The sequence below is a fragment of the Spiroplasma endosymbiont of Othius punctulatus genome (assembly GCF_964019505.1).
In the GTDB taxonomy this organism is placed as follows: Bacteria; Bacillota_I; Bacilli_A; order Mycoplasmatales; family Mycoplasmataceae; genus TIUS-1.
In genome coordinates this window covers 288358-403700 of record NZ_OZ026449.1, presented here as the reverse complement: position 1 = coordinate 403700, position 115343 = coordinate 288358, and the positions used below count along the sequence as shown (strand labels likewise).

Genomic DNA, 115343 nt, shown 5'->3' with positions numbered 1-115343 from the left:
AATAAAATGATGGACGGATTTACAAATAAGGTTGAACTTATAAATGAAGTTGTTAAAAAAACTTCTAAGAAGTTAACTTCAGTTTATTTAAATAAACAAAATGAATTTGTCTTTTTAAAAGAATTAACAAAAATAGATTCACCCATTTTTGTTAAGCCAATTGATTTCTCTTTTGAAAATGAAATTATGACATCAACATTTCCATTCCTAAAATCTTATAAAGATATTAGTCATTTTAAGATTGATAAAAACATTGTCGAACTGGTTTCAGACGGAATCAAATCAATACGCGAAGTTGAAATTAAAAATTTAGAATTATTTAATCATTTGAATTATTTACAATGATTTATCAATCACATCAAAGAACCTCTGTTCCCTATTGATTTAGATTTGAATATTTTTGTAGAATTAGATGAATTAGAATACATTTTATCTCACAATGACTTGGTTCCTGGAAATATTCTTTTCAATGGTTTAGACGACATCAAATTAATAGACTACGATTTTGTTTCATACAACAATATATATTTTGATGTTGCGAGTTTTATATGCGAAACACTAAACGATGATGAAGACTTAATTAAATATTTTATAAATATTTCAATCAAGAAAGGATTAATAAAAGAAAAAAGAATATTAAATCTTGAAATAAAATATCAAGATATTCTTTGATCGCTTTGAGCAAACTACATGTTTGAAGTAACTGGAGATAAAATATTTCAATCAATTTGTTTTGACAAAAAAGAAAGACTAAACAATCGTTTAGTCTATTAATTATTATTCAATTTTTGTTTCTTCTTTTGTTTCAATTTTTACAGGACTAGTTGTATCCGCTTCTTTTTCAGCACATAGAATTAATATTCCACCAATTAAGTTTGTTATTATTCCAAAAACTCCATTTACAACATATCTACTTGTAGATTTAGATTTTAATTCTTTTGCTGAAAAAACAATACTAATTATGCTTAAAACAGAATACACCAACATAAGTATCAACATAAATATAAGGACGACAAATCCACCAATTATATTGGCACCCCCATCATTACCTGTATCATTACCAAAAAGTAACAAAAGCGGAAACACAGTAAAAAGAAATAAAAACCCAAAAATAGCTAAAGCTATTGAGTTCATTGCGATGTTAATGATACATCCAATTTGATATAGTCCATCAAATTTATGTTTGTTTTTCATAATAATCCACCACCTTTTATTAATTAATATTATTATATATTATCTTTATCTTTTTGCCTCTCTAGCTCTTCTTTCTTATTAAGCGCATCAACCAATTCAGCTTCTTGTTGTAATTTTGATTGAACCTTACTATTTAAAATATTTAATATTTTTTGATCGTGTTCTTGTTGTGCTTGCAACTTATATTCATGCATTTCATGTCTTTTAACTTTTTTAATTTCTTTTGCGGATAAAGACTCTTTGTTTTCTTCTTTTCTTTTTAGAATTTCAGTCATTTCTTCTTCTTCTTTATACTCAAGGTTAACAACATATCAAGACAACATTGTTCCAATAATTGTTCCAACAGCACCTGAAGCAAGTGATATTAAAAATCTAAATATAACTTCTTTACCGCCCGTTCCTTTAAATACTTGACCAGTATAAAAGAATGCCACATAAATTGAAAAGAACGCAATTGAAAATAAAAATATATCTGCTTTACAAATTTTTAAAAAATAAAATGACAACGCTGATATTGTTGATGTTATTAAAACAATGATTGTAGTTATTGCTCTAAACAATTCACCGTTGCTTCCGATTGTCACTTCTACTGAAAAGCTAAAATCATAACCAAACAATAATCACATAATAATTCCTGGAATTAAAACACCTACTGCAATTGCCAATGTTACTCAACCAAAGTCAGTAATTAATTGTCTATCTCGTAACTCAACTGTGTTCAGTGTCTTTTCTTTTCTTCTTTTTAAGTTCATGTAAATAATACCTTTTATAAAATTATATAAAAAAAAGCAACCAAAGGTTGCAATTAGTTTTCTTTTGGAGCGGGTGAAGGGAATCGAACCCTCACAGTCAGCTTGGAAGGCTGAAGTTCTACCATTAAACTACACCCGCATATAAATAAATATAAACAACACTAAATTAGTTGTCAACATTTATTAATTGAATTATTTTCTTAATTCTAATTTTTTGATAATTTCTTTGTAACGTTTTACATCACAGCTCAATAAGTAATTTAATAATCTTCTTCTTTGAGCAACTTTTTTAAGTAAGCTTCTTCTTGATGTAATATCTTTTTTGTTTTCTTTTAAGTGATCAGCTAAGTTTGCGATGTGTCCAGTTAAAATTGCGATTTGCACTTCTGTCTTTCCAGTATCTTTTTGGTTTGAACCAAATTTCTTAACCAACGTTTCTTTATCTTTTTTTGAAACCATTGTATACCCCTATTTATTTTACGTTTTATACAAAGCTATATTCTTTCATGGGTTTTAATAATAACAATGTATAAATACCTTAAAATTATATACCAAATTAGATTAAATTTGAAATTAAAAAATGGTTTTAAAGTTATGCAATTCACTTTTAATTTTTGGATAACTATATAAAATAACTCAAAAGGGATAATTATGGTTGTTTTAGATAAAGATACAAAGCAAAAAGTTAAAGATATTATCAAAGATAACTCTGGTTAGTTTGGAGCAAAACCTACATTACAAGGTTATCTTTATTTACTTGTTTGCGTGGTATTGTTCCTTACTCTTTTGGGTCCTTGTTTGTTAATTATACTTTTTAACATTATTCCACTTAATGAAGATTATGATTTAAGCCAACTTAATACAATGATATTTTTTGTTATATTTTTACCAGTATTATTTGCTTGGTTATTCATTTTTTGAAGAGCAATTTATCACCTAACAAGGTTAAATGTTAAGCAAGGTGAAAAGCTTGCCGAATTATTAAGCCCAACTGCAAAAGAAATTATTGAACAAAAACACAGAAATATAAAAGTGTTGCACGTTAATTTAAACAACTATAGTGGGTCTAAAATTGAATATGAATATTCAAGTAATAAGTTTTGAGTTGATATTGATAAAGTTGTACATAAAAAATCAAAGCACTCAGGTAAGAATGCAGTTGATGACGTTGGTACTGGAGCTTCTGTAGTTGGTTCTATTGCCCTATCTGTTTTATTTGGTGATGCACCAGATTTTTTTGGCACTAGAGAACAAAAAAAATATATAACTACACATACTTCAGCAAGTGTATCAACAAACAAATTTAACTTGGTTGGTGACTTCTCATTTAAAAAAGGAACTTCCACTGGTTTAGAGAAAGCCAATACTGAGTCGATTGAATTCAATGAAATATATGCAGTTGAGAAAAACGATACAAAAAATACATTTTTATTTTTCACACCAAAAAATATTGAACTATTAATTACTAACAATGATTTATTTGCAAAGAAATATTTCACAGTTAATAACACTAGCGTTAAATATGAAAAATACAAAGAGCAAGGAGTTACTGGTTTTTCAAAAAGTGATATCTTGCAATATGAAACAGACGATCGTCGTAAGAAAAAACTGGCCAATTTCGCATGTAGACTTTTAGAAAGTGCGATTGAAATTTCACTAAGTGAGTTAAATCAAATTGCTAAATGTTCTAAAATTTTAGAAATATAAAAAGTGCTCTAAAAGCACTTTTTTACATATTGTTCATTACTTCAATCCCAATTAAATCAAATGAATTTGATAATACTTGATGAACTGCAGAAACTAAATTTAGTCTTTGATCTCTCAATTCCTTATCTTCTGTTTCAAATATTTTTACATCTGAATAATATGAATGAAATCTTCTTGCTAGGTTTTGGATAAACTCACATATTATATTTGGTAATCTCGATTCAGCTGAATAGTTAACTTCTTTTTCGAATGAATCAATCAACATTATCAATTCTTTTTCTTTTGTTTCAACCAATAGTTCAGCTTTTGAGGCGTTGAACTCTCACCCTTCTGCTTTAGCTTTTTCTAAAATTTTAAAACTTCTTGCCGTTGCATATTGTGCATAGTAAACTGGGTTTGTTGAGTTTTTTTGAACCGCAACATCAAGATCAAAGTCCATATGTGATGATGGTGTCTTGCTTAACAACATGTATCTTACGGAGTCTTTACCTACCATTTCGACTAAATCTATTAATCAAATTGCAGTTCCCTTACGTTTCGACATTTTAAATTCTTCACCATCTTTCATCAATCGAACCATTTGAATCATATCGATATCTAATGCATTGAAATCATGTCCTAACAATGCTAAACCAGATCTAACTCTATTAATATAACCATGGTGATCTCCACCTCAAAAGTTTACATATTTATTTGCTTTTGATCTGTTGAATCTAACATGGTGACAAGCCAAGTCTGGAGTTATATAAGTGTAATCGCCATTTGATTTTTTAAGAACCCTATCTTTGTCATCTCCAAATTCAGTCGTCTTCAATCAAAGTGCACCTTCTTGTTCAAAAATTTTTCCTTTGCTTTTATAAACGTCTAATGTTTTTTCAATAATATTTTTATCGTACATTTCTTGTTCACTTGTAAACAAGTCTATTCCAACACCAAAATCATGGAGTTGTTGCTTAATTGCTATCATAAATAATGTAATCGATTCAGATTTAAATTTCTCATGAACTGTGCTATCGTTTATTTTGTTATCTTCTGATATGTCAAATTTAATATATTTATCACCAAATTTATCAAGTAATTGTTTCGCAATTTCAATATACATATCACCACCATACATTTCTTCTGGTTTGTTAACTGGAGAATTTAATAAGTTTTTATAGTGGAAAAATAAAGTACATGCAGATATGTTAATTTGATTACCTGCATCATTTGTATAATATTCTGTTTCGACGTCGTATCCAGCAAACTTAAGTGTTCTTGCAACAGAATCACCAATTGCTCCATTACGTGCGTGCCCTACGTGTAAATACCCTGTAGGATTAGCTGATACAAGTTCTAAATTGTATTTAAAGTTTCTTTTTGAAGATGAACCATACTTTTTTTTCTTTGTGTTTACTTCAACTAGAATTTCTCTATTTAAAGACGAGTCTAAAAACATATTAATAAATCCTGGTCCTGCAATTTCAACTTTACTAAATACGTTTTCTTTTGATAGATCAGAAACTATTAATTCAGCTAATTCTCTAGGTTTTAAATTATTTGCTTTAGAATTAATCATTGCAAAGTTTGTTGCAAAGTCACCTTTTGACGCATCTCTTGTTTTTTCGATAATAACATTTCCAACTAACTTATGTTTTTTGATAACCATATTTAGTGTTTCGTTAATTTTTTTAATGTATATACTCATATTTTGTCTCCAACTTAATTAATTTAATTTTATAGTTTTTTATAAAATTTTATACCCCAAACTAAATTTTCAAATTTATTGGAATAAAAAAAGTCAGAAATTTCTGACTAATTTGTTGTTTGTTTTGTGCCTTCTTTCTTTTTAAACATTGGAAGTTCAGTTGTGTATTCAGATATTTTTGTACCGAAAACAATTTCATATACTTCTTCATATTTTTTAGCAAATTTTATTTCTAAGTTATCTTTTACAATTTGTGGAATTTCATCTAAATCTTTTTCGTTTTGAGATGGGATTACAATAGTTTTTAATCCCGATCTATGCGCAGCAATAGATTTTTCTTTTAATCCACCAATTGGTAAGACAAGTCCTCTAAGTGTAACTTCACCAGTCATACCAATTTCTCTTGACACTTTTTGGTTAGTTAGTGAAGAGATTATAGCTGTAGTGATTGCAATACCCGCACTTGGTCCATCTTTTGGAACAGCACCTTCTGGTACGTGAATATGTACATCATTTTGTTGGAAAACTTCTTTTGGGATTTGGAAACGTTTATAGTTTGCTTTTACAAAATCATATGCAATAGTTGCAGACTCTTTCATAACATCACCTAGTTTACCAGTTAAAACAAGGCCACCTTTACCTGGGAAGTGTGTAACCTCAATTGGTAGAATGTCTCCACCATATTGTGTGTACGCTAAACCAGTAACTACACCAGCTTCTGATTTTTCCGCTTGTTTACTGTGTTCAAATATACGTTTTTTTAATAAGTCATTAATCACTTCTGGAGTTACTGTCATTTCTGTTAATTCATTTTTCAATTTTTTAACAATGAATTTTCTAGCAACTGCCGCAATCAATCTCTCTAGTTGCCTTACACCAGCTTCTCTTGTGTAATATTTAACCATTTCTTCAATTGCTTCTTTTTTAAATTTAAGTTCTTTTGTAGTAATGTTAAATTCTTTTAAAGCTTTTGGAATCAAATGATTTTTTGCAATTTCAATTTTTTCAATTTCCGTATAACTAGACAACTGAATGATGTCCATTCTATCATATAGTGCTTCTGGTATGTCACCTGGGTAGTTTGCAGTTGCGATAAATGCAACATTTGATAAGTTATACTCTTCTTCAATAAAGTGATCAGAGAATTGTGAATTTTGTTCTGGATCTAACACCTCTAACATTGCTGCTGTAGGATCACCTTTTTGATCTGAACCCATTTTATCAATTTCATCCAATAAGAACAACGGATTTAGAACTTTAGCTTTTTTCATTCCACGGATAATTCTTCCTGGCATTGCCGCTACATAAGTTTTTCTGTGTCCTCTAATTTCGGCATCATCACGTATTCCACCAAGAGATACTTTTACGTATTCTCTGTTCATTGCTTTAGCAATTGATTTAGCTAGTGATGTTTTACCAACTCCTGGAGGACCAACCAATGTAATGATTTGCCCTTTTACACTTTGTGTATTTTTTCTTACCGCAAGATATTCGATGATTCTTTCTTTAACTTTTTCAAGACCAAAGTGATCTCCATCTAATACTTTTTGAGCATGTTCAAGGTCAAAGTTGTCATCTGATCTTTCATATCAAGGAATGTCCATCATTCAATCAATGTAATTTCGTAAAACGTTAGCTTCTTGAGAAGAAGCGTGCATACCCTCTAATTTTGAAATTTCTTTTAATAATCTTTTTTTAATATGTTCTGGAAAAGGTTCTTCTTCAAGTCTTTTTTTGTAAGCGTTCAGCTCATTTACTTCACCATCCAAGTCGCCAAGTTCTTCCTTTATTACTTTTAATTTTTCTCTTAAGTAATATTCTCTTTGTTGTTCATCGACATTTGATTTTATTTTTTTAGTTATATCTGTGTCGATTTCTGAAGTACTTTTTTTCTCAATTAATAGTTTTGTTATTATTTCCATTCTTTTAATTGGATCAAATTCTTCTAATAATTCTTGTCTTTTTGAAACTCCAATAAATGAAATAACTTGAGCAATTGAATCTACCAATACGTTTGGATCTGATGCTATTTTTTCATCTTCTAATAACATATCAATATTTTCTGGAAAATCCGCAACACCTACTGCTGCATCTTTTATAACTTTAAACATGTCTAATGCTGTTTCTTTGTTGCCTTTTTCTGTAGGTACAACATCATATTCTGCATATAGCAACCCACCTTCGTATGCTAAGTTTTTTATTGTAACTCTATCTTCTGGTGAAACTAGAATTGATTGTGTGTTGTCTTTTCAAACTTTTTTAGTTGAAAATGTTGCAACAACCCCAACTGTGAATACATCTTTTAAATCAGGATCATCCTCTAACGGGTTGTGTTGTGAAATAATAAGAATTTTGTTGTTATGTGTTTTTGTAGACTCAGCTAAAACAGCTATAGATTTCTCTCTACCTATTTCAATTGAATGTTGAACTTTGGGAAACAAGAATGTTCCTCTAGTTATCAATACTGGTAATTTGTTCATACGTACCTCCTAAATTACAAGATAATTTTAACACATAATTTAGCACTTGTGTTATTTAAGTGCTAAGGTTGGAAAAAATATTTATTTATTTTATTTGTTCTACAAATCCATCTTTTTATTAGCAAAAATTTCAAAGTCAATCGTGCCTTGTTTTACACCGTTTAAAATTAGTGTGATTGAATGTTTTCCTGGGTAATGCTTCCTTGTACTCAAATCTGCAAACGAGTGTTTTCGTTTTATTGTTTTTTTATTATTTTTTCTCAAAATGGATTCTGATATTTGAAATGTCTTAGACCTAGACTTACCATTAGCTTTTACATAGTTTATTTCATATTCAATTCTTATTTTTGATTGTTCTGTGACAATCACATCAAAAGAAAAAACAACTTCTTCTCCAATTGTTAAAACATAATTATTTAAAATAAAATTTGTAATTGTTACATAATCTGAACTTTCAAATCCAAAAATATCAAGCATACTTCTATTACCTTTTTTTAGAAGTGTCCTACAACCATGTTTAATTATTCAATCAGTATTTTTACTTTTTCCGTATCAAGATTTTGCAATTGACACAACTAAATCAGGATGTGTTTTTGAAATGTCGTTTAGATTATTTCCTACACTTTTACGAACATATAATGACGGATCATTTTTTAAGTTTCCCAAAATATCTAAAATTGGTGTCGGGTTTTTCTTAAAACTTATTAATGCATTACCTCACGGCAACTGAGGCCTACATCCTTCGCTTGCAAGTCTGCGAACATGTTCGTTTTCACTAGTTGATCATATGATCATTTGTTGAATCATTTTTTTCTCATCTTTTAAAATAAATGCCCTGACAGCAAACTCTGATGTTGAGTACTGTGTATATCTTTTTAAAGATTCAACTGACAAATCTCAATCACTATCACCTTGACCATATAATTCAACATAATCAGGAAAAGACATCAATACAAATGCACTGTATCCATTTGGGTACGTGATTATGGTATCGTTTAAAATATCAATTGCTTGTTCAAATTTATTGGGTAAATACTTATATAAATTTATTGTAATTTTTCTTATTCTAGCTTTTAATTCAGTTCGCTCTCATGTTTTATCAATAACATCATTTATAAAGTTGTGTGTTTGAAATGGTTCATACACTGATTTAACTCTTGCGGCCAATTCGCTAATTAACTCATAGTTAATTTTATTTTTTAGTAACTCAGCCATGTTCCCCTATTCCTTATTGTGATATTTTATTTTTATTGCTTATTCTATTAATTATAACTTTTATATTAACTTACCTCACTATATACAACGTCACAAAAAATAAAAAAATGGATATTATCCATTATTTTCAAATAAAAAGTCCACAATTTTTTCTTTTGCAATTTGCTCTTTAATTTGATCTTTTGTTATAAATTTATCTAAAGCATACTCAACTTCCATTCCGAAGTTTGCAGCAAATTTTTTAAGTTCTGAGTTAATTTCTAAATCTGTAATTTCAAATTTTTCATTGTTTCTGATTTCATCAGTAATTAAGAAACTTGATAATCTAGCTATAGCATCTGGAGTTAATTCACTTCTAATTGCTTCTCTTGTTAGACCAGTTTGTTTCATGTAATCTTTCATTGTAATTTGTTGACGTAAAACATTACCCTCAAATTCTCTGTATAAATCATCTATTGTTGATTCAATTGATGATTTTGGTAATTCAATTTTTGAATCTTGTTTGATTAATTCAATAACTTCATTTACAAATGCATTTTTCATATTGATTTCTTTTTGTGTAACGATTTTGTTTGACACATGAGCTTCCAATTCAGCAAGCGTAGTAATACCTTTAACGTTAATATCTAAAGCTAATTCATCATCTTTTTTCGGCAATATTTTTTCTTTAATTTCTTTAATTAATAATTTAAATGTCGCTTTTTTACCTGCAAGTTTAGCATCGTAATCTTTTGGAAACTTAACATCAATTGATGTTTCACCAAGTTTTTTGCCAATCATTCCATCTTCAAATCCTGGAATGAATTGTCCTGACCCAATAATTAATTTGTAATCTAATGCTTTACCACCGTCAAAGGGCACTCCGTCAACAAATCCTTCAAAGTCAAATACAACTTCATCACCCTTAACAACTGAAGCAGTTGCTGGTTTTGTTTTTTCAAGAGCTAATTTATTTCTTTCCGCATCAATTGACGCATCAATTTCCTCTTTAGTTGCAACGGGATCAGTTTTAACTAATGTTTTTGATTTTAATCCTTTGTACTTACCGATTTTAATTGCTGGTTTTAAGTCAAAAATAAATTCAATTATAAATTCAGTATCTGAAATTTTAATTGGCTTTGGTGATGGCGAACTTCATGGTTCTACATCTTTTTTTTCTTCTCTAGCAAAATCAAATAACGGTGCAATTGATAACCCCATTGCTTCTCTTAAGTATCTATCGCTTGTAACAAATTTTTCGATTTCTACAGCTGGTGCTTTACCTTTTCTGAATCCTGGAACTGAAACGGATTTTCTAACTTTGTTTTTACCACGTTCAACAAATTCTCCTCATTCTTTTCCATCAACAGTTACTGTTCAAATTCCTTGACCTGTTGATAATTCTTTTCTTTCCTTAAATTTCATAATTTCTCCTTAGTAGATAAAATAATTATATTATATTTAACCTCTATTATTATTTTTGATTAATGTTTTTATCAATGTCTGCAATTGCATTTTGAGTTTCAATTAATTGAGAGTCAATTTCAAATATTTCTATTTGTTCAAAAATTGTTGTTTTTTCATGTGTTTCTTGTTTTAGTTTAGATTTCTTTTTACCGGTTAACCCTGATTTTTTACTAATCAATTTATCTAATTGAATTTCATTTTCAATTGAACTTATTTTGTTATATTCTTTAATCGACTTATTTTTTAGCTTAGTTCTTTGCTCCTGAAGTTTTTCTTCTTCTCTTGCACTTTGTTCATTTCTTAATTTTATAATTTTGCTATTTTTTATGTTTAGTTTATGTAGTTGTCTTTTATATTCAACTTCCTGTTTTAATTCTTTTAAAACTTCCTTTTTAGCATCAATTGTATTCATTGAATTTTTGCTTATACTTTTGTTTATTATAGGCATCTTTTCTTTTAATATGACTTGAGGAGATCTTGAGACTTCTTCTCTTCTAAACAATTCATGCGCAAGCTGATACTTTGTGGAGTCTTCCTCGTGTACAACAACAATGTTTTGTTTATCATCAATTCCTAAAAAATTTGGTCTATCAAAATAATTTTTATCTAATTCTTCCGAGTCACTAGGACCTTTTAAACTATTTTTAAATTCTTCTGTGAAGAACTCGTGAGTGTAGGAATTTGATTTTGAGTATGTATAAAAATCATCAAGATTAACCGTGGCTAGTCTATCAATAATTTCTTCAGCCACTTTTGCTTCAGCTTCTCTTTGTTTTACTTTCTTTTTTTTACGTTGAGTGTCTGCTAATGTTTGTATTTCTTCAATTTTCTTTTCGTTAATTATTGATTTTTTCTTTAGTTTTGATTCAGCATCGTTACCATATAAAAATTCTAATAAGTGTGGATCTGGTGCCTGATTAATTTCAGTACTTTTTTCTGACATATTAATGTTACCTGCTGAATCAACGTTTTTTACATGTGTCTCTTCTGCACTTTTTGTTAGAAATGGTGACCTCATCGCATTCAATGTATTGTTTTCAACAATGTCATTGTTAGAACTCACAATGTCTTTTCTACTTACATTTGTATTTGCCATTCCACTTTTTTCTAACAGTGAAATTCTAAAATCTATTGGATCAATTAATTTCTTTTCAATACCTAGTCTATTTTCTCAATTGTTGATTGGTGATTGATTTCTGCTATTTTCTTTTTCAATTCTTGATTTTGTTATGTTGTAAAACACATTTCAAAAATTAGAAAACTTTTGATTGAACTGATGTTCTCAAAATTTAATTAATTCTTTTTTGTAGATGTTTTTATTATCTAATAGTTCAATTTTTGAATATGACGAAATCAATAGTTTAAAGTCATAATCATTATTTAATTCATAGTCAAAAATTAAATCCAAAGATTCTTTTCCATAATTTTGAGTTTTGTATATTTCATTTGGAGTCAATTTGTCTTGGACTGAACTGACTTCCCCTTTCTTATACTGTTTTATCGAACTTATCATACAAATATAATTATAATTTATTTTTATTGTAATTAGTGGTTAATCCAACATGTTTGATTAACGAATGAATAAAAAACACCACTAAGTGTGGTGAATTATTTTTTTATGTATGCAAAAGCAACATTTTTTGGTGTTAATTTTGTTAATGTTTTAATTGTTGAATTTACAGTTGCAACAATTTGTGTTTCTGAAAGTGTAATAGTTTCTTCAACTTTAGACAGAAACACATTGATTGTTATATAGATACTTCTATCCGATGAGATAAACACTCTAATTTCAAAGTTCTTAACTGACTTTAAGACTGGTCTACTAATTTGATCTTTAAGTAGCCCACCAATAACAGTTTCAGAAATATTGATTGAACCTTTTTCTGTTTGTTTTACATTTAAATACATGTTATACCTCTAATTTGAACGCCCAGAATATTTTCCGTCCGTTGTACTAACTATAATTTTTTCACCTTCTTTTATAAATAAAGGGACTTGGATTTGTAATCCAGTTGATAAAGTTGCTTTCTTTTGCGCACCACTTGTTGTGTCGCCTTTTACTGCAGGTTCTGTTTCAGAAATTGTCAATTCAATTTTGTCCGGCAGTGAAATTCCAAGAATTTCCTCATCGAATGAAGTCATTTTTACCATTGCTCCATCAACTAAGAATTTCAATTCTCATGTTAATTTGCTAGCCAAAATTTCAACTTGATCATAAGTTTCAGTGTTCATCAATACAACGTTTTCCCCATCGTTGTATAAAAATTGCATATCACTTCTTTCTATCATGGCTTTTTGAACTTTTTCACCACCCGTAAATGTAATATCAACTCTAGCTCCCGTTCTCATATTTTTAACTTTTGCTGATACTTTTCCTTGTTGTCTTCCTGATTTAGAGAAAGATTGTTCAACAACTACAAATAAGTTTCCTTCATAAATGAATGTAGTTCCTGGTCTTAAATCGTTTACTGACATATTATGTCCCCTTTTGTCTTAATAATTATATCTTAAATTGCTTGTGAATATATTCACTATTTCCTTTTAATGTTTTAGTTTCTGTTGGTTTTTTGCCTTCTTTTTGAATCACTTTTAGAGAAACAAATCCGCCTCCACACGAAACCAACATACCATTTTTTTCTATCATAAAGATTATTCCTGGCGGTAGAGCAATTAGCGGAACAACCATTGGCAAGTCAGCCTCAATCACATTTATTCTAACTCCATCCAAATATGTAAACGCTAGTGGCTTAGGTTTTAGACTGCGAATAAAGTTGTGCACTTCATTTGCAGGTCTTTTCCAATCTATTTCTTCTTCTTCGTTTTTTAAATTATATGCAAAAGTTACTTCAGATTCATCTTGTGGTTTTATTTTATATTTGTCATTTAAAACATTTAATAAGTCTGTGTTAACTATTTCAATAGCAACTTCTGTTAATTTTTCAAACACAATTCCGTTGTCATCATTTTCAGCAATTGTAACTTCACGCGAACAGTACACTCCACCAGCATCCATCTTTTTAACCATTTGCATCAAGCAAATTCCGGTTTTAGTTTCACCATTCATAATTGCATGTTGAACTGGTGATCCACCCCTATATTTGGGTAATAGTGAAGCATGGAAATTTAGACAATTTTTAAATAGGTTCAAAAAAGATTCTGGGATTATTTTTCCAAAAGCGCAAGTTACTAAAAAATCCGCATTCAATTCTTTTATTTCATCAACAATATCAAGCATTTTAGTTGGCTGAAATAATTTCAAACCATTCTCCAAAGAGTACTCTTTGACTTTGCTAAGTTTGGGTTTCATACCTCTATTTGCTTCTTTATCCGGTTGACTGATTACTCCCACTACTTCAAAGTCAGGATTTTCATTAATCGCTTTTAAAATATCGGCAGATATTTTTGGTGTTCCACAAAATATTATTTTCATTACTTACTTTCCTCTTCTACTAACTTTATTATTGATTGCAATAATGCAACCATCGCAGCAGTGTCTCTATTACAATAGATTAACATATCATTATATAAAACTGTTGCATACGTATTTTCACTAATCTTACCATCAATAAATTGTCTGAATAATTCTGAAGCTTTATCACCCTTATTAACTTTTAAGTCATTGTAATTAAGATCTGGGTATAACGCTGGTTGAGTATATTTTATTGAATATGAACCTTTAAAATCAGGATGATACATTAAACATGCCATTGGATTTGCGTCAGTTTTTGGTGCACTCTTGTTAAAGAAATACATTAAATCAATCGTGTTATTATAGATGTATTGCAATGGTTTTATGTATTCTGGAAATTCATGCATCAGTTTTGATAATACTGTTTTTTCAAATGACATATTGTATGCAACATAAATACCAGGCCCTTGTGAAAATGAATCAATTATGAAATTTATTACAAAACTCCTTCTCGGATCTGTTTTTAGTTTTGATAAAAACTCATAGTGTTTATATGACTTTTTATTTTTAACATCAAAGTTATCATCTACTAAAACATCAATTGAATACTGAAATGGAACTTGTTGATAAGAATTAGTTCCTGAAAATTTTGGAATTGCCCAAGTTGAAGTTTCAAAGTCATACATATACACTGGGTATTTTTTATAATTTAACAATTCTTCTTTTACTAATTCTAATCCATCAGGATTTATGACTTTGTATTTCTTGCCATTTAAATATGGCATCAACACCCTCATTTGTTCTTTGGGTTTTGATGAATCAAATAATTTGTGGCCATCTTTATAAATTATTTCATTGTCTATTTCTTTTAAATCTGTTATCCCTGTTTCAATAACAAACTCCATGTTAACACTTTTTCTTGAACCTTTTAAAGTTAAGATATTATGTTTTGAATCCATGTGTTTGAAGACGTGAGAACAAGCTCTTAACTCCGGCATTCAGAGTTCACTTTTAACTTTCAAAGATAGTTTTGAACAATATTGACTTTCCAAATTCGGTTTTTGAAGATACTCGCTAATTGCATTAATGCTCTCTTCAAAATTCATTGTTTTTTCTAAACAGTCAATTGAAAACTCAAGTGTCACTAGTTCACCTTTTGATTTGTTCACACCACGATCATCTAAAACAAATAATTCCTCTATTTCAACATCAACATTTTCTGCCTCAGGAATATCTTTTATCAATTTCATTTCTTCAATCAAATCTTTGAAATCATCAAAGACAATTTCGGGCATAAGTTTTGGATCGTAATCTGAATATCCAGCATTACGATTGGCAATGTATTCCTTATTTAATCTAAGTAAATAAACCTTGTCTACAATGTACCCACATAATTCTAAAACTTTTTTTTGGTAATAAACATCAAATATGTGTTCTGTTTTTGTTTTAGAAACAGCCTTTACCTCAACTATCTCAACATGTTTATTACCTTTGTTGATTAATATGTCACATCTTGTTTTAACCATCCCATTAAGAGCATAAAACGCTGGTTCATATAAGTATTTAATATTATTGTCTTTCAGTGCCTCTTCGACTTCATCTGTCAGTACTGTGCTCATTTTCTTTGACTCAAAGTTAAGTGAAACTTTACTTTCTTTAAAAACCTTGTTTTCACGATAAAGTCTAAGTTCAAAATATTCTTGAGCAAGTAAACCGGCAAGTAAACCATCTTCAATTTGTTTCCCTTTGAAAGCCTCAATTGAAAATCCATTATCACTTGAAAATTGTTCCATCAAAGCATCTTTTTTTTCTTGTTGCTTTGGATCCAAAACAACACCTTCTTCAAATAGAAATTCAAATTCAGTAAGAATATCAAAACTAACTGATGAATTAAAATCCTTTTCTTCAGTGCTTATCGATGCATCAAAATCATAAATCTTTTCCCTTTTCAGCCTAACACCTTCAAAGAAATTTTCTTTATTAGAAAAAAATCATGCAAGCTTTTGGCAGTTTGTGAAATAAGATTTAAAGTCTTCTTTAGAGACAGATAATTTGTTGTACATACGTTGATTATATAAAAAAAATAATGCTAAGCATTATTTTCTTGGTTTAAATTTTTCACCGCGATCTTTTATATCTTGTTTAACAATTTTATTATTGATCGCATCTTTGTTTTCAACTTTTCTATTCTTGTATTCAACTTTGTCAATCTCACGTTGTTTTTTGTAATCAATTTTTTCTTGTTTCTTCAAGGTTTTCTTTTCAACCTTAGATAACTTAACTTTTTTCTCAGCAATAGCTATTCTTTTTTCTGTGTCATCTAACGATATTCTAGTGTTGATAATTCACTTTGTATCATATTTTTTCTTATCAGTACGTGTAGTGATTCCTTCAACTTCAACAGCCATTCTCTCAACAAATTTATTAGTCTTTGGTTCCATTATGGTAATGATTACGTCAAATACATCTCTATATTTGTATTCAGCACCTTTTCTGGCATAAACTGTTTCATAAATAACTTGAACATTTCTAACTCCGAATTCGTTATCTAGTCAAACTTTGATTTCGTTTCTAACGACTTTTTTTCTCTTTTCTTGTTCAATTTTTTGAGATTTTTTTGAAGTAAATGAAGTAATAATAATGAATGCAATTACTGCAACAATTATTACCCCAAATATAATCATCACTGTTGGGTTCATTTGGTTTTTCCTTAATTGTTGATATTATATATAGTTTTTTATATCATGTAAATTATCTACATTATTTTTAGCAGCTTTCTTAGTGTCGTTGTGTCCCTCATTCATTGCAAATGAATTATTTGTGAACCGCAACATCTCTATATCATTTTGAGAATCACCAGCAGAGTAAATGTTTTCTAATTTGATATTTTCTAACTTAGAAATTATTTTAATACCTCTAGCTTTTGAAACGTGCTTTGGCATCATTTCAATTAATCTTTTTGATGTATAAATTACTTTAATGTTTTTATGATCTGTATAGTCATTTAATATCTTGTGTCCACCATGAGGTTTATCTAATATGAAATAAATTCCATAAAGATCTTCTCTCTCAATAACATCAACAATCGCGCGTTCCTTATCTACACCGTGATTGTAAAATGTTTCAACAAGATGATCATGTTCCACTGCGTTTTCTTCAGTTTTTTCTGTTAATGAAAACCCACGTTTCCCTTCCGAAACTACATACACAATATTAGAACTATCTTCATACTTAATCATGGATTTTAAAAGTTCATTTCTATCTTCTTTTGCAATGAAAATTTCTTCTAAATTTGATCCATCTTTTTTAAATGTACATGACCCATTGTTTGTGACATAGTACTCTGGTTGTAAACCGTAGAAATTTGCCTTTTTCTTTAAAGAGCTGTGAGACCTACCTGACGCCAACACCAATTTATTACCGTTGTTAACTCATTCTTTTAAAAATTTAACATTTTTATTAGTTATTTCAGGATCTGAATGTATTTCAATTGTTCCATCAAAATCTGAAAATAATCATTTTGTCATTTTATTTGCTCCTATTTTATAACTCCACCACCAAGGCAAATTTCACCATGGTATAAAACCACTTCTTGTCCCGGGGTTAGAGCTCTTGTTTTTTCGTCTAATATTACTTTTATATCATTACCAATTATTTCAACTTCAACACCAGCATCTGGTTGTCTGTATCTAAATTTTGCTGTGCACTTGAATTTATTTTCTTTGAAATAATTTTTTGGATTTACTATTCAGTTGAAATTCTCACTTTCGCACTTATCTGAATACAAATATTTTTTGTCACTCGTTGGCGATACAAAAAGTATTTTGTTTTCAACATCCTTGTCAGCCACATAATAAGGCTCTGTTTGTCCACCAAGGTTTAAACCTTTTCTTTGACCAATTGTATAATACATTACTCCAATATGTGTTCCAATTTTTTTGTTGTTAGTGATGTCAACTACATCACCTGGTTGGTTTGGAATATAGTTTTGAAGAAATTTTGTAAAGTTCCTTTCACCAATAAAACAAATTCCAGTTGAATCTGGTTTTTCACTTGTTGCTATTTTATATTTTTTAGCGATTGATCTAATCTCTGTTTTTTCAATATCATATAGCGGGAACATTGTTTTTGATAATTGTTTTTGACTTAACTCTGATAAAAAGTATGATTGGTCTTTTGTTATATCTTTACCTTTTAATAATTCATATTCATTTGTAACTCCATTAAATCTAACACCTGCGTAGTGACCAGTTGCAATATAATCAGCACCAAGTTTCTCAGTTGCGTAATTTAAAAATTGATCAAATTTAATGTGTTTATTACATAAAATATCTGGATTTGGTGTCCTACCTTCTGAATACTCATCAACGAAATGTTTAAATACATACTCTCAGTATTCTTTAATGAAATCAACTCTATGCAATTTTACATTCAATTGATCTGCAACCTTCTTCGCATCTTGGTAATCGATTTCTTGAGGGCAAATTTCAGATTCATCAAAATTACCAAGCACATCATTGTTTAATGCACTATCTCAGTTTCTCATGAAGAATGCTTCTACATCATATCCTTGTTGTTGTAACAACAACAAAGTTACAGAAGAATCAACTCCACCCGACAAACCAACTATTACTTTTTTCTTTTTCATTTTACCCTCATACTCACTTATTATAAATAAAAATAACGTCTATTAGAAGACATTATTATCGGGTTCAAAACTTGACTTTTCACTAACTTCTTTCAATAAGCTCTTTTCAATATTTGAAATGTTGTTTGGAATAACAATATTTACAATCAAATTTAAATCTGCTCTAACAGATGAATTTGTTGATTTGTATAAACCCTTATTTCTAATTTTAATAACTTGATCATTTTTAATCCCTTTTGGAATTTCAACTTGTATTTTTTCACCAACAAAGTTGAATGATCTTTTTGCTCCAAATATAACATCCAAGTAATTAATGTCATACCTCATTTTTAAGTCGTAGTTTCTCAAAATTTCTACATCTCTTGGCATGCTAACGTTGATGTCTGCAAAAATGTGCCCTTTTTGTCCACCGTTCTTTCCGGCATTTCCGATGTTTGAAAACTTAATTTGTTGACCCGGCATCATACCTTTTGGAATTGGTATGTCAATTTTTGTTTTAGCTTTTAGATTTCCTTGACCTTTACATTTTTTACATGGGTTCGAAATAACTTTTCCAGTAGCAGCACAATTTGAACATGGCTGTTGAGTTTGGAATCTCATCGGTCCCATTTGTTTAAAGCCAACAACTTGCCCAGTACCATTACACACATTACATGTTTTTATGTCAGCTTTCGAAGTGGCTCCAACACCATTACAATCATCACATTCAATATCTATTTTTGAATCAAATGTTTTTGTAACACCATGTATTAATTCTTTTAGTGTCAATGTTATCTCAATTAAAATATCCTTACCACTATTGTTTTGTTTAGAAGATCTTTGACCTCCACCACCAAACATAGAACCAAATATATCTGAAAAGAAATCATTATTGTTTCCACCGCCTTGATTGAAGAAGTCTGAAAAACCTCCACCACCAAAGCCACCACCTGCAGATCCGTCGACTCCAGCATGACCAAATTGATCATACCTTGCACGTTTTTCACTGTTAGACAGCACTTCGTATGCTTCACCTACTTCTTTAAATTTTTCTTCAGCATTTTCTTCTTTGCTAACATCTGGATGATATTTTTTAGCAAGACTTCTGTATGCTTTTTTTAACTCATCATCTGTTACGGATTTAGAAACACCAAGTACTTCATAATAATCTCTTTTGTTTTTCACGATTATCCTTATTAATTTGTATTGCCTTCGTTGTTATCGTTATTAGGATCTTGATTTTGTTGCATATCAGAAACAGTTTTCATCATTTTTTCTAATTCATTAATTTTTGATTCTAAAGTTGTGTAGTCTTCTTTGGCAATTAATTCTTCAATTTCTTTTGTCATTTCTTCTACTTGTTTTTTTTGTTCATCAGTTGACTGTGAATTTTCCTCACCGACAGAACTTTTTAAAATTTGTAAGTAGCTTTCTGCTTTATTTTTAATTTCAATTTGTTTAATTTTTTGATTATCTGCTTCAGCATTTACTTCTGCTTCTTTTACCATTCTTTCAATTTCATCATCACTTAAGTTACCTGAATTTGAAATTGTAATTGATTTTTCTTCATTAGTTTGTTTATCTTTTGCTGATACTGAAACAATACCATTAACATCAATTTTAAATGTAACTTCAATTTGAGGAACACCTCTTGGTGCTGCTTGAATTCCAGTTAATTGAAATTGACCCAATGATTTGTTATCAGAGGCCATCGGTCTTTCACCTTGTAAAATATTTATATCTACAGCTGGTTGGTTATCCATTGCAGTTGAAAATACTTGTGATTTTTGAGTAGGTATTGTTGTATTTCTTTCAATCAGTTTAGTCATAACACCACCCATTGTTTCAATACCAAGTGTTAATGGTGTCACATCAAGTAATAATACATCAGTTACATCACCTGCTAAAACCCCACCTTGAATTGCTGCTCCCATAGCAACAACCTCATCTGGATTGATAGTTCTGTTTGGTTCTTTACCTAATAAAGATTTAACTAATTCTTGAACAGCTGGTATACGTGTTGATCCACCTACTAATAGGATTTGGTCAATTTCAGAAGCTTTTAAACCAGATTCTTTCAATGCGTCTAGAACTGGCTTTTTAGTTCTTTCAACTAAGTCTTTTGTTAGTTCGTTGAATTTTGATCTTGTTATTTTGATTGAAAAGTTAATTGGTCCACTTGCGTTCATAGCAATGAATGGTAAGTTAATTTCTGCTTCTAATTGAGATGAAAGATTTATTTTTGCTTTTTCTGCTTCATCTTTAAATCTTTGACCTGCCATTTTATCATTTGATAAGTCCATACCAAATTCATTTTTAATTCCATCAACAATAAATTTAATTATTTTGTCATCAAAATCATCTCCACCTAGTTTGTTATCTCCTGATGTTGAAAGAACATCATATGTTCCATCTGCTAGTTCAAGAACTGAAACGTCAAATGTTCCACCACCTAAGTCGTAAACTAGCACTTTCATTTCTGCGTCTTTTTTATCAATACCATATGCTAACGCTGCAGCTGTTGGTTCATTTATAATTCTTTCAACATCTAATCCAGCAATTTTACCTGCATCTTTTGTTGCTTTTCTTTGTGCATCATTAAAGTAAGCGGGAACTGTAATAACAGCTTTTGTTATTGTTCCTCCCACTTTTTCTTCAGCATATTTTTTCATATATCTTAAAATTTCAGCTGAAATTTGTTCTGGTGAATATTCTTTACCTTCTAATTTAATTTTTTCTGATGTTCCCATAAAACGTTTTACAGACATTGATGTATTAATGTTTGTAACAGATTGTCTTTTTGCAGCACCACCAACAATGATTTCTCCATTTTTAATTGCAACAACTGACGCTGTTGTTCTTTGCCCTTCTGGGTTTTCTAATACTATTGGTTGACCACCTTCAATAATTGCAACAACTGAGTTAGTTGTCCCAAGGTCAATACCTAAAATTCTTTCTTTTGCCATTTTCTTAATCTCCTGTTTATTTTGCAACTCTTACGTTTGCGTGTTTTATAACTCTATCGTGTAGTTTGTATCCATTTGCAACAACTTCAACTATCTTACCTGAAGCAACTTTATCAGTTTCGACGATTTCAATTGCTTGATGTAAGTACATATCAAAGTCATCACCTTGTTTTGTTTGTATTAATGTTATTTTATTAGAAGCTAATGCTTGATCAATTTGTGAAATCAGCATATTAAATCCAATCAAATAGTTTTGCACTTCTGGTGAACTCGTTGGTGAGTTTACAACAGCTTTTAACATATCAATTACTGGGATTAAATCCCTTGCTAGATCAGCTGATCCAAATTTCTTTGAACTAGCTATCTCTGACTTAAACATCTTAGCAACGTTTTGTTCATTTGCTTTCATCATTAATATTTCATTTTTTAATTCTTCAATGATTTGTTTATCATCTTTAATTGGTAGTTCTACTTCCTTTACGGTTTCGATTTCTTTTTCTTCAACAACAGTTTGTTTGTCATCGACTTTATCTTTTTTTGCCATTATTTATATTCCTCGTTAATTCTTTCTTTCAATCAATCTAATATTTCGCTTACAGCTCTATATTGTAGCCTTTTGGGACCAACTAATGTCATGTTTGCACTAGTTCCATTGTTGTTGAAGTTTTCGCTTATTACAGCCATATCATCATTTTCTAATCCACCTTCAATACCAATCATAATTGTTTGTTCTTTTGCTTGTTGTTCAAACCAAGTAAAAGGAGTTATGTGATCGATCATGTCTAACACTTGTTTTACCTTTGCTGGGTTTGAAAATTCTGGATTATCTAGTAGATATTTAATACCTGATGTTGATGATGTTGCTTTTACATTCAACAGCAATTCATTAACTATATTTTTGAAAATAAAATCAAAGTGCTTAATTTGTTTTTCCAATAACGGTTTAATCAACTCAAGTTTTGATTCTAATTCAGATAGTCTAGTATTAACTAACCTGTCATTGAATATTGATATCGATGTTTTTATATCTTCGGGTGAATAACCCTTTATATCAAATGTCTTATTTTTAACTTCCCCATTTGATAAAACATAAATAACCGTAGCCATCTCACTTGAAATCGGGATCATTTCAAACCTAACAAGTTCATTGTCGTTTGCATTTTGTGTTGTCACGACCGTTGCAAGTTTTGTCATTTCAGATATTATTCTTGATGATTCTTCGATTATTTTATTTACATTGTTACCACGAGTATTAAATACCTTTTCTATTTCTAATTTAATATCTTCAACCCCAAACTTATCCATCAAGTTATCAACAAAGTATCTATATCCTTTTGTTGACGGTACCCTACCAGATGAAGTGTGAGTTTTTTCAAGGTATCCATTATTTTCTAAAAATGCGGAATCGCTTCTGATTGTTGCGGAAGAAATTGAACCATCAAATGCATTTGTTATGAATTTTGAACCAACTGGGTTAGATGTTCTTATATATTCATTTACAATGATTTTCAATACTTTACTTTGTCTATCTTTTAACATAACACACCTAATTAAATCCTTTGCTGTTTGTGACTACAAACTCACCATCTTTGATATCGATAGTGTATTTTTTATCTACATCCATAGAGTTTAATAATATGTTTCTTGCAATAAATGTTTCGATATGTTTTTCGATGTATCTTTTAATTGGTCTTGCACCAAAGTTGATGTCATATGATTCATCAAGAATTTTTTCAACAACTGAATTTGAATATGTCATATTTAAATCTGTTTCTTTGTTTATTCTTTCAACTAATTCATTTAATCTATTGCTTATAATTTCTTTAACAACAGATTTAGATAAACTGTTGAATGTGACGATGTTGTCGATTCTGTTTATAAATTCTGGTCTTAAATTTTGTAGCAATATTTGTTCTAATTGTTTTTCGTTTAATGAGTTCTCATTTGTATTTAATAAATACTCTGAACCAATATTTGAAGTCATTATAATAATTGTGTTTTTGAAGTTTACTGTTTTACCAAGCGAATCAGTAATTACACCATCGTCTAAAATTTGTAAGAATAAATTCAATACATCTTTATGTGCTTTTTCAATCTCGTCTACAAGAACAATTGAATATGGGTTTCTTCTGACTTGTTCAGTTAGTTGACCACCCTGTTCATGTCCCACATAGCCCGGTGGTGAACCTATAAGTTTAGACACAGAATGTTTTTCCATGTACTCTGACATATCGATTCTAACCATCTTTTTCTCATCGGCAAATAACAGTCTTGCAAGTGTTTTTGCGACTTCAGTTTTACCAACTCCTGTTGGACCCAAAAATAAGAAACTACCTATCGGTCTTGATGGATCTTTAATTTTTGATGTACTTCTAATCATTGCATCAGATATAACTTCTAATGCTTGATCTTGACCTTTAATTGTCTTTTTCATATTAGATTTTAAATTTAGAATTTTAGCTTTTTCAGTTTCAACAAGGTTTTGCATTGGGATTCCAGTTCAGCGAGCAATTATTGCCTGTATCTCTGATTCATTAACTTCTTCAGAAATTAGTTTATGCTTACTGCGTTGTTCTTCTTGTCTTGCCAATTCTTTCTCACTCATTGGTAATAATGAGTATTGAATTTCACCAGCTCTTTTGAAATCACCTTCAAGTTGTTTTTGATCAAATTCACTCTTCAACATTTCAATTGTAGAACGTAATTTTGCAATTTGAGTATGACTTTCTTTTTGACTATTTCATTCTGTATTCAATTTATCTTGCTCAGATTTTAGTTTTTTTAATTCAATTTCATTTTCTTTCAAACGTTCAATTGATTTTTCATCAGTTTCTTTTTTTAATGCTGATTTTTCAATTTCTAATTGAATAACTCGCCTATTAATTTTATCCAAATTTGTTGGAACAGTTGAGAGTTCGGATTTAATTGTAGCAGACGCTTCGTCAATAAGATCAATGGCCTTATCGGGTAAATACCTGTCTGTAATGTATCTATCTGATAGTGTGGCTGCCGCAATTATGGCTGCGTCAGTTATTTTTACCTTATGAAAATTCTCATATCTCTCTTTGATTCCTCTTAGGATAGATATTGTTTCATCGACGGTCGGTTCTTGAACCAACACTCGTTGGAACCTACGTTCAAGTGCGCCGTCTTTTTCAATATATTGTCTATATTCTGACAGTGTAGTAGAACCAATAATTTTGATTTCCCCTCTTGCCATTTGTGGTTTTAATAAGTTTGCAACATCCATTCCACCACCGTTACCAGTTTTACCAGCTCCAACAATTAAATGTAGCTCATCAATGAATAAAATGACTTCACCATTTGTTTTCTCAATGGCATTTAAAATTCCTTTTATTCTTTCTTCATAATCTCCAAGGTATTTGGCTCCAGCCATAACACTTCCCATATCAAGTTCTAAAATTCTTTTATTTTTTAATGCACTCGGTACATCTTGTTTGATTATTCTTTGCGCAAGCCCTTCTGCTATCGCAGTTTTACCTACACCTGGTTCACCAATTAATACTGGGTTGTTTTTGGTTTTTCTAGATAAGATTCTAATTACGCGAGTAATCTCGTCTCCTCTACCAATTATCGGATCTTGTTTTCCTTCTTTTGCCAATTGCGTTAAGTCTCTAGTGTATTTTTCTAAAATATCTGGGTCATTACCATCTGTTCTTTTGAAATCCATTCAACACCTCCTAAGTTAGCACTCATACTATTTATCTGCTAACTAAAATAATATTACACTAAAAAATTAGCAATGTCTAACTAAAAGTGCTAATTTAATTATTCAATTTTTTTACTAGAAAATGACATATTAAATCCTTGACTGTCTTGGTTTTTAAGTGATGAATATTTTCTGTATATTCTTCAGATGTGTAACTTTCTAATATTGAACGTTTCATAAAAAAAGTTTTGATTAGCAATAGGTTTTTAAATGTTGAAAAGCTTGTTTCAAAAAACTTGTTATATGTAATATCGCTTTTGATTCTCATGATTTTTGTAATAAATTTCAATTCAGATACATTAAGTTTTAGTTGGTCGCATTTAGTATTTAAGATGTTATTAATTAACTCAACTGGCGATCTGAATTTAGTTGACTCTTTCAATTCATCATTTAATTCATTTCATACCAGTTGATTGTGTCTTACAAATAATAAAATTAGACTTTCACATTCGATCATCGGTATTTTACCTTCCTTATATAAATCGACAATTATTGTGACATATTTATCTCCTTTTACTATATTTGATATCTTTTCTCACAATAAGCTGATTTCGTCATTTAGAACGTGTTGTTCGAATAACCCCACTATTTCAAATTCAATTGCAGACATATTAAAAATGTTTGTATCGAATTTTGGGTTGCCATTTTTGTTTGTATTAGTTTTCATTTTTTTACCTCTATTAACTACAACGTCACAAAAAATAAAAAAATGACATTAAAATCATTTTTCTTTAAATTCTACCAATTGGTAAAATTGATTTACCATTTTTCTTTCTAATAATTAATCAAGGAATAAACACTACAAATAATAATATTGAAAGTACAACGAATGTAATTATTGCGCATTTAATATTTGCAGACTTTTTGATTTGCGACAACTCAGTAGGATGTACAATTTCATGTCCATAGTAACCGATTATGTTGTTTTTACGACCCTTAGTTCAAACAATGTTTAAGATATGCATTACTAATGTACCTATTAGAATCATAGTGATTACAACTATTTCTGACACTAATGACTTAAGTTCAGCAATTCTTCAGAAGAATATATAAAATGATCTTTGTCCTGAAGAGTATTGAGCTTGTAACCCGTAAAATATTAACAATAGTATTACACCTACTATATAAACTGAAAATGACATTCAGTTTATATATACAGATCTTCTTGTGAAGTTTTTGTAGTTCTTCACTAGGAAGTAAGGAACTGAATCAATACCGCGTGATAAATCTTCTCTGTATTTGACCATTGATCTTTTTAACATTGTTGAATCAGATATTGACATAAGCATGAACAGTGTTGCAATCAATAAAAACGGAATAGATAACATTGGGTGCAATACAGAATTTTTAGAAATACCCATCAACTCTTCATTGAAGTACGCCATCAACATCAAAGAACATCCTACAACTGAACCAAAGCTTAAAACAAATATTATGAATTGTTTTAGCTTTTCACTTCTAATCTCTTTTGAGATTGCAATCGGTATTTCTGTTGTTGGTTGAATCTGGCTTGATTGAATTTGTTCTTCTCTTGATAAATAAGACTCTTGTTGCAAACCATAGTTATTGTTTTGTATATAAAATTGGTTAGCATCTTGTCTTGGCAGCTCAGAATATTGATTTTGGTTTTGATTAACCATTTGATATGGATTGTTTATTGGGGCGTTAAACTCTTGAATAAATTCGTCCATTGGTTTTTGACTATATCCATCTTGGATTTGTAATTGTTTTTTTTGTCTTGTTGGATTTGATGGTTGGTAATATTTATGTTGTTCAACTGGTTGTTGAATTTGATCATTTGGAGATGAGTAAAAAGCACTATTTTCAAATGCTTGTTGTTGGTTATCTTGTTGTTGTTTTTTAAATAAACTATTGAATAAAGCCATTACTCTCCTTATTAAACAGTTTATAAAGTTAAATTAATTTTTATTAACAATTGAAATCACTTTTGAAATTTCCATTTCAAAATTTTCTTTTTGAAGATTCATCGTTTTCATCTGCTCATATTCATGAACAGAAATTTTTTTATTATTATAGATAATTTCTTTCTTCGATTTAAATAATGAAAAAAGATAAATTGCGACTGCAAGTAATCCAATAATAATAAATATGATAATAAAAACTCACAATGGTATTTTTAAATCTAAGATTTCAAAAATAGCGCTGTTTGTTTTCATGTTGCCCTTAACTTTATACCTGTTTATGTGTAGATTTGCCCTAAATACACAATATAATTATACCAACACTTTTATATGTTTTCTTAACTTAATTTTTGAATTTAAAAAATTACAAAAAAATAAAGTGATATTTAATCACTTTATTCTCAATTTAAAAGTATTTGTTCAATAATTTCATCTTTTCATTCTTCTACATTTACTTCATTTACAAAAAAGTCATAAAATTCAGATTGGAATGAAATAATCATTTCAACGATATAGTCGTCTTTTGGAACTTGTAGTTCGTCTATAAATTTTTGTAATGTTTCTGGTAATCCGATTTCATAAACGCCCGATTCAACACAACCCGTTGCAAACATTTCAGATCTTTCTTCATCTTCAAAAATAATAGCTAGATGCTCTGTAATTTCTTGTTTAGTTAGTTGGATATCCCTTTGTGCTTTTTTAATTGTTTCTTCAATATCAATATTGTTTTCTATACCACTTAAATAAAGTCTATTTATATCAAGACCAAAAAGTGTTGTCGCTAAATAAAGAGAGATCATTGAGACTAGGTCTTCAAACACTAAATCCATATCTTCTTCAGATATTTTGTTTTCCAAAAATTCACTTATTTTATCTGCTTGTAATTCTGTCATGATTTTTCTCTCCTATTTCATTTTATTTGGTTTTGGAGCAGTAACTCTTTTATGCTCAGTAATTTTGTTTAAGTGTTCAATTCTTTTTTTAGAAGTTGAATCAACTCTTTTTCCAGATAAATAATCATCTATTACTTTGTAAGTAACTCCAATTTCTTTTTCATCTGTTTGGTTATCTCATAAACCTGCACTTGGTGCACGGTTAATTATTTCTTCATTTACTTCTAGGATTTGAGCAGCTTCTTTAACTTCTCTTTTTAGCAAGTGAACAATTGGTAGTAAGTCCGCAGCACCATCTCCGTGTTTTGTAAAATAACCAATATGTCATTCATCTGCGTTATCTGTACCAAGTACTAAATAATTTTTTGATTGTGCAATTGAATACAATGTTGTCATTCTCAATCTTGATTTTGTATTTGCACGAGCAATACCTGACAATGACGCATTAGAACCAATCTCTTCAATTAATTGTTGGTACGCACCTGTTAAGTTTAAATTTATACTGTTAAAGTTTTTTAACTTGATTAATTCTTGTGCACATGTGTAGTCATATGATGGTGACTCACAATTAATTCATACTGTTAAGTGGTCTTTGGGGAACGCTTTTTGCGCGATACACGCAACAACCGCAGAATCAATTCCACCTGATAATCCTATGATTACACCTTCTGCATTAGCTTTTTTTACTTCTTCTTTTACTCAATCTGATAAGTAATTTATATATTCTTTTAGTTTCATTTTCTTAGTCCATTCATTCAAATTCTACATCAAATAGTTGAATCATATCTCCTTTTTTTGCACCACGTTCACGTAATGTATCGTATACTCCAAGTTTCTTTAATTTTTCATTAAATAATAACAAGTTGTCGTATGTTGTTGTTGGTGTTTTTTGATAAACACGATAAATTGTTTCACCAGATAAACTTCATTTTCCATTACCTAAATTATTTACTTTGATATCACCATCTGGATCATCAAAACCATATACTTTAAATAATTCTTTTTTCTCTTCTAAATCAAATGTTTTATCTTTGTATTCTTCTAAAGTATCTCCAATTGTTAATAACAGCTTATCAATATTTTGTTTCTTTAATCCTGAAGTTTCAATGATTACTTTATCTTTGTATTTCTCTTTAAAATAAATTAGGTTAATTTGGCCTTCTTCTTCATCAATTTTATTTGCAAGTATTATTTCAGGTCTAGTTGTTAAATCAATACGATATGAAGATAATTCTTTTCTAATTAACTCATAGTTTTTAATTACATCTTCTGTTCCGTAATTACCAGTCATATCAATAACATGACAAATAATTTTACATCTTTCAATGTGTTTTAGAAATTGAATTCCCAACCCTTTACCAAGCGAAGCTCCTTCGATTAGACCAGGTAAATCAGCTACTACAAAGGTTCTACCGTTATTGTCTCTTGACACCCCTAATTGAGGGTTTAAAGTGGTAAATGGGTAATCAGCAATAACTGGTTTTGAATTAGAAATTGCTCTAAGCATTGTGGATTTTCCAGCATTTGGTAAACCAACAAATCCAACATCAGCTAAAACTTTTAATTCCGCACGGATTTCAATTTCAGTACCTGGATCACCATTTTCATATATTGTTGGAGCTTTATTTCTTGAGTTAGCAAACTTAGCATTTCCACGACCACCTTTTCCACCAATGGCAATTACTTGTCTTTGTTCTTTTGAAGTAAAGTCAGCAATCTTATCTCCGGTTTTACTGTTGTAAATTGTTGTACCAAGTGGAACATAAAGTAAAATATCATCTCCACCTTTTCCATACATATTTTTAATATCACCGTGATCTCCGTTTTCAGCAGTGTAAAATTTTTGAAGCTTTAAATCAAGTAGTGACGTTTTCCCTTCATCAACTGCAAAAATAACATCTCCACCTTTTCCACCGTCTCCACCGTTTGGACCACCATTAGCCACATATAATTCACGTCTAAAAGAAACGGCTCCATTTCCACCGTTTCCTGACTTGATTATAAAGTTAGCTAAATCTACAAATTTCATTCTATAATATCCCTGCGTTTTTAAATTCTTTCTCTAATTGTTTTTCTAAATCTTTATTTTTTAATTCAGTAAAGTTGTTTATGTTAAACATTTTATTACATGAGTTTATTATAAATAGAATAATATCATTAATACTATTATCATCTATTTTGTTAGGAAAATTTATGAAATAGTATTCTGTTACTAATTGTTTTGAAAAGTTAGTTAACATTATGTCATTTGAACCAACTTGTTTTTCTAATTGTTTTTTAAGTTTATTGAATGATTCATCATATTCTTTTACACTTATTTTTGATGGGTTCAGCTTAACTTCTTTTAAGTTGTCAATAACATTAAATTCACAATCAATTCCTTGTTTTGCAAATGTTAACAGAGCGTACATTTTAGACATTCATAAGTTATTTTTATTAGCAAAATAACTTATGAAAAAATCAGTGAAACTTCTTGCATTAAGATCTTTTATTTTTCCAATCGCTACAAGGTGCAATTCATGTTCACCTTCTTTTGAAAGAACTTCAATTACCTTTTCCTTACTTCATGGATCAGATAATTTTTTGTGTTCTTTCATTCTTTCGATGTCAACAATTGAAGTTAGTAATTGTTGGAATTCAAATTCATATTCACGTGGAATATATGGTGCAGTTAACTCATCTTCTAGCATTTGCAATGCCTCTTCATTATTAGAATTCTTGATCAATTTTTTTATTGTTTCAATTGTTTCTACATAGTAGTTATTTTTGTCCATACATTCACCTTTCTATTTATTATAAATACTTAATATAGCTTTAAACAAATAAAAAAATCCGATTAGATCGGATTAGTTTATTTTTTAAACATTTTTAATTCTTTTCATTGAGTTAGCAACATGTTCAACATCGGGACCGATTACAATTTGTAACGCTTGATCTCCTAATTGTTTGAACCCAAATGCACCCGCAGCTTTAATAGCTGCAGTGTCAATTGTTTTATTGTTAGTCAACACAAGTCTTAAACGTGTTGCACAGTTATCAATTGATTCAAGGTTATCGATACCAATTGCTGCTACGAATTTTTCAGCCATAACATCATATTTGTCTGCTTTTGAAACAGTACCTTTTGATGTGCTAACAACCGCAGCTGAGCCTGAATTTGAAGTTATTTCAACTGGTTCAGTTGTAAACCCTCCGTCTTCTTCTCTACCTGGAGTTTGAATATTCATTTTTCTAATTAATAATGAGAATACGAAGAAGTAAATTCCTCCCGCTGCTGCAATTAGAGGCAACATCATTAATGGGTTAGAGACAACTTGCATTGCTCCACCTTTATGTGTTGATAATCCTCATGATTGTGCAAATGATACTACATAATCAATAAATCCAGCTGAGAATCCAAATCCTACTTGAATTTGCATTGCAGTTGTAATCATCATGAATATTGCAGCCATTCCTGCATGTACCAATAATAATACTGGTGACAAGAATACGAATGAGAATTCTACTGGTTCAGTAATTCCTGAGATGAATGAAACTAACGCTACCCCACCTAAGAATCCTGCAACTTCAGTTCTTCTATCTTTTTTAGCTGCAAATATCATTGCTAATGCTATTGCTGGAACTCCACCCATCATAATTGGGAAGTACCCTGATTGGAATAATCCTGATGTGTTTAACCCACCTGCAAACGCATTAATATCTCCATTAATTCATTTGTCAGTTTCTGAAATTGCACCTGTAATTGGATCAATAACATCTCCATTAATTGGCATTTGGAATCAGAAGAATGTATTTAAAATTTGGTGTAAACCAAATGGCAATAACAATCTATTTAAAAATGCATACAACCCTGTTCCTGGAATTGCTACCGCAGGGTTTGTTGGGTCAGCTACCGCTTGACCCATCATCATTAATACCAATTGAATTCATGGTCATGTAATTGCAAATGCAAATACCAACCCCATTGCCACAACAATACCTATCATTGGCACGAATCTTCTTCCACCAAAGAATGATAAAGCTGCTGGTAATTTAATTTCTTTAAATTTGTTGTATAGCACTGCTGCCAATACCCCAGAAACTACTCCACCAAGAACACCAACGTTTAGCACGTAAGTTGCCCCTACATAAATACCTTCACTATTTTCAGTACCAACATACATCAGCGATGAGTAGTGATTTATAACGGTCTCCATTGCACCAAGGTCTGCATTTCAAACTTGTTCATGCGCCTCAAATGTTAGTACATTACCGTATAACATTTCTGGTATACCGTGCTCACCTGTCATTAAGATTATGATTAAATACATAATCGCTGCAACCATGGTTACTTCACCTCTATGATCTTTTGCGAGACCAAATGAAATACCGATTGCAAATAATAACGGTAATTGATCAAAAGCCACTGAACCTGGCTTTTGAATTATATATGATATTCAATATCCGACAGAACCTTCTTCTGCGAACGAAATACCTAATCCACCAAATCTATTCAAGATTGCAGCAAAAGGAAGAACAGCTACTGGAAATTGTAGTGCTTTACCTAATTCTTGCAACATTGTAAGAAATTTGTTTCATTTACTTGAACCACTTTTTTGTTTTTTAGTGGCCAACATTTCTTCTTTATGAGCTGTCATTTTTTTCCTTGTTTTTTAGTCAGTTTTTAACTAGACCTAAGGTTAAATTTAACAAAAAAAAAAAAAAAATTCAAGTCTATTACTTGAATTTGAAAAAAAATATTATATTATATTTATTTTTATTTTATAAAAATGGAGTTGATATAACTAAACAAATAATAAATCCCAATAATAGAGAAATTCCCAAAAATGCATAAACATAAAATGATCAAAATTTCATTGGTTCATCTCATCAAAAACTACGTCTGAACACTTCTGAATTATGTTTTTCTCTTGCGCTTACACGTCTAATGTGTAAAACAAAGAAGTACATAAGGACCGCACATGCAACAATACAAAAGACGCCAATTATTAAAATGATTAAAGCAGTTGAGCTACTTATCTCTGGTTTTGTTACTTCTTCTTCAAATAATGAAATTAAATTTGACATGCGCATTTCCTTTTATTAATAATTATATTAATTCATTTTAAGCACTACTTCTTAAGAAAAAAAAAAAAAAATAGAAAATTAATTCTATTTTTTAAAAATATTGAATGATTACTATTTTGCTTTTAAGATTCCAACAAATCCAAATACCTCAGAAACAATTGCTGCCCCGATTGGTAAAATGATTCCTAAAATTCATCACATAGCCAATGTAAGTAAGTCTGGTGTAATAATGTCATTTGTTGAATCAGCCAATACACAAATACTCATGATTCCAATGATGAATGATGAAAACACAATACCTGCGTTAACGATTATAGTTAACATTTTTGATCATTTTACAAATCATAATGGTATAAATGACAATGCAGCAACCAATGCAAACGTTAGCATCACTATCATATACTTACCAACACTTGTCATTGGACTTGTAAGGTCACCAAATGTTAGTTTAATGTCTCCAAGAAAAGAATTGTACCCAACTCCAACACCAAACAACAATATCAACACAAAGATTAGTGTTGCAATTGGTCCAACTGAAGAAAAGATTTTTCCTATTAGTTTCATATTTTTTATCTCTTTTTAATAAAGGCTATTCTAAATAAATAAAGTACAATTACAACTCAAAAAATTTAAAAAAAAAGACCTAAGTCTTATTTAATTGATTTTAATCCCATAGCTCCTAAACCAGCTAAGAATCAGAACCCAATTGCATTAAGCATTGCTAATACAAAACCTCATGTATCTAAATCTCCACCAATGAAGTCTAAGATACCAAATACTAAAATCGCAATTGAAACAATAATGAATGCTCATGTTGCAATAAAAATTGATTTTAATAAAACTTTTGGTCCACCTAATACAAAACCGATGATTGAACCGATTAACATTAGTACTGGGAAGATCACAGCAAACACAGACATAATAATTCCTTTGAAACTACCGAAATCTACACCTGAAAATGACGCTCCACCTAAAATGAACATTATTGATGATGCAATAATGATTCATAATAAAACTTTTTTTGTTGACATATTTTTTTCTCCTATAATATTTATAATTATATATAAAATAGTTACTACTTTCAATACAAATAATTAGTATGTAAATAAAAAAATGGACATTATCCATTCTTATATTATTTACCTTGTGTTTTTTTAGCACCTGTTGATTTTTTAACAGATGTAGGTTTTGCTGGTGCTTTTTTAGCTGTAGCTTTAGTTGCAGTTTTTGTTGTTGCTTTTGCTTCAACTTTTTTTGCAGCTGGTTTAGCAGCTGGTTTAGCCACTTTTGCTTTTACTGGTGCTTTTTTAGCTGTAGCTTTAGTTGCGGGTTTTGCAGCTGTTGTAGCTACTGCTTTAGTTGCAACTGGTTTTGTTGTTGCTTTTTTGGCAGTTGCGGGTTTTGCAGCCGGTTTAGCCACTTTTGCTTTTGCTGCCAATTTAGCTGCTTGAATTTTTTTGTTTTCAATTTTGTCTTTGTTGATTCGTACTTCTTTTTTCTTGTCAACTGCTTTTCTTTTACGTCTTTGGTGTGCAGCTAGTGCTTTTGTAGAAGTAACAGATTTAGCATCTGATTTTGTTTTTTTGTTTTCTTCAACTGGTTCGTTTAGATTGGCACGTTGTGGTAATCTTTCTTGAATACGTGCAGCCTTACCTGATAGGTTTCTAATGTAGTAGATTTTTGCACGTCTCACTTTACCACGTTTGATAATTTCAATTGTATCAATGATTGGTGAGTGAATTGGAAGTGTTCTTTCAACAAACACACCATTTGAATTTTTTCTAATTGTGACAACTTCTGTTATTCCGCTTCCTTGAGTTTTAATTACAACCCCTTCGAAAGCTTGAATACGGAATTTTTTATCTTCTTTAATTTTTACCGTTAAACGAATTGTGTCCCCTGAGTTAAACTTTGGTAAGTCTGTTCTCAATTGTGATTCACTAATTTCTTTTACAATATTTGAGTAGTTCATAATATTTATTCTCCTTTTTTAAGTTTTTCAATAATCTTCAGATCCTCATTACTTAAAGTTGTTTTTTCTAACAAGTCACTTCTCTTTGATAAAGTGTTCTTTAATTGTGATTCTCTTCTGAAGTTATTAATGTTTTTGTGATGTCCTGATATTAATACGTCAGGTACTTTATGACCATCGAATTCAACTGGCTTAGTGTATGAATCATAGTCTAACAAATTATTTTCAAAACTATCGTTTTCATGTGATTCCTTAGTTATAACCCCATCAATTAATCTAATAATTGAATCGGCTATAACTAATGATGATAGTTCACCGCCAGTGATCACATAATCTCCAATTGATAGTTCCATGTCAACATAGTTCATTATTCTGGCATCAATGCCTTCATAATGTCCACATATCAATATGATATGTTTATGTTTGATTGATAGTTCTCTTGATATATTGTTGTTTAAAGTCACACCTTGTGGACTTGTTAATATAATAAAAGATTCATTTGTCTTAATAGAATTTATCGCTCTAACAACAGGTTCAATCATCATCAACATTCCAGCACCACCACCGAATTGATAATCATCAACTTGGTTGTGATCGTATGTTGTGTGTTCTCTAATGTCCACTACTTCAAGTTCAACTTTGTTTTTTAAAATTGCTCTTTTAATAATTGACTCAGAAATATAATTGCTTATTAAATTTGGAAATAAAGTAAGTATAGATATTTTCATTATGTTAACCTTTCAATATTTTTTAAAATAATCGTTTCGTTATCAAAATCAATTTCTTCAACATATTCATCAACGCTTGGGATCCATATTGTTTTTTCTTCAAACTCAACTTTATAAGTTATATAAATTGAATTATCTAGAAAATCAATAACCTTACCTACTTGTTCTTTAAAAATAGCTTCAAACCCCATACATGTTTCATCTTGGAGTTTTGTTACTAATTCATTTTTTATATATATATCTTTACCAATTAGTTTTTGTGCAAGGTTAATACTTTCATAACCTTCAAATAAAACTAATGGTTTTTTAATATACAAATCAGTAAGCTGTTTAATTTTTAAAGGTTCAATTGTTGATCCTAGTTCTATAAAGGCAAAATCATTTGTCTTTATATCAATCTCATTTGTGTCCGTAAACCAAATAATTTTTAACTCGCCCTTTATTCCATGGGTTGATGCAATTTTTCCTACTAACGCTAAATTGTCTTTTATCATTATTTTTTAGCTGCTGGTTTTGCTGCTGGTTTTGCTGCTGCTGGTTTTTTAGCAGGAGCTTTTTTAACTGCTGGTTTTTTAACTGCTGGTTTTTTAACTACAGTTTTATCTTGTTTCAAGTCGTGGAATTTTTTCATTATTCCATGTTTTGAAAGAATATCTCTAACTGTGTCAGTTGGTTGCGCACCATCAGAAAGTCATTTTAATGCAATTTCTTCATTAATTTTTGTTTCTCCATTAATTGGATTGTATGTTCCAATCAAATCGATGTAAATACCATCTCTTTGAACACGTGAATCAGTTGCAACAATTCTAAAGAATGCTGCACGTTTTTTACCTGCTCTTCTTAATCTTAACTTAACCATTGGTCCTCCTATTTTTTTGTTAATACTTATAATATACATTAAAAAAAATAAATGTGTTAAGTAATTTAACTTAACTTACTTAACGCCCTATTTTTCTTTATTTTTTTCTTTTTCAAACAAAACTTACTTATTCTTTCAAATTAGGTAATAATAGTATAAGTATTTTGATGAAGCTCTTGGAATTTTGTCTTAATAGTGACAAATAAAAAGGAAATAAAGATGACGTTCAAAGAACTTATAAAAAATGATAGAGTATTAAAATCATTAGAAATAATGGATTTCAATACACCAACAGATATTCAAGCACAAGCTATTCCAATGTTTTTAGAAGGTAAAAACATTTTTGGAAAATCTTCAACAGGTACAGGTAAAACTGCCGCCTTCTCACTTCCGATACTTGAAAAATTAGATCCAAAGTTGAGAAAACCACAAGCATTAATAGTTGCTCCAACTCGTGAGTTAGCTAACCAAATTGTGGATGTAATTAGAAAACTAACAAGCCGTTACGAAGGTATAAAACTTACTTCTCTTATTGGAGGAGCTGAAATTCGTAAACAATTAATATCATTACGTGATACTCACATTATTGTTGGTACACCAGGAAGAATTAATGATCACATGATTAGAAGATCATTTAACTTCGATAATATTAAAACAATCATCTTAGATGAAGCTGATGAAATGTTAAAAATGGGTTTCAAAAATGAAATTGATGACATTTTCCAAAAAGCACATCCAGATGTACAAATTGGACTATTTAGTGCAACTACAAACGATAAAGTTATGAGTATGGCTTACAACTACATGAAACAATATGAAACTATTGTTGTTGATAACGTAGTTAAAGTTAATGACAACATTGACAATAAGTTTGTTTACATTGCAAGAAATAGAAAAATAGAATTATTAATTAATATATTTGAAATTGACAAACCCCAAGCTGCAATTATATTCAGTAATACAAAATCAAACACAGATACAATTATGGAAACTTTAAGAAGCAACGGTATTGATGGTGTTGTTATCAACGGTGATAAAAGACAATCAGAAAGAACTCGCGCAATTAACCGTTTCAGACGTGGAGAAGTTCAAGTACTTATCGCAACTGATGTGGCCGCTCGTGGAATCGACATCAAAGGTGTTGACTTAGTTATTAACTATGACATCCCTCGTGATAATGAATATGTAATCCACCGTATTGGTAGAACTGGTAGAAACGGTGAAAAAGGATCAGCCATTTCATTTGTAGATGGTCGTGGAACTTTAAAACAAATTAAAGAAATTGAACATGAGTTTAAAATTTCAATTTATGAAGTTGACCCTTCTACTTACAAAATTGATAAAGCCGAAAACTCAGCTAATAGCAGAGAAGAACGTGGTGGTTCAAGAGACGGAGGTTCACGCGGTGGATCTCGTGGTGGATCATATGGCGGAGGTTCACGTGGTGGATCTTACGGTGGTTCAAGAGACGGAGGTTCACGCGGTGGATCATTCGGTGGTGGTTCAAGAGATCGCGACCGTGGTGGTTCACGTGGTGGATCAAGTTATGGTTCAAGAGACGGAGGATCACGAGGTGGATCATTCGGTGGTGGTTCAAGAGATCGCGACCGTGGTGGTTCAAACTACACACCTAGAGATGGTGGTTCAAACTTCACTCCTAGAGATGGTGGTTCAGGTGCTGACTCCCCTTTTAAATCAAATACAATGTCATCAAGTTCTGATGCTCCAAGAAACAGAGAAGAACGTGGTGGATCATATGGTTCTAGAGATGGTGGTTCACGCGGTGGATCATTTGGCGGAGGATCAAGAGATCGCGACCGTGGTGGTTCACGTGGTGGATCATATGGTTCTAGAGATGGTGGTTCACGCGGTGGATTATATGGTTCTAGAGATGGTGGTTCACGCGGTGGACGCGATGGCGGAAGAAGAGATAGCAAGCCCGAAGGTCCTAATAGAAAAGAAAGACGTGCAGCTCTTCAAACTCCCGGAGACAAAGAATAATCAACTTAACTATTTAAGTTATTAAGACAATAAAAAAAGATGTGTTTAATCACATCTTTTATTTATTTCAAATGGCGCCCACAAGAAGATTCGAACTTCTGACCCTACGCTTAGAAGGCGCATGCTCTATCCTACTGAGCTATGTGGGCATTTCATAGTAAATTATAACTAAATTATTTAATTTTTACACCCTATTTTTGTATACAAACTATAATAAGTAATATTACATAAGGAGCATTCAAATGAAAAACTATTATTCTTCCTTATCATCAACTATATATGATTTTACAAAACCGCCTGGAACCAGTAGTGATGGTGATATTGAGTTCTATAAAAAACTTCTTTTACCATTGGAAGGAAAGATATTAGAAGCTGGGGTCGGAAATGGAAGAGTGTCTATCCCATTAATAAAATATGAATTAGTAGTTGATGGGATAGATATCTCAAATGAAATGTTAGATATTTATAAATATAACTTGGATTCGAATAATCTTAGTGGAAAGATAATTAATATGAATTTAAAAGACTATATTTCTCCAAACACTTACGAAGCAATCATCATGCCTGCCGGAAGTATTTGTATGATTGAAAATATAGAAGATTTAAAATTAATATTAAAAAACTTTTATGAATCATTAATAGTTGGCGGAAAGGTCATAATTGATTTCATATACCCCACTACATTTAAACCAGGTTCAAAACATGTGACCAACGTTGAATTAGATAATGAAAACAATATTCAGTTAAACATAAACCATAATTCAATTGACTGATCAAAACAAGTTGCTTATTCTGAAAATGAATATGTTCATTTTAAAAATGGAAAAGAAGTTTCAACCGAACTTCAGACATTTAATTTAAAATGATATTCTGAAAATGAAATCAAAATGATTTCTGAGTTATTGGGATTTAATAATATTGAATTAATAAAGAACTACAACAATGCACGTATTTTAAACTTAAATACAATTACTTTAATTGCAAAAAAATAATGACTTGTGTCATTATTTTTTTAATATTGAATTAACAATTTTTGGACCAAACGTATAAAACACACCAACTAGTAACATTGAAAATGTCACATCTGATGGAAAGTGTTTGTGATAAACAATCCTTGAAATACCTGTTAGTAAAATTGAACAAACCGAAATTAATAAAAATATAATTTTGAAATAAGTTTGTTTTGAAGACTTGGGTATGAAATAAATTAATAAGAAAAACATCCCAGCTGCTTGTGTGTGACCTGACGGGAAACTTTTCCCCCTATCACTTTCAAAATTAAATTCAAATAAGTATTTAAACTCATTTGTACCATCTATTACAGAGTTTGGTCTTGGTCTACCTCAAATTTCTTTAAAGACAGTAACAATCAAAGTTGTTATTGTCAGAAGCACAAGTGCATAAATAACCTTTATCCACAATGTAGAAATATATTGGCTATCTCTAAAAACTGATAATTTGTTTATCATTATTGTTGTAGCGATAAAACTCAAAATTGTAATTGAAAATATTATTGATGTCGCAATTGTAGTTATTAATGATTTTAAATCCCCGTCTACAATAATGAAATTTTTATATCCAATTGAATGAAAGGCAATTGTTCCAACAATGACTATAGAAAGACCAATTAGCGAAGGTTCAATTATATGTGTCTTTGTTTTGTTTGCTATGTTGTAAATAGACACAATTCCAAACATCGCTGTTATACCAATCGGTATAACGACCGCTTGTTTACCCCACATATCAAAACCAATTGAAAATCAATTTTCATATGTAGTAAATGATTTTGCAATAGCTAAATCAAAAACACCAAATAAAATAAGAAAAATTATTAGTACTGACCCTATTGTTATTTGTGGTCAATAAAGTTTTAAATCATTTTTAGTTTTCATTTTTAAATAATTTTGATGGTAGATCAAAATATATTCCATATTTTTTAACTTCATCTTCTGAAGCTGCATTGAATAATTTGATGTATGTCTTGAATCTTTCTAATAGAATTACAATATTTTCAGTTGTTTGAATTGTTCTATTAATTGGATGTGGTCCAAAAATAATATATGTATATTCAACTAAGTCTTCAATATTGTTCTCAAATAGTTTTAATGTTGGTTTATTTAAACCAATAATTACGTTAAGGATCAATCCAATTTTTCTAATTGCATGATCTTTTTCTACATCAGATATTTTTTTTGCTGGTGTTGAATTCATATATTCAATTTCTTCTTCGTCAATGATGAACTCTTCAACTGCTAATTCATGGTATTCAATTGTTGATTCTAATTTATCATTTTTCATTTTGAATATAGATAGTGTGTCAACCCAAACATCATATTTAGGTTTTATTATAGTGTCATAAATATAATCTGGAAATAACGGATATGACAATAATGTTATTCTCATTTTTGAAAAAACAGATAGAACAATTTGTGTGTAGTGGTATAGCTTTTTCTCGTTAACCTTAACGTGGTAATCACCTTTACTCTCAATATAACGCAACAATGATAATGGGTTAACGTTTTGGTATGTAAATGGAGACAATACAACAATATCTTCATTACGTTTAAAGATACTTCGAACACCCTCATCTTTATCTGAAGGAACAAAGATTGGAATGTACTCTTCTAAGATTTCAAATGCATCTTGCCCTTCTTTTAACATTGTTATTCTAGCGATTTCATCTTTCATTAAAATGGCAGCCATTTTTGTTAATTCAAAAATTGCTTTTATTTTTTCTTGTCTTGTAAAAGTTATCCATTTTGCATATTCAAAATTTCCTAAAAAGATTTTAAACTCATCAGGATTTGAAATGATTTCCATTGTTGATTTTAAATATTCAACTTCTTTTATAAATCACTTTCTTCCACCATTATATTTTTCAATAATTCTTTCTGGAATGAAAGCGTGCGAAACATTGCTGTATAAATTTTGTGCATCAACGTTATTAATTAAATTTAGAACAAATAAAAACGGATATACCTCTGATACTTTAAAATCATCGTCAAATATATGGTTAATGTCATAATGCATTTTATGAGCTAACTCAGCAATATATGACCTTGATAAGTTCTTTCAACTATCGTGTTCTAAAAAACAATACTCATTAATATGTGGTAAACAGATTGCAGTAATCATTTGAGAAACTTCTTTTCTTTCTTTAGGTGTCTCAATTTTAATTTTTGGTGGTTTTTGTTTTTGTTCTACGTGTCTATATTTCAAAGAATATATACTGTCGTAATTTTCTAAAATGTAATCTGAATATTCTTTCATATCATTTGTACTTAGTGACTCAAGACAAACTCCACGATAAAGCATATATTGAACAATAGCTAAGTGGCAAATTTGATACAAACTATAAAGTTCTTTTTTTCTAGTATTAACAATGTACTGAAGTTCCCCATTACCTTTAACCATGTAATGCAATGAAAACCAAAACAAACTATTGTTTTGGTTTTCATTGAAGAATCTAAAGTTTTTATTAATTACGTTATTTGCCATATATTATATTTTATATTTATTTATGAATTCCTCAACATCTTTAATTGCTTTAATTGAATATTGTTCCTTTTTTAGAACCTTTTTCATTTTTTTATTCATTCCATCTGTGTTTACAATAGATCAGTTGGCTTTCATTGGTTGAAAGTTCTCTGATGAAGTTGTACAAATGTAATTAACCAATCCACCCATAACTGTAGTTTCTGGTCATTCAATTAATTCTTTTTCTTCTATTTTCCTTGCGACATTAATTGCAGCTATTATTCCTGATGCGGTTGATTCAACATAACCTTCAACTCCAGTAATTTGTCCAGCAAAGAAAACATTTGGATTTGATTTCAATTGCATGCTTTTGTTTAATAATGTTGGTGAATTGATAAAGTTGTTTTTGTGCATAACACCATATCTCACAAACTCAGCATTTTCTAATCCTGGGATTAAACTAAATACACGTTTTTGTTCACCTCATTTTAAATTAGTTTGAAAACCAACTAAGTTGAACAAGTCTTTAGCTGCATTGTCTTGTCTTAATTGGACAACGGCAAAAAGATCGTGGTGGTCTTCTTTACTTCTATATAATCCAACTGGTTTTAATGGTCCGTGTAGTAATGTTTTTTCACCACGACTAGCCATTACTTCAACAGGCATACAACCCTCAAATACACGTAATGATTCTTCATCTTTTAAATGAAGGTCTGCTTTTTCTGAATTTAATAATTCATTATAAAATTTTAAATACTCTTCTTTTGTCATTGGAGCATTTAAATAATCTTTAGTTTCACCTTTGTCATATCTGTTCTTTCAATATAGTTTACCCATATCTAAACTATCTAGTTTTACAATTGGAGCAACAGCATCAAAAAAATAAAAGTAATCACTACCGACAATCTTTTGGATTCCTAATTGTAGTTTAGGTGTTGTCAAAGGACCAGAAGCAATAATTGTAATTTCCATTGGATCAATGTCTCCAACCTCTTCACTTATTACATTTATAAGTTTATTGTTTCTAATTTCATTATCTATAAACTTGGAAAACAAATCCCTATCAACCGCAAGTGAACCACCGGCTGGTAGTTGCGCACTATAGGCCGCTTTTAAAATTAATGAATCAAACTTTTGCATCTCAACTTTTAATGTACCCACAGCATTTGCTGGATCAGTTGATCTCAAAGTATTTGAACAAACAAGTTCACCAAAAGTATCCACAGTTTGAACCGGGTTTCTTTTAATCCCTTTTACTTCATATAGATTTACATGTATATTTCTTTTTGCTAGTTGGTATGCAGCCTCACTTCCAGCAAGCCCTGCTCCAATAATGTTTACGATTTTTTTCATAGTTTAATTATATAAGAAAAAGCACCCTTAGGTGCTTTTGCTATATATTTTAATATTCAATACCTTTTCTACCATTAACACCAATGTCCATGTAGTGTTTTTTAGGTTGTATTACAGAAATTAAATCTGCTATTTCATCTAGTTCAGGAAAGGAAAATCTACCTGAAAGGAAAATTTCAATATGATTTTTCCTTTCAATTAAATCTTTAATCAATTCATCTTTTTTAATAAAACCATTTTCAACAGATCCTAGAAGTTCATCGATAAATATAACATCAACCGCTTCATCTTTTAATGCGTTCTTTATTTCTTTATAGCCTCTGTATGTTTCATCTTTGAATATTTGAACTTCTTGTTCATCCATTTCTCAGACGAACTTAGTTGAGCTTTCATAAAAATTAGTTATTTTAATTCCTAATTTTTCCAACATTACATTTTCAGACGTTGGTCTATTTTTTAAAAACCTAAAGTATAAAACATTTAAGCCAGCACCTTTGGCACGCATTGCTGATCCGTTTAATATTGAAGTTTTACCTTTACCTTCTCCACAATATATGTGAATGTATCCTTTATCTTTTTTCATTTTTCTCCTTTAAATAAAAAACAATGTTAGCACTTATACACTATCATTGTTTATATTTGGTAATTATTCTATAGTTGTAATCTTAAAGACCACATTTTAGTTGACTACCGCATTCTGGACAAGTGTGACATCCACCTTGTTCGATTACGACACCAATAGTACAAATTGGACATGTGTCACCAATTTCTGTACCAATGTTTTTTTCGGCAACTGTTTTTTTGATAAATTCGTTTTCATGATTGATTGGTTCTAGTTCATCAACAAATCCTTTTCTTTCTTTTGTTTCTTCAATTTCAAGAGAAAGAACTTGTGTGTCTCTACTTCCATCAACATAGATAGTTCCACCTTTGGCTCCACCTTTGTAAAGTTGCATGTAAACTTTTTCTACTTCAGCTACAGAATATCCTTTTGGAGCATTAACTGTTTTTGAGATTGATGAATCAACTCATCTTTGAATAATACATTGAACTTCAACGTGTGCTTCTGGAGATAATTCCATTGCGCTCACGAAGAACTCAGGTAGTTTTTCATCAGTATGTTGAGGATTTAAGTCTAATCATTCTTGAACGATTTTAGATTTAACTTCCATGAACTTACCTAATCTACCACTTCTAAAGTATGAGAACGCAAAGTAAGGTTCTAAACCAGTTGAACACCCTACCATTGTCCCTGTTGATCCTGTTGGAGCCACAGTTACTAAGTGTGAGTTACGGATACCAAATTGTTTAATTCCATCTTGAATATCTTTTGGTAAAGTTTTGATGAATCCAGATTGAGCAAATTTTTCTTTGTTATCTAAGAATGGGAATACACCTTTTTCTTTAGCTAACTCAATTGATGTTCTGTATGCAGTTAATGAAATTGTTTCAAATACTTTATCTACAATTTTATTACCTTCTTTTGATCCATACTTAACTCCAGCTCAAATTAGTAGGTCGTGTAATCCCATTACACCCATACCAATTCTTCTTTCACCAAGAGCTTGTTTTTTGTTTTCTTCTAAGAAGTAAGGAGTTTCGTCAATAACGTTGTCTTGCATTCTCACACAAACTTTAACAGTTTCAGAAAGTGCATCGTATAACACTTCTTTTGTTTCTTTGTTTACAAAGTTTGATAAGTTAATTGCAGACAAGTTACATACTGAGAACGGCGCTAATGGTTGTTCACCACATGGGTTTGTAGCAACAACTTTTTGTCCGTAACCTTGTGCATTTGTCATATCGTTTGCGGCATCAATAAAGAATATTCCTGGCTCTGCTGAATAAGTTGCACAAAAGTTAATTAAGTCTCAAAGGTCTTTTGCCTTAATTGTTTCATAAACTTTAACTGGGTAACCTAGTTTTTCTCATTCAAAAACATTACCAATGTTTTGTCATTCTTTGTCATAAAATTCTTTTTGAACTGCAGTCATATTTTCAATGTCTGGGAACTTTAAATCTCATGATTTGTTTTTTTCAACAGCTTTCATAAATGGATGTGAAATGGCTACTGAAATATTTGCACCCGAAAGGAAGTGTGGGTTGTTAACAACTCATTTTCCACCATCTTTCAATTGTGTTTGGATTGATCTTAGTGCATCACTTGAAACTGCAGTATTGTTTTTTGAAACAAATTCAAAAACTTCTCTTTCAGTTTGTTTTAATGGTTCAAAAGTCAATTTAGCATTTGCTGCTTGTCTGATTAATTCAGATTTTGACTTTGTTTTTAATCACATTAAAATATCTGGGTTTTGCATTTTTGAAATAATGAATTCAATGATATCTGGATGTCAATCTGACAACATAATCATTTGAGCCCCTCTTCTTGAACCACCTTGTTCAATTAAGTGAGTAAGTTGTGATAAGTCATTTAATCAGCTAACTGATCCTGATGAACGTCCACCAACACCTTTGGCAACTGTGGCTTTAGGTCTTAATGTTGAACCGTTTGTTCCAACTCCACCACCACGTGACATGATTTCTGTAACTTGTGATCTATGTTTAGAAATACCTTCTCTTGAATCTTCAATATACGGCATTACATAACAATTGAAGAAAGTAACTTTTGAATCACTACCAGCTCCATAAAGTACTCTACCTGCTGGAACAACATTTAATGTTTCAAGTTCATGAACGAATTTTTCTGTTCATTCTTCTTTTTGTTTTGTTGTCCCTTCGGCTTTGGCAAGTGCTTTACCGACACGACGTGCGATTTGCTCAAAGAAAAGTTCTAGTGGTTTTTCTAAACTGAACTTGTCTTTAATAATACAATTAGTTGTTTTGCTTTGTTCTAATAATAATGGGTCAATTTGTCCAACGTATTGGTCGTCAACTTGAATGATGTATTTGCTTCCCTTTATTTCTTTTAACGTTCCAATCCCTCTTGTTGGGAAAGCGTTGTCGTCCTTGATTGTTGTAATAACAACATCTCCTACTTTTAAAGTAGTTAATGCTTTGTCTTTTTGTGAATATCTATCAAGCATAACCATTCTTGAAACACTGTCAAAACACTTCACATCAGTTGGTTGGATTGGTGTAATTATACTGAAGTGTTTTTCGATATCTTTGTTCAATGATTCTATTGAACTTTTTTTATAAATTTGTTGCATTTTTTTCTCCTATTTGTTTCTTAATTGTACTATTAAAAATAAAAAAAACTCAACAAATGTTGAGTTTTAAAAAGTTTCGCACTTATGCACATATTATTGCATTTTACCTGCATTGTATAAGTTTTGGAAATGGCCAGGAATTGACTTTAGTTCGTCAAAAGTACCTACTTGAGATATACCTTGACCCCTTCCTAAAACAATGATTTGGTCTACATTTTTTATTGTTGAAAGTCTATGAGCGATAGTTACAGAAGTTCTACCACTCATCAATGATTCAATGTTTGCTTGTATTTCTTTTTCTACAATATTATCTAATGCTGAAGTTGCTTCATCTAGGATTAATAATTGTGGATCTTTTAAAAACATTCTAGCAATAACTAGTCTTTGTTTTTGACCACCAGATAACATGAATCCCTTTTCACCTAGCACAGTGTTGTATCCATCTGAGAAGTTCATAATGATATCATGTAGTTCTGATTTCTTAGCTGCCTGAATAGCGTCTTCATCAGATTTTCCAAAGTTACCATATTTAATATTGTCAAATACAGTTCCAAGGATAATTTGTGGTTCTTGTTCAACATATCCAACATGTTTTAAATATGTTGATAGTTTTACATCTTTTAAATCTACAGTTCCATTAATTAAAATTTTACCTTTACTTGGATCATAAAATCTTAATAGCATTTTTGCAATTGTAGATTTACCTGACCCGGTCTCTCCAACAAAAGCGTATGATTTCCCTTTTTCAAAAACAAAATCAAATTTTGGAATGATTACACTTTCTGGTTTTTCTGGATATGTAAATTCAACATTTTGAAATACTATATCTCCATTTAAGTTTTCAATTGTATATCCCTTTGTAGAGTCGTAATGCGGATCTATTCTTGAAGATGATTTGATTATCACTTGAATACGATAAGATGCAACTTCAGCTTGGATAAATCCAAACATAATCTTAGCAACTTGCATAATCGGTCCGGTCATGGTTCCAACACCCGCAATGAACGGAATCAGTTTTGCCGATAAAAGCTCAGTATCGTTGCTATAAATTAATACCGCAGAAATAACAACTATAACTTGCATTGAACTTGTGGCAGTAACTAAAATAGTGATAAACGAAGCAACCATGATTGATATACTATTTGTGAATTTATAGTATCTTTTATGACTATCTCAAAATCTTTCCATTTCAAAATCTTCTGAACCAGAAGATTTAATTAACCTAATAGCGTTAACTCGATCAGTAACGTCACCATTAATAGTAGTTAGTTTTCCACGCATTTTAACCATTAAAGGTCTGATGATAAATAATGCTAAGAACATTAAGAACACTGCTAAGAAAATAGTTACAACAACTACTGTCGCAAGATAAACATCAATTATAAAGAATACAACTAATGAACCAAAGAATGTGATGATTGCATTAATTGCAGCAATTGGAACTATCTGAGATTGTTCTCCAACAATTTGAGTATCTGATATTAACTTAGTTAGAATTTCACCAATTTTTTTATCTGAATAATAAGATATGTCTTGAGTGAACAGCCTTTTTAAACAATCATTTCTTAAATTTATCTCTACTTGTCTACCCATTCTTCCAGCAATAATTTGAGTCGCGTATGTGAAACCTCCAAGAAAAACAAAAAGTATTAATTGAAGAATACCCCATGATCATCAAACCATTTTAATACCTAAGAAGTATGTAGGAATATTCTTTAAATCTAACATAACTTGTTCAATGATTAATGGGGCAAGAATTCCGCAAGTAGCTGCAAGTATAACTAAAACAAATAGTGATAACGCTTTGTAAGGATTTTTCTTAAAGTGTGCTGACATTGTTCCGATAAAAGTAGCTTCTTTACCTAATATTTTTTTTGTAGCCTTCATATCTGATTCATCAAATTTTACAAAAGTGTCTTGTGTTGACGTTTTTTCTACCTTCTCACGAGGGTCTAATATTTTTTCCTGTTCTTGTTGAGTCTTCATATCTAACCCCCTTCTAGTATTTGCATATAATAAAATATTATATTAATTAGTTAATAAAAAATAGTCATTTCCATGACTAATAAATTCTAATTTTTGTTAAAGATAAAAACATTTGAAAATTTTGAATCTAAATCAAGGTTTTTGTTTTTTACAAATATTTTGAAGTCTTCATTTGTTGAAAATGAATTGATTTCTTCAATTACAGTTTCGTCGTATTCATCAATCACAACACTATTGCTGATTGATGAAACAAATCTCAATTGATTTTTAAGTATTGAATTTTTTGGTATTTCAAAGTCATTATATGATTCAGATAAAACAAGTTCACTTGTTTGGGATTCATTTTCAAGCATATATGTGTAAATACCATTATCTAATACAAGAAATGATTTATTTGAAAGATTTTTTACACTTTTAATTAATCCAACGTGAGTTTGATCATCAACTTGATTTATTGAATCGTTTGAATTAACAAAACTCATTACATTGTTAGTGGTATTTAATACTCTCAAATCACCAATGTAAAAGATTACAAATGGCGGTTTAAAAGTATATTTAAGCGCTTCTGGGTAATCACTTGAAATAATAGTGGTTCAATTACATCTGATGCTTTTAATCGCTTCGGTTAAAACATTCATTTCAATTTTTTCTTTTGTTTCAAGTGCTTTGTAGACTTTGTCTCAATCACCTTTATATTTCAGTGCAAAGTATAATAATACTTTTTCCATTAGTTGTAGTTGATAACTTTACTTGCAATCATTTCATTGATATATTGTGTTTTGTCTTTTGACATGTAAGAAACTATTCTGCCTTCAACACTTAGTAGTGAATCTTCAAAGTATTCACTTTCATCACCCAATACGTTTGCTCATACTTTTATATTTATAAAGTCAGCCTCAATACTTGTTGTTTTTGATTTGAAAGGTCTTTCAACTCGCAGGGTTAATTTATACAGTCTTTTTTCATCACCATCTTTTTCAAAGATTAGTTCAGGGACATTTACTAGTTGTCCTATTAATGTTACATTGTTCATTTTTTTATTCCTCCACCTTCTATAACGTCAAGAAACAAAAAAAACAATTCATTTTTTTGAATTATTTTTTTTATTTTATAAAGTTTTTCAATTCTACTAGCATTTTGTCTAGTTTTGTTTTTGATTCTTTTTCATCTTTTGCCACAGCAATAAAGTAAATTTTAACCTTTGGTTCAGTACCTGAAGGTCTAACTGCAAATCAAGAACCATCTTCATAATAGAACTTTAATAAGTTTTGACCTGGCATATTGTGTAAACCATTTATATAGTCTTCTTGTTTTATCATTTTTAATCCAGCAAATTCTTTTGGTGGATTATTTCTAAACTTAGATAAAATTGGATCAATTTTTGATTTAATTTCTTCTGGTTTAAAATTTAGGTTTTCAGTATATGTAGTGTAGAAACCATATTTTGCATATAGGTCATGCAATACATCAATAAGTGATTTATTGTGTTTTGTTTTATAAAATCAAGCCATCTCACTCAACATGATAGCTGCTTGTATTCCATCCTTATCTAGTGTTGAACTATCTAATACATAACCATAACTTTCTTCATATGCAAATACGAAGTTTAAACCATTGTCTTTTTCTTTTAAAATTTCAGAACCCATTCATTTAAAACCAGTTAATGTCTTAACAACTTTAACTCCGTAAGTTTCAGCCGCAATTCTATCACCTAAATCACTTGTTACAAATGAAGAATACAATGCTGGATTTTTTGGAATTTTATTAATTGCTTTTAATTGTGATAATTTTCAATCAATTAATAATGGTCCTGTTTGGTTACCATCTAATCTAATTCATTCATTATTGTGATTTACAGCAAGACCAATTCTATCTGCATCTGGATCAGTCATAACAATTATGTTTGCATTTGGATTTGCTTTACCGTATTTTTTTAAAGGTATTTCTCAAGCAGGTGGAAATTCCGGGTTTGGGTTAATTACATTTTTGAAACTTGGATCTTCAAATGCATGTTCTTCAACTTGAATAACTTTGTATCCTGACTCTTCTAAAATTGGTGGTACAAATTCTGTCCCTGTTCCATTAACTGCTGAATAAATAATTTCAAATTTATTTTTGTCTGCTTTTTCATGGAACTGTAATTTTTTGATCATTGTATTGTAGTTTTCAATTGTTGAATTTGATACTTCTAATAATAGTTTTTTATTTGGTACATAATTTCAATCAATCATGTTTTCAGAATCGATTTCCATTTCTTTTGAAATTACTACAGTATCACTGTCAATTAATTGACAACCAAATTCATCATAGATTTTATATCCATTATAAATTGCTGGGTTATGTGAAGCTGTAACTACTATTCCACCAATTGTGTTTAGGTCTTTAACTGCATATGAAACAACTGGTGTTGGTTTCATATCATTGTTTTTAAATAAGTAAGCCTTAACTCCTAAACTAGTTAGGATTTCAGCTACAGCATTTGCAAACTCAATTGATTTGTATCTGTTATCGTGTCCAACAACTATTCCTCTAGTTGCCAAATCTTTTGGGTGTTTTTGTTTTAATAGTTCAACGTAAGCACGTGTAACTTGCTTAATTGTATAAATGTTAAACCTACCTGGTCCAGCGCCTAATACACCCCTTATTCCAGCTGTTCCAAATTCAAGTGAGATTGAAAATGCAGCATTAAGCTCATCATCATTTGCATTAAGTAAATGTTCTCTTAACTCAGGGATTAAATTTTCATTTTCAATTCACTCTAAGTATTTAGTATTTTTTTTATCAAACATATATTTCCTCCGAATTATTTTGGTACCTTTATTTTACTAAATCAAAATAATATTAATATACTTAAATAAAAAATAAGTTAATTAAAACTTATCTCTTGTTCAGGGCATCAATAATTGGTTTGTATGACTTTCTATGTATATCAAGTACTCCAAACTCATCCACAGCTTTATAATGCAGTTTAGTGCAATAGCCTTTATGCTTTGAAAAACTATATTCCGGGTACTGTTTGTCATATTCATACATAATTCTATCTCTATAAACTTTAGCCAATATAGAAGCTGCTGCAATTGATTGTGATTTACTATCACCTTTTATCAAAGATATTGTTTGTATATCTTTGATATCAAGTTTTTCAGCATCAAGTAAAGCAATGTCTGGTTTTGTTTTTAACTTGGAGATTGTTTCTAACATTCCATTTTTTGAAGTTTGCTTTGGATTAACCCTATCAACATATTGACTGTCGTAAACTTTAATTGAATATGAAGTTGAATTTTTAATTATTAAATCAAAAAGTGTTTCTCTTAATTTTGCAGAAACAATTTTTGAATCTTTAATTCTCGAATCTTCAAATCCATTATTTAAAATTACACTTGCGACAACAATTGGACCAGCCATTGCACCTCTGCCGACTTCGTCACTTCCAGAAATTAGTTTTACTTTGTTGTCAAGTTTTATTTGATTATCAAATTCTATTAGTGTCATATTTTATCATTCAATAGTGTTATCAAAGTCTTCTGTAATTTCTAATTCTTTTTGTGTACTTAAGATCATTGTTGATGTATCGCCAATATCTAAAGGTTTTTCAAATGAAACTTTTTCAAACTTACCACCTAGTAAATCTCTAATAAATAAATTGATTGATTTATCAACATCGGGAATATCTTGGAAAAGTATTAAACCATTTCTTCTTGCTATCTCTTCAAATAATTTATATGAGTCATCATAATTGATTGGTCTTTTAAATTGTTTTCTTGTTTTGTATCTTGTTTCAATTACATTTGGATAATTGTCATAAATATACTTTAAGATTCTTGTGGCAAATCTTTCTTTTGGGATTACATCAATTTTAATTGCATTAGCTGCAACACAGTTACATGCTTGAATTTCACTATCAAATTTTGATGGTAATATTCCTGGAGTATCAATAAGTGTAATCAATGGAGTTAGATTAAATCTTTGGAAACCACGAGTTACACCTGGCATGTTAGCAATTTTAATTTTTTTATTTTTAATTAGTTTTGAGATAAAAGTAGATTTACCGACGTTTGGAATACCTACAACCAACACATTAACAAGTAAAGCGTCGATTCCTTTTTTCTTCGCAGCTTTTCTTTGTGGTTCCGTTCTTTTATTGATTATCTTTTCGATATCTGGAAGTATGTTTTTATTTTTTTTATCAATTAAATAACAGTCATCACCTCTTGATTTAAAATATTCCATTCATTGTTTTGTTACAACAGAATCTGCTAAATCCCCTTTTGTTAAAACAAATAATCTTTTTTTGTTTGTTCCAATTTTTCTCATCATTGGATTACGTGTAGAAAACGGTGCTCTTGCATCAACTATTTCTACAATGAAATCAACAGCTACAATTAGCTCTTCGATTTCTTTTAAGGCTTTATTCATGTGTCCTGGAAATCAGTTGAATGATGCTTTAGTTGTATTTTGACTCATAATTTTACCTCCAATTTATTATACTTTTATTTATGATATTTATCATTATTCATTATCTTAAATGATCTGTATATTTGTTCAAACAACACTGCTCTAAACAATAGATGTGGCATAGTGACTTTTCCAAAACTAATTTTAGTATAGTTATTTTGTTTGAACTCATCGCTATACCCATCACTTGGTCCAACAATAAACGCTAGATTACCCGTTCCAGTATCTTTATTGTTTTCAATTAAATTTTTAAATTCAATTGAATCAACGATTTTAGAATTAACATCTAACACTATTGGTTGAAATCTATTTTCAATTAGTACATTTAATTTGTTAGATAACAGTTTCATATTTTCTACAATATTTTTAGTTTGGTTGTTTGTAGCAACTTCATTTATTTCAATAATTTCAAAATTACATAATTTTGAAATCTTGTCAGAGTAATAGCTAATTACGTCTTTGAATTCTTTGTCCACTTTGTTAAAGCATATTATTTTAATTTTCATTTGGAACCTCATTAATATTATAATATTTAAGTATATAACTATGGAGATCAAATGAATAAAAACTTTATTTCAGTTTTGGATATAAAAGCCAAATCTGCAAACGTAAACGAACACCTATCTGCAGATTTAGAATTTGTTCTTAACTACCTATTAAGCAACTCAACAATACTTACATTTTGTAACATGATTTCTTTTGATCTTTACGGGATGGACTTCAAACAATTAACAACAGTAAATAATATTGCAATTCACAAAAGTTCAAAAGATAAAAGTTTGAACTTAACTTACTTAGAAATTGTTTATAACTTAATTTATCAAATGCATAAAAGAAAATTCAAATACCCAGACTCACTAGGTTATGACATGTTTTCTACACCAAAAAAAATAAAATCATATATTGAATTGAATGGTTATGAACTAGATCCTTCAACTAATAATGAAGGTTATAAATTATTCAAACTTGTCCCTTCTCAAAGTAAACAATTAATTGAATCAGTTATCAAAAAATCTAAAAATGAAATAATTAATATTGAAGTAAAAAACTTTATATCTTATTCACAAAACCAATTCATCGAAAGAGTTACTTCGTTGAAAAATATAATTACAGCCAAAAGAGAAATTTCTGATTTTCAAGTTGAAATGTTTGGTGTTGAATTTGTTAAAAACTTTTTAACCGATATCGAAAGGTTGTCTGGAATAAATTTAAATAACATATCAAAAAATGATGAAGTATTTATTACAGAACACATTGATAGATTGTTCTACATTACAATTTTATTAATCTTACTTTCAAAATAAAAATACGAATTAGATTCGTATTTTTATTTTCCGAAGTTTGCCATATTTGGCATTCTTCCACTTTTAAACATCTTAGCCATTTCTAAAGCTTGTTTTTTTGATTTCTCAAATTGGTTGATTAATTCATTGAATTCTTTTTCTGATCTACCAGAACCTTTGATTACTCTTTTTTTCCTATTTAAAGATTTAAGTAATTTAGGGTCTCTTCTTTCTTTTAAAGTCATTGAATCCATTAGGTACTCAGCATTTTTTAATTTAACTTGAGCAGATATAATTTGTTCTTCTGAAACTTTACCATTTAAACCTGGCATCATTTTCATCAATCCACCAAGGTTTCCCATGTTTGCTAATTGTCCCATTTGGTTTTTTAAATCTTCTAAATCAAATAAACCTTGCATCATACGACGCATTGTTTTTTCCATTGTACGTTGATCAACTTGTTTTGTAGCTTTTTCAAAAAGTGTTTCAACGTCTCCAAATCCCATGATTCTATCAGCAATACGTTTTGGATAGAATTCAGAAAGCGCTTCAATTCCTTCACCTTCACCAATAAATTTAATTGGAACTTTTGTAACGTACGAAATAGATAATGTAGCCCCACCACGTGCGTCTCCATCAAGTTTAGTTACAATAACTCCAGTAATTTTAAGTGTACTGTTAAACTCAGTTGCGACGTTAATTATGTCTTGCCCAGTCATACCATCAACTGTCAGAATGATTTCAGTTGGTGAAGTAATCTTTTTGATTTCTTTCAACTCATTCATTAGTTGTTTGTCAATCTGTAAACGACCAGCAGTATCTAAAAGTACAACATCATATTTGTTGTCTTCTGCATATTTCATCGCTTCTTTTGCTGTCTTAGTTGGATCTTGTTTACCCTTTTCAAAAACATCAAATTTATTTTTTGTGGCAAGTTCAACTAATTGATCAATAGCACCAGGACGATAAATATCTAGAGCAACCATTAAAACTTTCTTACCTTGTTTTTTTAACAAGTTAGTTAGTTTGGCTACTGTTGTTGTTTTACCGGCACCTTGTAAACCAACCATCATAATTGGTGACGGCTTTCTACTTATGTTTAATTCTGATTTTTCTTTACCAAGAACATTGATTAATTCTTCATGAACAATTTTAACCATTTGTTGATCAGCACGAACACCTTCTTCAATGAAACCACCAATTGATTTTTCTTTGATAGCTGCAATTATTTTTTTAACAACATCAATGTTTACGTCAGCCTCTAATAAAGAAAGTCTAATCTCACGTAATGCTTCACTAATGTTTTCTTCACTAAGTTGTGATTTCTTTAAATTTTTTTCAATTGATTTCTGAAAGCGTTTTGCTAAAAAATCTCCAAATCCCATAAAATACCTCAATTGGTTTAATTATACATTAGATAAAAAAAATGTGGTTTAACCACATTAGATTTCTATTGATATTCTTTTTTCTTTTATTAAAGTTAAAACAATTTTTCCAGGAACTTTTTTTACACGATTAATAACATCGTGCAATTCAACTGAAAGTTTTTTCATATCGATATCTGATATAGTTTCTGCATCTACAATTACTCGTATTTGTCTACCAGACTGTAATGCAAATGTTTTTAAAACACCTTCTACTTTATTACACTCATCTTCAATTTCTTTTATTCGTGCAACAAACGCTGCTATGTCATTGTTTCTTGCTCCAATTCTTGCAGCAGAAATTGCATCAGCAATAATTACGATTTCAGCATATATTGTTTCTTTTCTAACATCACCATGATGAGCTTCAACTGCATTAATAATAATTTTGTCTTCGTTCAATTTAACTAATTCAGCAACACCCATTTTGACATGAGAGCCTTCACCCTCAAAATCCACAGCCTTACCAATATCGTGTAGTAACCCACACTTTGTTGCTAATTCAATATTTAATCCCAACTCTGCAGCAATCATTCCCGAAATTTGAGCAACTTCAATAGAATGATTTAAAACGCTTTGAGAATAACTTGAACGAAATCTTAATTTACCTAATAAATACTTAATTCTTTGATTGACGTTTTCTAATTTTAAATTGTCAACGACCCTTTGACCAATTTCTTTCATTTCTTGTTCAATCTTTTCTCCTTGAACAATCAACTCTTCTTCAATTGATACGGGCTGTAAACGACCAGACTCTAATAATTTATTCAAAGTTCTGGTAGCAACTTCTCTTCGAACCGGGTTCAAAGAAGATATTCCCACCTTTGTTGATGAATCGTCAATAAACAGATCAACTCCACCATATTGTTGGAATGCCTTTATATTCCTACCCTCTTTTCCAATAATTCGACCCTTCATTTCTTCATGCTTGATTTCAATGAATGTTAAATTATATGACTCAGTTGTTTCGATGACAACATTCTGCATGGCAGATATCAAGATGTCTTGGACCTTTTGTTTAATCTTTAGTTCTGAAACATTTTCAAGTTCATTTAGACTTTTATTTAGTTCATCTCTATGTAATTTATAAATTGATTTTTCTAAATTATCACGTGCTTCATCTTTCGACATTGAAGCTACCGTTTCTAATTCAGCAACCATTTTTAATATTTCTGAATTTAACTTTAACTTTTCATTTTGTAATGAGTTTTCAGCAGCTTTGAAACTTTGATTGATTCTAGTGTGTTTCTCTTTTTCTAATAAAATCTCTTCTTTCAAACGAATAATTCTTTGTAATTCATCGTTTGATTCTTTTAATAAGTCATTTTTTTTATCTTCAGCTTTGTTTAATAATTCTTCTTTTTCAACTTTAGCTTCATTAATAATTTTGAAATAAATTTTCTTTGCCTTTTTCTGAGCAATTTTTGTTTCATTCTTTGTTTTGTTTTTTATTTTAAATACAAAAAACACAAGCAAAGCTATTGCGATAACACAAATAGCAATGACTGTGATTAATGAAATCTCAGTTATAGAAGCGTTTAATAATAAATAATTTGTTTTCAATTTGGTACCTCTCCATCTATAGAAAGGCTGCGTGTTAGATTACTAACAAAATTATTTTATATCATTTTTCTTAATTTTAATATAAATTTCATCCAAGGCTTTTGGGTTTGAATTTAAAAATTCTTTAACACTATCTTTTCCTTGTCCAATTTTTTCACCATTATATGCAAATCAAGATCCTGCTTTATCAATTATTTCTTTAGAAATTGCTAATTCAATTATTTCTAACATTCTATCAATTCCTTTGTTATAAATAATCAAGACCTGACATGTTTTAAATGGTGGTGAAACTTTGTTTTTAACAACTTTTATTTTTGCTTTATTACCTGTGGCTATACCATTTTGTAATACAGTTTCACCCTTTCTGACTTCTAATCTTAGTGAAGAATAGAAACGCAGTGCACGGCCACCGGGCGTGATTTCTGGGTTACCAAAAATTATTCCAACCTTTTCTCTTAGTTGATTAATAAATATAACTACTGTATTTGTTTTGTTGATTATTCCATTAACTTTTCTCAAAGCTTTAGACATAAGTCTGGCTTGCGCACCGATTTGTTGATCTGACATTTCACCGTCAAGTTCAGCTTTAGGTACTAAAGCTGCAACTGAGTCAACGATCACAATGCTAACCTTACCTGATTTAACTAATGCTTCTAATATCTCAAGACCTTGTTCTCCTGAATCTGGTTGAGACACTATCAAGTTATCAATATCAACTCCAATTCTTTTTGCATAAGCTGGGTCTAATGAATGTTCGGCATCAATAAATGCAGCAACTCCACCTTCTTTTTGTGATTCAGCAATTGCATGTAATGCAAGAGTGGTTTTACCACTTGATTCTGGACCAAATATTTCAGTCACCCTACCTTTAGGGTAACCTCCAACACCAATGATGTCATCAAGTAGCAGACTTCCCGATGAGATTACCTCAATCTTAGAATCCGCCTTATCTCCTAGTGTCATTATTGATCCTCTACCATGAGTTTTTTCAATCTCTTTTAAGACAGCTTTAAGATCTGGGTCTTCAAATATATCTTTTGGCATAATAATGTCCTCTTTTGTTTTTGTTTTTGTAATGTTCATTTTTTACATCCTCCGTTATCATTAACGTCAGAAAAAAATTAAATCATTCTTTTTTTTATTTGTTTTAGTAATTTTTCTACCATCATTGTTTTAAATAGTCCACGATCCATAGAATCTTCAAGTCTATATTCATAGACAAAAGCGTCATCATTAATTCTAAAACCATAATGTGCTAGCCCAGAGTCTGGATTTGTTTTGTCAAATGGAGGTGCTCAGCCTGTGTATCCAATTACAATATTTGTTTTTAATATTTGTTGTGTGCTTTTTAACATTTCAGTTAAAACTTCCGGACTAACAACCCCATATTTTTTAATTACTTTTACATCAATATTTAAAATATCTGTTTTGAATTCATCTGAATAACAAACAAAACCACCCTTGTATACTTTAGATGTCCCAGCAACATTTGTTAGAGCATTTGAAAATGCTCCACCAGTGAATGATTCACATGTTGAGATTGAATAATTATTCTTTGTTGCTCAGTTAATTAGTATTTCCATATAAGTCCTTAAAAAATAGAATCAAAAATCATAACCCGCGTTCTGTTCACTTACGTGTACCAACCATTTATCTATCTTACGATCACAAACCAAGTTCAGTTACCTGATTTGAATTCCTCTACCAAAATTTGAGTTTCTTGCTTGTGGAGTTTACCCGTTCCATTGCCTGGTTTCCCATTGCTCGTCTCTGTGGCACTTTATGCTTCAATCGTAGTTTCCCTTAGATTAATTAAGCGTCGTTACCTTGCGGTACCCAAGATCACCTTATTTCTTGGCACAATCACTACCACCATCACAGGCGGTGCAAGCGCGGAGTTTCCTCTATATTCTTTTTCAAATATAGCGATTGGTTCATTTTGATTCACTTATATTTTAATCCAAATAAACAAAAAACAAATAGATAATCTATTTGTTTTTATTTTTCTCATTTAGATGAAAAATTAAATGTCTTTTCCATATATTCTTTTCCAAAGTCAGATACAATTTTTTGATGTTCTGATTTGTTAGTTAACCATAATTCTGAAATTTGTTCTTTTTCAAATTTGATTTTATTTTCATATAATTCTTCAGTCATTCAATGTGGAACTTTTTTGTTGTTGGTTGATGCAATAAACATTATCGGTGTTTTAAATGACTTTTTAATGTCTTTTAAAATATCAAAATCATATTTAATTTCTAAGCTACGTTTAAATTTATCCAAGAAATTAAAACTTACTTTTCATCAATCCATATTTGTGAAGTTGTTTTGTAAATCGTATTTAAAATATGTGTCTAAATCTGAAATTGGAGAATCTGCTATTATTCAATTTACTGATGATTTTTTCTTCCCTATCTCTGAATGTGCAATTGCGGCCGAAGCACCAAAACCAACCCCAACTAAACCCACTTGACTCATTAGATAATTATCTTTAATGTTTCTAATAATTTCATCAATTGTAGAAATTGTTGAATATCATAAATCAGTTTTTTCATTCAAGTCTTTTCCATGACCAGTTGTATCAAAAGAAATAATGTTATAACCATTTTTTCTGTATTGTTCTAACATTCTTAGTGATTGATATTTGTTTTCAGATCAATCATGCAATCCAATAACTCATCTGTGTGCACTTCTGTTTATTAGACCAACCACACTGACTAGTTTGTTCTTGTGATTGACATTAAATTCTTGTAATTCGTTTTTATCAAATTCAACATGGTTAATTCGTTTTGATCTGTTATCAAATAAATGATGTTCAAAAGTATTTAATTCAACTCCACTTTCGTTTAAACCCTCTTTTTGAAAGTCGTTTAAATGTTGTGAATACTTTAAAAATCAATCATTAGAAAGCTGCTCAACTTGCGTCTTGTTTTTCTTGATTGATTTTTTAATGTCTTTTGTAATTAAATATTTTGCTCTTTCCATTATCTTGTTGCTTTCAAATTTGCAATTAGCATGTCTAATGCTTTTATAGTTATAGTTTTTTCTTTTAATAGTTGTGTCTCTGAACTATCTTCAGCGACTAGTGATTTTAATTCAAGTTCAATTTTGGCTCTCAAGTCTTCAGCTATAAATATTTCTCTATCATTTTCTCTTAGCTTACCACCATTAGTAACAACAGTATTGTTGACTTGCGGTATTGGTTGGTGAGCGCGTTGTGCATTTGGATTTAATCTAGCTAAACGCGCTGATAAGTTATTCATATTAATTCCACCATCCATACTTTGGTGTGGTTGGTGTGGTGTTAAGTTTTCTTCTAAAATTGAAATACATCCTTTTAGATCTCTTTTGAAAATATCAACTGAAGATGTATTATCGTGTTTTTCAGGATTTGCTTTAATGTTATTTCAACCATCTAAAATTCTTTGAATTTTTTCTTCTTGAATCACTCCTGGAAATTTGTTATTTAGTTCAACCAAGTGTTCGACTTCGCTGGCTAACTTGTCTAATAAAATCATGGTTACCTCTTTTTATTTATAATAATATTTTATAATAATTAACCGCTGTTTTAAACAAAAACCTAAACATTTGTTTAGGTTTTTAAAGAATATAAATTATTTATGTAGTAATAATGTTTCCATTATTTTTCAATTTTTAATTGGGTTTTCAACTATTTCTTTAACGTGTTTTGTTATTTCTTCACACATAATGTCATCATTTGCAGACAACGTAGTTAATGGTTTCGAAGCAAGAGTATTACTTCTATTAAATGTTTTTCGTATTTCTCACTCTCTATAAAATTCTGCATTATTGCCAGTGATATTGAATTTGATATCACCCATCAAATGTTTGTTGTTCATTAAAGAATCAATTCTTATTGGTGTAAGCAATTTGAAACCGTCTGTTTTAGAGGAATTTACTTTGTACGTTTTATTGAATTCAATTGATTCAGAAACATATTCATCAATATTCTTTTCTTTAGTTTTACCCAGTTTTATACCGACAGCATTTTCGATAGGTAGCGGTTCATAAGACAACCGAACACTTAGCCTATTTATGAAGTAATGTACCGGTACAGTTGTTGCATTTTTACCACTCGATACAAGTTCGTATCTAATTATTTCTTCGATGTCGGCATCGCAATAATATGTAGCTTCTCCAATTTGAAACCAAACTTCGCTACCACCAAAAATTTTAAGATCAATATCTTCAACCACAAATTCTGGGTGAACTAACTCCAGGTATTTCGAAACGAATCTATGAAGATTGTCAGAAATAATATCTACATTTTTCGCTGTAGTCCCTTTTGATCTCTTGAAACTATATATCGCAAGACACACAAATATAACCATCAAGATAAATGCAATAGAGATAACAGCTATTCCATTTTCAATACTGGTTACAAAGGTAGTTACCCAAATAATAAAAGATATAATTCCCAATACTGTAAAAACCCAAGCTTTAACAGCGTGTTTTTGATTTGAGTTCCCTTCATCTTCTAACTCTGTACTTATAAAGTCTTGGATGTATTGTTCAAATTGTTCATTTTTCATTTTAAATCCTATCTATTATTAATTTCTATTAATTTGTTTAAAAATATCTTTTGGATTAGTTAACCTACTTCTAGTTGGGTTTAATTCATTTGATAGATCTGAAATTATTTTTTCAGATGTAAATGGATCTCTTGGATCATATGTCCATGAGTTATCAAATAATGGTTGGATTGATTTATTTTTTAATATACCAATAGATATTGCGTGAAATCTATTTCTTAATGATTTCAACTCATCCACTTTATCAAATATCTCATCTGGTAAGTCTGGGTTTAGAAAGTCAGAAAGCATTAATAAATCTGCATTCTTTCATCTTTTTTGACTCATAACCCTAACTGTATGCGCAAGAGCTGGTTCAATATTTGTTGACCCATTAAAACTTTGAGATAAAAAATTAACAAGATTTTTTAATAGTGTTTTTGTTTTAGACAGATCAACTACTTCAAGTCCATTTGAAAAGTTAATCATATAACAACTTCTTCTTTCTTTAATTGCAATCTTTGTAATAGCTAAAGCAAGTGATTTTGCAATTTGTTCTGGACTCCCTTGCATTGAAGCCGAAGTATCTACACAAAGAATGATTGGTCCTTTTTCTTCTGGGACTTCAACTCTATATGTGCGTTCTTCAACAATGCGTTCTGGAACTTCTTCAAATGAAAGAAAGTCAAAAACTTGTAATTGCCCTTCTACGAATTTCTTGTAAAAGATATTTTCTAATACAGGAATTCCTAGAACTGCAAATTCAGGCGTTAGAACATGTTCTAAGACATTAGACTGAGACACACCCACAATTTCTTCTGTTGCGTTGTAAACAGGCTTTAATTTTGTTTTTATAGGTAAATCTTTTAGTTTGCGCTCTTCAAATAAATTACTTTTTTCAGATTGTCTACCAATCATTGATGCAATTTTTACAATCGCTGGATTGTTTTCTAAATAACTTGCAAACATTTCTAATGTTTTAATATTGATATTTTTAGACAATGTTTCTTTATCGTCAAAAACATCACCAAGAAAATTTCAAACTGTTTTTAATAGTTTTGATGATTGGTCATATATTTCAATGTAGTCATATAGTTTTTCAATGAATTTCATTCTTTGTTCTTCTACAACTATCATTCGATATTCAACAACACTTTTAGTCAAAATTAATTCTCATGTATTTATGAAGTTTTTGAAAATCATTGTTGGATCATTATTTTGTTTATTAAATTCATATCTATAAAAGTTTAATCTGTTGTAAAAATGTGATTTAACATTGTAAAGAAAATCTTGTATTTTGTTATAACTTTTCTTTACTCCTTCATATCCATTTATTTGTACTCAGTGAAATAAATAAATTTCTTTTTCTAAAGCTGGAGATAGTTTAATTTTTCTTATGTCATGTTTAACTGTTTCATCATAGAAATCATTGATTCGATCATCAAAAAAATTAGCAGGAAGACGTCTACTCTTTATCGCAAGCATATATTTAGGATTTATTAAATCCTTATTGCGTAGGTATCCTAACTCTTTTTCTAATTTCTTATCTATTCTATTTTCTAATTGAAATTCCACAGTGGCTCCTAAAAGTTATTTTTAAGTATTTGAACCCGGTTTGTTTGTTGTAACTTCTGGTGATGGATCAACTGGAGTTTCGTTTATTTTTTGTACTCTTTTTTCAAGATCTTCATGTTCTTCTTGTTCTTGTTGTTTTACTATGTCGATGTATTCTGCAAACGCACTATTCAGCACTAAGTCAAATTGTTGTTTAAAGAATATACTTGAAGTTTTTTCAAGTCTTTCTTTTTCTTCTACCATTAAGTTTGGTAAGTGTTCAACTTTTCAAGTTACATCTTTTATTTGTTCTAAAAGAGCATCAAGTTCGTTTTGGTCTTTTTTATTTTGAATTTCAAATGAAACAATTTCATTACCAATTTTGATTGATCTTTCATTTGAATAAGTAACACCTGCTTTTTTAATTACAACTAAGTTATCTAATTCATCTCCACAAAAAATTTCAATTTCAGTAGTTGTTTCTTTATTGTGAAATATTCTTGTGTAATCTTCTACTTTAATAAAACAAATTGGGTTTTCAGACGTTTTTCATAATAGTCTGTGGTAGTTCCCTGGTAGTTTTTTAGAGAACACATTTTGATAAATGCTTTTTTCACTAATAGTATCTAATACATATGCGTATTGTTTTTTCAATTCAACAAGTTCTATTTTGTATTCTTCTCATCTTTTAAAGATATCAACTTTTAATGATTCGAAATAGAACTCATTAAATAGTGCACGATATTCTTCTTCTTGTAATTCATCATCTCAAATACAGTATGGAATTATTAATCAATCTTGTTTATCTACTTTAGCTCTTCCGTTGAAGTATGCTGAAGTTTTCATTAAACCTGCAATTTTTTTTCAACGTCTATCTGAAATATAAGCTTCACCTTCAGTTGCAACATCCAATCCTTTTCTTATATCTGAAATAAAATTAAATGTTAAAGAATCTAATTGAACTTTTTTAATTTCTTTTTGTCATGCTTCAAATTCGACAGCTTTAATTTGTAAGTTTGGATCAACTTCAACCTCTAAAGCAGCATCCCCACCAATCATGTCATTAAAGTTTTTTTCGTCTTTTAAACCTTCAACAATATATCTAATAATAAATCTATCAAATAGAGCTTCAAGTCCTTGACCTTGCATTGGTAATTCGTTTGATGCAGAAATTAAAAGTTTCATTGGAACTTTCATATCTTCTCCAGCATTTCTAAAAATCTTTTCATTAATGATTGTTAGAAGCGTGTTTTGAATTGAAGGTCCAGCTTTTCAAATCTCATCTAAGAAAACAATATCAGCTGATGGAAGATATTTATTTACTAATCTTTTGTATTCACCTTTTTGAATTCCTTCAATTGAGATTGGTCCAAATATTTCTTCTGGTGTTGAAAATCTATTCATTAGGTATTCAAAAATTGACCCGTTGTTAAATGCATATTTAACACGACGAGCTACAAGTGATTTAGCAATCCCTGGTTTACCAAGTAAAAATATTGATTCACCAGCTAACATTGCTAATATCGAAAGTACGAATACTTCGTTTTTTTCATAAACACCTTTTTGAAGTTGTTTAATTAATTCTTCTATTCTATTTGTTGTTGTCATTCTCTTATTCCTTTTATACTTCTAAGCTCAATCTTTGTCTTATGTCATCAGATTTAACGACTAAGAAACATGAACCTATAATTTGAATTATTGTTGTTGTTAGGACTAATACAATTAATAATGGATAAATTTTACTTACTTCAGCTCCACCTTCGAATAGTGAAATACTGTTAAATATAATTAAACCTGCACAAATTAATTCAAAAAATATAAAGTATGCTATTGCAAAACCAATGTAAACCATAGCTCAACGCTTTACACCACCAACCGTTCTAGTTAATATCATTGGCAGAATATAAAATAAACTAAATATTAAAGACACATACATGAGACCATAGGCCGCCACATGACTAACGTCAATTCCGAAAAACACAATGTTAATTCCGAATGTTTCTTCTATAGTTGCAAGTAATCCATATTTACCTAAAATAAATGAAATCACAATTGTCATTATTGCTGCTAGAAAAATTAATAATCTACCTGCAATTTCTAACTTAACACTTCAAAATAATTTTCTACCTGAAAAGTTATTTACTTTTGTTGGAGGTACATAACTAAATTTCTTTTGTTCTGCTCGTGAAAGTTCGCTTAGATCCGATTCATATTTTTTTCGTCTGTTTTCATCATCTAATAAATTAATTTCTGGAAACTGACTTTTATGATTTGGTCTTGTTCTCATTTTGTTTGTACCTCCTTTTTATTTAATAAGTCAATTATATATATTATTTATATAACTTACTATTAATAGTTTGTATTACTCTTCTGGTTCAGGAATTGGTTCAGGTTCTGCTTCAATGAAGAAACTTGTTGTTTCCATTTCACCAAAAAAGTTCAATACGCTTTTTGGTGCACTAAATTTAATCTTGTAATCACCTGGTTTTAATTTTCCATTTTTAACAGGTCCAACCAACTTCATTTCAATGCTGTTATACTCGTTTGATTCAATTGGATATCCCTCGGATTTGGATGCATTATCTATTCAATTTTGTAACTCTTTCATTAATTCGTTTTTGACTTGTGAGATTATCGTATACTCAGATGTTCTTGTATCTCATTCATTTCTAGAGTTTAGATTGTCAACATTTGCACTCATGTTTGCTTGGAACTCGGATATGTTTTTTTTCTTTTTACCTACCGGATCTTCTTTGGTCACAGAACTTACATTATGGTTTTTTGTAATTTTATCTGTAATTCCTGAAAGGATTGACCCATCTTTGTTGTATCTATATAACTCTACAGTTGTTGTAGCTGGAAAAAAGTTGAATGAATTATCTACATAAACCTTCGAAGAATCCTTTCCATTTCTTGGATAATTTTTCATTGGTCCTGATGCGGCCAACATTTTATCAACAGCTACATTTTTAAGCACACCTTCACTTACTCCTAAACTGTTTAAACTTTGTTTAACAGCTGCTTCAATATTTTTCTTAATATTGAAATTTTGTTGATTTAAATCATAGTTTATTGTTGAAGTGTCACTATCAAATTCTATGTCCTCAAGAACAGAATTTATATCAGTTTGAATCTTATAACTATCATAAGAAACAGTACCTCTTGAGTATGGAGTTTGATCATAATAAATATTTGTAGGTCTTCTTGTCAACGAACCCTGTCTTTCACTATTTACATTTAAAAATTTAACTTCCACTTGGTTAGTAAAGACATTATGTTCTGATCTAAATATTGTTCCATTTTTATCAGAAATGTCATCATTAAAATCTTGACCAACATAACCTTTGTAAGAGTTGATATCACCTGAATTTAGTGGCAATTCAAAGTTTCCCTTTCTATCTGATTTTCTATATCCAGATGGGTCGTTTTGAAAAGTTGGCATTGATATTCCAATCTTATTAAAAATGGTTTCTATTTTCTTGTATTCACTTGTGTGTTTTTCAAAAAGGCCAGCTCCAAAATTATTTAAGTTATTTATTTTTTGACTATCATATTTAACATGTAATGTTTTTGCATTTGCTGACTCCGAAATTTCGTTTGAAGGAATCGAACCACCCACCGGATTAATTGTGTCAAGAAGATTCATATTGCTTGGTGTCATATCATAATAACGTCTAAGTAACGAAGATAATACTTTGTCATTTTCACTTCTTTTATTTATCCCACCGTCAGCGACAAAACTCTTAATTGATTCATTGTTCATCAATGTTAGCATCTCTGCAAATGGTATGTTTGGTCCGTGATCTAAGCTGTAATCATAAGTTTTTTGTAAATCAAATGGTTTGTTCCTACCATCAACTACACCTAATCTCAAATTGAGCCTAACACCATAATGAAAGATTCCATCATATGTAGCAGAGGATTTGAAAAATATCTCCCCATATTTATTTTGGCCTTCGTATGGATATTCTAATATAGTTGGGAATAATGCTAAATTTTTGACTTTTTTACCACTGTATAACACATGGCCTTCTTCGCCTTCATTTAATGGTGGTATTCATTTCGCACCTGTTTCAAATAGCATTCCGTGAATTACACTATCATCAAGTTCTTTAACTCACTCACCACTTCTTAGATATGTCCTTATCTTTGAAATATCATTTTCTGTAACATAAATCCCAGTGTCACTTTTTTCACCAACAGTGAAACGTATTTTATCGTCTTGGAACTTATCTGATATTACTTGTTCTAATGATTTGTCTAATTCAAAAGCTTCACTTCATGGATCCTTATTTTCATAATTTGCTTTTGCAACTAAAGAATAAATTATTGTAACTGACGGAGCCACTACAACTGAAACACCTAAAAGAATAAACAATATCTTGTTTCCTTTTCTTGAAATTTTTCAGTTTCTTTTAGTTGCCATTTGAGTCCCTATTTACTTTTTAATTCTTTTGCAAGTGCTTTCCTTTTTCATAATTTTGATAAGTGTTTTTTCTTAATTGGATTACCATTCATGCTGTTAACATTGTCAATAACGTGTTGTTCAAGATTATCTTTTTCAACTGATAGTTTAATCAACTCATCTCTTTCGCTTACTAATTTATTTTGTTTTTCAGATGCTGTTTCAAATATTTTTTCTTCTCTCAAATATTCAAATGCTTTTCTCATTTTTCATTGTTTTTTTACTTCTCTTCAAAGTAGAACTTTTGAAATCATTACTATTGATATCCCCGTACCTATCACAGCATAACTTGCGGTAATATAGGGATTTGAATACCCATAAATGTTTTCATATGAAATCATTACAGCTATACATGCAATTACATATGCAAGAATAAACGCTGATGAAATGAATATATATGTTTTAATTCTTGCAGCCCTTTTCATAAAAATATATGGGAATACAGTAAATATAGAAATCGGTAATGATGCCAAAAGTGTTATCAAACCCACAATTATATATCGGATCTTGAAACTAAAATGACTTTGTTCTCCAATTATGTTTTCAAATTGGTTAAATATTCTTGCACAACCAGCACCTACAAAAAATGACATCATTAATAAAGTTAAGGTTACAAAAATAATTAAGTTTCTAGTTGCAAGTTCAATTCTAGTATTTCAACCTAATTGTTTTTCTGCTGTTTTGTCTTCAATTTTAGCTATCATGATAACCCTCCTTTTATTTGATATACTATTGGCTGTTATAGTTTCTTATGTTTGCCTCAACTATTCTTTTGTTAGTGGCGCGAACACCTCTAACAGATGAAAATAAGAGCACAAATCCAAAGAATGTAGTTACTATTGCAATTGATATTGAAGTTATAAATGGTGTAAATGAAATCAATTGTAATGAGTTATATACTTCTCAATTGTTTAAATTAAATAACACCGTTATCACTATTGTGATTAGTAACATTACTATTCCGTTTGATATAGAAATAAAAAATAATGTCTTAGTTCAAAATGAAACTGTTTCAATTTTTTGAGCGGACAATATTGGAATAACAATAAATAATAATTGTCCAATAAAACCAGTAATCAAGATAAATGCCGCAATTATTATTAATGGTGAAAATAAGAAAAGTAACTTATTTGTAAACCCAGGAATCCCTGTGATCAAATTATTTGTTAGACCAAAGAACGTATTTGCCATTGTAGCCATCAAAGACATGAACGCTGCAAATATAACTATTTGACTAATAACAATTACCGTTCTTGCGAACCCTTCTTTACCAGTTGAAAAATAAATTCTATCTTTTTCAGATATTTGTTTCTTTTTAAGTGCTCGTTTTGTTCTATCTTTTACTTTATTTAAATCATCAGTAACTAATGAACTAATTATTTTTTGTTCAGGATCTGCATCTAATGCTTGGAAAGAACTTGATCTTGGGTCAACATAATCAATTACTTCTTCTTGAGATTCCGGTACGGTTCTCATACGATATTTCTTTGCCATATTACCCCCTATTACCTTTTGGGGTTTCTATTCCAAGGTCATTGCTATCATCAATAGCTTTTGTTACCTTTTTAATTAATTTTGATGAAGATGAAATCATCATGATGCTTCCAATTGAGATTAGAGCAATATTAATTACAGCTAATACAATACCAAGAATATTGAATTTAACGGGAAATAATGAAATTGAGATTATTGATCATATCAATAAACTGACCGATACTGCCAATCCAAGAATAAATATTATTTGTCCAGTATCTTTTACTGCTTTAGCATTTTTCACCACTAAAAGCGGAACCATAAATGCCAGACAAACCAACATACCAAGTGTTGTTAAAGCAATCAAAGTTGATCTAAAGAATGCGTCGGCAATACCAATTGCATTTATTACTTCGTGAATTGGTAGTTTGCTTGCAATAAATGCAGATAAAGATGCAAAGTTAATCATAAAGACTACCAACATCACTACTTGAGAAAGCAAAAGAATTGAACGGCCAATGCGTTCAATTCTTGTTGAAAAATACATTCTAGTAAACTCGACACCCATCTTTTCCATTTTGAGGGCTTTTTGTTCGCTTTCTGTCTGTGTCATATTAAAATTTCTTGTTTTGTTTTCGATCATAGTTCCAATTTACTTCTTAAAATTATATTTTTAATATTGATATATTTAGGTTGGTTAGTTTAATAACACCTTTAAATGCACTATGTTCAACTAATGAAGTTAAACTTTCAGTTATATCAACTGAAGTGCCATTGCCACCATTCATAGGTTTAAGTTTATCGCTTATAATTTTTTGTAATGTTTTTTTAGCACTGCCGTTAATTGTCCCCCAATCTTGTATCAGCATTGAAGTGCCCTCAATTTCAGATTGGATATTTTGTTCAATTAATTTTGATTTAATTTCATCAAAGATTCTGTTTGTAACTTTTTTAATAGAGACATCAATTTCTTCTGGAGTTGCTTGGACAAAGTACATGAAGTCCTGAACATCTTTAAAGTCCAGTTCATAAGTATTTACATTTGGTGTATCAGTAACTTTTAATACACCATGTGTTACAACGGCAATCGGTTGTACAGGACCGCCCATTGGGAACTCCTGTGAATATTCAACTCACTCACCTGTTTTAATTGATTCTGATACTGCTGATGCAAGTTCGTGTAGTTCTTCATCTTTAACGAGAGCATCAGTGTTCATTGAACCAAGTTCCTTTCCAATATGTTTTTCAATTTGAAGTTTGAATGTATTGAACAATTCTTCTTCGGTCGCTTGTTTTGATAACATTATCGGTTCTACTTCTGTATATATGTAAGTAGGATTATTTCTAAATGTAACAATGACACTCATACCATTTTTAAACAATCTTTGTTCATTGTTGACATCAACCATTGAAGTAAAAGTAATCGTTTTTGATGATCCAAGTTCCATTGTACGAATTGTTTCTTCTATAATTTTAATTCACTTATCTGGTTGTGACTCTGTATCGAAATGCTTACGTTCAATTGCTGGTCATTTTGAATAACCTGAGTATTTTTCGGCAATTGATTGGTTAGCTTCTTTTACAAGGAAATCTCAAATCTGTTTTTCAATATTAATAATCTCTGGTCCTGCCGTTTTTCCATTAACATCAATTATCTCATTCATTATGAATTTACCTGGTGCAGGTTCAATAATTTCTTCATCTACTTGATTTAATAAACTTAAGTCAATTGGTTCGATTTCTAAATCTCCAGAAATAATAATGTCATTTTCACTACGCCCAAAAACCGTTTCGTTCATATCAGATTTTGAGTGACCATACGAGTTGTTAGGGATGATTTTTTTATCTCCAAAATCTTTTGGGATTAATTCACTGTCTTTTCAATCAAAATCATAATAATCAGAAAAGTTTTTTGAAACCCCACCTTCGTTTAGGATTGTGTCTGTGTCTTTAACAGATTCTTTTATTGCTTCAAAAACATCTTCTTCATATTCTTTTGTAGTTGGTGGATGTTTGTAGTCAAAATTAACATCAATGACATGTTTGTTTACTATCGCATTGTAAAATACTATTTTAAAATTACCTAAAAAATATGTTTTTGATCCTTCATCTCAAAATGCTTCTTTTGTTGTTAATGAGAACTCAACTTTTTGGTTTGCAGTATTTTCTTCTATTGTTTTTGTGATAACTTTCATTTCAAAATTATCATGCAATTCAAAAAATGAATCCGGATAGTCAACGTCATTTGGGTCAGTTGATGTTTGAAACTTTTCTTTAGCAGTTTTAATTAACTCTAATTTAAACTTATCCAACTCATCTTTATCTACTTTATCGCTTGAAACATAAAATCTAGTAAGGTCCGTCATTGATTCTTGAGTTGGGTCTCCACCTGCGTTTCCTTCACCAGGTCCTTGCCCCGGTATTTCAACCTCTTCTTCACCTACGGTGTCTGTTTCTATCAATTTAAATTTAATATTTATTGCACCAAAATATTTAGAATCCTCTTCAGAAATCACAGTATAAACTGCATATCCTGTGTGGCTATAGTCTGGAGCATTAGTTACCCTTTCAAAGAACTCGTCACTTGTAACTACTTGGCTCATTCTTAAATCTGATGGTATTTTTTTTTCAACTTTTGCTTGTTCGAAAACTTTTGACAAAGCATCACCATAATCAATAGCAGTTTCTTCACTTATTGGTTCAGCAATAACTACTGGTTCTTCCATTGTGATTGACATCGAAACATTAATCTTGTCATTAATTATTCCAGTAGTTCCAGTACCACAAGAAACAACTCCTATTACAGGAATTGTAGTCATGATTGTAACTGTAAGTAATTTCAATAATTTTTTCATATTAGTACTATTATACTTAAAAAATTAATTATTATTAGACCCATAACAATTGTTTTATGTATTTAATTTATATAAAATCACATTAATAAAATCGTATTGGAGTATCTGTTGTGGCTAAAAAACCAGGTAGTTGAAAGAAACTAAATGAACTAACAGGAAAAGTTAGAATTATACCTAGAAACAATAAAATGAAAATTGGTATTTTTTCGTCTGTCTTCTTACTAAGTGCTGCCGCCTTTACTACAACAGCTTATTTTTTTGTTACTGACGTTGTTAATTACAATGGTATTAAAACTCACGGTCAGCTACCAAACTGGAACTTTAAAAAAGGAAATGGTTTTGAGGTTGATTTTGCAAAAACTCCAATGAACCATATCACCGATGATCAAGTAGCATTTGTCAGAGTTGTTCATGAAGCACAAGATGGCCATGTTAAATATGAAACAGTAGAAGCCACTTCTTTAAGGCTTCAATACGCATACAACGATATCTTTGAAAGAGCACCTATTGATTTCATAGCTGAAAACCCTATTTATGGTTCTACATTTTCTGACGCGAGCCAAATTGAAGTTGTAGATATTTATACTGATGTTAATTTGACAAATAAACTAGATATTAATGATGTTCAAAGTAACAACTTCAATGTTGCAAATTCTGTTTTATTTTTGAAAATAAATTACAAAGGTGAGCCAATTAAAAATGCTTTATTAATGCCAACTTTATTTTATGGAAATGATGGATTCCTTTCTAATTTTATGCAATTTAAATTGCTAAATAATATGCATAAAAAAAATGAAGACGGTACCTACCCCAATAATCAAAGTTCAATTTTGGGTGAACAATCAAGTAAATTACTTTTAGAAATTGAAGGAAAAGATTCAAAAGGCAATGCAAAAAACACAGATAAACTTTACGATTCATACGAAAAATTGTTTAATCTATTCTTTGAAGAAAATAAAAATGACTCAAGTAAAGGCATTGATAACAAAGAATTTTCTGATTACACATCTAATCCATACGATAACTTCGTAATTTCTGGTGTAAATAAAAATGACAAATTTATTAAGGAAAAAAATTCAAAACTTGACCTTAAAGAATTTGATTCGACATCTCAATTATTTGATATTAACCAATTATTTTCAATTGGTACTACAAGCAATAGAGTTGAAGATATTAGCAATCGCGCAGGTAATATTGATACAATTAAATTCTTAACACCTTTTGTAACATTTCTAAAAAACATATACGTACAAAGTGATGGTGACTTTTTCATTCCAAAGGAGTTCTTGAGTGACAATAGTGGAAACTGGACATGATGGAATGCAATTGAAGTTTTATACACTTCTCTTGAATCAAAAGATAAATTAAATAGATATACCACTACCCAAGATGATGACCAATACTATTTTATGTTTTTACCTGAGGAAGGATTTCTGCAAAAATCTTTATCTAAACTAAAAGATGATATCCATAGAATAATCAATAATGCATTGACTGGTAACGGTCAAGACGTTAGTGGATTATTAATTGATGCTTTTAATAGAATTAAAAAAGACATAGTTAAAAAAGGAACTCATTCAAAATATTGATGACTGTTCGATTTTGACTTTTTGCCCTTTCAATCATATTGAACTTCCGAATCATATGACTATAGTCTTGTTGAAAAAGATAGAATTCAACAAAATGTTTCTTCTGGTAATAGCGGAAGTTATATCTACATTGATAAGCCAGAATTACATGAAGTTGTTAAAACCGATTCTACTTATGACTTGAGTACAGGTCTCGGTATAACTAGTTTATTTACTGATCTTTGATCTGCATCAACAATATTTGATGACAACGATGGTGACTTAGAATTGAATACTTTGACATTTTCTAAAGGTTCAATTGGTGAAAAAGAAATTTTTGAAGAACTTGTAAAAAATACACATACTTTTTTAACATCAATTAGTGAAAAAGTTAATATCAGCAGTATGCCTGCTAGTGAAACCGCATGAGAAATGATAATTAAGAATGGTTTTGATTTTGCTCGCACAGACTTCGGACTAACAATACCGCTAGATAAGTTTAATAAGCCTATCGTGGACGAGAATGGAGAAATACATTCAGTAGACATAGCTGGTGAATTAAAGGACACTACAGGTGTTCCAAAACACTTACAAAAAATAACATTTAGATTTAATATTAAATGAATAGATTAATAGGTTAACCACACCTATTTTTTTATGTCTAAAATGAACAAACAAAAAAACACCTTTCGGTGTTTTTAAACAAACTGGCAATTACCTATTTTGCACTTGCGTACTATCGTCGGCGTTACTGATCTTAACTTCTGTGTTCGGTATGGGAACAGGTGTGACCTCAGCACTATTGTCACCAGATTTGTCTGGTTGTTCAAAGAATTAATCATTCTCTGAAAACTGAACATTAGAATTAATTTATGCAATATTTTTTTGGATTTTCTTATTCAGAAAAGCCCTCGATCTATTAGTACTGGTAAGCTAAATACCTCGCGGCACTTACACACCCAGCCTATCAACCATGTGGTATTCATGGGATCTTACTTTCTCAAGGAAATGGGAAAACTCATCTTAAAGGAGGCTTCTCGCTTAGATGCCTTCAGCGATTATCCTTTCCGCACGTAGCTACCCTGCTATGCCACTGGCGTGACAACAGGTGCACCAGAGGTGCGTCCATTCCGGTCCTCTCGTACTAGGAACAGCTCTCTTCAATTTTCCAACGCCCACAACAGATAGGGACCAAACTGTCTCACGACGTTCTAAACCCAGCTCGCGTACCGCTTTAATGGGCGAACAGCCCAACCCTTGGAACCGACTACAGCTCCAGGATGCGATGAGCCGACATCGAGGTGCCAAACCTCCCCGTCGATGTGAACTCTTGGGGGAGATCAGCCTGTTATCCCCGGGGTAACTTTTATCCGTTGAGCGACGGCCCTTCCACACGGGACCGCCGGATCACTAAGTCCTGCTTTCGCATCTGTTCGACTTGTAAGTCTCGCAGTTAAGCACCCTTCTACCTTTGCGCTCTGCGTACGATTTCCAACCGTACTGAGGGTACCTTTGAGCGCCTCCGTTACATTTTAGGAGGCGACCGCCCCAGTCAAACTACCCACCATGCACTGTCCCTGATCCGGATAACGGACCTAGGTTAGAACTTCAATATAGCAAGGGTGGTATTCCAAGGTTAACTCCACGGCCACTGGCGTGACCGCTTCAAAGTTTCCCACCTATCCTCTACATGCTATACCAAAATTCAATACAAAGTTATAGTAAAGCTCCACGGGGTCTTTCCGTCTAGTTGCGGGTAACCAGCATCTTCACTGGTACTAAAATTTCACCGAGTCTATTGTTGAGACAGCGAAGGGATCATTACGCCTTTCGTGCGGGTCAGAACTTACCTGACAAGGAATTTCGCTACCTTAGGACCGTTATAGTTACGGCCGCCGTTCACCAGGGCTTCAATTCAATGCTTCACCGAAGCTAACATCTCCTTTTAACCTTCCGGCACTGGGCAGGCGTCACCCCATATACTTCGTCTTACGACTTTGCATAGAGCTGTGTTTTTGTTAAACAGTTGCCCCTTCCTCTTCACTGCGACTCACTAAAAGTGAGCACCCCTTATCGCTAACTTACGGGGTAATTTTGCAGAGTTCCTTAACAATAGTTATCTCGCTTGCCTTAGGATTCTCTCCTTGACCACGTGTGTTCGTTCTAGGTACAGGTACCTATGTCTTAAGTTAGAAGCTTTTCTTGGAAGCGTAGAGTCATGGACTTCGCTAATTACCGAAGTGTTCACTCCCCATCACATTTCAATGTTAAAGTACGCGGATTTGCCTACGTACACACCTTTATGCTTGGACCCTCATATCCATCAGAGGGCATCCACTATCTTTCTCCGTCACTCCATCACAACATAGGTAGTACAGGAATATCAACCTGTTGTCCATCGACTACGCCTTTCGGCCTCGCCTTAGGTCCTGACTAACCCTGGGTGGACGAACCTTGCCCAGGAAACCTTGGTCAAACGGCATGGAGGATTCTCACCTCCAAACGTTACTCATGCCGGCATAATCACTTCTAAGCGCTCCACCAGTCCTCACAGTCTGACTTCATCGCACTTAGAACGCTCCCCTACCACTGTATCTCTACAATCCTAAACTTCGGTAATCCGCTTAAGCCCCGGTACATTTTCGGCGCAAAGGCACTCGACTAGTGAGCTGTTACGCACTCTTTAAATGATGGCTGCTTCTAAGCCAACATACTAGCTGTTTGTGCACCTTCACATCCTTACACACTTAGCGGATATTTTGGGACCTTAGTTGTAGATCTGGGCTGTTTCCCTCACGTGCATGGACCTTATCACCCATGTACTCACTGCCGAGTATGGTATTATGGCATTCAGAGTTTAATTCTATTCAGTACCCCTAGGTGGGGCCATCATAGATTCAGTGCTTTACCTCCATAATCCTTAACCTCGACGCTGACCTTAAAGCCATATCGGGGAGAACTAGCTATCTCCGGGTTCGATTGGAATTTCACCACTAGCCACAAGTCATCCACGGTCTTTTCAACGAACGTTGGTTCGGTCCTCCATTTGGTTTTACCCAAACTTCAACCTGCTCATGGCTAGATCACCCGGTTTCGTGTCTACGACAACGTACTAAACGCCCTATTAAGGCTCGCTTTCACTACGGCTCCACATATTCTGCTTAACCTTGCACGCTATCGTAACTCGCCGGCTCTTTCTACAAAAAGCACGCCATCACCCATTAACGGGCTCTGACTTCTTGTAAGCATATAGTTTCAGGAACTATTTCACTCCCCTCTCGGGGTTCTTTTCACCTTTCCCTCACGGTACTGGTTCACTATCGGTAAAATGGTAGTATTTAGGCTTACCCAGTGGTCTGGGTGGATTCAGACAAGGTTTCTCGTGCCCCGCCCTACTCAGGATACTCCTACGAGATCTATACATTTCGTATACCGGGCTATCACCGTCTATGGCACTGCTTCCCAACAGCTTCTACTATATATAAATTTTGTAACTCTAAAAGGAGTCCTACAACCCCGGTAAAAACCGGTTTGGCCTGTTCCGCTTTCGCTCGCCGCTACTTACAGAATCACATTCGTTTTCTTTTCCTCTTGGTACTAAGATGTTTCAGTTCCCAAGGTTCCCTTCTCGCCACCTATGTATTCAGTGGTCGGATAATATGAGATTAATCATATTGGGTTTCCCCATTCGGACATTTCCGGATCAAAGCTTACTTCCAGCTCCCCGAAACTTTTCGCAGGTAATCGCGTCCTTCATCGGCTCCATTTTCCAAGGCATTCACTATATGCCCTTACTATACTTTTCTTAAGAAAATCCTATTGCATTATTATTAATAACTAAGTTTGAAATTTTAGTATTTTTTACCACTAATATATTTTTATTGAACTCAATTTTTCAATTGGTTATAAAAGTTACAAACGTATAACTAAATGTTACACGTTGGAAAAATGTCTAATTTTCATCTAATATTCAGTTTTCAAAGAACGATTGATACTTTCAGAAATTGTTCTTTCGAACAATCTCTGAAAACTAGATAGAACTAATGATATTGGTCACACAGTTGTTTAACGATTCAACTGCTTCTTTTCTATTACTCCATAGAAAGGAGGTGATCCATCCCCACGTTCCCGTAGGGATACCTTGTTACGACTTAACCCCAATCGCTAACCCTACCTTGGTACGCTCCCCCCTTGCGGTTAGGATACGTACTTCTGGCATTGCCAACTCTCGTGGTTTGACGGGCGGTGTGTACAAGACCCGAGAACGTATTCACCGCGGCATTGCTGATCCGCGATTACTAGTGATTCCGGCTTCATGGAGTCGAGTTGCAGACTCCAATCCGAACTGAGACCGCCTTTTGAGATTAGCTCCTCCTCGCGGGATTGCGACTCTTTGTAGCGGCCATTGTAGCACGTGTGTAGCCCAGGGCATAAGGGGCATGATGATTTGACGTCATCCCCACCTTCCTCTAGTTTGCACTAGCAGTCTCATTAAAGTGCTCAACTTAATGTTAGTAACTAATGATAAGGGTTGCGCTCGTTGCGGGACTTAACCCAACACCTCACGGCACGAGCTGACGACAACCATGCACCACCTGTATTAATGTTAACCTCCGTTATATCTCTATAACATTGCACTATATGTCAAGCCCTGGTAAGGTTTTTCGCGTTGCTTCGAATTAAACCACATGCTCCACCACTTGTGCGGGTCCCCGTCAATTCCTTTAAGTTTCACTCTTGCGAGCATACTACTCAGGCGGAGTACTTAATGCGTTAGCTGTGACACCGAATAATTCCGATATCTAGTACTCAACGTTTACGGCATGGACTACTAGGGTATCTAATCCTATTTGCTCCCCATGCTTTCGTGCCTCAGCGTCAATAACAGGCCAGTAGACCGCCTTCGCCCCTGGTGTTCCTCCATATATCTACGCATTTTACCGCTACACATGGAATTCCATCTACCTCTCCTGTATTCTAGTAAGACAGTTTTCAAGGCGAACCGGAGTTGAGCTCCGGGCTTTAACCTCAAACTTATCTAACCGCCTACGCACCCTATACGCCCAATAAATCCGGATAACGCTTGCCACCTATGTATTACCGCGGCTGCTGGCACATAGTTAGCCGTGGCTTCCTCGTAGGGTACCGTCAGACACAGACCATTTCCTGTCCGTGCTATTCTTCCCCTACAACAGAACTTTACGATCCGAAGACCTTCATCATTCACGCGGCATTGCTTCATCAGACTTTCGTCCATTGTGAAAAATTCCCTACTGCTGCCTCCCGTAGGAGTTTGGGCCGTATCTCAGTCCCAATGTGGCCGATCAACCTCTCAGTTCGGCTACGTATCACTGCCTAGGTGGGCCATTACCCCACCTACTAGCTAATACGCCGCATCCTCATCCTTTGGCGGACCAAACGGTCCTTTTAACACTTTCTCATGCGATAGTAGTGTCCCATGCGGTATTAGCAGTCGTTTCCAACTGTTATTCCCCACCTAAGGGTAGATTAGATACGTGTTACTCACCCGTTCGCCACTAGGGTGCAAGCACCCTCGTTCGACTTGCATGTATTAGGCATGCCGCCAGCGTTCATCCTGAGCCAGGATCAAACTCTCAATAAATTGTTATTTATCGTTTAATTTGTTTCGAGACTCAATATCATTTAAATTGTCATATTTTGTATGTATTTGTTTACTTAAAAGAAATCAACTTGTCAAGACAAGTAATTTTTTTTGTTGTATGTTCTATCTAGTTTTCAAAGATCGTTCAATAAAGTGTAAAAAAACAATGAAATTGCAATAATTTCCAGCTTTTTTTCTCTATTTCTTGCGTGTGATTAATCACACTAAACAAATATTACCACAAGAAAAACTTTTGTGTTAAAAAAATAAAACTTTTTTTAAAAATTTTTTTAAATAAAAAATGAACATAAAATGTTCATTTAATTAGTCTAAATCTCAGTCTATTGTTGAAGTTGACTGCGGTTTGGTGTCTTCATTATTTTTGTCTTTATTATCCTGATTTACAGTTCGATTGAATATTATTTCATCTGTATCTTCGTATGTATCTTCGGGTGCATTAGACTGAATTGTTTGTCTTATTTCTTGACTAACCATCACTTCATCTGTGTCATAAAGAGGTTCAGTATCAATTTTAGTTTGTCTTATTTGTACAGTGTTATTTTGTCTAATATCATTATATGTGATTGTCTCGTCGACATTTCTTAATGGGTCTTCTACTTGTGTTAAGTTAGTTGAAACAATTTCAGTTGGAAGTGCATGTATTATTTCTTTAATTTTTTCTTTTTTAATTTTTTTAACAACTGCGGGTTGAACTGCAGCCGGAGCATGATTTCTTTTAGGTTCTAAAAGTTGTTTTATTCTTTCTGAATCACGTAATAAATCTTCTTGTTCTATTGTGTTATTTTTAACTCTATTATTTGATGCACTAAAAAACGGATCTTCATTTACTTGGTTTTGGTTTACAACCCTATTTCTTGGCATGAAATATTCACCATTATCTAAATTATTATTTTGAACAATTTCACGTTGTGGTGAAATGGGTTCATTTTCATCTTTTAATCTTCTTTCGTAATCATCAAATATTTTTTCGACATCTCTATCTACTTTTGTTGGAATCTCAAGATCAGATTTACTTACCTTTGGAATTTCTGTTTCATACTTAGGTTGTTTTGGCTGTTCAACATATGGTTCTAAACTACTATCTGTTAATAATTGTGTTTTTAGTTGTAAACCATATACTTCTTCAAATTCATCAATTGATACTCTACCGTGAGATGCTGCAACTTTACGTTGTTGAATTTCATTTCTTTCAAGCCCTGGTTGTAGTGAACCCATACCGTCTTCGTCTAAATCTTCATCTTCGTCAACGATTGATTGTTTTTCTTTCTTGTTAAATATTTTTTTTGGTTTGAAAGAAAATGATTTGTTACTACTTCTAAATTTATCTGCCACAATTGGAAATCAAAGCACATTCGAATATACAAACAATATAAAAACTAAACTCAGCATTGTTCCAGACAATGCAATATTAAATACTAGACTTGTAACTTTTGTTTCTCCAAATGTTAATGGATTACTTTCTCCAATAATATTATCAATTGCAATATATCCATAAAAATATAATCCAAATACAACAATTGATATGAATAACACTATATTCATAACTATTATTAATCCAAATGTTTTTTGTTCTAAAAAAGCTTCATATAAATAAAAGACAATTAATAAGATTAATAAAGCAATTGATAATGTTCCAATTAGCGGAACAATTAATTTGTTAGCTGTAGTGATTGATGTTGGGTCGCCAAAGTCTTTAAAAATTGTTTGATCAAACAATGTCCCAAATACAACACCATCATCACCTTGAAATAATATAAAAGGTAAAATCATGAATAATGAGATAATAGTCAGTAATGTAAATTTAATTATTTTAGATATCATATTTAGCCCTTTTCTTTAATTACTATTTTATAATAAATGTATACAAATTATATATATTATATGAACAAAAATTGGAGACATCATGTTTGAAATAAAAACAAAATGAAATTATCTAGTTAAAGATATAAGCTTAAATAAAAGAAATTATTCATTTCGAATAGTAGCTCTTATTCTTGGATTATATATATTTACCTTGGGTATCACTATAGGTTCACAAACGGCCGTTGGAGTTAGCATGATTGACTTCACTATATTTTCTGGTTTATTTTCATCAGAGGGTTTAATGGAAACTCAAGGAACAACAATAGTTCCTGGAACTATTAAAGTACAAGATAGCCCTTATGCCCTATATTGCGGATTGTTATATGTTGGAATGTCTATCGTATCTTTAATATTTATGTCAATCTGAGTTGCTAAAGATTATAAAACTACACGTAACAAAATGTTATTTGTAATGATGGGTCTGGCAGTTGTTGGTGATATCATAATAATCTTAGGAATTCCATTATTAATCGAAATGAACTTACTTTATATTCCTGGTGCTGCAATTGCAAACGCTGCACCAGGGATTCGAGTTTATATATTTATGTTAGCATTCGCATGTTATGCACTAGGTATTGCGCTTTGAGTATATGCAAGTTTATTATCTGGTCCTTACAATTCTATTTGCACAAACTTTTTAAAAGTAACGGGAATTAAATCTTATTCAGTTGGTAGAACTGCTATGAACTTATTAATACTTGCCCCTGGTTTCATAGTAATTATTATTATGGGGTTAACCGGTACACCTTGAAGTGATATCGGAAACTTCTTAGTAGTAAACATTAGCTTTGGGACTGTGTTTTATGTATTTGTACTTGGAATAGTTGTTACAGCTTGAGGTAAACTAATTAGAAAAATCTTAATAGTAAAACCCCATGTTTCACCCGATGAACCAAAACAAACAGAGTTAAATCTTAGTGAATAAAAAAAGTTGTTAGTGATCTAACAACTTTTTATTTTCAATTAATAACAATACCTTTATAACGAGTCATTGAATTTAATGACTCTTTGATACCTTGGACACCTTCTCCCGAATCTTTGATTCCTAAGAACGGAAAATTATCAGGTCCACGTTGTGGTCTTGAATTAATGTTAACTGTACCTACTTCAATTTGTTTAGCTACACTAAATGCCAAATTAATATCTGTTGTAAACACTGATGACTGTAACCCAAAATTTGATTCATTTTGGATTGTTATAATTTCATCCAAATCTTTACATCTAATAATTGGAAGTACTGGACCAAATGGTTCTTCTCAAGCAATTCTCATATCTTTAGTTACGTTATCAATTAATGTAGCTTGTATTAAATTACCTTCGTATGTTCCACCAGTTTTAATTGATGCGCCTTTAGTTTTAGCGTTATCAATTAATCCCATAATATAATCTCTTGTTGGCTCATTAACCACAGGTACTATATCGGGATTTGTTTTTGGGTTTCCGTGTTTAAATGCTTTTATTTTTGCCTCTAATAATGGAACCAATTTATCAGCCACTTCATTAGTTGTTAGTACACGTTTTATAGCTGTACATCTTTGTCCAGCAAAACCAAATGAACCACTAATAATTTCTGATACATATAGATCTAAATTTTTATCATCTAAAACTAAAGCAGCATCTTTACCACCAAGTTCTAAAACGATGTTTGAAGTTTTTGCGATTGATTTAATTCTTTGACCAACCTTTACTGAACCAGTAAAAGAAATCATGTTGATGTTTTTATTTGAGACAATAATGTCACCAATATCGCTTCCCTTACCAGTAACTACGTTAAATATACCTTTTGGCAATTTAGCATCAACTCACAACTTTCCAATAAATGAACCAGTTAATGACCCTTGTGTTGCTGGTTTAAATACAACTGTATTTCCAGTTAATAGTGCTGGAATTATTTTTGCTAATGCTAAGTTGAATGGATAGTTGAATGGTGAAATAGCACAAACTACTCCAACAGGCACTCTTTCAAATACACCTATTTTATTTTCAATTCCTCAACCCTTAGCGTCCATTGCTGTTGGATAAAAACGTCTAACTTCTTCGATTGTAAAATCAATTATTTCAACTGTTCTTTGTACTTCTGCTAAAGACTCTTTTAATGGTTTGGCAATTTCTGCCATCATAATGTCTGCAATTTTATCTTTATTTTTGATAATTTCATTTTTAAATTTTTCAATAACTTCTATTCTTTTAAGCAATTGAGTTTTCTCTCACTCTTTTTGTGAAGTTTTTGCAACGTCATATGCATTATTGATATCTGATTCTAATAACGCACTAACAGTACCAATTACTTTATTGTCAATTGGGCTTAAAATATTTTGTTTATTTTTTGTAACAATGAACTCATTGTTAATCATTGCTTTGTAATCCATACTTACCTCGTGAATGTTTTGATTTTACCACTAAATCAAATTATTAGATTTTATATATACTACTCATTATTATTGAACCAGCAATGGCAACATTTAGTGACTCAACTTCTTCACTCATCTTAATTACATAGTTAACATCAATTGATTCTAAATATTCGATATCAATCCCATTACCTTCATTTCCTAAAATAAGTGCAATTTTTTTATCCTTAAATTTCGTATTTGATGTGATAGTTTTTTTTGAATCTTGATTCAAAAAAGTACCTACAATTAAATACTCGTTCGCTTTTAAAAACTTAATCATTTGTTCAAGATTCTTTTTAACAAGACTCATTGAAAAATGATTAGCTTGTGTTGATCTAACAACTTTTGGGTTAAAGAAACCAACACTTCTTTCTCCAGCTACAATTGAATTAAACCCAAATGCTTTTGCACTTCTAATTAAAGTTCCCATGTTACCCGGGTCTTGTACATCATCTAAAACTAAAACATTACTACTTAAATCAATTTCTTTTTCAATTATTTTACAAACAGCAAATACACCTTGGTTTGTTTTGACGGCACTTATTTTTTGAGCCACCTCTTCTGTAATTAGGTATTTTTTAATTGCATCTCCATATTCACTCAACTTGATTGTGTTTTTGTTTGTGAATAATATTGATTCAATAACTCCATATTTAAGAGCTTCTTCGATTGTATGTACACCCTCTAAGATGTACTTTTCTGAATAATCAGTTTTCAATTTTGAAATTTCTTTTATGTACTCGTTTTTTGTACTTGTGATTGTATTAATATCCATTGTCTTGTCTCTCAAAATTTTTCTTATTTTTTTCGTTATATATTTTTAATATTTCATCAGTTTGAAAATTTAAGTTAAATCCAATGTTTAAAAAACTTGTTAACATTTCATCATATGTTATTGTGTCTAGTTTTTTGTTGAATGTATTAAATTTCTCAATAATGTCGATAATACAATCATCAATATTATTTTTAAAATAATTATCTTTGTGGTCATTGAAGTTAAATGATAAATCATTACCTATAGAAATAATAAAGTGAATACCATCAATAAACTCTTCAATTAAATCGTTTTGATTTATGTTGCGTTTATTTGATCAGTACTTAAAGCTTTTTTCTTCATTAATAAATTCAAATAACTCAACCATAAATGCGATTCTTTTTTTCTTTTTAACATCATCATTTACAGTAATTTGTTTTGATTTAATTATGTAGTTATCAAGCATTGATTGTTTTTCACTTAAATAAACTAATTCAGTATTTTTTATCATAAAAACCTCACTACTATTTTAACAAGATAAATGTTTTAATGATTTTTAATTGCATAAATAATGCATAAATAAAAAAGCAGTTTTAACTGCTTTTTGATTCTATTTAATTCCTGGTTTCCCGAGTAGTTTAAACATATTTTTTTTATAAACCTCAACACCTGGCTGATCAAATGGATTAATACCCAATAGATAAGCACTCATAGCACAAGCTTTCATAAATCAATATGTTGCATAACCAAACATTTCATCATCCATTTTATCAAACTCTAAAACAATATTTGGAATTTGAGCGCCATTTACATGGGCATCAATTACTCCTTCAATTGCGATATTGTTAATTTTGTGTAATGAATTTTTAGTTAAATAGTTTAGTCCGTCTAAATCATTTTCTAATTTAGGAACATTGATATCCACTTGTGGTTTTTTAACACGAATAATTGATTCAAATATTATGTTTTTTGTACCATCTTGAATAAATTGCCCAAGTGAATGAAGATCAGTTGAAAAAATACAACTTGTTGGCAAAAGACCTTTACCATCCTTACCTTCTGATTCTCCAAATAATTGTTTTCACCATTCAGTAAAAACTTGTAATTGAAGTTCGTATGATACCAACATCTCAGATGAATATTTTTTCTCTGTGTGAAGTAAGTATCTCGCGATCGCATATTGGTAAGCATCATTCGATTCTTTTGATAGATCTTTTTTGGATTTTAGTGCGCCTCTCATTATTGCGTCAGTGTCAACACCGGCTACCAATAATGCAAATAATCCAACCGGAGTTGTTACAGAGAATCTACCACCGATGTCATCTGGAATTACAAAAGTTTCATATCCTTTTGCGTCAGCCATTTCTTTTAATGCACCACGTGATTTATCTGTTACAGCAACGATTCTTGATTTAGCAACATCATTACCTTTTGTGTTAATTAAGAATTCTTCAAAAATTCTAAATGCGATTCCTGGTTCTGTTGTTGTTCCTGATTTAGAAACATTAACAATTCCGAATTCTTTGTTTTTGATATAGTCAAGTATGTTTTGAGTGTAAGTTGAACTCATAGTGTTTCCCACATATATTAATTCAACTTTGTCAGTTGGGTATAAACCTCTGATCATTTCATCTGCTGCTCTAGCACCAAGATAACTCCCTCCGATTCCTACAACTAATAAAACATCTATTTTAGAACGCAAGTCGTTTGCAACAACTTTCATTCTATCGTGTTCTGCTTTATTAAAAGTTTCTGGTCAATCAACTCATCCTAAGAATTCGTTACCAAGACCTGATTTTTCATGGATCATTTTGTGTATATTAGAAACTTTATTTTTGTCAAACTGTTTTACTTCTTTTTCAATTCCTGAGAATTTTAAATTAGTATTAATCATTAATTACCTTTTGTTTACTTTTTTATCAGTATTTGATTTTAGTTTGTCAAAACCATCACCAGTTTCTCTAATTTCTGATGACTTTTTTAGTTCTGGTCTAATTGATTTGTAACTCAATTTCAATTGTTTTTTATCGTTATTTACTTCTAAGATTTCAACATCAACTTCATCACCAACATTTACAAAGTCAGTAATAGCTGTAACGAAGAAGTCAGAAAATTCAGAAATGTGTATTAATCCTTTTCAAACCTCATCTTCATTATGATGCTCAATAAAAGCACCAAAGTTTTCTATGGCAGTAATTTTAACTTTAATGTTATCTGCTTTTTTCATACAATAATATTCTCCTGTCAGGCCCACGCCTTGCATATATTATATATTAATATGATTTATTAATATAGTTATTGAATGTGTTCATTGTTAAAGTTGCACATGTCTTTCTACTTCTTTGATTTTTAATTTCTTCAAAAATGATTAACTCACCAACTATTTGTTTATCAAATGCTTCATTGTTAATCATTTTTAGATATTCTTCAGCAATTAATTTACATTCATCAATTTGCTTATTTGTAAATATCTTACAAATAATATTTGCATTAGATGTTGAAACTGCACACCCATCTCCTAAAAAGGTCATTTCCTTTATAATTAAACCTTTAACATTAAAATATAAAACAACATCATCATTACATGATCTTGATTTATATTCTTCAATGACAATATTTGAACCTCTTAAATCTCTTTTGAATTCTGGGTTAGTATAATTTTTTAGCATTATTTCTCTGTTGTTCATATTGCCCCTTAAATTATGTACTCACTTCATTTATCTTTGTCTTTAAATGCTTCAATTAATTTATCAATATCTGCTTTTGTATTTACTATAGATAATGTCGCTCTAACTGTTGTTTTGCTATTTGTTAATTCTTTAGTCAACTGAGCGCAATGTTGTCCCGCGCGAGTAATAATTTGATATTTTTTTTCTAAAAATATTGCAAAATCTTGTGAGCTTACACCTTTGATGTTGAATAGTATTGATGACTGATTATTATCTAGATTATAGATAATAATTTCATCGTCATTTAGTTTGTTAAATTCACTAACAAAATATTTTTTCAATTTTAATTCATAACTTTTAATGTTATTAATATCTGTTTTTTGATATCAATCTAATAACTTATCGAAAGCATAAATTGAACTTAAGTTCATAGTTCCAGCTTCAAGTTTATGTGGTCCATCTGATAGTTGAAATGAATTTCTTTCAACACTAACTATGTTACCACCACCAAGTACTAGTGGTTTTAATCTGTTTAAAATTGTGTCTTTTGCTCACAAAATACCCAGTCCAAATGGCCCGTACATTTTGTGTGTTGAAAAAGTAATTGCATCAACTCCCCATTCAAAAACATTAATCTTTTCATGTGATATTGATTGAGCACAATCGATAAAAATTAATGTATTTTCATTTATTTTTTTGATTTCTTCTACTATTTTTTTTACATCATTTTCATATCCAAGTGTGTTAGAAATGTGGGCAAAAGATACTATTTTTGTATTCTTATTAACCACTTTATTTATGCTTTTGATATCAATTGTTCCGTCATTATTTAAGTCAAAATAATTTAGTTTAGCACCTGTTTTATTTGAGATTTCAATTCATGGAAGCAGATTTGAACTGTGTTCTACAGCAGTAACTACAACTTCATGTTTGGCATTAATTTCTTCAATTAAACCGAATGCTAATTGGTTTGATGCATATGTTGTTCCAGAAACAAAAGCCACATTACCCTCTTTTGTATTTAAAAATTCTTTAACTTTTACGCGTAAATTTTCAATTAATTCATTTATCTTAGATGAACTTTCAGACACTTCGTTGTGAGTGTTTGTGTTGAATTTTGTTAAAAATTCAATTTCAGATTCTACAACAAGATCTAACTTCATAGAAGTTGCACCACTATCAAGATAAACCATTTTATTGTTGAATGATTTTTGGAATTCTTTTTTGAACATTTACCCTCCTAAATTGAATTGGTATTTGTGTGTTTAATCTATATATAATTGTATATAATATTTATGTTTATACGGAGATTTATATTTATGAAAAAACTAATGACACTTCTTGGAGTAGTCTCTCTATCAGTTGCACCGGCTGCAATTTTAATTTCATGTGCCAATGGTGACGAACATATTAATTCAGATGGTAATTCAATTATCTTAGAATACGGAAAAGAAATTGATGGTGAGATGGTTCTTGATTCTGGAAAAATTTTAGAATCAATAAAACAAAAACCAGGATTTAAAAACAAAATATTACAAGATGTTTTAGAAATTGCAAACCACTCTTTTTTGAGTAATCTTGAATTATTTTTCAATATGGAAAAAGATGACAATGGTGTAATTGTTGGAGATGGAAAACCTAAGAATACAGATTTTAAACTTTATGATGACTCTACTTCAGCTACTTTGAGCAATGTTTGAAGCAACGTTAACGAATCAGTTGACAAACAAATTAAAGATGAAAAAGACCTACTTGAAAAAGATCATGGTAAAAAATGAGAGAAAAAATGAAAAGAACAACTTGTTGCAAAATTTCCTAATTTCCAAAAAGGTGTTGACGATGCTGACCTACCCTTTTTAGAAAGCAAATATAAAATGTCTCTATTAATTGATGGTGACGATAATGTTGAATCAAGAATTCAAAAAGTTCTTATCGATAATTACCATAGTGGTGTTAACCTTGTTGGTGAAAAAGAACTAGATTCGATTTGAAATAAACATAATGATTTAATTAAAGACGACGTAGAAAAATATAAAAATGAAATCAAAACACCAAGTAATGTATTAAACAGAAAAGAATTTGTTCAATTGTTTAATTCAAGTAAATCTGAAGTTGGTGAAATGAAATCTGTAAAAAATATTGATGTTGATTTTGACACAATGTTTGATGTTGTTGAAGGTTTCAAAGGTGCAACTCACGCTGTTCCAGACGAAGTAGATAAATTATCTGTTACTGGTAATGGCACAAGCATTAATGGTATTTTAAGTAATTCTCAAAATTATTTTTTAGGCGATTACTTTGCAACTAAAGCTCCCGTTGTTATAAGTGAAGTTAGTTTTGCATATACAGCCGGAACTGAGTTTGAAAAAGGAATTAACAGTAAAAGTATAAGTAACATTGGTGCCGGAGAAGATGCTACAAAGTTAAATAAATTTTTAGCAGATATTGAAGTGAGAGCCACAAACAATAAAGGTTGAGCTTCAATGATCACTGATCCTGATTTTTCAAGTGACTATGGTGGTACCGTTACAAAGGCTGATAAAATTATAACTATTGATGGTGAACAAGATTCATATTTAAAATCTGTTGTTTACGACGCTGTCTTAAACGGTGGAACGGGTCAAACAATTACTTCTACACCTGCTTACGAAGGTGAGAACGATGGCGTTAAATTTATTGAAAAAATAAATAGAGTAACTGATGAAAATATGTATGGTTCTGTTGGATCAAATCCAAACATACTTGTTTATGCAGATGCAACTGGTATTCACTTTATTTATGTTCACGGAGCAATAGAACAAGGTAAAAGTAATGAAGTAATCGAAAGACTTGAAGAGATGGAGTCAGACAAAGTTTCAAAAGAGCTACTTGCACAACAAATGGCACTATTCAATTTTAATAAGTTAGATTCTGCACAAAAAATAGATGCAGTTTATGATTATGGTGTAGGATCCGGAGAAGTTAATTCAAACTTAAGTGGAATTAATAAAACAATTGAAAACGAATATGCTAAATACCTAATAAATAACTCATTAGTAGCAAATGAAACAGGAAGCTTTTCTACTTACGACGTTATTGGTTCAATGAAAGACTGAGCAAAAACAAGTTCAACAAATACTGAAGGGTCTTTAGATGCTAAATTAGCAATTTATGATTACTTTAAGTCATTAGTTGATCCTGAAACAATTGAAGGAAAAGACGGACAATCTTCTGATGAAAAATTCATAGATATCTTCTTTGACTTTGGCGACAAGAACGATACTCCTGAAGAACAAGAAAATAGCAAACAGTTATTAAAAGATATTGCAAAAATGATCGAAACTCTACGTTTGGGTTCTGATGTTACTTCAGCCATGACAATGGAAAAACAATATCGTGAATTAGTGAAGACTATTGATTCAATTAAGGATTCCTCTTCTACAACACTTAAACCTCCAAAAGGTAAATTCACAGAACCTTTTAGCGCTCCTGATATGGTTAAAAAAATACAAGAGAAATTTATTTTAATTACACCCAACGCAAAGTTTGAAATAAGTGAAAGTTACTACAACTATGTTGTGGACTACACTTTAAAAGGAGGTAACTAATATGAAAAAATTATTAGCTATTTTAGCAGTATCAACATTGACAGTCACTTCCGCTTCCCTACTTGTATCATGTACAACAGGATTACAAAGGCAAGATAAACTACAATATGATTTTGACACTTTGAGAAAAATAATCTTTGAAATTACCGGAGAAGACATCAAGATGAATCTTGGTGATTATCTTAGTGAATCAGAAGTTAATGAAGTTATTCAATCAACATTAGATTCTACTTTGGGTCTGCAATCAGCATTTGAAGATACAAATTCTAACTTGAAACTACTAAAAACATCAGACGATGACAAAGTGTTTGTAGAGTACGAGAAAGCAGCAGATTTTAAGGATGCTTCTTATGATCTCCAAGCAAACTCTATTGCACAAAAGAAATTATTTAAAGAATACACAACTTCTTTATCAAACAATGAATCATTTGATTTCCAAAAATTAATGGATGGATTTGGTTTGAATGTAATTAATGATATTTCAGTTAAAGACTTTAGTGGTAATCCAATTGATGTTAAGTCTGGTGATCAAGTATGATTCAAAAACGAAACTGATGAAGAAGTCCTTTGAATAACAAGTGTTGAAATTCCTAATGGTTCAGAAGTTGAATCTAACATTCCTACAATTCAAACACTTACAAAAGAATTTGAAGTCGATAACCGTGGAGCACAATTTGTGATAAAAAGTGAAGATGGTGCAAAAAGAGGAGAAGTTTCTGCTCAAACCGCCCTATCTTTAAGATTCCAAGATTACTTTGAAAATCAATTAAAGGCAGATATTGTTTCAGATGTGATGGTTATGAGTCACATGAATACTAACATGTTCAGATTTAGAGGCACTGATGCTTACATTGATCCAACAAATTCATTCACAAAAAAACTTCAGGATTTTAACAATTCAAGTGAATGAAAAACAAATGTTAGAATGGTGTGAACAATTAAGTACAAAAAGTTTGCAACAGCAGCTGATAACGACAAGTTTTGAAATGAAATCAACACCCAAAACCAGGAACTTAAGAATAAAGAAAATCCAGCAACAATTTTAGAAGCTGTGAATAAATTGAATTCGTTAATTACTCCTGAAAATTTAATTTTAGATGATAGTTCATATGATTCATATTTTGGATTATCTGGTTATCAAGGTATTAAGTTTGACGGTTTCGGAGAAGATCCGACTTCAGGAAAATCATGAGCTGATAAAGTAAACTCACAACAAGATGGACCTAAAATTATTTCAAACACTTCTACTCAACCAGGGTTTGATGTCGAGAACCCTAATTACAATGAAATTGCTGTTGTTTTACCTGTCTATTTCATCGAACTAATGGCTGGAGCAAAATCTAAACCGGAAGTTGGTTATGCTGATGCCACATCAGTTTATTCACTATCTGACGGTGCCGGTAATTCGAAAAATATTAAACTTGGTAGAGCTGGTCAAACAGGTGACAAAGAAGATATTTTAAGTACTTGAAGCAATAAACACGTAAACACAAAAGGTTCAACGGATGTTAGAGCAACATTATCTGAAAACTCAAATAGAGATAACTTTATTAATGAATTATTATACATGGCATGTACCGATGCAACTTTTGTTGACGCAGCTAAACGCGACATCTATTCTAGGTATTTAGACAAAGAACAAATATACTATTCAGGTATTTGAGACATGGTTAAAAAATACATTGATGACGAAGAAGACGAGGATATGTAATGAATTGTTTGTTTTGTAAAATTATAGATGGATCAATTAATTCTAAGAAAGTATATGAAAACGAATTTGTGTTCGCCTTCTTAGATGTTTCTCCTGTAAGTTATGGTCATACATTGGTTATTCCAAAAAAACATTTTGAAAACTTTAGTGAATGTGATGATCATTATTTGAGTGAAGTAAGTAAAGCCTCGAAGCATGTGTCAAATCTATTATCTAATTCAATTGATAATATTCAAGGTTTTAACTTTGTATCAAATCAAGGTAGTGAGGCATTTCAAATGGTATTTCACTTTCACCAACATGTGATACCTAAGTACAAAAAAACTGAAGGCTTTGTTACTAAAAATAATATTGTTGAAAAAATTGATATTGATAAATCATTTGAACAAATTACAAAATAATAAAAACAACACAATTGAGTGTTGTTTTTCTTTGCGGTTTTAATTCTTTTTATGTTTTAAGAATTGAGCACCCTTCTCTGAAGGAATACGGGCTGTGAAACTTCCTGTTTCAATTCTATCTAATTCTGAACTTACCTTGTTTAGTCTTGCATCAATGTGATCTAATGATGAAACAATGATTGCTTCAATTAATCTTGGTTCAATTGGTGAACCATATTCTAATTGACCATGTGAAGCTATAATAACGTGTTGTAGTTTCATTACGTCTTCATTCATTGTTGTGTCTTTAGGTTTGATGAAACCAAGCTCTAATGCAGTTCTATATACAAATTGAGAACCAATTGAAATATGTCCAATTAGTTTTCCATACTCAGTATAGTCAGTTCCTTGTTTGTCTTTCATTTCAATTACTTTTCCAAAGTCATGCAATAATGCCCCAACATATACTAGTTCTCAATCTATGTTTTGAGAATAAGCATAAACTGGTTTAATACCTTTAGCCATATCATATAATGAAATACTATGTCATAGTAAACCACCAACTAAGTTATGATGCATAAACATCCCTGCAGGATAGTTTATGTATCTGTCTTTGTGTGCATTTAACAACTTAAGTGCAATCTCTCTATATACTTCGTTTTTGAACCCTGTGATGTCTTTTATGATTCTGTTGAATTCTTTTTCAACATCCATTTTTACTTTGCTTTCAAAAGTATCAGGATCAATCTTGTTTGCTTTTAGTTCTTCTGGTGTAACAATGGTTGCTTTATTTATTTTTAATTGGATTACACCTTTATATACTTTTACATCTGCTTCAACTTTAACTAAGTTATTAACTGTTAAAGTTTCTGCATCTGCTTTAGTTGAATTTCATAATCTTGATTCAACCTTTGAAGTATCATCAATGAAGTACACAATTAAATAATCACTACCGTTTTGTCCAGTTGATTGAATTGATTTTTCAACTTTAGCAATGAACTCAACGGCGTTAAGTTCTGAATTTATTTCTTTTAATTTAATCATTATTTGAAAACTCCTCTTTGATTTTGTTTGTTTTCTCAACATCAATGTTGTTTAAGATTTTGTTATCAATTCTAGCTAAACTACCAATGTGTACATTTTTTGAAATCTTAAATGCATCAAGATAGTTTGTCTGCTTAATTCCACCACCGATTAAAACTTTTGGTCCATTTAATGAAACAAGTTTTTTTAGTGTTTCGATTCCATCTTCAAACTTATGACCAGCTGTAGTTAACACATTTGTAACTTTGTTTTTTTTCAATATTTCATATGATTTAATAAAATCATTTGTATAATCAAAAGCCTTGTGGAATGTAAGTTCTAAATGTCCTTTAGCTGCAACTACACGTTGTAATTGGTCTTCATTGATTTCATTATCTTTTGTTAAACTTCCAAAAACAATTCCATTTGCTTTTGTAGTTTTAATAAATTCAATATGTTCTAATATTTTTAAAAACTGTTCTTCGTTGTAAACAAAGTTTTCATATCAATCACGAACGATAACATTAACTGGTTTATTTATGTTATCTGTGGCTTCTTTAATGAAATCATATGATGGTGTTAATCCATCAAATTCCATTACTGCTAATTCTACACGATCTGCTTTTGTTTTATTGATAAACTCAATATCTTCTTTTCTTGCTACTATTACTTCTAAAATCATAAATATCCTTTGTTAACTTAATTTTAAATCATTTTAATTACAAATAATTTTTTAACTCATTTACTTTGTCTAATTTTTCTCATGAAAAACCATCTTTTCCAAAATGTCCGTAAGCTGCGGTTTTTTGATATATTGGTTTTCTTAGGTCTAGTGTTTTTAAAATTGATGAAACACTAAAATCAAAAACATTATTAACTGCATCTAAGATAACTGATTTCGATACTTTTTCTGTACCAAAAGTTTCAATAAATATTGAAACAGGTTTTGCGACCCCAATTGCATATGACACTTGAATTTCAACTTTATCAGCTAACCCTGAAGCCACAATATTTTTTGCGGCATATCGACACATGTAAGCAGCACTTCTATCAACCTTAGTTGGGTCTTTTCCTGAGAATGCGCCACCACCATGTCTTGCATAACCACCATAAGTATCTACAATTATTTTTCTACCAGTTAATCCAGTATCACCTTTAGGTCCACCTATTGTAAATATTCCTGTTGGGTTAATTAACACTTTAAAGTCTTCATTCATATTAAATTCTTTTGCCACAACTTTCATTATTTTGTTTGTAATAAAGTCAGCAAACTCTGATTTGTTATATTTTGAATCATGTTGGATAGACATTAAAATATTATCTATTCTTGGTTTGTTTGGGTTTGTATAGTCAATAGTAACTTGAGATTTCATATCTGGTTTTGCTCATTTGAATTCTTTTGTTTTTCTTAACTTTGTTGCAAGATAAACAAGTTCGTGTGATATTTGAATAGCCAATGGCATATACTTATGTGTTTCATTTGTTGCAAACCCAAACATAATACCTTGATCTCCAGCACCTAATGAGTCTTCATCTTTTAAACCAGCTGCGATATCTGAAGATTGTGTATTTAATTTAATTTCAATATTCAATGTTTTTCAATCAATTCCAAATTCACTATCATCATATCCAACTTTTTTGATTACCTCACGAACTATGTTTTCGTAGTTAACTTTTGCTTTAGTAGTAATTTCTCCACCAACAACCAAGTAGTCATTGCATGCAAAAGTTTCACAAGCAACTCTAGAATATTTGTCTTCTTTTAAACAAGCATCTAATATTGCATCAGATATTTGGTCACACAATTTATCTGGGTGACCTTCTGATACAGATTCACTTGTAAATAATATTTTGTTTTCTGTCATAATTTTTAACTCCTTAAATAGAAAATAAAAACGTTCTATATTCAGAACGTTTATAAGATGTTTATCTCATTGATGACATGGTCGTGCCCTATTTAAGCACCCATCCAACTGGGTTGCTACTACATCGTCAAGTTTTTGTTCTCTAGGTAGTTCTGAATAAGTTATTTAATTTTCTTTAATTATTAAAACACGAAAATTAAATTATTGAGTATTTAAATTTTGTAGTTTTGTTTTGTAATCTTCGATGTTTCATACTTTATTTATCTTTGGAATAATTAAACCAACTATTGGTCCAGTTAGGATTACAAAACAAATAGATCCAAAGTTTAGGTAAGTTAACATGAAATCACCTTTTTGACTTCAAGTTAATCCATTGGCCAATATAAATATAAACCCTGGAAATGTAATTATAAGATCAGCTACAATACGGGCAACATTATATTTTCAACCTGTAGCTTTCATTAGGTATGTACAAATTGTATTGTACGGTCCACCAAGTATTCCAGACATTACTCAAAACGCTACACCAAATACATAAATACTATATGCCCCAATAAAAATTCAGTTTCTAGCACTAGCATTATTTATGTTTGCAATTGCATCTTGTGGAATATATAACCACTGCATGTTAACCATTTGCGGTAAACCAAATACAATAATTAAATCTGCAAGAATAATAATTGTTAAGTTTATTCAAGTCATTTTATTTTTATTTTCTTTTCAGTCTTTAACTGAAAAGATTAAACCAAATATTAATGCACCTATTAAAATACCCACAAAATATAAAGTTAATAAATTTGGATAATATCCAAGATCAACATTTGAATTATCACCCACTACACCATGTAATGTTGATATGATTGCAAATATTGAAAAGTCCATATGACTAGCTCCAACACTTGTTGGAGTGTATATTGCAATACCTAAAGTAAATAGATATAAACCCAAAAGTAAGAATGCAACTTTTACCAAATAGTATTTTCATAGATTTTTAAAGTTTAATTTGAAATCTTCCATTTTTTCCTTGAGCTAAATTCTTGTTTACTTGCTTTTATTTTAACAACTACAAAATAAAAATGTAAATTAGACATTTACATTTTTTAAAAATATTCTTTTGATTTCTGTTGGTTTAAATGTTTTGTTATCAATCTTGATAACAACAGCACAAAATTGTCCTGCACCATCAGCTGTTCTTAGCCTAATTGGTAAACCTGATTTTTCTCTAAAGATAACTTCTTTAGTGTTAGCACCAATGATTGAATGGAATGCTCCAGTTAATCCAATGTCAGTAATGTATGCAACTTTACCATCAATGATTTGATCATCAGCTGTTTGAACATGTGTATGAGTCCCAAGAACTGCTGTAACCTTATCTTTGTAATTATGTGCAAAGGCAAGTTTTTCAGATGATGCTTCACCGTGAAAGTCAACAATGTGAATGTCTGATTTTTCTTCTTTTTCTAAAATTTCATCCATAACTTCATAGAAGTTATTTGTGTTTTGATTCATAAATGTTCTACCTAATAAATTAGACACACGAATCTTTACTCCAGCAAAGTTAACTAAAACAGTTCCTTTACCTGGTGTAAATTTATTGTAGTTCGCAGGTCTTAGGAAATCTGATTTTTCTTGTAGCAATTCAAATGCTTCATAGTGATCAAATGTATGGTTCCCACCAGTTACAACATCAACGTTGTTGTGTTTTAAGAAGTTGTAGTGTTCACGTGAAGTACCTCTACCATTAGTTATGTTCTCTGCATTACAGATAACAAAACTAATTTGTTCAACTTCCATTACGTCTTTGATAAGTTTTTCGATCATTGCACGACCAACGTGGCCGTATACGTCACCGATTACTAGTATGTTCATAATTTTATAACTCCATGATCTTACTTTTAATAAGGTCTATATCTATATCGTCTTTTAATATTAAATCTTTTATAGTGTTTATTTTACTATTAAACATAAGCTTTTCTTCTACGTTTTCAAGATATTGTGTAGTTTTTTGTAAACTATCATAAACGGCATTTTTTGAAATACCAAACTCTGTTGCTATTTCAGTTAATGAGTAGTTTTCAAAATAATACATTTCAAAATAATCACGTTGTTTTGGTGTTAACAATTCTTTGTATAAATCAAACAGTTGATTTACATCATCTGTTTTTTTTAAGTCAATATTACTCATCTTCATCCTCATCATCTGAGCTTTCCATAAAGTCTCTAGTTAGTTCATAGACATATTCATCTAAGCTGAATTCTACTAAATCATTTACTGTTTCACCAAGTCCGATAAATTTAACCGGGATGTTTAATACGTCTTTAATATTTAATGCAATTCCACCTTTTGAAGTTGAATCCATTTTAGTAAGAATGATTCCTGTGACAGCAGCCACTTCTGCAAACTGTTTAGCTTGTATTACACCGTTTTGACCAGTAGTTGCATCAATTACCATCAAACACTCATGTGGTGCTTTAGAAACGGTTCTTTTGATGATTTTATACATCTTCTCTAACTCAGCCATCAACTGAGTTTTGTTTTGTAATCTACCTGCTGTATCAATTAGTAAAACATCGTATTTTTCATCAATCGCTTTTTTCATACCATCATATACAACTGAAGCTGGATCAACACCCGGTTTAGATGGTTTCAATAAATCAACACCAGTTAGTCTTGTAGTAACTCAACCTTCTAATTGTTCCACTGCACCAGCTCTAAAAGTATCGGCCGCTGCGATTAAAACTTTTTTCCCTAATTGAGCATAGTTGTTTGCAAGTTTTGCAATTGATGTTGTTTTACCAACTCCATTAACACCCATGATCAAATAAACATTTAGCTCACCATCTTTATAATGCATTTTTGAATCATATCTTCCTGAATCATATGCATCATAAATTTCTTCTACTAAAATTTCATTTATAGATTCTGGTGTAGCATTTGGTTTAACTCTTTTTTGAACACGGTTAGAAATTTGTAAAACCATCTTTACACCCATGTCAGTTTTAATTAGTACGTCTTCTAATTCTTCGAAGAATTCACTATTTATCTTTTTGTATTTCTTGGATAGTTTCTTAATATCTTTTGAAAATGTAAGCGCAGACTTAAGTTGTTTTCTTTCGATCTTTACTTCTTTCTTTTCTTTCTTAGCTTTTTTCTTTAAATCTTTTAAGATTTGTTTTTCAGTTTTTTGAATTAATTCAACTTTAGGTTGTTGCGCTTCTTTTTTAACTTCAACAATTTTTGGTTTGGGTACTTCAACTCTTTCAATTACAGGAGTTGGTTCAATTGGTTTTGGTGATTCAATAACTGTTTCGACCACTACAGGAGTTGGTTCTACAACAGTTTCGACAATTGGTGTTGGTTGAACAATTTGGGGCTCAGATTCAATTATTTTAGGCTCTTCGACAATTTCAAAAGATTGAACATCTTGCTCAATCTTTTTTTCTTCTGTGTGAGCTTCTTTATTGAATACTCTTTCTTTTAATTTCTTTCAAAATCCCATTTTATTTTTTGCTTACTTTAACTTCTTCTACAATAGCTTTTTGAATTTCATCAACTTTACCAGTTTTGATAAATCTAATTGATTCTTCAATTCCCAATAGATATTCACCTACATGTTCTAAATCTCTTAAACGACGAACAATTCTAAATGTTTTTACTATTGATTCTGGTTTGTTATTTTTTGAGACATTTTCTACTAGTTTATTGTATAACTCATCAAAGGCTTTTGCAATGTTAAGTTGTTCTTGGACCGCTTTGATTGCTCTATCTTCGTATGGATTTTCAATGTGTGTTGCCACTTCATTAAACATTTTTGTTACAGTATCAAAGATTGATGAGATGTACTCTACATCAATAGTTTCTGGTTTGTATTTTACAATATATTGACAAATGTGTTTTGCCACATCAGCTGTACGTTCTAAATCACGAGCAATCATAATTGATCCAATTGCAAGTCTTAAATCAGATGCTACCATGTGTTGTTTTGCAATTTTTCATTGTGCTTGTTTTATAAAATCATTTTGTAGTTTGTTAATTTCTTTATCTTTTTCAATTACTAATTTACATTTTTCTACATCTTTTGTAATAAGAGATTCAAATGTTAATTTAAATTGATCTTTTGTTTTTTCAATCATTGAATTAAGCTCTTTTTTGATTTGCTTAATATCGTTATCTAAAATTTTATTAAATGACATTCTATCCTCCTATCCAAATCTTCCAGAAATGTAATCTTCTGTTCTTGTGTCTTTTGGGTTTGTAAATATTTTTTTAGTTCTATTATGTTCAACAAGGTCACCACTTAATAAGAAAGCGGTAAATTGAGAAACACGTGCAGCTTGAGCCATTGAGTGAGTAACTATTACTATTGTGTATTCGTCACGTAACTTTAAAATAAGTTCTTCAACTTTCAATGTTGCAATTGGATCTAGTGCACTTGTTGGTTCATCCATGAGTAACACTTTTGGTTTCATCGCTATTGCTCGTGCAATACATAATCTTTGTTGTTGTCCACCTGACAGACCTAATGCTGAATCATTTAAGTTATCCTTAACTTCTTCTCATAGTGCTGCTTTTTTTAATGAGTCAACAACAATTTGGTTTAATACTTTTTTATCTTTGATACCTTGGTTTTTTGGACCAAATGCTACATTGTCATAAATTGAGAATGGGAATGGATTGGCTTTTTGAAATACCATTCCAATTTCTCCACGCAACTTAGTTACATCAATTGTGTCTTGTAAAATATTTTCATTGTTGAAAACAATTTCACCAGTTATCCCTGCGCCTTCAACTAAATCATTCATTCTATTTATATTTCTTAATAAAGTTGATTTACCACATCCAGATGGTCCAATCAATGCGAGACATGTATTTTCTTTTACATCTAATGTAATACCTTTTAAAACATGTTTATTTCCAAAGTTGTAGTAAAAGTTAACATCTTTAATTTCTATAATGTTTGGCTTTTGTGACAACCTTAATTTTTTAGGTTTTTTACCAGCATCTATATTGCCAGTTATAATTTCTGTACTATTCATCTTGAACCTCCTTGTAAATTTCTTTTATTACTTTTTTACGTTCTTTTGATTTTTTGATATTTTCTTTTGTATGTTTGAAGTTAAAAACTGTACTTCATTTTTTGACTCTGTTTCAAACTTTTTTACTCAACCTTACAAGTCATTTAAACTTAACAAAGTTTAAAACATTCTCTGCATTTTTCATTCATATTTGATCAAACGATGATTTTTTAAATTCAGGATTAAACCTTTTTGCAGCGTAAGCTGATAACGCATTTAAAGATAGTATAAATAATAAAGTTATAAATGATAGTTGGTATGCAACTTTCATAGCAGCCGCATTCGAACCTTCTTGAACTAACATGTATATTTCTGTTGTAAGTGTGGCTCCTGGCGACATAAACCCTTCTGATGGCATTCTCACAACTGTACCAAGTGTTAGGTATACTGGAGCCGATTCTCCAACTATTCTTGCAATAGATAAAATTGTTCCTGTTAGTAATCCTGGCATAGCATTTGGAATAACTACTAAGAATACCATTTTAGATTTTCTCATCCCCATTCCATAAGCTGCTTCTCTATAAATGTTTGGAACAGATCAAAGCGCATCTTCAAATGAAATAATAAGCGATGGTAATATTACCATTGTCATAGTCAGAGCTGACGCCATGATTGATAATGGTATTCCCATTATTTGAATAAACATTGTTAGCCCAAAGATACCAAATACAATTGATGGTGTTGACGCTAATATGTTTATTGAGAACTTAATAACACGTGTGAATCTTGATTTATGATTTGAATATTCATTGAAATATATTGCAACAAATAAAGCTAAAGGAATTGCGATTACTATAGTTGTTATCACCAATAACAGTGTCACAAATATAGTTGCAAATATTCCAGATTTTTGACCTTCAATATGGACCATAGCTCCAAAACTAAATCCAATCAATCCTTGAACTATAACGGCTCCAATTACTCAAATTGTAAATGACATAATAATTGCCACAGAACAAATCATAAATGCATTAAATATAAATGATTCAAATTTCTTGTAACCTCTATTGTCAGTTACAGATCTAATTAATGTTGACAGTCTTGAATCTTCAATGCCACCTGTTGTTTCTATGTTTTTGTATTTATAATTCTTTGTATTTGTCTTTCCATGTTTAACATTCTTTCTTGTACTTGCTTTTGAAATACCAAATACAACTAAGTTAATAATAATTACCAAGAAGAACAACACTAATCCTATTGCATACAATGCAGATTGGTGAGTTGAACCACCATTCTCTAACATCTCTAAACCAATTGTTCCCGATAGTGTTCTAATTGATGAAAAGATAAAACCAAAGAATCCATCACTTGTGTTTAGCCCTGAAGTTGAGTTTCCAGCAATTAATATAACCGCCATTGTTTCTCCAATGATACGAGCCATACCCATAATGATTGCACCAATTATTTTTGGCATCGCACTTTTTAGTACAATTTTATAAGTTGTTCTTTCTTTTGAAATACCTAACCCAACAGATGCAAACCTGTATGAATCCGGCACTGCTTCAATTGCGTTAATTGATAAAGTAATCATTGTTGGTAAAGCCATAAACGCAAGCGTTGTTGAGGCCGTCATCATGTTGTAACTTGAGTTTGCACCCATTGCGACATAAATTGGCCCAATGAAATCAATTGCAAATAGTCCGAACACAACTGATGGTATTCCTGCCAACAATTGAATCGTTGTTATTACAACTTTTTTAGTTGAGTTATTTAAATATTCACTAATAAATAGTGAAGAGAATATAGTTAGCGGAACCGCTATCAATAATGAAATAAATAACATCATCATTGTTGATAGTATTATTCCCCCTATTCCATAATCTCCAGCATCTGGATTTCACTCATCTGTAAATAAGAAATCTCATATTGAAATTTCCCCACCTAGGAATCCAGGTGATGATTGAAAAATAATGAAACCAATTAACACAGCTAAAATAACCAATACTAAACTAGTTACACAAATGATTGATCATTTGAATACTTGGTCCCTCTTAGAAAAACTTTGCTTTGGCATATTGAATTGTGAATTCTTTTGTTGGTTCATTTTTTATCCTTTAATTACATTTTGGTACTTCTACTTTTTTTAATCATTTGGTATTAGATCGTATTTGTGATACTGTACTTTTCTCACTAACCCTTCTTCTTCGTAAGCACTATTAGCTTTTTCAGTTATTAGAAATTCAACAAATTCAAGTACTGAATTTGTCTTTTTATTTTCAGAATCAAACAGCATTATGAACGGCCTTTTTAGTTCGTAGCCTGCATCTGATTTAATATGTTCCTCGTTTTTAGATTCACCAGGTTGAATTGTTCCGTCATCATTTAGCACTTCAATAAATTCGTCTTTACTCAATCTCTTGTTATTAAATCAAGGGGTTTGTAAATTATTGTTCTCACTATTTTTGTAAAATCCATATGACACATAACCAAATGAACCTTTTGTATCTCTTAATTGAGTAATCATTGAACCATTTGAATTGGCAGTACCTGAGTCAATGTCTTCAATTTCAAAGAAGTCATCAAATGCAGATCTAGTACCTGAACCTGACTCTCTTGAAACCGGCATCAATAATTCGTTGCCATGGTTAAAATCTTTTATTTCAGGATTTAATTCCTTTACAAAATCCGCTCACATATAATTTGGGTTTGAATAAATTTTTTTAACAATTTTTTTATGATCATCCTTATTGAAATCAAAATTTATTGAGTTTGCAATTTCAGGATTTTCAATAAATCACTTTGGAGGATTATACATAATTACAATTGCATCAATTGCAAACTCCATTGCATTAATCCCTTTTGTTTTATTTACTTCATTTCTAAAATCATTGAATGTTTTTGTATCTTCAAACTCATTATCAAATCCTTGAATATTAGAAAAATCACTCCCCGATGAGAGAGTGTTTTGTTTTACTTCTTTTGAAATCATTCCTGCTGAATACGTTCCGTTTTCTACAGACTTGACTCCATTTTGAGAACCATTTGAATTATAAATAATTTCATCACTATGTTTATATTCTTCACCAAATTTTTTTGTAGCAATTTGCATAAATGGATTCACGCTTGATGAACCACCAAAATAAACAAGCCTACTTGGCATAGCTAATGATCATATAAAAATTGAAACAATAGAAGTTACTATTATTACAATTAAAATGATTGTCTTTTTTTTCATTGTGTTTTTTCCTACTAATTTGCACTAGTCAATTCTTTTGCATCAACTAATTTGATTTGAACAATCTTAGTGATACCTTTTTGTTCCATTGTTGCACCAAACAATACATCACAGTTTTCCATTGTTCCTTGACGGTGTGTAACAATCATAAACTGTGTATTTTTTGTAAATGTCTTAACGTGTTTCGCAAAACGTTCAACGTTCGCAACATCAAGCGGAGCTTCAACTTCATCTAGAATTACAATTGGTAATGGTTTAACTTTTAATATTGAAAATAAAACCGTTAACGCCACAAGTGATTTTTCACCACCAGACAATAGATTAAGATTTGAAATCTTTTTACCTGGAGGATTAACCTTTATGTCAACTCCAGTTTCTAACATATTGTTAGGGTCTGTGTAAAAAACTTCAGCTGTACCACCACCAAATAATGTTTTAAATGTTTCTGGAAGAGCTTTGTTTACTTCTGTAATAACTGAAGTAAATTGTTCAACCATTAAAGTGTCCATACCCTTTATGGCTTCTTTAATGTTGTTTAGACCTTCCAAAATATCTTTAACTTGTTTTTGGTATTCTTCATATCGTGAATTCTCGTTTTCATATTCTTCAATTGAATCTAAGTTTACATTTCCTAAATCTTTAATAATTACACGTAGTTCTGCAATTCTAGCTCTAGTTTTTTCTTCATTACTAATTGAAGGTTGTTCTAGCGTGCTTGCTGTTTCAAATGTTAAGTTGTAATCTTGAGCAAGTCTTTGCAAAGAGTTTGTTTTTCTTTCAGTCAAAATAGATCCATCTGTATTCATTGAAGACATTTGTTCTTTTAATCTATCAAGCATTTGTCTTTGTTCCAAAATTTCAGTATTTAGTTCACTTTGCTTTCCACTGTATTTTGCTTTAGTGTTTCTTAGAATTGTAATTTTTTGTTGTGCTTGAGTTTTGAAATTTTCAAGTTGTCCAATTTTTTCGATTGTTTCAATAATTTGAGAATCAATCGATGTTTCGTTTAGTTTTTCATTACCCAACTGTTTACCAGTTAAGATACGATATTCTTCACGTAGTCTTTCTTCACTTACTTCAAGACGATCTTGTGTTTGTCTTGAAGTTCCCATTGCAGATTGTGTACCTGTGATTTCTTCGATTGTTAAATCAATTTGAGATGACAATTCAAATATTTGAGATTTAAGTGAACTTTCTAATTCTTCTTTTTTGTTTTTTTCTTCAGTTAACTTTTCAATTTCTTCCATTGGATTATATGAAAGTTTTCTAAAGTTCCTTTTACCACCAACAATTGCTCCATTTGGTAATATTCTTTCACCATCTAATGTAACAATGTTATATCTTTGGTTAACTAGTTTTGATGCACTAACTGCATTATCGTAGTTATCCATAATAATTGATGTTCCACATAAATAATCAACAACATTTGTATATTTCTTTTCAATGTTTATTACATTGTTTGCAAAAGAAACAAACCCTTTTGCTTTTTCAATTGCAAACTTAATATCATCTGGAATTCTATTAATTCTAATATTGTCTAATGGTAAGAACGTTGCAAATCCAACATTATTTTGTTTTAAGAAATTTACTGCTTGTTTAACAATACGAGTATCAGTCGCTACAATGTTTTGAGCTGATCCAGAAATCAATGCAGATATTGCAGTGTCATATTTATCTTCAACTTTAATCATGTCTGCAACAGTACCAATAATACCTGGTAATGTTTTTTTGTTTTCGATAATAGCCGCAACCCCACGGTGCATACCATCTCTTTGATGAGAAGAACTTGATTTGATTTCGATAGTTGACTCTAATCTTGAAAGTTGTCTTTTGACAGATTCCAATTCATTGTTTAGGTCGAATCTTTTTCTAGCGATTTCTTCTTTAAGTGCTTGCTTTGTATTTTTTTCTTCAATTAATAATTTGTAGTTTTCTTCTTCTTGGTTTAACTTTATTTGAATTTCTCTAACTGAATTTTTGATGTCATTTATTTTGTATTCTTCTTGGTTTAAGTTTGTTGTATTTTTCTTTGACTCAAGATTGATTTTCAAAACTTTGAATTCACTTATTTTTTCAATTGATTTTGAAAACTTAACATTAAGTAATTCTAACTGGTTTTCTGTTTCAAAACTTTTAGCATAAATACTATTGTATTCATTTTGTTTTACATCCAAATCTTTTTGGATGTCAGAAATTCTAGCTCTAATATCTGATGAACTATCTTTGATTGTGCTTAATCTTTTTTCATACATTTCAATATCTTTTACTAAAATAGCAATCTCAATTACACGTAATTCATCTCAGTTAATTTTGTATTGTTTTGCTTTTTCAGCTTGTCTTTTTAATGTCGGAAGTTTTCTTTCGATTTCATTTACAATATCGTTTACACGCATTAAGTTTTCTTCAGTACGAATTAATTTTCTAACTGATTCTTCTTTTCTTTTTTTGTAAATAGAGATACCGGCTGCATCATCGAAAATATTTCTTCTTTCTTCTGGTTTAGCTTCGGCAAATCTAGAAATTGTACCTTGTGAAATAACTGCCAATGATGATTTTGTGATACCAGTTTCAATAGCGGCTTCTTGCACATCTTTTTGTCTCACACGTGCTTTGTTAATAAAATACTCTGAGTCTTTTGAATCTTTGAAGTACTTACGAGTTATTGACACTTCATCAAAATCTAAACTTTTAAATATTCTTTTTGAATTATCAAATGTAATTGTAACTTCCGCTATGTTTAAAGCTTTACGAGATACTGAACCAGAAAAAACAACATCTTCCATGCTTCCACCACGAAGTGATTTAGGTGATACTTCACCAAGTGCTCACCTAATCGCATCAGTTATGTTTGATTTTCCACTACCATTAGGGCCAACGATTCCAGTCATTGAATAATCAAAATTTAATGTAGTTGTATCGGCAAATGATTTAAATCCGCTAGCTTCAAATTTCTTAATAAAGATCATATTGGCTCCTATGTTTTGTCCTCTTTATTATATATAAATATGGTCTTTTATGTATAAAAAAATGCCAATCAGAAATACTACAATATAGTACATTTATTCACCATATTGGTTTAACATATATTTAAATTATGACAAGGAAAACACAATGCAACCTTTAGCTTACTTATTAAGACCAGAATCTGTAAAAGATATTATCGGACAAAAACACATACTGAATAATGACGGTTTAATTACAAGAATGATAGAGAAACAATTTTGCTCTTCATTAATTTTTTATGGACCAAGTGGAACTGGAAAAACTACTTTTGCAACCGCTCTTGCAAAAGACTTGGGAATTAAATACGATATGTTTAATGCATCTTATGACAAAAAAGAGAAATTAAATAAGATTATTAATTCTGCAATTGATGAGGAAAACTTTATTTTAATAATTGATGAAATTCATAGAATGAACAAAGACAAACAAGATATCCTTTTGGAGTACATGGAGAAAGGAAATGTTAAACTTTTTGCAACAACTACTGAGAATCCCTATTTTGTAATTAATCCCGCAATTCGTTCAAGAGCAAATATTATTGAATTAAAGCGCGTAGATAAAGATGACCTATTTACTTACATTAAAAAATTAATCACAGAAAACAAAATGGATTTAAACATTGAAGATGAAGCATTAAGTTATTTATGCGAAATATCTTCAGGTGATGTTAGATCTTTAATTAATAGTTTAGAACTATTTTTAAAACTATATCCAAGTGAAAAAATTAACATAACTAACGTTATGAAAATCGTACCTAATGCTAAAAACCCAAGTGGATCTTATGGTGATGATTTTCATGATTTAAAATCTGGATTACAAAAATCAATTAGAGGAAGTGATGTTGACGCTGCTCTGTATTATTTTGCAAGACTATATGAAATTGGTGATTACGAAACCCTAATGAGAAGAATGGTTATCATGGCTTATGAAGATATCGGAATGGCTAACCCAGCAATTCCCCCACGCGTTTTACAAGCAACAAACGCATTTAGACAAATTGGTTTTCCTGAAGGAATCATTCCTTTAGGATTAGCAATTGTAGATATGGCGTTAAGTGAAAAATCTAACTCAGCTTATTTAGCAACAGCGTCTGCAATGAAAGATGTACAAGATGGTTTAATCTATGATGTACCCGATCATTTAAAAGATGCCCACTATAAATCAGCAACTAAACTTGGTAGAGGTATTGGATATAAATATGCTCATGATTATAAAAATGATTGAGTTGATCAACAATATCTGCCCAACGAAATTAAAGATAAAAAATACTATAAAAACAAAGATCATTCAGTTTATGAAAAACGAGTTTATGATTTGTATCTAAAAATGAAAAGCAAATAAAAACACTCACTTAATTCAACTAGTGAGTGTTTTTATTTGTTAATTAGTATTGTCTTTTATCCTTTTTTCATTTTAGAAATTGCTGATTTTGCAGCTAATTGCTCAGCAGCTTTTTTATTCTGACCCTCTCCGGTTCCGTATATTTTGCTTCCAATCATTACAGCTACTTTGAAAGTTGTTTGATTGTAATCATTAGTTACTTTGTCAATAACTTTATATTCCAATTCATTTCTATTATCTAATTGAATCAATTCTTGTAATTCAGATTTGTAATCATGAGTTTGTTCAATAAAGTGTGTTACATTATCTACTTTAAATAGTGTTTGTTCTAATCAACTATTAACTTTTTCTAGACCTTGATCTAAATAAATAGCAGCAGTTAGTGATTCAAAAACGTCACATAACATTGATGCCTTTTCATGACCTTTGCTATTTATTTCGCCAATACCTAATTTGATGTATTTACCTAAGTCTAAGTTTTTTGCAACAAACGATAACGACTCTTCACGTACCATTGCACTTCTATATTTTGTAAGAGAACCTTCATTAAATGTTACAAAGTTACCGAATAGGTATTCACTAACTTTCATTTGTAAAATGGCATCACCTAAAAATTCTAATCTCTGATATGTTTTTGAGTTACCTGTTTCATTTGCTCATGAGTTATGAGTTAATGCTTCATCGTACAAGTCCATATCTTTTATTTCAATGCCTAAAGAAGCCATCAACTCTTTTAATGTTTTAATTGAATCCATATTAATTACCTAATTTTTCCTTCATCTTAGCTAAAACTTCTGATTTAACTGCTTGATGTACCATTCTGATTGTAGCTTCAAATCCAACCTCATCAGAAGAACCGTGCGCTTTAAATGCAATTCCATCAACTCCTAATAAAATTGCTCCACCGTATTCCCTAACGTCCATTTGTTTTTTTGCACCTCTAAATGCAGGGATCAATGGGATAGCAAATATTTTTCTTATTATATTTTTTTTAACATGTCCACTAACAATTTTTGAAACAGACTTTGCTGCTCCTTCCATTGTTTTTAACATTACATTACCTGTGAATCCATCTGAAACAATAATGTCCGCTTTGTTTGTAAAGATTTCATAACCTTCAATGTTTCCAATGAATTTAATATCAGTTCTTTCAATTAATAATTTGTATGTTTCAACTTGTAAAGGTAATCCTTTTGATTTCTCTTCACCAATATTTAGTAAACCAATTCTTGGGTTCTCGTATCCAAGAATTTCTTTCATATAAATATTTGCCATTAACGCAAAGTTAACAAGATCTTCTGGTGAATTTTCTAAGTTAGCTCCAACATCTAATAAAGCAGTTGCTCTACCTTTTACTTCGGTTGGAATAATTGGCATAAATCCTGGTTTAGAAATTCCTTCAAATTCACCTAAAACAAAATGACACCCTGCGATGTAAGGTCCTGATGCTCCAGCAGTTAATGCACCATCGACTACTTTATCTTTTATAAGTCTTAATGCAACTAACATAGAAGCGTCATTTTTTCTTCTAACACTTAATATTCCGTCACTCATTTCTATAACTTGAGTTGCATTATGAATAACAATATTACTTCCATTATATTTGTTTGAACTAAGTTCTGTTTTAATTATTTCTTCTTGTCCAACTAAATGTAATTCAACATCTTTATTTTTCTTTAAAAAATTTAATGCTGCTTTAATTGCTATCTTAGGTCCATTATCTGAACCCATTACATCAAATGCTATTTTAATCATTGTTACCTCTTGTCCTTTAATTATATATATTAAATGCTACTTATCCTTTTATATGTATTAGCTCACGTTTTGAACTTGTTAAAAATTCACAGCCATCTTTTGTAATCAAAAGATCATCTTCAATCCTTACTCCACCAACTCCTGGAATATAAATACCTGGTTCAACAGTCACAACCATACCGGCTCTTAATATTTCGGTTTGGTTTTTAGCATTGTATGGCTCTTCATGTATCTCTAATCCAAGTCCGTGACCTGTTCCATGCGTGAAGTATTGTCCATATCCTTTTTCTGATATGTAATCAAAACAAGTTTTATGAATATCTCCAACTGATATTCCATCTTTTAAAGCGTTTACACCTTGTTGTTGAGCATCAAATACTATTTTGTATATCTCCAACAGTTTAGGGTCTATTTGAGCTCCTAAAGCAAACGTACGTGTTTGATCTGAACAATATCCTTTAACAGTACATCCCATATCTAAAGTTACAAAGTCACCGATCTTTAATTTTCTATCACTTGGTTTTGCATGTGGCATTGAGCCATTAATTTCTCCGCTAGCTACAATTGTTTCAAAACTCAGTTTTTCTGCTCCAAAAAGCAAAAATTCATTGGAAACAAATCTAGATAAATCTAGTTCAGTCATCCCTGGTTTTACAAACTTTAATACTGATTCAAATACCTTGTTAGTGATGTCACATGCTTTTTTGATTTGTTGAACTTCTCATTCGTCTTTGATCATTCTAATTTTTGAAGTATCTACTTTTATTAAAGTTGCATTAAATGATTTTGTTCAAGAATCAAATTGATTTAAAAATATTCAATCTGATTCAATTATTAATTTTTTGATTCCTAATTGTTTTATTAAATCATTAATTTGTTTTGTGGCATTACTCATATTTATTATTTCATCGACGTTTGTTATTTCTTTAGATTCAACAGCCATTGTGTGATATCTACCATCAACTAATAAATATGTTTTATTGTTAAAAAACAAAACGTATCCAAGAGAAGAATTGAATCTTGTTAATCACAATCTGTTTTGCGGTGAGTGAAGTAATATAGCGTCAGCTTTATTTTCTTTTATCAACTTGTTTAAAATATCTTTTTTCATAATGTTTATTTTAAACCAAAAATACGTATTGACAATGGCTCAGTTAATTAAAAAAATTAAATAAAAAAAATAGTTCTAAAACTATTTTTATATTATTGAACTAAACCTCTTTTAGCTCATTTTTCAGCTGAAGTTCCATTTCCACGTACTACTGAAACAAGGTCAATGATTCCTCAAATTCCAAATGTAAGTACTCATAAGAATTCCATAATTAGTACGAAGATACCATGTATTAATATGTTGTCATTGTTGTTGTAATTTAAGTTTGCAACTTTATGTCCAAGGTTTTGTTTTCCCATTAAGAAGAAAACAAGCATAACTATTTGTCAAATTCCAATTGTTACAATTGTTAGTAATCAGTTTATTATATTTTTGATAAATCTAGGTAGAAATCCTGCCATTTTATTTTTTTCCTTTTTTTATTTATATAAATATTATATTTAAATGAATAAAAAAATACAAGATAATACTTGTATTTTGGAAAAAATATTAAGACATTTTTGATACAAGTTCAAGGTATTTCAATGGTTTAACCATTGAACTTTCAATGTATAACATAATTTGGTTTAACATCTTGTTATCGTTTGAAGATAATCTATCAATATCTTTTGACGCTATCTCTTTTGCTCTTCTGTTATTTTTTATAACAGATCAACTTTTGCCAAATGATAATTCACCTTCTCTAACTTGATATGCATTTTCATTTATTTCTTCTGCATTAGTTATAAATAATTCAATTTTTTTTGGTGTAAAAAAATTAAATCCATCCTCTTTTGAGGCATTGATATCAAATTTTTTATTAAACTCAATTGACTCAGATGCAAATTTATTTAACTTACCTTCTGGTGTATTACCTTTTTTAATTTCAATAGTACCTGTTAGTCCAACTGATTTGATTGAAGAAGAAACATTTAGAGTTGTATCATAGTAATAATATGTTCTTCTGCGGTTTCTTCTATTTGAATTAATTGCAAGAAAATCTCTACGTGTTTCTTTTCTTATTACAGTAGTTGTATCACATAAAAATTTTTGACCACTTATATCTAATGTAATTCCAAGTGCTGCTAGCTTTTTAAATTCTATTCTGTCAATTTTAATTTCAGGATTTAGTGAATTTAAATATTCTTCAAAATATTTTTGTAATTGTTCTCTAACTTTTAAAGTGTTTTCTTTTGTTGTAAGTTTAGACTTAGCAACTTGTGATATACCAAAATATAATAATCCAAGTGCAACGACTAACCCCACCGTAAATGAAACAACTATTCCAACTTGGCTATCTGTGTTGAATGCAAATGTAATTGATCCAACAATCATTATGGCAGCAACCGCTAAAGATCCTCATCCCAAGATTTTATGTTTTAAATTTTCTTTTGATTCATCTTTTAAATCAGACTTAATGAAGTTAGCAATATTTTGTTTTAAAATATCTCTTTGTTGTTCTTGCATAAAAGTCTACTAAATACCTAAATCAATTTTTACGTCTAGTTTTTGTTGTTCAGTTGCTACAAACAATACTTTTGTTTGTAATCCCATTTTAGCTGCAACAACATTTGTTGGGAATGTAATTATTTGTGAATTATATGTTGTAACATTTGAATTATAAATTCTTCTTGATGCTGCAATATTATCTTCAACATCTTTAATTGAGTTTTGCAATTGTAATATGTTTTCATTTGATTTTAGATCTGGGTAAGCTTCAATAGCTAATCCAACTTTTCTTTCTACTGCTTGCAATTCACTATTGATTTGCGATTTTGCTGTAATATCATTTGATCCGCTTGTAGCTCTTGATCTTAGTTCCGTTACTTTTGTAAGTATGTCAGTTTCAAATTTGATTGATGACTTAACTGTGTCCATTAACTTTGTTAATGTATCAGCTCTTTTAGCCAATTGAACATCAATTCCTGATTCTGATTCATCAACTTTCATCCCCATTCTACGTATCTTATTTTTTCTGCCAATTATCATTACTAATCAGAATATTCCTAAAGTTAATATGATTAATATAAAGTACCCAAACTTTGCACCGCCAGTTGCTCCAACTGGTTGTGGTGTTGTGTATGATTTATCCATGTATTTTATACTCCTATTTATGATTAATATTTTAAATGATTATTTGATAATTAATATAAATAGTAATAAATTATCGTACAAATTTAAGAATAAAAAATGCAGACTTTCGTCTTACATTTTATGTTTTCTAAATTCTTGCTAAAGGTAATTTTTTTAGACGATAAACTCCAAATAATCAACCTATTGCTATAACTGATTCCATTACTGCAAAGATCGCAAATGGTAGTCAGTACATTGTTGGTATAGCTAAGATAATTGCATATTTATTTCAAGCTAAGTCTGCAATAAATATTCATGTGAAATATGATGCAATATACATAACAATAAATGCAGCTACTGAATAAGTTAAGTACTTACCAATAACAATTCAATTAATCTGTAAGTCTTTGTATCCAAATGATCTCATTAATATTATGATACCTTGAGCATCAGAAATAATAATTTTAATTAGTACTGAGAATAAGATTAATAACAACACTAATGAAATAACAATGTTTACAATCATCATATTTGTAATTAACTTAATCATTACTTGTGCACCCGCTTTAATGATTTCATATGAACTTGTAGCATCCATCATTGATGGAACATCTACAAAGAAACTATTCGGTGATATTTTATTTTTTCATTCAGTTGCGTTAATTGATAGATATTTGCTTAAATAATTTGACCCAGCAATCATTGATGTAAATCAAAGTGCTTTATCTTGATTTTCTACAAACGTCATATATGAAAATGAATCTTGAGTGAATGTAAATGATTTTGTAATTTCTGTAAAATCAAATCCGATATCTGAAATTGGCAAGTTAACTTTTTTCTTTTGAGATATAACCTTGTTGAAATAATGGACATCTTTATATGCAAATTCATTTTTCTCTGGGTCAATTGCTTCTTTGTCTACATAAGTGTAATCGGTTGATAGTCCAGTTTGAGCCGTTAAGTATGCATAGTAATCTGCATAAATAGTATGGGTTACAATGTTTGTTGTTTGAATTCCAATAACGTGACCTTTTACTGCTTTTTGATTTTCTTTATTTCCACGTAAGTAAATTTCAATTTCATCGCCTACTCCAATGTTTTTAATTTTTGCAATCGGTTTTGTAATGATCACATTAATTGAACCGTCAGCATTTATTTTAGAAAGACGACTTCAGTTTGCAACTCCTTCAAATTTATATTGACGTCTAATGTCACCATAATCATTATTTGAATCAAATGCCATTAATGTTGAATAGAAGTTATGTCCTTCAATTCTTATCTCATCGTTTTTTACCAAAGTTTCTTTTTTGCTATCAAATACAATTGCGTTATTTGTTATTAAAGGATCTGTGTCTTTATCAGTTAATAATAATGGTTGGATTAATTTTTGTACAAAATTTGAGTTTGTAACCGCAACTTCAATAACATCCATATAACCATGGTCTGTTAAAAATGAAATAATTTCAATTAGTTTTTCTTTTATCTTTTCAACTAATTCTTCGATTTCTTCTTCAACAGTTTTATCAGGTTTTGAACCTCTTAATTGATCGTTGTTTCCGCTTTCCATATATTCAGTCAATTTTTGCCTAACCTCATTTACAGTTTGGAGTTTGGCTAACTCAACATTTTCTGTTAATCCAGAAATCAGCATTCAACTAATTTTAAATATGTCGTTTGCTTGTATTGCTTTCGGTTTTTCAATTTGCGATTTGTCTTTGTGAAGTGTTGAAAAAATTAGTGATTCATAATTCACTTCTGGGTCAAGTCATGCATTTTTAGCTTCCACGAAAAATTCGCTAACCTTTTCTTTACTATATTCTTCAATTGCTTCTTGACTGTTTTCTGGGTCATTGACGAATTCTTCAATATCATTAACCATTTTTTCATAGTATTCTAAAGATTCACTCGTTGGTTTTACAGGAAGCAGTAATGCGCCAAGTGCAAATATTGATGACAACTCCATTCTTGCATCATCAGGTTCTCTTACATCGCTTAAGAACTCAAGTCTTTGTTTGAACATGAGGTCAATAACATTATGTACGTCGAAAACGAAATCATCTAATTCTCTTTGTTCGCTGCTTAATGCTTCTTGTTTTTCAAGATAATGATCAACCGTTTTTCCGTTAAG

Annotated in this window: 99 protein-coding genes, 2 tRNA genes, 3 rRNA genes, 1 other RNA gene and 1 pseudogene (1 of these 106 running past the window's edge); 11 read left to right on the top strand and 95 right to left on the bottom strand. The window is 30.7% G+C overall.

The genetic code is table 4. The features are described from left to right. The first annotated feature begins 6 nt into the window (after window positions 1–6). On the top strand, window positions 7–774 hold the full coding sequence (locus AACL07_RS01905; protein WP_338984185.1) for a phosphotransferase family protein: 768 nt from the start codon (window positions 7–9) through the stop codon (window positions 772–774). 3 nt (window positions 775–777) lie between these two features. Here the strand turns inward: AACL07_RS01905 and AACL07_RS01900 are convergent, their stop codons facing one another. The 4 genes from AACL07_RS01900 to rpsO all read right to left on the bottom strand — a co-directional run bounded on the left by AACL07_RS01900 (window position 778) and on the right by rpsO (window position 2405). Beyond that, complete coding sequence (locus AACL07_RS01900) at window positions 778–1194, bottom strand: hypothetical protein (protein ID WP_338984183.1); 417 nt, start codon at window positions 1192–1194, stop codon at window positions 778–780. Between the two features lie 32 nt (window positions 1195–1226). After that, window positions 1227–1946: a DxFTY motif-containing membrane protein gene (locus tag AACL07_RS01895; RefSeq protein ID WP_338984181.1), complete on the bottom strand. Its 720-nt coding sequence runs from the start codon at window positions 1944–1946 to the stop codon at window positions 1227–1229. Window positions 1947–2011: 65 nt separating this feature from the next. After that, window positions 2012–2085, bottom strand: a tRNA-Gly gene (locus AACL07_RS01890). Between the two features lie 53 nt (window positions 2086–2138). Further along, on the bottom strand, window positions 2139–2405 hold the full coding sequence (rpsO, locus tag AACL07_RS01885) for a 30S ribosomal protein S15 (protein WP_338984179.1): 267 nt from the start codon (window positions 2403–2405) through the stop codon (window positions 2139–2141). A gap of 405 nt (window positions 2406–2810) precedes the next feature. Between rpsO and AACL07_RS01880 the strand changes: the two genes are divergently transcribed. After that, a complete protein-coding gene (locus AACL07_RS01880) occupies window positions 2811–3653 on the top strand; it encodes a hypothetical protein (protein WP_338984177.1) in 843 nt (280 codons plus the stop codon). A 22-nt stretch (window positions 3654–3675) separates the two neighbouring features. On the opposite strand, the gene argS is transcribed toward AACL07_RS01880, so the two are convergent. The 32 genes and pseudogenes from argS to rpsP form a co-directional block, all read right to left on the bottom strand. After that, window positions 3676–5340, bottom strand: coding sequence for an arginine--tRNA ligase (gene argS / locus AACL07_RS01875; protein ID WP_338984175.1), 1665 nt, complete (start codon window positions 5338–5340; stop codon window positions 3676–3678). Between the two features lie 107 nt (window positions 5341–5447). After that, on the bottom strand, window positions 5448–7820 hold the full coding sequence (lon, locus tag AACL07_RS01870) for an endopeptidase La (RefSeq protein ID WP_338984173.1): 2373 nt from the start codon (window positions 7818–7820) through the stop codon (window positions 5448–5450). 99 nt (window positions 7821–7919) lie between these two features. After that, window positions 7920–9035: a DNA alkylation repair protein gene (locus AACL07_RS01865; RefSeq protein WP_338984171.1), complete on the bottom strand. Its 1116-nt coding sequence runs from the start codon at window positions 9033–9035 to the stop codon at window positions 7920–7922. 114 nt (window positions 9036–9149) lie between these two features. Next, window positions 9150–10439 carry a trigger factor gene (gene tig / locus AACL07_RS01860; protein WP_338984169.1) on the bottom strand — a complete coding sequence of 430 codons (1290 nt, stop codon included), beginning with the start codon at window positions 10437–10439 and terminating at the stop codon, window positions 9150–9152. Window positions 10440–10488: 49 nt separating this feature from the next. Then, window positions 10489–11994 (bottom strand): hypothetical protein, encoded by a 1506-nt coding sequence (locus AACL07_RS01855; RefSeq protein WP_338984167.1) that lies wholly within the window; start codon window positions 11992–11994, stop codon window positions 10489–10491. Window positions 11995–12089: 95 nt separating this feature from the next. Then, window positions 12090–12389 (bottom strand): hypothetical protein, encoded by a 300-nt coding sequence (locus AACL07_RS01850; RefSeq protein ID WP_338984165.1) that lies wholly within the window; start codon window positions 12387–12389, stop codon window positions 12090–12092. 9 nt (window positions 12390–12398) lie between these two features. Beyond that, window positions 12399–12956, bottom strand: coding sequence for an elongation factor P (efp, locus tag AACL07_RS01845; RefSeq protein ID WP_338984162.1), 558 nt, complete (start codon window positions 12954–12956; stop codon window positions 12399–12401). A gap of 25 nt (window positions 12957–12981) precedes the next feature. After that, entirely contained in the window at window positions 12982–13911 is a 930-nt protein-coding gene (gene fmt, locus AACL07_RS01840) for a methionyl-tRNA formyltransferase (RefSeq protein ID WP_338984159.1), read from the bottom strand. Further along, a complete protein-coding gene (locus AACL07_RS01835; RefSeq protein WP_338984157.1) occupies window positions 13911–15953 on the bottom strand; it encodes a DUF2779 domain-containing protein in 2043 nt (680 codons plus the stop codon). Before AACL07_RS01835 ends, fmt begins: the two co-directional genes overlap by 1 nt. Before the next feature lie 33 nt (window positions 15954–15986). Next, complete coding sequence (locus AACL07_RS01830; RefSeq protein ID WP_338984155.1) at window positions 15987–16589, bottom strand: hypothetical protein; 603 nt, start codon at window positions 16587–16589, stop codon at window positions 15987–15989. Between the two features lie 24 nt (window positions 16590–16613). Beyond that, window positions 16614–17417 (bottom strand): HAD-IIB family hydrolase, encoded by an 804-nt coding sequence (locus tag AACL07_RS01825; protein ID WP_338984153.1) that lies wholly within the window; start codon window positions 17415–17417, stop codon window positions 16614–16616. 11 nt (window positions 17418–17428) lie between these two features. Then, window positions 17429–18559 carry a tRNA 2-thiouridine(34) synthase MnmA gene (mnmA, locus tag AACL07_RS01820; protein WP_338984201.1) on the bottom strand — a complete coding sequence of 377 codons (1131 nt, stop codon included), beginning with the start codon at window positions 18557–18559 and terminating at the stop codon, window positions 17429–17431. Window positions 18560–18580: 21 nt separating this feature from the next. After that, on the bottom strand, window positions 18581–19702 hold the full coding sequence (locus AACL07_RS01815) for a DnaJ domain-containing protein (protein WP_338984150.1): 1122 nt from the start codon (window positions 19700–19702) through the stop codon (window positions 18581–18583). An 11-nt stretch (window positions 19703–19713) separates the two neighbouring features. Beyond that, the gene (gene dnaK, locus AACL07_RS01810; RefSeq protein ID WP_338984148.1) at window positions 19714–21483 is read right to left on the bottom strand and encodes a molecular chaperone DnaK; all 1770 of its coding nucleotides are present in this window, start codon (window positions 21481–21483) and stop codon (window positions 19714–19716) included. A gap of 16 nt (window positions 21484–21499) precedes the next feature. Beyond that, window positions 21500–22027 (bottom strand): nucleotide exchange factor GrpE, encoded by a 528-nt coding sequence (locus tag AACL07_RS01805; protein WP_338984146.1) that lies wholly within the window; start codon window positions 22025–22027, stop codon window positions 21500–21502. Next, window positions 22027–23022 carry a heat-inducible transcriptional repressor HrcA gene (gene hrcA / locus AACL07_RS01800; protein WP_338984144.1) on the bottom strand — a complete coding sequence of 332 codons (996 nt, stop codon included), beginning with the start codon at window positions 23020–23022 and terminating at the stop codon, window positions 22027–22029. The genes AACL07_RS01805 and hrcA overlap by 1 nt, the downstream gene beginning before the upstream one ends. Before the next feature lie 7 nt (window positions 23023–23029). Then, window positions 23030–25174: an ATP-dependent Clp protease ATP-binding subunit gene (locus AACL07_RS01795; protein ID WP_338984143.1), complete on the bottom strand. Its 2145-nt coding sequence runs from the start codon at window positions 25172–25174 to the stop codon at window positions 23030–23032. Between the two features lie 94 nt (window positions 25175–25268). Then, on the bottom strand, window positions 25269–25880 hold the full coding sequence (locus tag AACL07_RS01790; RefSeq protein ID WP_338984142.1) for a hypothetical protein: 612 nt from the start codon (window positions 25878–25880) through the stop codon (window positions 25269–25271). Window positions 25881–25944: 64 nt separating this feature from the next. Continuing rightward, a complete protein-coding gene (locus AACL07_RS01785) occupies window positions 25945–27099 on the bottom strand; it encodes an MSC_0882 family membrane protein (protein WP_338984141.1) in 1155 nt (384 codons plus the stop codon). A 33-nt stretch (window positions 27100–27132) separates the two neighbouring features. Further along, window positions 27133–27390, bottom strand: coding sequence for a TIGR04561 family membrane protein (locus tag AACL07_RS01780; RefSeq protein WP_338984139.1), 258 nt, complete (start codon window positions 27388–27390; stop codon window positions 27133–27135). A gap of 140 nt (window positions 27391–27530) precedes the next feature. Further along, the gene (locus AACL07_RS01775; protein ID WP_338984137.1) at window positions 27531–28028 is read right to left on the bottom strand and encodes a hypothetical protein; all 498 of its coding nucleotides are present in this window, start codon (window positions 28026–28028) and stop codon (window positions 27531–27533) included. Between the two features lie 12 nt (window positions 28029–28040). Beyond that, window positions 28041–28766: an NAD(+) synthase gene (gene nadE, locus AACL07_RS01770; protein ID WP_338984135.1), complete on the bottom strand. Its 726-nt coding sequence runs from the start codon at window positions 28764–28766 to the stop codon at window positions 28041–28043. A gap of 4 nt (window positions 28767–28770) precedes the next feature. Then, complete coding sequence (obgE, locus tag AACL07_RS01765) at window positions 28771–30057, bottom strand: GTPase ObgE (RefSeq protein ID WP_338984133.1); 1287 nt, start codon at window positions 30055–30057, stop codon at window positions 28771–28773. Between the two features lies 1 nt (window position 30058). Further along, window positions 30059–30802 carry a DUF3196 family protein gene (locus tag AACL07_RS01760; RefSeq protein WP_338984131.1) on the bottom strand — a complete coding sequence of 248 codons (744 nt, stop codon included), beginning with the start codon at window positions 30800–30802 and terminating at the stop codon, window positions 30059–30061. A gap of 84 nt (window positions 30803–30886) precedes the next feature. Further along, complete coding sequence (locus AACL07_RS01755; RefSeq protein WP_338984128.1) at window positions 30887–32665, bottom strand: PTS transporter subunit EIIC; 1779 nt, start codon at window positions 32663–32665, stop codon at window positions 30887–30889. 124 nt (window positions 32666–32789) lie between these two features. Beyond that, window positions 32790–33095, bottom strand: a complete 306-nt coding sequence (locus AACL07_RS01750; RefSeq protein ID WP_338984126.1) for a hypothetical protein — start codon at window positions 33093–33095, stop codon at window positions 32790–32792. 111 nt (window positions 33096–33206) lie between these two features. After that, the gene (locus AACL07_RS01745) at window positions 33207–33659 is read right to left on the bottom strand and encodes a hypothetical protein (RefSeq protein WP_338984124.1); all 453 of its coding nucleotides are present in this window, start codon (window positions 33657–33659) and stop codon (window positions 33207–33209) included. A gap of 86 nt (window positions 33660–33745) precedes the next feature. Continuing rightward, window positions 33746–34126 carry a hypothetical protein gene (locus tag AACL07_RS01740; protein ID WP_338984122.1) on the bottom strand — a complete coding sequence of 127 codons (381 nt, stop codon included), beginning with the start codon at window positions 34124–34126 and terminating at the stop codon, window positions 33746–33748. A gap of 599 nt (window positions 34127–34725) precedes the next feature. Beyond that, a pseudogene (rplS, locus tag AACL07_RS01735) lies at window positions 34726–35067 on the bottom strand (50S ribosomal protein L19); the annotation flags it as partial. A gap of 5 nt (window positions 35068–35072) precedes the next feature. Continuing rightward, the gene (trmD, locus tag AACL07_RS01730; protein WP_338984120.1) at window positions 35073–35795 is read right to left on the bottom strand and encodes a tRNA (guanosine(37)-N1)-methyltransferase TrmD; all 723 of its coding nucleotides are present in this window, start codon (window positions 35793–35795) and stop codon (window positions 35073–35075) included. Next, complete coding sequence (gene rimM / locus AACL07_RS01725) at window positions 35795–36289, bottom strand: ribosome maturation factor RimM (RefSeq protein ID WP_338984118.1); 495 nt, start codon at window positions 36287–36289, stop codon at window positions 35795–35797. Before rimM ends, trmD begins: the two co-directional genes overlap by 1 nt. Next, a complete protein-coding gene (rpsP, locus tag AACL07_RS01720) occupies window positions 36289–36654 on the bottom strand; it encodes a 30S ribosomal protein S16 (RefSeq protein WP_338984116.1) in 366 nt (121 codons plus the stop codon). Before rpsP ends, rimM begins: the two co-directional genes overlap by 1 nt. Window positions 36655–36873: 219 nt before the next feature. On the opposite strand from rpsP, the gene AACL07_RS01715 reads away from it, so the two are divergent. Next, window positions 36874–38655 carry a DEAD/DEAH box helicase gene (locus AACL07_RS01715; RefSeq protein WP_338984114.1) on the top strand — a complete coding sequence of 594 codons (1782 nt, stop codon included), beginning with the start codon at window positions 36874–36876 and terminating at the stop codon, window positions 38653–38655. 72 nt (window positions 38656–38727) lie between these two features. Here AACL07_RS01715 and AACL07_RS01710 read toward each other — a convergent pair. Continuing rightward, window positions 38728–38804: transfer RNA gene (locus tag AACL07_RS01710), tRNA-Arg, on the bottom strand. Between the two features lie 93 nt (window positions 38805–38897). On the opposite strand from AACL07_RS01710, the gene AACL07_RS01705 reads away from it, so the two are divergent. Then, a complete protein-coding gene (locus AACL07_RS01705) occupies window positions 38898–39647 on the top strand; it encodes a class I SAM-dependent methyltransferase (RefSeq protein ID WP_338984112.1) in 750 nt (249 codons plus the stop codon). A 12-nt stretch (window positions 39648–39659) separates the two neighbouring features. On the opposite strand, the gene AACL07_RS01700 is transcribed toward AACL07_RS01705, so the two are convergent. From AACL07_RS01700 to AACL07_RS01645, 12 genes are all read right to left on the bottom strand, one after another. Next, a complete protein-coding gene (locus AACL07_RS01700) occupies window positions 39660–40547 on the bottom strand; it encodes a phosphatase PAP2 family protein (protein ID WP_338984110.1) in 888 nt (295 codons plus the stop codon). Next, a complete protein-coding gene (locus tag AACL07_RS01695; protein ID WP_338984108.1) occupies window positions 40537–42153 on the bottom strand; it encodes a hypothetical protein in 1617 nt (538 codons plus the stop codon). The genes AACL07_RS01700 and AACL07_RS01695 overlap by 11 nt, the downstream gene beginning before the upstream one ends. A 3-nt stretch (window positions 42154–42156) precedes the next feature. Then, window positions 42157–43485, bottom strand: a complete 1329-nt coding sequence (trmFO, locus tag AACL07_RS01690) for a methylenetetrahydrofolate--tRNA-(uracil(54)-C(5))-methyltransferase (FADH(2)-oxidizing) TrmFO (protein WP_338984106.1) — start codon at window positions 43483–43485, stop codon at window positions 42157–42159. A 49-nt stretch (window positions 43486–43534) separates the two neighbouring features. Then, window positions 43535–44068, bottom strand: coding sequence for a cob(I)yrinic acid a,c-diamide adenosyltransferase (locus tag AACL07_RS01685; RefSeq protein WP_338984104.1), 534 nt, complete (start codon window positions 44066–44068; stop codon window positions 43535–43537). Window positions 44069–44150: 82 nt separating this feature from the next. Continuing rightward, a complete protein-coding gene (locus AACL07_RS01680; RefSeq protein WP_338984102.1) occupies window positions 44151–46655 on the bottom strand; it encodes a vitamin B12-dependent ribonucleotide reductase in 2505 nt (834 codons plus the stop codon). A 93-nt stretch (window positions 46656–46748) separates the two neighbouring features. Continuing rightward, a complete protein-coding gene (locus AACL07_RS01675) occupies window positions 46749–48641 on the bottom strand; it encodes an ABC transporter ATP-binding protein (protein WP_338984100.1) in 1893 nt (630 codons plus the stop codon). A gap of 86 nt (window positions 48642–48727) precedes the next feature. Next, the gene (locus AACL07_RS01670) at window positions 48728–49369 is read right to left on the bottom strand and encodes a hypothetical protein (RefSeq protein ID WP_338984098.1); all 642 of its coding nucleotides are present in this window, start codon (window positions 49367–49369) and stop codon (window positions 48728–48730) included. After that, the gene (locus AACL07_RS01665; protein ID WP_338984096.1) at window positions 49369–49674 is read right to left on the bottom strand and encodes a single-stranded DNA-binding protein; all 306 of its coding nucleotides are present in this window, start codon (window positions 49672–49674) and stop codon (window positions 49369–49371) included. Before AACL07_RS01665 ends, AACL07_RS01670 begins: the two co-directional genes overlap by 1 nt. Before the next feature lie 70 nt (window positions 49675–49744). Beyond that, window positions 49745–51430 carry a phospho-sugar mutase gene (locus AACL07_RS01660; protein ID WP_338984095.1) on the bottom strand — a complete coding sequence of 562 codons (1686 nt, stop codon included), beginning with the start codon at window positions 51428–51430 and terminating at the stop codon, window positions 49745–49747. Between the two features lie 88 nt (window positions 51431–51518). After that, window positions 51519–52133, bottom strand: coding sequence for a ribonuclease HII (locus AACL07_RS01655; protein ID WP_338984093.1), 615 nt, complete (start codon window positions 52131–52133; stop codon window positions 51519–51521). Between the two features lie 3 nt (window positions 52134–52136). Beyond that, window positions 52137–53105, bottom strand: a complete 969-nt coding sequence (gene ylqF / locus AACL07_RS01650; protein WP_338984091.1) for a ribosome biogenesis GTPase YlqF — start codon at window positions 53103–53105, stop codon at window positions 52137–52139. Window positions 53106–53131: 26 nt separating this feature from the next. Next, window positions 53132–53602: a 23S rRNA (pseudouridine(1915)-N(3))-methyltransferase RlmH gene (locus AACL07_RS01645; protein ID WP_338984089.1), complete on the bottom strand. Its 471-nt coding sequence runs from the start codon at window positions 53600–53602 to the stop codon at window positions 53132–53134. Between the two features lie 51 nt (window positions 53603–53653). Here AACL07_RS01645 and AACL07_RS01640 point away from each other — a divergent pair, with 51 nt between their 5' ends. Continuing rightward, a complete protein-coding gene (locus tag AACL07_RS01640; RefSeq protein ID WP_338984087.1) occupies window positions 53654–54400 on the top strand; it encodes a hypothetical protein in 747 nt (248 codons plus the stop codon). A 23-nt stretch (window positions 54401–54423) separates the two neighbouring features. Here the strand turns inward: AACL07_RS01640 and ffh are convergent, their stop codons facing one another. The 16 genes from ffh to AACL07_RS01560 all read right to left on the bottom strand — a co-directional run bounded on the left by ffh (window position 54424) and on the right by AACL07_RS01560 (window position 72245). Continuing rightward, entirely contained in the window at window positions 54424–55764 is a 1341-nt protein-coding gene (ffh, locus tag AACL07_RS01635) for a signal recognition particle protein (protein ID WP_338984085.1), read from the bottom strand. Between the two features lie 57 nt (window positions 55765–55821). Further along, window positions 55822–57366 (bottom strand): HDIG domain-containing metalloprotein, encoded by a 1545-nt coding sequence (locus AACL07_RS01630; protein WP_338984083.1) that lies wholly within the window; start codon window positions 57364–57366, stop codon window positions 55822–55824. A 51-nt stretch (window positions 57367–57417) separates the two neighbouring features. Next, window positions 57418–58449, bottom strand: coding sequence for a recombinase RecA (gene recA / locus AACL07_RS01625; protein ID WP_338984081.1), 1032 nt, complete (start codon window positions 58447–58449; stop codon window positions 57418–57420). A 38-nt stretch (window positions 58450–58487) separates the two neighbouring features. Further along, on the bottom strand, window positions 58488–58949 hold the full coding sequence (locus AACL07_RS01620) for a nicotinamide-nucleotide amidohydrolase family protein (protein ID WP_338984079.1): 462 nt from the start codon (window positions 58947–58949) through the stop codon (window positions 58488–58490). A gap of 26 nt (window positions 58950–58975) precedes the next feature. Continuing rightward, an RNA gene (rnpB, locus tag AACL07_RS01615) (RNase P RNA component class B) lies at window positions 58976–59308 on the bottom strand. A gap of 56 nt (window positions 59309–59364) precedes the next feature. Beyond that, window positions 59365–60351 (bottom strand): alpha/beta hydrolase, encoded by a 987-nt coding sequence (locus tag AACL07_RS01610; RefSeq protein WP_338984077.1) that lies wholly within the window; start codon window positions 60349–60351, stop codon window positions 59365–59367. After that, on the bottom strand, window positions 60351–60884 hold the full coding sequence (locus AACL07_RS01605) for a hypothetical protein (RefSeq protein ID WP_338984075.1): 534 nt from the start codon (window positions 60882–60884) through the stop codon (window positions 60351–60353). Before AACL07_RS01605 ends, AACL07_RS01610 begins: the two co-directional genes overlap by 1 nt. 96 nt (window positions 60885–60980) lie before the next feature. Beyond that, window positions 60981–61919 carry a hypothetical protein gene (locus AACL07_RS01600; RefSeq protein ID WP_338984073.1) on the bottom strand — a complete coding sequence of 313 codons (939 nt, stop codon included), beginning with the start codon at window positions 61917–61919 and terminating at the stop codon, window positions 60981–60983. Window positions 61920–61937: 18 nt separating this feature from the next. Next, window positions 61938–63473: a VWA domain-containing protein gene (locus AACL07_RS01595; RefSeq protein ID WP_338984071.1), complete on the bottom strand. Its 1536-nt coding sequence runs from the start codon at window positions 63471–63473 to the stop codon at window positions 61938–61940. A gap of 21 nt (window positions 63474–63494) precedes the next feature. After that, window positions 63495–65060, bottom strand: coding sequence for an AAA family ATPase (locus AACL07_RS01590; RefSeq protein ID WP_338984069.1), 1566 nt, complete (start codon window positions 65058–65060; stop codon window positions 63495–63497). Window positions 65061–65073: 13 nt separating this feature from the next. Then, window positions 65074–65739 (bottom strand): hypothetical protein, encoded by a 666-nt coding sequence (locus AACL07_RS01585; protein ID WP_338984067.1) that lies wholly within the window; start codon window positions 65737–65739, stop codon window positions 65074–65076. Between the two features lie 75 nt (window positions 65740–65814). Then, entirely contained in the window at window positions 65815–67878 is a 2064-nt protein-coding gene (locus AACL07_RS01580; protein WP_338984065.1) for a hypothetical protein, read from the bottom strand. Window positions 67879–67886: 8 nt separating this feature from the next. Further along, complete coding sequence (locus AACL07_RS01575; RefSeq protein WP_338984063.1) at window positions 67887–68621, bottom strand: hypothetical protein; 735 nt, start codon at window positions 68619–68621, stop codon at window positions 67887–67889. A gap of 25 nt (window positions 68622–68646) precedes the next feature. Then, on the bottom strand, window positions 68647–69411 hold the full coding sequence (locus tag AACL07_RS01570; protein WP_338984061.1) for a hypothetical protein: 765 nt from the start codon (window positions 69409–69411) through the stop codon (window positions 68647–68649). A gap of 1 nt (window position 69412) precedes the next feature. After that, window positions 69413–70003, bottom strand: coding sequence for a hypothetical protein (locus AACL07_RS01565; RefSeq protein ID WP_338984059.1), 591 nt, complete (start codon window positions 70001–70003; stop codon window positions 69413–69415). Window positions 70004–70055: 52 nt separating this feature from the next. Further along, complete coding sequence (locus AACL07_RS01560; RefSeq protein ID WP_338984057.1) at window positions 70056–72245, bottom strand: hypothetical protein; 2190 nt, start codon at window positions 72243–72245, stop codon at window positions 70056–70058. A 110-nt stretch (window positions 72246–72355) separates the two neighbouring features. Between AACL07_RS01560 and AACL07_RS01555 the strand changes: the two genes are divergently transcribed. Then, window positions 72356–74446 carry a hypothetical protein gene (locus AACL07_RS01555; protein ID WP_338984056.1) on the top strand — a complete coding sequence of 697 codons (2091 nt, stop codon included), beginning with the start codon at window positions 72356–72358 and terminating at the stop codon, window positions 74444–74446. 72 nt (window positions 74447–74518) lie between these two features. Here AACL07_RS01555 and rrf read toward each other — a convergent pair. From rrf to AACL07_RS01535, 4 genes are all read right to left on the bottom strand, one after another. Then, a 5S ribosomal RNA gene (gene rrf / locus AACL07_RS01550) occupies window positions 74519–74626 on the bottom strand. 86 nt (window positions 74627–74712) lie between these two features. After that, window positions 74713–77619, bottom strand: a 23S ribosomal RNA gene (locus AACL07_RS01545). 296 nt (window positions 77620–77915) lie between these two features. Beyond that, window positions 77916–79436: ribosomal RNA gene (locus tag AACL07_RS01540) — 16S ribosomal RNA — on the bottom strand. Together the 16S, 23S and 5S rRNA genes form the textbook arrangement of a ribosomal RNA operon. Window positions 79437–79760: 324 nt before the next feature. Beyond that, the gene (locus AACL07_RS01535) at window positions 79761–81278 is read right to left on the bottom strand and encodes a hypothetical protein (protein ID WP_338984055.1); all 1518 of its coding nucleotides are present in this window, start codon (window positions 81276–81278) and stop codon (window positions 79761–79763) included. An 82-nt stretch (window positions 81279–81360) separates the two neighbouring features. Between AACL07_RS01535 and AACL07_RS01530 the strand changes: the two genes are divergently transcribed. After that, window positions 81361–82245: an SPE_1075/MLC_0560 family membrane protein gene (locus tag AACL07_RS01530; RefSeq protein ID WP_338984053.1), complete on the top strand. Its 885-nt coding sequence runs from the start codon at window positions 81361–81363 to the stop codon at window positions 82243–82245. Window positions 82246–82273: 28 nt separating this feature from the next. Here the strand turns inward: AACL07_RS01530 and AACL07_RS01525 are convergent, their stop codons facing one another. The 7 genes from AACL07_RS01525 to AACL07_RS01495 all read right to left on the bottom strand — a co-directional run bounded on the left by AACL07_RS01525 (window position 82274) and on the right by AACL07_RS01495 (window position 88368). Next, a complete protein-coding gene (locus tag AACL07_RS01525; protein ID WP_338984051.1) occupies window positions 82274–83689 on the bottom strand; it encodes an NADP-dependent glyceraldehyde-3-phosphate dehydrogenase in 1416 nt (471 codons plus the stop codon). Between the two features lie 43 nt (window positions 83690–83732). Then, entirely contained in the window at window positions 83733–84488 is a 756-nt protein-coding gene (locus AACL07_RS01520) for an RNA methyltransferase (protein WP_338984050.1), read from the bottom strand. After that, window positions 84478–84978: a dUTP diphosphatase gene (locus AACL07_RS01515; protein WP_338984049.1), complete on the bottom strand. Its 501-nt coding sequence runs from the start codon at window positions 84976–84978 to the stop codon at window positions 84478–84480. The genes AACL07_RS01520 and AACL07_RS01515 overlap by 11 nt, the downstream gene beginning before the upstream one ends. 99 nt (window positions 84979–85077) lie before the next feature. Then, window positions 85078–86361, bottom strand: a complete 1284-nt coding sequence (locus AACL07_RS01510; protein ID WP_338984048.1) for a glucose-6-phosphate isomerase — start codon at window positions 86359–86361, stop codon at window positions 85078–85080. Between the two features lie 3 nt (window positions 86362–86364). After that, a complete protein-coding gene (locus AACL07_RS01505) occupies window positions 86365–86694 on the bottom strand; it encodes a S1 RNA-binding domain-containing protein (RefSeq protein WP_338984047.1) in 330 nt (109 codons plus the stop codon). Between the two features lie 46 nt (window positions 86695–86740). Continuing rightward, window positions 86741–87154, bottom strand: coding sequence for an iron-sulfur cluster assembly scaffold protein (locus AACL07_RS01500; RefSeq protein ID WP_338984045.1), 414 nt, complete (start codon window positions 87152–87154; stop codon window positions 86741–86743). A gap of 8 nt (window positions 87155–87162) precedes the next feature. Continuing rightward, window positions 87163–88368, bottom strand: coding sequence for an aminotransferase class V-fold PLP-dependent enzyme (locus AACL07_RS01495; RefSeq protein ID WP_338984043.1), 1206 nt, complete (start codon window positions 88366–88368; stop codon window positions 87163–87165). Between the two features lie 87 nt (window positions 88369–88455). On the opposite strand from AACL07_RS01495, the gene AACL07_RS01490 reads away from it, so the two are divergent. From AACL07_RS01490 to AACL07_RS01480, 3 genes are read left to right on the top strand one after another with little or no spacing between them, the layout of a single operon-like run. Next, window positions 88456–90723, top strand: a complete 2268-nt coding sequence (locus AACL07_RS01490; RefSeq protein WP_338984041.1) for a hypothetical protein — start codon at window positions 88456–88458, stop codon at window positions 90721–90723. A 1-nt stretch (window position 90724) separates the two neighbouring features. Continuing rightward, a complete protein-coding gene (locus AACL07_RS01485) occupies window positions 90725–92434 on the top strand; it encodes a lipoprotein (protein WP_338984039.1) in 1710 nt (569 codons plus the stop codon). Then, window positions 92434–92835, top strand: a complete 402-nt coding sequence (locus tag AACL07_RS01480; RefSeq protein WP_338984037.1) for an HIT family protein — start codon at window positions 92434–92436, stop codon at window positions 92833–92835. The genes AACL07_RS01485 and AACL07_RS01480 overlap by 1 nt, the downstream gene beginning before the upstream one ends. Window positions 92836–92874: 39 nt before the next feature. On the opposite strand, the gene AACL07_RS01475 is transcribed toward AACL07_RS01480, so the two are convergent. The 12 genes from AACL07_RS01475 to AACL07_RS01420 form a co-directional block, all read right to left on the bottom strand. Then, window positions 92875–93858, bottom strand: a complete 984-nt coding sequence (locus tag AACL07_RS01475; protein WP_338984035.1) for a 3'-5' exoribonuclease YhaM family protein — start codon at window positions 93856–93858, stop codon at window positions 92875–92877. Continuing rightward, window positions 93851–94519 (bottom strand): copper homeostasis protein CutC, encoded by a 669-nt coding sequence (locus AACL07_RS01470; RefSeq protein WP_338984033.1) that lies wholly within the window; start codon window positions 94517–94519, stop codon window positions 93851–93853. The genes AACL07_RS01475 and AACL07_RS01470 overlap by 8 nt, the downstream gene beginning before the upstream one ends. Window positions 94520–94556: 37 nt before the next feature. Further along, entirely contained in the window at window positions 94557–95702 is a 1146-nt protein-coding gene (gene metK, locus AACL07_RS01465) for a methionine adenosyltransferase (RefSeq protein WP_338984031.1), read from the bottom strand. A gap of 201 nt (window positions 95703–95903) precedes the next feature. Next, on the bottom strand, window positions 95904–96719 hold the full coding sequence (locus AACL07_RS01460) for an SPE_1075/MLC_0560 family membrane protein (protein WP_338984029.1): 816 nt from the start codon (window positions 96717–96719) through the stop codon (window positions 95904–95906). Window positions 96720–96785: 66 nt separating this feature from the next. Next, a complete protein-coding gene (locus AACL07_RS01455) occupies window positions 96786–97571 on the bottom strand; it encodes a TIGR00282 family metallophosphoesterase (protein WP_338984027.1) in 786 nt (261 codons plus the stop codon). Between the two features lie 4 nt (window positions 97572–97575). Then, entirely contained in the window at window positions 97576–97887 is a 312-nt protein-coding gene (ylxM, locus tag AACL07_RS01450) for a YlxM family DNA-binding protein (protein WP_338984025.1), read from the bottom strand. After that, window positions 97880–99202 carry a signal recognition particle-docking protein FtsY gene (ftsY, locus tag AACL07_RS01445; protein WP_338984023.1) on the bottom strand — a complete coding sequence of 441 codons (1323 nt, stop codon included), beginning with the start codon at window positions 99200–99202 and terminating at the stop codon, window positions 97880–97882. Before ftsY ends, ylxM begins: the two co-directional genes overlap by 8 nt. Window position 99203: 1 nt before the next feature. After that, window positions 99204–99896, bottom strand: a complete 693-nt coding sequence (gene phoU / locus AACL07_RS01440) for a phosphate signaling complex protein PhoU (RefSeq protein WP_338984021.1) — start codon at window positions 99894–99896, stop codon at window positions 99204–99206. 9 nt (window positions 99897–99905) lie between these two features. Next, a complete protein-coding gene (gene pstB, locus AACL07_RS01435; RefSeq protein ID WP_338984019.1) occupies window positions 99906–100739 on the bottom strand; it encodes a phosphate ABC transporter ATP-binding protein PstB in 834 nt (277 codons plus the stop codon). Then, on the bottom strand, window positions 100732–102822 hold the full coding sequence (pstA, locus tag AACL07_RS01430) for a phosphate ABC transporter permease PstA (protein ID WP_338984017.1): 2091 nt from the start codon (window positions 102820–102822) through the stop codon (window positions 100732–100734). The genes pstB and pstA overlap by 8 nt, the downstream gene beginning before the upstream one ends. 39 nt (window positions 102823–102861) lie before the next feature. Further along, entirely contained in the window at window positions 102862–103953 is a 1092-nt protein-coding gene (gene ptsS, locus AACL07_RS01425) for a phosphate ABC transporter substrate-binding protein (RefSeq protein ID WP_338984015.1), read from the bottom strand. Between the two features lie 14 nt (window positions 103954–103967). Next, window positions 103968–106919, bottom strand: a complete 2952-nt coding sequence (locus tag AACL07_RS01420) for an AAA family ATPase (RefSeq protein WP_338984013.1) — start codon at window positions 106917–106919, stop codon at window positions 103968–103970. Window positions 106920–107064: 145 nt separating this feature from the next. Between AACL07_RS01420 and AACL07_RS01415 the strand changes: the two genes are divergently transcribed. Continuing rightward, window positions 107065–108297 (top strand): replication-associated recombination protein A, encoded by a 1233-nt coding sequence (locus tag AACL07_RS01415; RefSeq protein ID WP_338984010.1) that lies wholly within the window; start codon window positions 107065–107067, stop codon window positions 108295–108297. 56 nt (window positions 108298–108353) lie between these two features. Here AACL07_RS01415 and rnc read toward each other — a convergent pair whose 3' ends face one another. The 7 genes from rnc to AACL07_RS01380 form a co-directional block, all read right to left on the bottom strand. Then, window positions 108354–109052 carry a ribonuclease III gene (rnc, locus tag AACL07_RS01410; protein ID WP_338984008.1) on the bottom strand — a complete coding sequence of 233 codons (699 nt, stop codon included), beginning with the start codon at window positions 109050–109052 and terminating at the stop codon, window positions 108354–108356. A gap of 1 nt (window position 109053) precedes the next feature. After that, window positions 109054–110052, bottom strand: a complete 999-nt coding sequence (gene plsX, locus AACL07_RS01405; RefSeq protein WP_338984006.1) for a phosphate acyltransferase PlsX — start codon at window positions 110050–110052, stop codon at window positions 109054–109056. A 40-nt stretch (window positions 110053–110092) separates the two neighbouring features. Next, window positions 110093–111163, bottom strand: a complete 1071-nt coding sequence (locus AACL07_RS01400) for an aminopeptidase P family protein (protein ID WP_338984004.1) — start codon at window positions 111161–111163, stop codon at window positions 110093–110095. A gap of 92 nt (window positions 111164–111255) precedes the next feature. Then, window positions 111256–111564 carry a hypothetical protein gene (locus AACL07_RS01395; RefSeq protein WP_338984002.1) on the bottom strand — a complete coding sequence of 103 codons (309 nt, stop codon included), beginning with the start codon at window positions 111562–111564 and terminating at the stop codon, window positions 111256–111258. Window positions 111565–111652: 88 nt separating this feature from the next. Further along, on the bottom strand, window positions 111653–112609 hold the full coding sequence (locus tag AACL07_RS01390) for a hypothetical protein (protein ID WP_338984000.1): 957 nt from the start codon (window positions 112607–112609) through the stop codon (window positions 111653–111655). A gap of 9 nt (window positions 112610–112618) precedes the next feature. Further along, window positions 112619–113236, bottom strand: a complete 618-nt coding sequence (locus AACL07_RS01385) for a LemA family protein (protein ID WP_338983998.1) — start codon at window positions 113234–113236, stop codon at window positions 112619–112621. A gap of 127 nt (window positions 113237–113363) precedes the next feature. Next, window positions 113364–115343, bottom strand: partial view of an ABC transporter permease gene (locus AACL07_RS01380; protein ID WP_338983996.1) — the 3' end only. The gene runs 2376 nt beyond the window's last position; only the last 1980 of its 4356 coding nucleotides appear in the window; its start codon lies beyond the right edge, outside the window — the gene reads right to left on this strand; its stop codon occupies window positions 113364–113366.